At 38.6% G+C, this 115,343-nt stretch carries 99 protein-coding genes and 1 riboswitch (1 of these 100 only partly in view); of the genes, 59 read left to right on the forward strand and 40 right to left on the reverse strand.

The window, feature by feature from the left end; genetic code table 11:
• Positions 1 to 61 precede the first annotated feature (61 nt).
• A complete protein-coding gene (locus tag B0169_RS11885; RefSeq protein WP_077286203.1) occupies positions 62 to 982 on the reverse strand; it encodes a diguanylate cyclase in 921 nt (306 codons plus the stop codon).
• 4 nt (positions 983 to 986) lie between these two features.
• A complete protein-coding gene (locus tag B0169_RS11890; protein WP_077286204.1) occupies positions 987 to 5,774 on the reverse strand; it encodes a CHASE domain-containing protein in 4,788 nt (1,595 codons plus the stop codon).
• An 819-nt stretch (positions 5,775 to 6,593) separates the two neighbouring features.
• On the opposite strand from B0169_RS11890, the gene B0169_RS11895 reads away from it, so the two are divergent.
• Positions 6,594 to 7,226 (forward strand): N-acetylmuramoyl-L-alanine amidase, encoded by a 633-nt coding sequence (locus B0169_RS11895; RefSeq protein WP_077286205.1) that lies wholly within the window; start codon positions 6,594 to 6,596, stop codon positions 7,224 to 7,226.
• Between the two features lie 74 nt (positions 7,227 to 7,300).
• Here B0169_RS11895 and thiE read toward each other — a convergent pair whose 3' ends face one another.
• Genes thiE through thiC form a run of 5 tightly spaced genes read right to left on the reverse strand, consistent with a single transcriptional unit; the run spans position 7,301 to position 13,086 of the window.
• Entirely contained in the window at positions 7,301 to 8,878 is a 1,578-nt protein-coding gene (gene thiE, locus B0169_RS11900; protein WP_077286206.1) for a thiamine phosphate synthase, read from the reverse strand.
• Positions 8,875 to 9,681, reverse strand: coding sequence for a thiazole synthase (locus B0169_RS11905; RefSeq protein ID WP_077286207.1), 807 nt, complete (start codon positions 9,679 to 9,681; stop codon positions 8,875 to 8,877). Before B0169_RS11905 ends, thiE begins: the two co-directional genes overlap by 4 nt.
• 2 nt (positions 9,682 to 9,683) lie before the next feature.
• Positions 9,684 to 9,902, reverse strand: a complete 219-nt coding sequence (gene thiS, locus B0169_RS11910; protein WP_077286208.1) for a sulfur carrier protein ThiS — start codon at positions 9,900 to 9,902, stop codon at positions 9,684 to 9,686.
• A 41-nt stretch (positions 9,903 to 9,943) separates the two neighbouring features.
• Positions 9,944 to 11,110: a glycine oxidase ThiO gene (gene thiO, locus B0169_RS11915; RefSeq protein ID WP_077286209.1), complete on the reverse strand. Its 1,167-nt coding sequence runs from the start codon at positions 11,108 to 11,110 to the stop codon at positions 9,944 to 9,946.
• Positions 11,111 to 11,118: 8 nt separating this feature from the next.
• Positions 11,119 to 13,086 (reverse strand): phosphomethylpyrimidine synthase ThiC, encoded by a 1,968-nt coding sequence (thiC, locus tag B0169_RS11920; protein WP_077286210.1) that lies wholly within the window; start codon positions 13,084 to 13,086, stop codon positions 11,119 to 11,121.
• A gap of 92 nt (positions 13,087 to 13,178) precedes the next feature.
• A riboswitch (TPP riboswitch) is annotated at positions 13,179 to 13,277 on the reverse strand.
• A gap of 252 nt (positions 13,278 to 13,529) precedes the next feature.
• Here thiC and B0169_RS11925 point away from each other — a divergent pair.
• The 3 genes from B0169_RS11925 (at position 13,530) to B0169_RS11935 (ending at position 15,717) form a co-directional block, all read left to right on the forward strand.
• Positions 13,530 to 14,423, forward strand: coding sequence for a mechanosensitive ion channel family protein (locus B0169_RS11925; RefSeq protein WP_077286211.1), 894 nt, complete (start codon positions 13,530 to 13,532; stop codon positions 14,421 to 14,423).
• Between the two features lie 26 nt (positions 14,424 to 14,449).
• Positions 14,450 to 15,160, forward strand: a complete 711-nt coding sequence (locus B0169_RS11930; protein ID WP_077286212.1) for a pseudouridine synthase — start codon at positions 14,450 to 14,452, stop codon at positions 15,158 to 15,160.
• 83 nt (positions 15,161 to 15,243) lie between these two features.
• Positions 15,244 to 15,717, forward strand: a complete 474-nt coding sequence (locus B0169_RS11935) for an FKBP-type peptidyl-prolyl cis-trans isomerase (protein ID WP_077286213.1) — start codon at positions 15,244 to 15,246, stop codon at positions 15,715 to 15,717.
• Between the two features lie 213 nt (positions 15,718 to 15,930).
• Here B0169_RS11935 and B0169_RS11940 read toward each other — a convergent pair whose 3' ends face one another.
• From B0169_RS11940 to B0169_RS11950, 3 genes are read right to left on the reverse strand one after another with little or no spacing between them, the layout of a single operon-like run.
• A complete protein-coding gene (locus B0169_RS11940) occupies positions 15,931 to 17,304 on the reverse strand; it encodes a sigma 54-interacting transcriptional regulator (protein ID WP_280522512.1) in 1,374 nt (457 codons plus the stop codon).
• Positions 17,305 to 17,358: 54 nt separating this feature from the next.
• The gene (locus B0169_RS11945; RefSeq protein WP_077286214.1) at positions 17,359 to 17,907 is read right to left on the reverse strand and encodes a hypothetical protein; all 549 of its coding nucleotides are present in this window, start codon (positions 17,905 to 17,907) and stop codon (positions 17,359 to 17,361) included.
• Positions 17,907 to 19,415, reverse strand: a complete 1,509-nt coding sequence (locus B0169_RS11950; RefSeq protein WP_235838557.1) for a HAMP domain-containing sensor histidine kinase — start codon at positions 19,413 to 19,415, stop codon at positions 17,907 to 17,909. The genes B0169_RS11945 and B0169_RS11950 overlap by 1 nt, the downstream gene beginning before the upstream one ends.
• 358 nt (positions 19,416 to 19,773) lie before the next feature.
• Here B0169_RS11950 and B0169_RS11955 point away from each other — a divergent pair, with 358 nt between their 5' ends.
• The 8 genes from B0169_RS11955 to B0169_RS11990 all read left to right on the forward strand — a co-directional run bounded on the left by B0169_RS11955 (position 19,774) and on the right by B0169_RS11990 (position 28,181).
• Positions 19,774 to 20,079 (forward strand): EF-hand domain-containing protein, encoded by a 306-nt coding sequence (locus B0169_RS11955; protein ID WP_077286216.1) that lies wholly within the window; start codon positions 19,774 to 19,776, stop codon positions 20,077 to 20,079.
• A gap of 97 nt (positions 20,080 to 20,176) precedes the next feature.
• A complete protein-coding gene (locus tag B0169_RS11960; RefSeq protein ID WP_077286217.1) occupies positions 20,177 to 20,527 on the forward strand; it encodes a hypothetical protein in 351 nt (116 codons plus the stop codon).
• A gap of 43 nt (positions 20,528 to 20,570) precedes the next feature.
• A complete protein-coding gene (locus B0169_RS11965) occupies positions 20,571 to 21,182 on the forward strand; it encodes a fumarylacetoacetate hydrolase family protein (protein WP_077286218.1) in 612 nt (203 codons plus the stop codon).
• Between the two features lie 95 nt (positions 21,183 to 21,277).
• A complete protein-coding gene (locus B0169_RS11970; protein ID WP_077286219.1) occupies positions 21,278 to 21,505 on the forward strand; it encodes a glutaredoxin family protein in 228 nt (75 codons plus the stop codon).
• Between the two features lie 254 nt (positions 21,506 to 21,759).
• Entirely contained in the window at positions 21,760 to 23,619 is a 1,860-nt protein-coding gene (locus B0169_RS11975) for a tetratricopeptide repeat-containing diguanylate cyclase (RefSeq protein WP_077286220.1), read from the forward strand.
• Between the two features lie 158 nt (positions 23,620 to 23,777).
• Positions 23,778 to 24,881, forward strand: a complete 1,104-nt coding sequence (locus tag B0169_RS11980) for a hypothetical protein (protein ID WP_077286221.1) — start codon at positions 23,778 to 23,780, stop codon at positions 24,879 to 24,881.
• A 54-nt stretch (positions 24,882 to 24,935) separates the two neighbouring features.
• Positions 24,936 to 27,044, forward strand: a complete 2,109-nt coding sequence (gene ovoA, locus B0169_RS11985; RefSeq protein WP_077286222.1) for a 5-histidylcysteine sulfoxide synthase — start codon at positions 24,936 to 24,938, stop codon at positions 27,042 to 27,044.
• A 3-nt stretch (positions 27,045 to 27,047) separates the two neighbouring features.
• Positions 27,048 to 28,181, forward strand: a complete 1,134-nt coding sequence (locus B0169_RS11990; RefSeq protein WP_077286223.1) for a pyridoxal phosphate-dependent aminotransferase — start codon at positions 27,048 to 27,050, stop codon at positions 28,179 to 28,181.
• Between the two features lie 30 nt (positions 28,182 to 28,211).
• On the opposite strand, the gene trhA is transcribed toward B0169_RS11990, so the two are convergent.
• Positions 28,212 to 28,847 (reverse strand): PAQR family membrane homeostasis protein TrhA, encoded by a 636-nt coding sequence (trhA, locus tag B0169_RS11995; RefSeq protein ID WP_077286224.1) that lies wholly within the window; start codon positions 28,845 to 28,847, stop codon positions 28,212 to 28,214.
• Positions 28,848 to 29,203: 356 nt separating this feature from the next.
• Complete coding sequence (locus B0169_RS12000; protein WP_077286225.1) at positions 29,204 to 29,422, reverse strand: EF-hand domain-containing protein; 219 nt, start codon at positions 29,420 to 29,422, stop codon at positions 29,204 to 29,206.
• Positions 29,423 to 29,797: 375 nt separating this feature from the next.
• Between B0169_RS12000 and B0169_RS12005 the strand changes: the two genes are divergently transcribed.
• The 10 genes from B0169_RS12005 (at position 29,798) to ribBA (ending at position 39,728) form a co-directional block, all read left to right on the forward strand.
• Entirely contained in the window at positions 29,798 to 31,306 is a 1,509-nt protein-coding gene (locus B0169_RS12005) for an alpha/beta fold hydrolase (protein ID WP_077286226.1), read from the forward strand.
• Between the two features lie 3 nt (positions 31,307 to 31,309).
• Entirely contained in the window at positions 31,310 to 32,056 is a 747-nt protein-coding gene (locus tag B0169_RS12010; RefSeq protein WP_077286227.1) for an ABC transporter ATP-binding protein, read from the forward strand.
• Positions 32,053 to 33,216, forward strand: coding sequence for an ABC transporter permease (locus B0169_RS12015; protein ID WP_077286228.1), 1,164 nt, complete (start codon positions 32,053 to 32,055; stop codon positions 33,214 to 33,216). The genes B0169_RS12010 and B0169_RS12015 overlap by 4 nt, the downstream gene beginning before the upstream one ends.
• Before the next feature lie 31 nt (positions 33,217 to 33,247).
• Complete coding sequence (locus tag B0169_RS12020; protein ID WP_077286229.1) at positions 33,248 to 33,835, forward strand: RNA polymerase sigma factor; 588 nt, start codon at positions 33,248 to 33,250, stop codon at positions 33,833 to 33,835.
• Positions 33,832 to 34,512 carry a hypothetical protein gene (locus tag B0169_RS12025; protein ID WP_077286230.1) on the forward strand — a complete coding sequence of 227 codons (681 nt, stop codon included), beginning with the start codon at positions 33,832 to 33,834 and terminating at the stop codon, positions 34,510 to 34,512. Before B0169_RS12020 ends, B0169_RS12025 begins: the two co-directional genes overlap by 4 nt.
• Positions 34,513 to 34,803: 291 nt before the next feature.
• Complete coding sequence (glyA, locus tag B0169_RS12030; protein WP_077286231.1) at positions 34,804 to 36,060, forward strand: serine hydroxymethyltransferase; 1,257 nt, start codon at positions 34,804 to 34,806, stop codon at positions 36,058 to 36,060.
• A 183-nt stretch (positions 36,061 to 36,243) separates the two neighbouring features.
• Positions 36,244 to 36,699 carry a transcriptional regulator NrdR gene (gene nrdR, locus B0169_RS12035; protein WP_077286232.1) on the forward strand — a complete coding sequence of 152 codons (456 nt, stop codon included), beginning with the start codon at positions 36,244 to 36,246 and terminating at the stop codon, positions 36,697 to 36,699.
• Positions 36,700 to 36,737: 38 nt separating this feature from the next.
• Positions 36,738 to 37,865 carry a bifunctional diaminohydroxyphosphoribosylaminopyrimidine deaminase/5-amino-6-(5-phosphoribosylamino)uracil reductase RibD gene (gene ribD / locus B0169_RS12040; protein ID WP_235838558.1) on the forward strand — a complete coding sequence of 376 codons (1,128 nt, stop codon included), beginning with the start codon at positions 36,738 to 36,740 and terminating at the stop codon, positions 37,863 to 37,865.
• A gap of 83 nt (positions 37,866 to 37,948) precedes the next feature.
• The gene (locus B0169_RS12045) at positions 37,949 to 38,608 is read left to right on the forward strand and encodes a riboflavin synthase (protein WP_077286233.1); all 660 of its coding nucleotides are present in this window, start codon (positions 37,949 to 37,951) and stop codon (positions 38,606 to 38,608) included.
• A gap of 10 nt (positions 38,609 to 38,618) precedes the next feature.
• On the forward strand, positions 38,619 to 39,728 hold the full coding sequence (gene ribBA, locus B0169_RS12050) for a bifunctional 3,4-dihydroxy-2-butanone-4-phosphate synthase/GTP cyclohydrolase II (protein ID WP_077286379.1): 1,110 nt from the start codon (positions 38,619 to 38,621) through the stop codon (positions 39,726 to 39,728).
• Positions 39,729 to 39,814: 86 nt separating this feature from the next.
• On the opposite strand, the gene B0169_RS12055 is transcribed toward ribBA, so the two are convergent.
• From B0169_RS12055 to xseB, 5 genes are all read right to left on the reverse strand, one after another.
• Positions 39,815 to 40,894, reverse strand: a complete 1,080-nt coding sequence (locus B0169_RS12055; RefSeq protein ID WP_077286234.1) for a hypothetical protein — start codon at positions 40,892 to 40,894, stop codon at positions 39,815 to 39,817.
• Between the two features lie 150 nt (positions 40,895 to 41,044).
• Positions 41,045 to 44,734 carry a hypothetical protein gene (locus tag B0169_RS12060; RefSeq protein WP_077286235.1) on the reverse strand — a complete coding sequence of 1,230 codons (3,690 nt, stop codon included), beginning with the start codon at positions 44,732 to 44,734 and terminating at the stop codon, positions 41,045 to 41,047.
• A gap of 281 nt (positions 44,735 to 45,015) precedes the next feature.
• Positions 45,016 to 46,899, reverse strand: a complete 1,884-nt coding sequence (dxs, locus tag B0169_RS12065; RefSeq protein WP_077286236.1) for a 1-deoxy-D-xylulose-5-phosphate synthase — start codon at positions 46,897 to 46,899, stop codon at positions 45,016 to 45,018.
• 23 nt (positions 46,900 to 46,922) lie between these two features.
• Entirely contained in the window at positions 46,923 to 47,813 is an 891-nt protein-coding gene (locus tag B0169_RS12070; RefSeq protein ID WP_235838559.1) for a farnesyl diphosphate synthase, read from the reverse strand.
• Entirely contained in the window at positions 47,806 to 48,060 is a 255-nt protein-coding gene (gene xseB, locus B0169_RS12075) for an exodeoxyribonuclease VII small subunit (protein ID WP_077286237.1), read from the reverse strand. The genes B0169_RS12070 and xseB overlap by 8 nt, the downstream gene beginning before the upstream one ends.
• Before the next feature lie 234 nt (positions 48,061 to 48,294).
• Between xseB and pomA the strand changes: the two genes are divergently transcribed.
• The 3 genes from pomA (at position 48,295) to thiI (ending at position 51,647) form a co-directional block, all read left to right on the forward strand.
• Positions 48,295 to 49,059 (forward strand): flagellar motor protein PomA, encoded by a 765-nt coding sequence (gene pomA, locus B0169_RS12080; RefSeq protein WP_077286238.1) that lies wholly within the window; start codon positions 48,295 to 48,297, stop codon positions 49,057 to 49,059.
• Between the two features lie 12 nt (positions 49,060 to 49,071).
• Positions 49,072 to 50,013: a flagellar motor protein MotB gene (locus B0169_RS12085; RefSeq protein ID WP_077286239.1), complete on the forward strand. Its 942-nt coding sequence runs from the start codon at positions 49,072 to 49,074 to the stop codon at positions 50,011 to 50,013.
• 179 nt (positions 50,014 to 50,192) lie between these two features.
• A complete protein-coding gene (thiI, locus tag B0169_RS12090) occupies positions 50,193 to 51,647 on the forward strand; it encodes a tRNA uracil 4-sulfurtransferase ThiI (protein ID WP_077286240.1) in 1,455 nt (484 codons plus the stop codon).
• Between the two features lie 53 nt (positions 51,648 to 51,700).
• Here thiI and B0169_RS12095 read toward each other — a convergent pair whose 3' ends face one another.
• Positions 51,701 to 52,612: a ketopantoate reductase family protein gene (locus tag B0169_RS12095; RefSeq protein ID WP_077286241.1), complete on the reverse strand. Its 912-nt coding sequence runs from the start codon at positions 52,610 to 52,612 to the stop codon at positions 51,701 to 51,703.
• Between the two features lie 2 nt (positions 52,613 to 52,614).
• Positions 52,615 to 52,977: a VanZ family protein gene (locus B0169_RS12100; RefSeq protein WP_143323532.1), complete on the reverse strand. Its 363-nt coding sequence runs from the start codon at positions 52,975 to 52,977 to the stop codon at positions 52,615 to 52,617.
• Positions 52,978 to 53,168: 191 nt separating this feature from the next.
• On the opposite strand from B0169_RS12100, the gene B0169_RS12105 reads away from it, so the two are divergent.
• Positions 53,169 to 53,651, forward strand: a complete 483-nt coding sequence (locus B0169_RS12105; RefSeq protein WP_077286243.1) for a YajQ family cyclic di-GMP-binding protein — start codon at positions 53,169 to 53,171, stop codon at positions 53,649 to 53,651.
• A 246-nt stretch (positions 53,652 to 53,897) separates the two neighbouring features.
• Complete coding sequence (locus B0169_RS12110) at positions 53,898 to 55,244, forward strand: sodium-dependent transporter (RefSeq protein ID WP_077286244.1); 1,347 nt, start codon at positions 53,898 to 53,900, stop codon at positions 55,242 to 55,244.
• Between the two features lie 61 nt (positions 55,245 to 55,305).
• Here the strand turns inward: B0169_RS12110 and B0169_RS12115 are convergent, their stop codons facing one another.
• Both B0169_RS12115 and B0169_RS12120 read right to left on the reverse strand, forming a co-directional pair.
• On the reverse strand, positions 55,306 to 56,010 hold the full coding sequence (locus tag B0169_RS12115) for a TIGR01621 family pseudouridine synthase (RefSeq protein ID WP_077286245.1): 705 nt from the start codon (positions 56,008 to 56,010) through the stop codon (positions 55,306 to 55,308).
• Positions 56,010 to 57,368, reverse strand: a complete 1,359-nt coding sequence (locus B0169_RS12120; RefSeq protein WP_077286246.1) for a Na+/H+ antiporter NhaC family protein — start codon at positions 57,366 to 57,368, stop codon at positions 56,010 to 56,012. Before B0169_RS12120 ends, B0169_RS12115 begins: the two co-directional genes overlap by 1 nt.
• 413 nt (positions 57,369 to 57,781) lie before the next feature.
• Here B0169_RS12120 and gshA point away from each other — a divergent pair, with 413 nt between their 5' ends.
• Positions 57,782 to 59,350 carry a glutamate--cysteine ligase gene (gshA, locus tag B0169_RS12125; RefSeq protein ID WP_143323533.1) on the forward strand — a complete coding sequence of 523 codons (1,569 nt, stop codon included), beginning with the start codon at positions 57,782 to 57,784 and terminating at the stop codon, positions 59,348 to 59,350.
• Between the two features lie 683 nt (positions 59,351 to 60,033).
• Positions 60,034 to 60,657: a transglycosylase SLT domain-containing protein gene (locus B0169_RS12130; protein WP_077286248.1), complete on the forward strand. Its 624-nt coding sequence runs from the start codon at positions 60,034 to 60,036 to the stop codon at positions 60,655 to 60,657.
• Positions 60,658 to 61,672: 1,015 nt separating this feature from the next.
• Here the strand turns inward: B0169_RS12130 and B0169_RS12135 are convergent.
• The 3 genes from B0169_RS12135 to B0169_RS12145 all read right to left on the reverse strand — a co-directional run bounded on the left by B0169_RS12135 (position 61,673) and on the right by B0169_RS12145 (position 65,024).
• Positions 61,673 to 62,956: an HlyC/CorC family transporter gene (locus B0169_RS12135; RefSeq protein ID WP_077286249.1), complete on the reverse strand. Its 1,284-nt coding sequence runs from the start codon at positions 62,954 to 62,956 to the stop codon at positions 61,673 to 61,675.
• Between the two features lie 88 nt (positions 62,957 to 63,044).
• Positions 63,045 to 63,845 carry a cytochrome C assembly family protein gene (locus tag B0169_RS12140; RefSeq protein WP_077286250.1) on the reverse strand — a complete coding sequence of 267 codons (801 nt, stop codon included), beginning with the start codon at positions 63,843 to 63,845 and terminating at the stop codon, positions 63,045 to 63,047.
• Between the two features lie 96 nt (positions 63,846 to 63,941).
• Positions 63,942 to 65,024, reverse strand: a complete 1,083-nt coding sequence (locus B0169_RS12145; RefSeq protein ID WP_235838560.1) for an SO_0444 family Cu/Zn efflux transporter — start codon at positions 65,022 to 65,024, stop codon at positions 63,942 to 63,944.
• 205 nt (positions 65,025 to 65,229) lie between these two features.
• Between B0169_RS12145 and ffh the strand changes: the two genes are divergently transcribed.
• Positions 65,230 to 66,615 (forward strand): signal recognition particle protein, encoded by a 1,386-nt coding sequence (gene ffh / locus B0169_RS12150; RefSeq protein ID WP_077286251.1) that lies wholly within the window; start codon positions 65,230 to 65,232, stop codon positions 66,613 to 66,615.
• 181 nt (positions 66,616 to 66,796) lie between these two features.
• Positions 66,797 to 67,033: a hypothetical protein gene (locus B0169_RS12155; RefSeq protein WP_077286252.1), complete on the forward strand. Its 237-nt coding sequence runs from the start codon at positions 66,797 to 66,799 to the stop codon at positions 67,031 to 67,033.
• Between the two features lie 49 nt (positions 67,034 to 67,082).
• Here B0169_RS12155 and B0169_RS12160 read toward each other — a convergent pair whose 3' ends face one another.
• Entirely contained in the window at positions 67,083 to 68,063 is a 981-nt protein-coding gene (locus tag B0169_RS12160) for a DMT family transporter (RefSeq protein WP_077286253.1), read from the reverse strand.
• 242 nt (positions 68,064 to 68,305) lie between these two features.
• Between B0169_RS12160 and rpsP the strand changes: the two genes are divergently transcribed.
• The 13 genes from rpsP to B0169_RS12225 all read left to right on the forward strand — a co-directional run bounded on the left by rpsP (position 68,306) and on the right by B0169_RS12225 (position 81,261).
• Complete coding sequence (gene rpsP / locus B0169_RS12165; protein WP_077286254.1) at positions 68,306 to 68,554, forward strand: 30S ribosomal protein S16; 249 nt, start codon at positions 68,306 to 68,308, stop codon at positions 68,552 to 68,554.
• Between the two features lie 29 nt (positions 68,555 to 68,583).
• On the forward strand, positions 68,584 to 69,114 hold the full coding sequence (gene rimM, locus B0169_RS12170; protein WP_412842134.1) for a ribosome maturation factor RimM: 531 nt from the start codon (positions 68,584 to 68,586) through the stop codon (positions 69,112 to 69,114).
• Between the two features lie 2 nt (positions 69,115 to 69,116).
• On the forward strand, positions 69,117 to 69,917 hold the full coding sequence (trmD, locus tag B0169_RS12175) for a tRNA (guanosine(37)-N1)-methyltransferase TrmD (RefSeq protein ID WP_268875722.1): 801 nt from the start codon (positions 69,117 to 69,119) through the stop codon (positions 69,915 to 69,917).
• Between the two features lie 12 nt (positions 69,918 to 69,929).
• Positions 69,930 to 70,283, forward strand: coding sequence for a 50S ribosomal protein L19 (gene rplS / locus B0169_RS12180; RefSeq protein ID WP_077286256.1), 354 nt, complete (start codon positions 69,930 to 69,932; stop codon positions 70,281 to 70,283).
• 276 nt (positions 70,284 to 70,559) lie between these two features.
• Positions 70,560 to 71,144 carry an ECF-type sigma factor gene (locus B0169_RS12185; protein ID WP_158077087.1) on the forward strand — a complete coding sequence of 195 codons (585 nt, stop codon included), beginning with the start codon at positions 70,560 to 70,562 and terminating at the stop codon, positions 71,142 to 71,144.
• On the forward strand, positions 71,141 to 71,464 hold the full coding sequence (locus B0169_RS12190) for a hypothetical protein (RefSeq protein ID WP_077286258.1): 324 nt from the start codon (positions 71,141 to 71,143) through the stop codon (positions 71,462 to 71,464). The genes B0169_RS12185 and B0169_RS12190 overlap by 4 nt, the downstream gene beginning before the upstream one ends.
• Positions 71,465 to 71,845: 381 nt before the next feature.
• On the forward strand, positions 71,846 to 73,582 hold the full coding sequence (locus B0169_RS12195; protein ID WP_077286259.1) for a serine/threonine protein kinase: 1,737 nt from the start codon (positions 71,846 to 71,848) through the stop codon (positions 73,580 to 73,582).
• 403 nt (positions 73,583 to 73,985) lie between these two features.
• Positions 73,986 to 74,939 (forward strand): hypothetical protein, encoded by a 954-nt coding sequence (locus B0169_RS12200; RefSeq protein ID WP_077286260.1) that lies wholly within the window; start codon positions 73,986 to 73,988, stop codon positions 74,937 to 74,939.
• A 275-nt stretch (positions 74,940 to 75,214) separates the two neighbouring features.
• Positions 75,215 to 75,955, forward strand: a complete 741-nt coding sequence (locus B0169_RS12205; protein WP_143323534.1) for a hypothetical protein — start codon at positions 75,215 to 75,217, stop codon at positions 75,953 to 75,955.
• 272 nt (positions 75,956 to 76,227) lie between these two features.
• Positions 76,228 to 78,171 (forward strand): acetate--CoA ligase, encoded by a 1,944-nt coding sequence (gene acs, locus B0169_RS12210; protein ID WP_077286262.1) that lies wholly within the window; start codon positions 76,228 to 76,230, stop codon positions 78,169 to 78,171.
• Between the two features lie 337 nt (positions 78,172 to 78,508).
• On the forward strand, positions 78,509 to 79,594 hold the full coding sequence (locus B0169_RS12215) for a 3-deoxy-7-phosphoheptulonate synthase (RefSeq protein ID WP_077286383.1): 1,086 nt from the start codon (positions 78,509 to 78,511) through the stop codon (positions 79,592 to 79,594).
• Positions 79,595 to 79,609: 15 nt separating this feature from the next.
• Positions 79,610 to 80,752, forward strand: coding sequence for a bifunctional chorismate mutase/prephenate dehydrogenase (tyrA, locus tag B0169_RS12220; protein ID WP_077286263.1), 1,143 nt, complete (start codon positions 79,610 to 79,612; stop codon positions 80,750 to 80,752).
• Positions 80,753 to 80,784: 32 nt separating this feature from the next.
• Positions 80,785 to 81,261 carry a thioredoxin family protein gene (locus B0169_RS12225; RefSeq protein WP_077286264.1) on the forward strand — a complete coding sequence of 159 codons (477 nt, stop codon included), beginning with the start codon at positions 80,785 to 80,787 and terminating at the stop codon, positions 81,259 to 81,261.
• A 118-nt stretch (positions 81,262 to 81,379) separates the two neighbouring features.
• Here B0169_RS12225 and B0169_RS12230 read toward each other — a convergent pair whose 3' ends face one another.
• From B0169_RS12230 to B0169_RS12250, 6 genes are all read right to left on the reverse strand, one after another.
• On the reverse strand, positions 81,380 to 82,084 hold the full coding sequence (locus B0169_RS12230; RefSeq protein ID WP_077286265.1) for a TSCPD domain-containing protein: 705 nt from the start codon (positions 82,082 to 82,084) through the stop codon (positions 81,380 to 81,382).
• A gap of 78 nt (positions 82,085 to 82,162) precedes the next feature.
• Positions 82,163 to 84,361, reverse strand: a complete 2,199-nt coding sequence (locus tag B0169_RS12235; RefSeq protein WP_235838561.1) for an adenosylcobalamin-dependent ribonucleoside-diphosphate reductase — start codon at positions 84,359 to 84,361, stop codon at positions 82,163 to 82,165.
• A gap of 653 nt (positions 84,362 to 85,014) precedes the next feature.
• On the reverse strand, positions 85,015 to 86,535 hold the full coding sequence (locus tag B0169_RS12240; protein WP_077286267.1) for a methyl-accepting chemotaxis protein: 1,521 nt from the start codon (positions 86,533 to 86,535) through the stop codon (positions 85,015 to 85,017).
• Between the two features lie 88 nt (positions 86,536 to 86,623).
• The gene (locus tag B0169_RS19250; protein ID WP_158077088.1) at positions 86,624 to 86,764 is read right to left on the reverse strand and encodes a hypothetical protein; all 141 of its coding nucleotides are present in this window, start codon (positions 86,762 to 86,764) and stop codon (positions 86,624 to 86,626) included.
• 99 nt (positions 86,765 to 86,863) lie between these two features.
• Positions 86,864 to 87,241, reverse strand: coding sequence for a hypothetical protein (locus tag B0169_RS12245; protein WP_077286268.1), 378 nt, complete (start codon positions 87,239 to 87,241; stop codon positions 86,864 to 86,866).
• 15 nt (positions 87,242 to 87,256) lie between these two features.
• Positions 87,257 to 87,994 carry an AsmA family protein gene (locus B0169_RS12250; protein ID WP_077286269.1) on the reverse strand — a complete coding sequence of 246 codons (738 nt, stop codon included), beginning with the start codon at positions 87,992 to 87,994 and terminating at the stop codon, positions 87,257 to 87,259.
• A 221-nt stretch (positions 87,995 to 88,215) separates the two neighbouring features.
• On the opposite strand from B0169_RS12250, the gene B0169_RS12255 reads away from it, so the two are divergent.
• The 4 genes from B0169_RS12255 to B0169_RS12275 all read left to right on the forward strand — a co-directional run bounded on the left by B0169_RS12255 (position 88,216) and on the right by B0169_RS12275 (position 93,865).
• Positions 88,216 to 89,271 (forward strand): efflux RND transporter periplasmic adaptor subunit, encoded by a 1,056-nt coding sequence (locus B0169_RS12255; protein WP_077286270.1) that lies wholly within the window; start codon positions 88,216 to 88,218, stop codon positions 89,269 to 89,271.
• The gene (locus B0169_RS12260; RefSeq protein WP_077286271.1) at positions 89,268 to 92,357 is read left to right on the forward strand and encodes an efflux RND transporter permease subunit; all 3,090 of its coding nucleotides are present in this window, start codon (positions 89,268 to 89,270) and stop codon (positions 92,355 to 92,357) included. The genes B0169_RS12255 and B0169_RS12260 overlap by 4 nt, the downstream gene beginning before the upstream one ends.
• Positions 92,358 to 92,625: 268 nt before the next feature.
• The gene (locus tag B0169_RS12265) at positions 92,626 to 92,838 is read left to right on the forward strand and encodes a hypothetical protein (protein ID WP_143323536.1); all 213 of its coding nucleotides are present in this window, start codon (positions 92,626 to 92,628) and stop codon (positions 92,836 to 92,838) included.
• A 577-nt stretch (positions 92,839 to 93,415) separates the two neighbouring features.
• Positions 93,416 to 93,865: a hypothetical protein gene (locus tag B0169_RS12275; protein WP_077286274.1), complete on the forward strand. Its 450-nt coding sequence runs from the start codon at positions 93,416 to 93,418 to the stop codon at positions 93,863 to 93,865.
• Between the two features lie 352 nt (positions 93,866 to 94,217).
• On the opposite strand, the gene pheA is transcribed toward B0169_RS12275, so the two are convergent.
• From pheA to B0169_RS12290, 3 genes are all read right to left on the reverse strand, one after another.
• The gene (gene pheA / locus B0169_RS12280) at positions 94,218 to 95,396 is read right to left on the reverse strand and encodes a prephenate dehydratase (protein ID WP_077286275.1); all 1,179 of its coding nucleotides are present in this window, start codon (positions 95,394 to 95,396) and stop codon (positions 94,218 to 94,220) included.
• A 275-nt stretch (positions 95,397 to 95,671) separates the two neighbouring features.
• A complete protein-coding gene (locus B0169_RS12285; RefSeq protein WP_077286276.1) occupies positions 95,672 to 96,055 on the reverse strand; it encodes an MAPEG family protein in 384 nt (127 codons plus the stop codon).
• Positions 96,056 to 96,063: 8 nt separating this feature from the next.
• Complete coding sequence (locus B0169_RS12290; protein ID WP_077286277.1) at positions 96,064 to 98,499, reverse strand: penicillin acylase family protein; 2,436 nt, start codon at positions 98,497 to 98,499, stop codon at positions 96,064 to 96,066.
• Between the two features lie 266 nt (positions 98,500 to 98,765).
• Here B0169_RS12290 and B0169_RS12295 point away from each other — a divergent pair, with 266 nt between their 5' ends.
• The 7 genes from B0169_RS12295 to msrQ all read left to right on the forward strand — a co-directional run bounded on the left by B0169_RS12295 (position 98,766) and on the right by msrQ (position 105,058).
• Entirely contained in the window at positions 98,766 to 99,401 is a 636-nt protein-coding gene (locus B0169_RS12295) for a nucleotidyltransferase family protein (RefSeq protein ID WP_077286278.1), read from the forward strand.
• Between the two features lie 79 nt (positions 99,402 to 99,480).
• Positions 99,481 to 99,951 (forward strand): (2Fe-2S)-binding protein, encoded by a 471-nt coding sequence (locus B0169_RS12300; RefSeq protein WP_077286279.1) that lies wholly within the window; start codon positions 99,481 to 99,483, stop codon positions 99,949 to 99,951.
• Positions 99,952 to 99,953: 2 nt separating this feature from the next.
• Complete coding sequence (locus B0169_RS12305; RefSeq protein ID WP_077286280.1) at positions 99,954 to 102,209, forward strand: xanthine dehydrogenase family protein molybdopterin-binding subunit; 2,256 nt, start codon at positions 99,954 to 99,956, stop codon at positions 102,207 to 102,209.
• Between the two features lie 142 nt (positions 102,210 to 102,351).
• Complete coding sequence (locus B0169_RS12310) at positions 102,352 to 102,903, forward strand: DUF2058 domain-containing protein (RefSeq protein ID WP_077286281.1); 552 nt, start codon at positions 102,352 to 102,354, stop codon at positions 102,901 to 102,903.
• Positions 102,904 to 102,955: 52 nt separating this feature from the next.
• Positions 102,956 to 103,318 carry a glutaredoxin family protein gene (locus B0169_RS12315; protein WP_077286282.1) on the forward strand — a complete coding sequence of 121 codons (363 nt, stop codon included), beginning with the start codon at positions 102,956 to 102,958 and terminating at the stop codon, positions 103,316 to 103,318.
• Between the two features lie 97 nt (positions 103,319 to 103,415).
• The gene (msrP, locus tag B0169_RS12320; RefSeq protein WP_077286283.1) at positions 103,416 to 104,420 is read left to right on the forward strand and encodes a protein-methionine-sulfoxide reductase catalytic subunit MsrP; all 1,005 of its coding nucleotides are present in this window, start codon (positions 103,416 to 103,418) and stop codon (positions 104,418 to 104,420) included.
• On the forward strand, positions 104,420 to 105,058 hold the full coding sequence (gene msrQ, locus B0169_RS12325; protein ID WP_235838562.1) for a protein-methionine-sulfoxide reductase heme-binding subunit MsrQ: 639 nt from the start codon (positions 104,420 to 104,422) through the stop codon (positions 105,056 to 105,058). Before msrP ends, msrQ begins: the two co-directional genes overlap by 1 nt.
• A 141-nt stretch (positions 105,059 to 105,199) precedes the next feature.
• Here msrQ and B0169_RS12330 read toward each other — a convergent pair whose 3' ends face one another.
• Positions 105,200 to 105,481 carry a peptidylprolyl isomerase gene (locus B0169_RS12330; RefSeq protein WP_077286284.1) on the reverse strand — a complete coding sequence of 94 codons (282 nt, stop codon included), beginning with the start codon at positions 105,479 to 105,481 and terminating at the stop codon, positions 105,200 to 105,202.
• 398 nt (positions 105,482 to 105,879) lie between these two features.
• Between B0169_RS12330 and B0169_RS12335 the strand changes: the two genes are divergently transcribed.
• Genes B0169_RS12335 through B0169_RS12345 form a run of 3 tightly spaced genes read left to right on the forward strand, consistent with a single transcriptional unit; the run spans position 105,880 to position 108,088 of the window.
• Positions 105,880 to 106,431, forward strand: coding sequence for an RNA polymerase sigma factor (locus B0169_RS12335; protein WP_077286285.1), 552 nt, complete (start codon positions 105,880 to 105,882; stop codon positions 106,429 to 106,431).
• Entirely contained in the window at positions 106,421 to 107,140 is a 720-nt protein-coding gene (locus B0169_RS12340; protein ID WP_077286286.1) for a hypothetical protein, read from the forward strand. The genes B0169_RS12335 and B0169_RS12340 overlap by 11 nt, the downstream gene beginning before the upstream one ends.
• A gap of 3 nt (positions 107,141 to 107,143) precedes the next feature.
• Positions 107,144 to 108,088 carry a hypothetical protein gene (locus B0169_RS12345; protein ID WP_077286287.1) on the forward strand — a complete coding sequence of 315 codons (945 nt, stop codon included), beginning with the start codon at positions 107,144 to 107,146 and terminating at the stop codon, positions 108,086 to 108,088.
• 448 nt (positions 108,089 to 108,536) lie between these two features.
• On the opposite strand, the gene B0169_RS12350 is transcribed toward B0169_RS12345, so the two are convergent.
• From B0169_RS12350 to B0169_RS12370, 5 genes are all read right to left on the reverse strand, one after another.
• Complete coding sequence (locus tag B0169_RS12350; protein ID WP_077286288.1) at positions 108,537 to 109,034, reverse strand: hypothetical protein; 498 nt, start codon at positions 109,032 to 109,034, stop codon at positions 108,537 to 108,539.
• Between the two features lie 336 nt (positions 109,035 to 109,370).
• Positions 109,371 to 111,545: a malate synthase G gene (locus tag B0169_RS12355; RefSeq protein ID WP_077286289.1), complete on the reverse strand. Its 2,175-nt coding sequence runs from the start codon at positions 111,543 to 111,545 to the stop codon at positions 109,371 to 109,373.
• 341 nt (positions 111,546 to 111,886) lie between these two features.
• Positions 111,887 to 112,606, reverse strand: coding sequence for an LrgB family protein (locus tag B0169_RS12360; RefSeq protein WP_235838563.1), 720 nt, complete (start codon positions 112,604 to 112,606; stop codon positions 111,887 to 111,889).
• Positions 112,607 to 112,614: 8 nt separating this feature from the next.
• Positions 112,615 to 112,983 (reverse strand): CidA/LrgA family protein, encoded by a 369-nt coding sequence (locus B0169_RS12365; protein WP_077286291.1) that lies wholly within the window; start codon positions 112,981 to 112,983, stop codon positions 112,615 to 112,617.
• A gap of 16 nt (positions 112,984 to 112,999) precedes the next feature.
• Positions 113,000 to 113,938: a LysR family transcriptional regulator gene (locus tag B0169_RS12370; protein WP_077286292.1), complete on the reverse strand. Its 939-nt coding sequence runs from the start codon at positions 113,936 to 113,938 to the stop codon at positions 113,000 to 113,002.
• Positions 113,939 to 114,280: 342 nt separating this feature from the next.
• Here B0169_RS12370 and B0169_RS12375 point away from each other — a divergent pair, with 342 nt between their 5' ends.
• Positions 114,281 to 115,343, forward strand: the 5' portion of a protein-coding gene (locus B0169_RS12375; protein WP_077286293.1) for an isocitrate lyase. 527 nt of this gene lie beyond the right edge of the window; only the first 1,063 of its 1,590 coding nucleotides appear in the window; the start codon lies at positions 114,281 to 114,283; its stop codon lies beyond the right edge, outside the window.

A 115,343-nucleotide genomic window follows, 5' to 3' on the forward strand; every position in this document is an offset into this window, starting at 1 on the left:
AACTTTCGGCATATACTTGTTATTGCATTGAATAAGTTTGATTGTTATTGTCATGTCGACTCTACAGAGAAGTATAAATACAGGCACGGCCATTTTCTTTTGCTTTATACAATGCTGAATCTGCGATTTTAAGTAAGCTTTTATATAAATCCTCCAGTGAAGGGGTCAAAGAAGCGTAGCCAATTGACAAGGTAACATTGCTTCGTTGAGCTGTCGGTGCGTGTTTTATATTTAAGTTTAAAATATGGTTTAAAGTGCTTTCTGCAAAATACTTTGCTCCTTCTAAATCCGTGTCGGGTAACACGATTGCGAACTCTTCACCGCCATAGCGTGCGACAAAATCTGTCGATCTTTGTATTGTTTCGAGCAGCGCACTAGCCGTTTGCTGAATGCAAGCATCTCCCATGACATGACCAAAATGGTCGTTATACTGTTTAAATTCATCAATATCTAACATTAATAACGCAATTGGAGTACCGGCTCGTTGAGCTCGGGTAAACTCTAATGCCAGCTTAGTATCAAATGCTCTGCGATTATATAGGCCTGTTAAACTATCCGTTAAACTTAGGTACTCCAGTCTTTCAAGTGCGCGTTTATAGTTGAGTTGTAAGCTTGCTCTAGCTAGCACTACTCGAGGGTTTAAAGGCTTATTGATATAATCGGATGCACCGGCGTCAAATACCTTCATTTCAAAGTCCGAGCCGGTATGACTAGTGATAAAAATAATGGGGATATGTGCTGTTTCCGCTTTTTGTTTTAGGTGTGTACAAACCTCAAAGCCATCCATGTCGGGCATTTCTGCATCAAGTAAAATAACATCGGGTAATTTGGTTTCTGCTAGCATTAATGCGTCAGGGCCATTAGTAGCGAAAATAATCTTCCCTAAGCCATTAAGGGCTTTACTCGTTGTAACTATTATCGAAGGGTCATCATCAACAATGAGAATAGTAACATCTAAATGCTCTGTTTCTTTAGGTAACATGTGCTTACTGATCCTTAATATTTGATTGTAATAACGTTAAAGCATCTTTAAATTTAAGGTTAGTAATATCATTATGAAAAATAGCGTAATCGTTATTATTCATAATAGTTTTAAGCTCTTCTGCATTGCTGCTTAAAAATTGCAAAGCTGCAATATCATTACTTTTTAACATTATTTCTAGTTCTTTAATTTTAATTGCATCCATTGGTAGCATATCTTCAGATTTTACATCATCGGGGCTGATTTCTGGTGTTTTTTTCTGTAGCAGTAATGCTTGGCAATTATCACGTAATTCAATGAATTCTTGACGAAAAGCCTTTAACAACAATACGGTGTTTTCATTGTTTGAACGTAATGAAACCTCAGCTTCACCGGCTGTTTGAGATAGTGCTTTCGCGCCAATTAAGCCCAATGAACCTCTCAATTTGTGTATTTGATTCGCTAAGGTTATTTTATCTGCCCCGGTGATCTTATGGATATCATTATTGCTGAGTAATAATAAACTGCCATGTTCGTCAAATATTCGCTTAATGATCGAGATAAAAAAGGCTAAATCGCCATCTAATAAGTTTTTGTCGTACACTAACCCTTTAATAATTGGCCAATCATCGCTATCGTATGCCACTTCAGCATTCATGCTTTGTAGCTTCACAATTCTGCTTCGGTAAGCTTCTACTAGCTTACGTATTGAGCGAATCAGGTTGCTCGGTTCAACTGGCTTAGTTAGAAAGTCATTCATCCCAGCGGCTAACGATTTCCTTCTTTCCTCCATCAAGGTTCCAGCGGTTAAGGCTATAATAGGCAAGGAATCGAGTTTAAGTTCGTTTCGTATATATTGCGTAGTCTCTAAGCCATCCATTTCAGGCATTTGAATATCCATCAAAACGACATCAATATTATCTGTTGATTTTAAATACTCAATGGCAGCAGCACCGCTGCTAACTTTATTTGCGATAGCACCATTTCGTTCTAATATGTTACCGACAACTTCTAAATTTATTTCACTGTCATCAACAACAAGTATGTTTACATTGAGTAACCATTTTGCTTTAATTTTGTCAGTTTTAGTTGATTTGAAAACCCGTTCTGAGTTCCCCGTGTGCTCTACTACCACGTCATTAACTGCATTAAATAATTGTGGAATGTTTACCGGTTTATGCAAAATACTGCCAATTAAACTTTTATCATCTAATTTAGCGATACGCTCCTTTTCAAAGGCCGAAATAACTAGCACTGCAGGCAAATTCTTAATACCTATTTCTTCTGTTAATAGCGATAAAGCTTGTAGCCCATCTAGTTCAGGCATTTGCCAGTCGACCAGTAAAACATCAGGAAGTGGCTGCCCTGAGTCAAAATACTCTTTGATTTTAGCAATAAGTTCACTGCCATTATTAACAGCAGTTACACGCCAGCCGAGGGCTTTACAATCATTAACTAGTTTTAATTGTTGGTTCAGGTCGTCTTCAGCAATTAATACATTTAAGGTAACATCTTGGCTGTCATGGGCTTCTAGTTCTTCTGCAGAAGGCTCTACGACAGGTAAATAAAGTGAAAAGCTACTCCCCTGATTTGGCACGCTTTTTAGCTTAACTTCACCACCGAGTAGCTCAATCATATTGCTAACAATAGATAAGCCTAAGCCCGTTCCGCCAAATTGCCTATTCGCGCTCTCATCTACTTGACTAAAGGGTTGGAAGAGATTTTTTTGTGCGTCAACAGGAATACCTATACCGGTATCAGAAACTTCAAAAACAACAACTTTGACTTTGTTTATATTTGCAGCATTGGGCTCATTGCAGGTTACCTTCAATAAAATGTGCCCCTGCTTAGTGAACTTTATCGCGTTACCTAACAAATTTGTTAGCATTTGGCGCATCAGCTTATCATCGGTCATGATCCACGGTGGCACCTCGGGGCTAATTTCGACGTTTAAGTTAAGTCCCTTAGATTCAGCTTGGGCCGAAAAAGCGCTGATTAATTCGTTAAGTAATATTTTTATTTTACACGGAGCCAAAATAACATTGACTTCGTTTGCTTCAATTTTAGCAAGATCTAAAACATCATTAACGATACCAAGCAGTGAGCGACCGGATAATTGTACTTTAATCACTAAATCCATTTGTTCTTTGGTTAGCTTCTCATCTCTGAGTAAGTAGGTTAAGCCAATAACGGCATTCAAAGGGGTGCGAATTTCATGGCTCATATTCGCTAAAAATGAACTTTTAGCTTTATTGGCACGCTCTGCCTCATAGGATGCTGCTCGCAATGTGTCTTCAATACGCATTCGTTCCGAAATATCTCTAATAGATGCCGCAAAGAGTAACTTATCTTCAACTTGTACTGGACTTATGCTGATTTCGATAGGGAATTTATTACCGTCAATGTTTAAGCCATGTATGTCATTGTTGTTAGGTGCGTACTGAGTTTTTGTGTCATTAATATTATCGACACATAACGTCTCGTGCAGTTGTAAATCAAAATTAGGTATAAAAGCATTGATATGTCGGCCAAGCATGTCAGCCCTATGATAGCTAAAAAGCTTTTCTGTTTGAGTGTTAATTATTTCTATACTGCCTTGGTTATCACAAATAATTAGTGCTTCTGGCGATAGCTCAATCAAACTTTCAAACATTTGATCTTTTTTTCGTTGAGTTGATTGCTGCTGCTCTTTTCGAGCTCTTTGAAGTCGCGCCCAATTAAAATAGATAAAAACGGTAGCTAGTAGTCCAATGAAAACCAATATTGCCAAGTAGTTTGTTAGCATCAATAGGTTTTTCTTATATAAATGAGAAACTAATGATGTTGCTTTAAACTTTACTTTACCTATGGCTTGTTGGCTGTTTGGAGTAAACTCATGTTCAGCTACTAATACATCCCCTTGAGCTCCTTGCCATATACTTGCATTAATATTATCGGGCTGAAATGGTAATGAGCTAGTGGTAAATTCATGATGCCATTTGTCATAGCTGCCCAAATCTGTGCCAAATAGCTTAGCGGCTTGAGGGTGAACAATAAAATCGCCTTCAGAGTTACTTATATACAAGGCCTCATCAGGCGAAGGCAGATTTTTTAAGTCATCTAATAGTGGCTTAGCATCTATATTGATAACGACAATACCGAATAACTCATTTTGTTGATCAAATACGGGAGACAAATATCGATAAGTTGGTCGATAAGGAAGTTCGAGAGTATTATTTTCTTTATTGAGTTCGATATTAGATAACCATACTTCTCCATTATTTAGCTCAACTGCTTTTTTGATATAAGGCCTATCCCCCTTAAACTGTAATGCAGAATCAGGAACTACGTATATACCATCATCACGCCTTTCTACTCTGACAATCTCGTAGCCATTACGCGTATATTGTATCAATCTTACTTGATAGACATTGGGAGAGGAGATGATATAGGCTTTAAATATTTCAATTAGTCGTACTTTCCAGTCAGCTAACAAGGGGCTGTCTATGCCACTTTCTTGATTTTTAATGGCGTTAATTAAGCCCTTTATCGGAGGTGTTGAGGCTAAAAAAAGCAAGTCTTCTTTGTGCTCTTGGCTATTGCGGACTAAAATTGCCTGACTTCTCTGGACTAAGTTAGTCAGTTTTTCACTTTCTTCTTGTATTTGTTCGGGGAACTTTAAAAAAGCGGTGATGATAAGGAATATCGTTATCAGTGATAAATAGGAAAATAATAATTTTTTGATGGCGGGGCTGTTGAGAAATGAAGCTATATCTACATCTGATTCGAGCTGGTAATCGCTCTTACTATTGACAAAGCCAGCCCAAATTATAAAACCTAATAAGCTAGAAACTAATAACGATAGAAGCCCAACCCATATTGGTGACCACAAACCTAAGATAGCCGGTATGGTTGGTAAACTATAGGTGTTTAATATCCACTTTCGGCCCATAAATTGAATTGTGCGTTCAGTACTAGCACTGTAAATAAACTTGGCGTTAGTCTTTTTGCTATTACCATAAAATGGCACACTTTCAACTTCATCGGTCAGTGTCAGTTTCACACCTTTTTTCGACATGCCTAAATCTGCTAATACTTCATCAACAACCAGCGGAGCAAAAGTCCAACCAAGTAGAGCATCGATTCTATTCTCTGCTGTTTGGAGCGATAAATCAGGGTTATAAATGGGTAATAAGACTAAAAAGCCACGGCGTTTTTTACCTTCTGCTTGCACTAAGGTAATCGGAGCCGTTAGCTTTGCTTTGCCTTCTTTAGCCGCTTTTAAAGCTGCAACTCTTCTGTTTTCTTCTGATGCGATATCTAATCCAGTTGCACCTGCATTGTTTTTTTGTGGGTAAATATATTGAATAACAAAGCGATCATTATAATGTTGATTGATTGTTCTAATATTAAAATTTTCTGCGTTATCCGCTTTTGCCTGCTGAATAAATTGTGCTTCTTCTGCCAAGGGGACTCGCCTAACAAAGCCAAACCCTCTAGCGCCAGGAAACTCACTTGATAGATTACGTGAAGCGACATATCGTTCGAATATCGTACGGTTGAGGTGTTCGATACCTGCGCCAAAAATTACCCCTTTAGCGCCTTGTAAGCCATATTCATAATGCTCAAAGCGTTTTTTTACAAGTTCTTCAGTATCAATCGATAGTGATTCAATATATGACTGCACAAGGTTTTGGTTGTGCTGATATAAATACCAACTGATTAGTGATGAAAAAACTACCCCAATGCCAACGGCGATTAAGAATACTTTTCTTATCGATTGTGTATGAAATATCGAAGAAAAAGAACGTAAAATACGTACATTAGCAGGCATTAGGTAACTCACAGTTAATTAAAATAAATTTAGTAATTTATTCGTTTAAATAGTGAAATTTAAACGTTACGCATGATAACAAAGGAATAAGTTATTTAAAAACAACATGCAAAATAAAAGTGATATCAAAACTGAATTTTTGTACAAGTATAGGTGTTGATAGCTGAGCTGCTTTAGTTTGTGGTTAAGTGAACTAGATACGCTTATTTTTCATATTTTAATCATTTCTCAGGTGGTTAGCTAATTCAGCACTGTTTTCTTTGGTAGTACTACTCGCATTAGTCGTAGTGTAGTTAGGCAACTGGCTTGATTGAACTAGTGATGGATATCAGCTAATTTCATCTATCTATGCCTAGCGTTGCGTGATGTCATACTTGTTTTGTATGAAAAACGTACTATTCTTTGACTGTCATAGGGTTAAGAGGGCTATGTTACATGGATGAAAAGCAATCAAAGATGGCCGTTAGTGAAGCTCCTGCTGAGCTATTAAACCGGCTTGCAAGGGCATATGTACTAAGCTAATTACCTAGGTACAGACGTTTGTTTAATAATCCTATTACGGCTCTATTTTTCTCTTTTACGTAACTTATTCTCACCTCGGTTGCTTTACCTTAAGAAGTTGTTAATACGTGTCAGGTTTTAGAGCAAAAGCTTTCATCATTGAAAAATCTTTATTGCAGGGATGAGTGATCGTAGCTAAAGCCAGTCATGAAGTATTAAGTAATCTTTTAGCGCCATGTTTCCTAACTAATATAGTTGCGGTAGATACTGTCGGTGATATTGCTTAAATCAAACTTAAGTTTGTAAAAGGACACAGATATGCATCCAGAATATATAGTTATCCACACGGCAGCATTTAATGGCAAAAACTGTGATCGAGACATGATTGATCAATGGCACAAAGCGAGAAATTGGTCAGGCATTGGTTATCATTTTGTGATTTTAAATGATAACCATAGTCAAAAGGCAGATGGCATTGTTGAAAATGGTCGAGCGACTAATAAAATGGGCGCGCATGCTTTGGGCTTAAATGATCGCTCGTTAGGTATTTGTTGCATAGGTCATGGTGACAAAAATGACTTTACTGCTGCGCAATATGAAAGTTTGTATGGTTTGATTAGGCGATTAATGACTGAGTTCTCAATACCGCTTGCTAACGTTATTGGCCATCGAGAAATGAATAACTTAGTTGAGCAAGAGCTTGTATCGTCGCGTTATCGTACTAGTAAATCATGTCCAGGTAATAAAATTGATATGGATTTTATTCGAGAGCAACTGTCAAGTGAGATGGTTAGTTCTGATGTTGAGATACCCGTATTTTCTGTTGAAGCTCGGTTAGCTATGGCTAATGCTATTGCTGTTTTGCAGCAGCACCGAGCACAATTTCCTAATGCTCAAGATGAGCTCGATGAGTTTATTTATCATCCTGAAATTATTGCCATGACCCATTAGCAACTGGGCGATATGCCCAGTATTCATTTTAAGTATTGATTAAAAATGATTAGTCAAAATGTCCCGCTATTTTATCAATGTTTTAATAAGGCCTGCATGTTTTGAGTTGCAGTGATCGGCTGTTTAGCTTCTGTAATGGCTGTCACTACAGCAACTGCACTGACGCCAGTACGCCATACTGGTTCAATGCGTTGCTGGTTAATACCGCCAATGGCAACCACAGGGATATCTTCGGCCAATGGTAGTATCTGCATTAAGTTATCTAAGCCTTGAATCTGTCCTGTCATGTCTTTTGTTTTGGTTGGAAAAATAGCACCAATTGCGAGGTAGGATGGTTGTAATTGTTTAGCCAGTAAAAACTCATAACAACCGTGGGTACTGATACCCAAGCGCAAGCCAGCATTAGCAATAGTGCAGAGATCCGCGCTTGCCAAATCTTCTTGTCCGATATGCACACCATAAGCCCCGTATTTAATAGCGAGTTGCCAATGATCATTAATAAACAAGCGACAAGCCGATTTACTCGCTAACTGCACGGCTTTTTTTATGGTTTCTGCTAATGCTGCTGTATCTTTATGTTTAATGCGCAATTGTATAATTTTTATGTTTAATGGTAATAAGCGTTCAAGCCACTCTAGAGAATCAATGACTGGGTAGAGCCCAAGCTTTTCATTTATCTTTAAGTCAAGGGAAGGGAACTTTGCTGATATTTGATGCTGCTGAGCCAAGGGGCTGATAACTTGCGGGAAATGTTCTCGCTGCGTTGGCCAAGCACCTTGCTCAAAAGCGCCATAATATTGTTGATTATCATGGCTGTTTTCTCGCTGACTTGATAATGATAACCCTTGATTAATAAAAGCTTTAGCTAGGGTGAAAGCATCACGGAGTAAATACTTATGCGCAATAAAGCTTGCTAAGGCGCTGGCAAAACTGCAGCCGCCACCGTGACTGTAACTTGTCGCAATTCTTGGAGAGCTTAATTCAAGTATTTGTGGTGATAACGAGCTTGATGTTGAAAGTAAACATAAATCGCTACAATGAGATGATAATGTATTCGGGTTACTATCTTCGCCATGGCCGCCTTTGATGATAACGGCTTTGCAGCCTAAAGTTAATAACTGCTTGGCTAGCTGTAAAGGGCTACATTTAGCATTGTTTGCTGATAAAGCACTTAATTGCTGCGCCTCAATTAAATTCGGAGTAATAACATCAATCAAAGGTAATAAAGGGTGTAATGCCATTGGTGCTACGCTTGATAGATCTCCGCCAACACTGGCTTGGCCGACTGGATCATAAATTACCACTAAATTAGCAAGTTGTTGTTTAAGTGCTATTAATAGCGTTACTAGCCAAGTAACTTGTTGGTTATTGGCAATTAAGCCTATTTTTATCACGCTTGGCGGTTTATCACTGCGCAGTGCTTGTGCTTGTGCGTCTAGAATATCGACGGCTGTGGGGTTAATTGCTATTAGCTGTTGAGAATTTTGTACAGTATTAGCGGTGATTAAATGACAAACCTCAACGTTGAGGTTGTGGCCCGTCTTAATGTCAGCAGCTATTCCGGCCCCGCCTGAACAGTCAGCGCCGGAGATAGTCCAAATAATTGTCTTACGCTTTAGTTTATTGGTTGGTAAAAGAGTATTAGTTGTCATGACTTGTGCTCAGGGTTATGCCAAAAAGGGCTGTCGAGTGTGGGTGTGCTAGGATGTGCTGTTTGTCGTTCAGGCATGGTACCAGCTATGTAAGCAGACTCGCCTGCCGAAATGGCTGTGGCAAAGGCTTTTGCCATCATTACAGGGTTATCAGCAAGGGCAATAGCACTATTTAATAATACACCATCAAAGCCCATCTCCATGGCAATACAGGCATCTGAAGGTTTACCAATACCTGCATCAAGAATAAGTGTGGCGTTTGGAAGGCGCTGACGAATGCTGGCTAAATTATAAGGATTCATTAAGCCTTTCCCTGTGCCGATAGGCGAGGCCCAAGGCATAATAACTTCGCAACCAAGCTCATATAAACGCTGGCAAATGACTAAGTCATCGGTGCAATAAGGCAGTACTTTGAAGCCATCAGCCAGTAATTGCTCAGTGGCAATTAATAGCTCTATTGGATCCGGTTGTAAGTTATAATCATCGCCGATAACTTCAAGTTTTATCCAATCGGTTTCAAATAACTCACGACTCATTTTAGCTAAGGTCACGGCTTCTTTCGCATTTTTGCAACCGGCAGTATTGGGTAGCAAAAAACCTTGGCTTTGCTGAACCGTATCTTGAATATAACGCCAAATTTTTTCGCCGGATTGTGCCAAGGGATTTTGCCGTTTTAGTGATAAAGTGACAACTTGGGAGCCACTGGCAATAATGGCCTGTTTCATCACTTCTGGAGAAGGGTAGAGCGCTGAACCAATCAGTAAACGGCTATCAAGTTGTTGGCCATAAATGTTTAACGACATGGTTAACCTCCAACAATAGGGAAAAGTACATCAATACTGTCGTTGCTTTGTATGAATGTTGTGCAATAATCTTCGCGGCCAATAAAGTCACCATTAAGTGCTAAAGCAAAGCTTTGTTGTTGCTGACTATCTGGTAATGTCGCTTTCAGCGCGGATGTAATATTGATGGGAGCTGCTAAGTGTGAGAGTTCAAACACTTGTCCATTAATATAAATTTTCATTTTTTCTCGCTTTTTATGTCATGAATTTTGCTTTAAAAACATCATTCAATTTGATTCACTGGCAGTAAATTAGCGTATTGATAATCATCAACACCTCGATGTTGTTGTTGCATTAAATTCTCGACATGTTCTATCACTTGCGACATCACAATAGGAGCAATTAAAAAGCCATGCCGGTAAAGGCCATTTACTTGTATCAAGGCATTGCTAGCGATTATTTTTGGCTGATTGTCACTAAATGCGGGGCGAACTTGGCTAATATGCTGGCGAATATGTGCTTCAGCAAAGCCCGGATGCACGCTATAAGCTGCACTGAGTAACTCCATTGCAGAACGTACCGTCATTGGTGATGTATCATCACTTTCAATTTCAGTTGCGCCAACCACGTAATGCCCTTTACCTTTGGGGGCAATATAAAGTTGATAGCGAGGGTGCATCAGTCTGACGGGGCGTGAAATATTAACCTCAGGGGCAAAAAGTTGAAAAAGCTCACCACGTACGGCACGTAAATCGTCGAGTACAGCGTTGTGGTTTACTGGCGATTTTGTCGATTTTTTCGCGCCAATACCACGGCAGTCAATTGCAAGGTCAAATGATTTTTGCTTAAGTTCATCTGGCTTTTGGTTACTGTGAAAATGTAATGTACACCCCCTTGAAAAACTACCGCTGTGAATCCCCGTAACTGTCGTTTTGCTGCGCCATTCAACGTTTTCGTCTTTAAGTTGCTGATGCAAAGCAATGAGCAATTTTCGATTACCAATTTGTCCTTCGCTGGGTAAATATAGTGCCTGTGAAAACTTTTGTGCTAATTCTGGCTCTAGTGCTGAAAGTTGCTGGCGATTAAGCTGTTGTTGCTCATGCTCAGGGTAGTTATTGGTTAAAAAACGGCTGAGCCTTTGCCCGTCGGCTTTATCTTGTTCATGGCTGACAACGAGGGAACCTGACTGTTGAAAAAAATTATAACTGTTAAGTGTGGTTAGTAATTTCGGCCACAAAGGCAAGGCGGCAAAGCCCATCGCCACAATATTGGCAGGGCTGTGCATTGCTTCACCAAGTGGCGTTAATAGCCCCGCGGCGGCATAAGCAGCACTTTGCTGACCATTTTTCTGGTCTTTATCAAATAGCGTTATCTTGTAGCCTTGTCGATTTAACGACAAGGCTATTAAGCGACCCATTAGGCCGGCGCCAATAATAGCGATGGTTGGCATTGCGTGACCTAGCTCTGTGATTTGCTCAAGGGTTTTTCAAGCTGATGATAAAGCTCGCTGCCGCTGGCTTTAAATTCAGCAGACTTTTCAGCCATACCTTGTACCGAAACATTGATGGTTTCATCAAGTAGTTTGATTTCAATCAGCTGCTCGCCATTGGCAGCATCATCTAGGCCCGCGGCATAATCTCTTACCTCTTGAGATATTTTCATCGAGCAAAACTTGGGGCCACACATTGAACAGAAATGTGCAATTTTTCCAGACTCTTGCGGCAAGGTTTCATCATGATAAGCACGTGCTTTTACAGGATCTAAGCCGATATTGAATTGATCGTACCAGCGAAACTCAAAGCGTGCCTTAGACATGGCATTATCACGAATTTGTGCTCCGGGATGGCCTTTAGCTAAATCACCGGCATGGGCGGCAATTTTATAAGTCATTAAGCCCTCTTTAACATCCTCTTTATTGGGTAAGCCTAAATGCTCTTTTGGGGTAACGTAACAAAGCATCGCGCAGCCATACCAGCCAATATTAGCGGCACCGATACCTGAGGTGATATGATCATAACCAGGTGCAATATCAGTTGTCAGCGGTCCTAAAGTATAAAAAGGTGCTTCGCCACAATGTTTTAATTGTTCAGTCATGTTTTTTTCAATCATGTGCAGTGGCACATGACCTGGGCCTTCAATAATGGTTTGCACATCATGTTGCCAAGCTATTTTGGTTAACTCACCTAAGGTGCGTAATTCTGAAAATTGTGCTTCATCGTTTGCATCAGCCACTGAGCCCGGGCGCAAGCCATCACCTAATGAAAATGACACATCGTAAGTTTTTAATATTTCACAAATATCTTCAAAATGGGTATAAAGAAAATTTTCTTTGTGATGTGCTAAACACCACTTAGCCATAATTGAACCACCACGAGAAACTATACCCGTAACTCGTTTAGCGGTCATTGGGATGTATCGCAGCAGAACTCCAGCGTGAATAGTAAAGTAATCAACACCTTGCTCAGCTTGTTCGATTAAAGTATCGCGAAATATTTCCCAGGTAAGATCTTCAGCGACACCGTTAACTTTTTCTAAGGCTTGATAAATAGGTACGGTCCCAATCGGCACAGGAGAGTTGCGAATGATCCATTCTCGGGTTTCATGAATATAGCGACCAGTTGATAGATCCATTACCGTATCTGCGCCCCATTTGGTTGACCAAACAAGTTTTTCTACTTCCTCCTCGATTGAAGAGCTAACCGCAGAATTGCCAATGTTAGCGTTGACTTTGATCAAAAAGTTTCGTCCGATGATCATAGGTTCAACTTCAGGGTGGTTAATGTTGACCGGAATGATTGCCCGGCCTCTTGCTACTTCATCACGAACAAATTCGGCAGTGATTTGCTCAGGAATACTTGCACCAAATGACCGCCCTTGATGTTGTTGAAGCAGTATTTCGTCCTTAACATCTTGGCGTTTGATGTTTTCGCGAATTGCAATGTATTCCATTTCGGGGGTAATAATGCCTTGGCGGGCATAATGCATTTGGGTAACATTTTTACCTTTTTTAGCTTTACGAACTTTCGGTAAGTGCTCAAAGCGAATATGGTCAAGACCTTCATCGGCTAAGCGTTGTTGGCTGTAGGAAGATGACTTCTGGGGTAAAAATTCTACATCGTTTCGTGATGTTATCCATTGTTCACGTAAACGGGGAATGCCTTTATGGACATCAATGTCGACAGCATCATCGGTATAGAAACCTGAAGTATCATAAACACATAAAGGCGGGTTCTTTTCATAGCGAGGGTTGTCTTTATCGCCACCTAGTAGCGTGTCAGATAAAGATATTTCACGCATGCCAACACGAATGTCGTGTATTTTTCCAGGCACGTATACTTTTTTAGAATTTGGAAATGATTGATCAGCAACGTTTTTTAAAAACTGTGCTGCTTGGTCTCGACGCTCGCGTCTTGATAATGAACTCATGTTCTCTCGCCTTAATAAAATAAAAAATTAGGCGGAGCTTTTTGGGGTAGTAACGAGGAGTAACTCTCATAGTAGTGCAGACAAATAGTGCTTAAAGTTACTCACTTGTTCCCTTCGCAGATGTTAATCTAATCAGGTTCTACGGATCCCGCTTTCGCGATCTCAGCCCTTTGGCACTCCGACAAGTCAATACGTTTAATATGGTTTAGCTAGTAAACGTGGCTAGATTCTAACGTGTATTTTGTTGGTTAAGCAAAGGGTTTTAATAAATTAATTCGCAAGCGACTATTCTATTCTCATGATAAGTGAGCATGTTCCAGCAGAAGTTACAGCCTAAAAAAGCATTATTTTTATCAGTAAATGATGAATTATATTATAAATATCAGGACAAATTGTCGTAATATAGCAAAACTTGAATTACGTAGACACTATGGAATGTACTAATGGCCGAATCGAACACCGCTAGCAACACTGAGCAAATAACTAAAACTTTAGATCCTACCTTGTTACTTAAAGATGAATTGGATCAAGTTAGCCGCATTTACAACATTGTTGTTGAGTTTTTTACTAACTATAGCTTTCAATTAATCGGTGCTTTCATTATTTTTATCGTTGGCTATATGTTTGCAGGTAAAATCGCTAACGTTGTGCTGAAGTTATGTGAGCGACATAAACTTGATGTTACCTTAAGTCGTTTTTTGGCAAATACCACTAAAATGTTGATTGTGGTGATGATCACGATTATTGCTTTAGGTAAGTTAGGAATTAGTGTTACGCCATTTATTGCTGCCATAGGTGCAATTTCATTAGGTGCTGGTTTAGCGCTACAAGGCTTATTAGCTAACTATGCAGCAGGGTTTAATATTATTATTATTCGTCCTTTTGTTGTTGGTGACACCATTACTGTTCAAGGGGTTACCGGTCTTGTGAAAGAAGTGCTACTTGCCTATACCATTTTGTCAGATGAAGACAACGTTGAAATCACCATTCCAAATAAACATATTGTGGGTGAGGTTTTACACAATTCACGTCATGATTCTTTGTTAGAGTTAAGTGTTGGCATTGATTACAGCGAAAACCCTTTAGAGGTTGTGGCGATGCTTGAAGACGTTATTGGCAAGCTAGATATCGTGAGTGAAGTGCGTAAACCTTTGATAGGTATAGATGCTTTTGCTGATAGTGCGATTAATATCGCGGTGCGCTTATGGACACCGACAGAAAATTTATACAGCGCAAAATACACGGCTTATAAAGAAATTTACTTGGCGTTAGATAAAGCCAATATTAAAATTCCATTTCCACAACGTGATGTTCATCTTATTAAGGATTCGGCTTAAGTTTAAGCTGTTTGAAGTAGCTTTTTATGGCGTTAAATAAGGCGAGACTGGATCGTTTTCTTGCACAACATTGCCAAATTTCGCGCAAGCAAGTGCGACTGATGTTGGCACAAAGTAGAGTGAAAGTTAATGGTAGTGTCGCTCGTAATATTGAGCAAGTTATTGATACTTTTACTCACATAACGCTTGATAACAAGGTTATTCAGCAGAATACGGCTTATTACATTATGTTGAATAAACCGGTTGGTGTAGTGAGTGCTACGAAAGATGAGCAGCATAAAACTGTGCTGGATCTACTTGAATACCCGTTTAAAAATGAGTTGCATATTGTTGGACGACTGGATTTAAACACTTCCGGTTTAGTGTTACTGACCAATGATAGTCGTTGGTCTGAGCGCTTAACTTTGCCTGAGTATAAGGTCAGTAAGCGCTATATTGTTCACTTGAAAAATAAGCTTGATGAAGCATATGTTAATGCTTTTGCTGAAGGTATGTATTTTAGCTTTGAAGATATCACCACCAAGCCAGCTAAATTAACTATTATTGCGGATTATCAAGCCGAAGTTGAGCTAACTGAAGGGCGTTATCATCAAATTAAGCGAATGTTTGGCCGTTTTCGAAACCCGGTTACGGCTTTACATCGTGCATCTATAGGCACGGTAGTACTCGATAGCCAGTTAGCCGCTGGGCAAAGTCGAATGTTAACGTTGCAAGAGGTCGAAAATATTGCTCAATAACGAGGAGGCTCATGCCGTCATTGATCGTATAAGTGCAATGTTCAGATAGAAATAAAAAATCAATATAATAAAAAGGATAAACAATGGCTAAAATTATTATTATCATTATTGTACTAGGCTTAATTATTAGCTTTTTTGTACGTAATAATAGCAACCGTGAAGCAGCTAAAGAAAATGCGGTACAAGCGGCTAAATTTTTACAAGATAATAAGCAAGCTGAAGGGGTAATTGAAACAGCTTCTGGCTTGCAATATAAAGTATTAACGACAGGTGAAGGCGATATTCATCCAACGGCGAGTTCAAAAGTAACCGTGCATTATCATGGTACATTACTTGACGGAACGGTATTTGATAGCTCAGTGGAGAGAAATGAACCGATTAGTTTTGGTTTAAACCAAGTAATAAAGGGTTGGACTGAAGGCTTACAATTGATGGTTGTAGGTGAAAAAACGCGTTTATTTATACCGTCAGCATTAGGTTATGGTAACCGCGCCGCCGGTAAAATTCCGCCAGGCGCTTTGTTGATTTTTGATGTTGAATTGCTCGCTATAAAATAGGTCGCAGCGCTTTAGTAACAAACGATGAAATACAGTTGAGTAGGGCTTAAACGCTTTGTATAAAGCGCTTAAGCTCAGTTACATTTTCAAAACTTAAAACTTAAAACTTAAAACTTAAAACTTAAAACTTAAAACTTAACATTTAACGCGACAGTCACTTTCAACATTCAGTAGTAAGCATTCAACACTAATATTTAACATATATTACTTAGCTTAGTCCTCTCTAAACGCTTCTGCAGTGAGGTGGTGGCGATTCAGTAGTTTGTAAAATTCGGTACGATTTCTTTGCGCTATTTTAGCTGCTTGTGAAACATTTCCTGCCGTGATCCTCAATAACTTGGCGAGATAATCACGTTCAAACTTATCTCTAGCTTGGACAAATGACGGTAAAATAGTGGTTTTATCGCGTAAAGCATTTTTCACTAGCATTTCACTGATAATTGGCTCTGTTGATAACGCGACTGTTTGCTCGACAACATTTTGTAATTGTCTGATATTGCCCGGCCAAGCAGCACTGATCAGGGCCTCCATAGCCTCTTGTGAAAAACCTGAAATATTAATGTCTGTTTGCTCTGTTGATTTACTCAAAAAATACTGAGCGAGTAAGGGAATATCCTCTCTGCGCTCAGACAGTGGCGGTAACTCAAGTTCAACAACATTTAAGCGATAATATAAATCTTCACGAAAGGTTTTATCTATGATGGCTTGCTGTAAATTTTTATGGGTAGCAGAAATAATTCGAACATCGATTTTTACTGATTGTGTACTGCCGACCGGGCGAACTTCACGTTCTTGTAAGACACGCAGTAGTTTTACCTGAAAGCTCATCGGCATATCGCCAATTTCATCTAAAAATAATGTCCCGCCATCGGTTGCCTGAAATAGGCCGGTATGATTTTTTTCAGCACCAGTAAACGCGCCTTTACTATGACCAAATAGTTCAGATTCAAGTAATTGTTCAGGAATAGCCGCACAATTAATTGCGGTAAATTTTTCTTGGTGGCGAGGGCTTGCTAAATGAATGGCTCTTGCTAACAGCTCTTTACCTGTACCGCTTTGGCTTTGTATAAGTAAGCTAAAGTCGCTTTTTGCTACTTGTTTACTTTGCTGTAAGAGCGACTCCATAATGGTACTTCGGCTGATGATTTGTTCACGCCATTGATTATCTATTTGGCTATGGTTTAACTCTGCAGGTTGAAGCCGAATAGCTTGTTGCACTATATCTAATAGCTCTTTACTTTCAAATGGCTTAGTGAGAAAACTGAAAACCCCTTGCTTTGTGGCATTTATTGCATCAGGAATTGTACCGTGTGCCGTCATAATGATAACCGGAATATGGGGGTGTTTAGCGCGAATTTGTTCAAATAGTGCCATGCCGTCCATACCTTCCATTTTTAGGTCGCTGATCACTAACTGAGGATGAAAGCTTTCTAATCGTCCTAATGCTATTTTGGCATTTTTTGCTGACTCTACTTGATAGCCTGCCGCAGACAAACGAATACCCAGTAAGCGTAATAGGCTTGGATCGTCATCAACGATAAGAACTTTACTATCGATTGTCATTTTAGGCGGAGTAGGATTATTCATGGTTTTTTCTCGATACATTGACGACTAAAATTGCATAGGCAATTTATTTAAAGGCTATTGCTCTCTTTTATCGATAGCTTGTTCAATATTTTTCAATTGTTTAATGATTTGTTCTAACAATTGCACTTGTTCAACTAATTGTTGTTGCTGTTCAAGTGCTTGTTTTTTTTGCGCTTGTTGTTGGGCTAATAAGCGATTTCTCATCAATAAACGTTGATTTAATTGATCACGTAATAAGGTAATAAAGGCTTGCTCGCTTGGGTTAATATGAGCAAAAGCTGCGTTGTCCCCTTCCGTTTTAAGTTGGTTTAGCAGTGCTTTAGCATTGAAGCTATTATAGATAGGTGACTTAGGTAAGCTGTAAAGTAAAAGCAATTTAATTTGTGGATCATAGGTGTCGTACTCAAAAGAAGGAGGTTGTTGTGCTGCATATGTTTGCTGTTTTTCTACTTCTTCAGCTAATTGTTGTGGACTCAGTTGTTGAAGTGTTAAGTAGTACTCACCATAAGTTGTATTTACTGTGGTGAGTTGGCACGCAGATAATAACAGTAGCGCGGTACATAAAAGTAATGCCTTTTGAGTAAACAGGTGCAGCTTGAGCATTAGACTTGTTTCTCCTGACGAAAAGCGCGCGGCAAAGTTATTTTCATGTGAGTTCCTGTTTGATTGCCTTGTGGGGATATCAGTTCAATACTGCCATTGAGGCGTAATAATAACTCTTTAACTATGGTTAAACCAAGGCCGCTGCCTTTGATAGCGCTGTTTTTCGGTGGTGTTCCTTGATAAAAAGCATCAAATATTTTGTCTTGCTCCTCTGGAGGGATGCCGACGCCCTGATCGTTAATTAAAATTTGTAATTGCTGGTTAGCAAGGGCTGTTGAAATTTCGATTGTGCCGTCATCTGGAGAATACTTTATTGCATTGGACAGTATATTATCGAGAATAACCGCTATTTGTTTACGGTTACTAACAATAAATACATTGCCAATTGTTTGGTTTAAGATAATTTTCTTTCGTTTTATGTCGAGTTTTCGTTCTGCTAATACTTGAGATATAACCTCGTCAATAGCCATTGACTCCGAATCTTGTAAGCTGGTTGAGTCGAGGACAATATTAAAGTCGAGTAAATCTTCAATATGTTTTTGTAAACGAAAAACACTGTCTTTAATGATGTGAGATATTTCCTGTTGCTCGGCATTTAACTCACCAACACTATTATCATAAAGCAATTCAGTACCTTCTCTAATTGCAGCCAGTGGTGTTTTTAGCTCATGTGAAATATGTCGAATGAAGCTCGATTTTTGCAACTCTAAAGCTTGTAAACGTGTGCGCATACTTTCTAGTGCTTGTGCTATTTCTTGAATTTCTGGTGAGCCTGTTACGTTAATCTTATGATCAAAATTGCCTTGCTGTAGGCGAAATATATTGTGGGTTAATTTTTTTAGTGGGCTGGTGATTAAGTAAATAAATAGTGCTGCGATCAGCAAGCTAACAGGAATAATAATTAAGCTTTGGAGCATCATTTCGTGCGTAGTTTTTGCTGCATTTCTTATATTGGTGATATGGTGGGTATTAAGTTCATTACTACGCTGAACTATTTGCTCATAAATCTGGCTTAATGTACTAAACTTATGCTGTATTGGTTTTATTATTGTACTGTCTGTTGGAGATTTTTGCTCTGCTGATGGCATAGTCTGTTCAATTAATATAGTAATTGTTTGCGCATATTTATTGACCAATTCTCGCAGTTTTTGGTCTGGATTAGTGGCAATTAATTGTTGAGTTAAGTACAATATCTGACGGCTTTGTTCGTGATAGTTACTTGCTAATGTGGGATCTCGAAGTACTAAATATTGTGAGGCACTTCGTTCCATTTTAATTTGGCTGCTTTTTAAAAACTGCTGGTTATCGAGTATGTTTGCTATATTAGTAATAGCATTTTCACTTTTTTTTGCGAGTGTATTAACCTGCGATGCACCAAATATTAGTGTCGTAACTAAAGGTAAGGAAACTAAACTAAAACCTAGAAAAGTTAATGATTTTATTGATAAATTTTTTACCGAGAAGTGCTTCGTTTTCACTTTTAACGTCGGTTTTATTGGGTTAATCACAACGCGTACAGCGACCTTTTTTATTATTGAGAGCGATGTTAGTGTTAGCTAAAAATTAATAAAAAACAATACTGTCTCAATTTGGAGACATTGATGAACTTGTTTTTTAATTAGATTAAGTTTTTGTTTTTTAATGTTATTTTTGTTTTTTTTAGGTGATGGGTAAGCAATAAAAAAATTTTCCAATCAATGCTGTCGCTAATAAGTGACATGCTTTGAGAGGCTTTTTGCTTTAAATCCTTTTAAATCAATTGGTTACATTTTTGGCATGACGTGTGCTATGTGTTAGTTGTATGTGGCACTAGCCATGGTCGGCATGTTCATTGATGTGCTATTAATCAATTAAAAGGGTTCAAACATGAAAAATATTAGCTTAAAAACGTTGTCAATTACTGTAGTTGTAGCCTCACTTGCTTCTAATTTTGTTTTCGCTAGCAATGATATGAGTAAGGCTTCACTTAAAGTAGAGCAACCAGTATCATCTTTTTCACAATTAATCTCAGATTATGATACGGATAAAAATAACACGTTGAGCATAAAAGAATTAGCTGAAAACGATAAGTTAGCAAAAGCTTTTGAACAACTTGATGTTAACGGCGATAAAGAAATTAGCGAAGAAGAATTTAACCAGTATCTAGATAAAATGAAAAAATCTTTGACCTAGATATTGCCATTATGAGTGAATAACTCTACAGATTGCCGACTATTAAGTATGTGTTTTACTTAATAGTCGGCGTTTTACATTGTATACAAGGTCTAATATGAATAACCAGCCCCCCTCAAAGACTTTATCTCGTTATGTACAAATTGATAAATGGATTTTTGAAGTGAAATCTATACGCGCAATCCGTGTTGATGATTTTGGTAAGCCTTATTCCGCGGTTGCTAATATTGCCTTAAATGGAAATAGTGCGTATATCGATGGCTTACTGACCAGGGAAGAAGAAGACTTTGCACGTGAAGATTATCAAACCTTTGTTAAAATGAGCCAGCAACTGGGTTTAGAAAGTGTTAATTTTGATCGTTTTAAGCAACGAAAAAGAGTATCTGACGTTGTTAAAGTGCCAGCCTCAGGTTGTGTTAAGCCAGCCTTGAAATTAGTAAAAGTTTAAGTTTTATATACTGACTATAAATGCATGGTGACAAAGGTTATAAATGCGATCGGTTAAATTAGATAATAATGACATCACACCCTCCAAGATAGTGTGCGTAGGGCGAAATTATGCAAATCACATCAGTGAATTAGGTAATGAAATTCCTGATAATATGGTGATATTTCTTAAACCTAACAGCGCTATAGGCCATCAATTGCGCTCGTATCATCAAGAAACATTACATTATGAAGCCGAGCTTTGCTTTATCTATCAAAAAGGTCGTTTTTCTGCTGTTGCTATTGGTTTAGATCTTACTAAGCGGGCTTTACAATCTAATTTGAAAGCGAAAGGCTTACCGTGGGAACGTGCTAAGGCTTTTACAGATTCAGCACTTTTTAGCGACTTTGTATCTTTAGATACTATTGATGATGAATTAGCATTAGCGTTATTAGTTAATGGTGAAACTCGTCAAGCAGGCACTGTTGCCATGATGCTGCATTCACCGCAAGCAATATTAAAAGAAATTCAGTCTTTTATTGAATTAGAAGACGGCGATATTGTTATGACGGGTACACCTGCAGGTGTTGGAGAGATAGTCACGGGTGATATTTTTGCAGGGCAAGTACGTACGCGTGAACATGTTCTGGTAAGTAAACAATGGCAAGCAATTTAGTTTGTTATTAGAAATTTGAAATATGTGGTGGTTATAGTTATTTATTCTTTGAGCTATGCGATAATTGCCTAAAGCTAACAATTAAAACACCTCTTATGAAACGTATTATCCTCTATACCATGAGTAATTGTCCTCATTGTCAAACGGCCAAGCGCTACCTTGAAGAAAAGAACATTCCTTTTCGTTTATGTAATGTTAAAACAGCGGCAGGACAAAAAGAGTTCGCTAAATTGAACTTACGTGGCGTACCAGTATTAAAAGTGGGCGATCAAATCCTGAATGGTTTCAATATAAAAAGTTTTAATCAACTCTATAAAAGTTAATTGGGTTAGCTGTAAAACTGTTTCGCCTTCGTTATTTGTTGATAGTTTTTCAATTTTTGAATAAGCAACACAAGTTATTAGTTATTTCATTGCTGATAATTGTAGGCTTATCATTATCACGCGCTAAATTCTACGAATAGGTGGAACGGTATTTAGTTCAATCTATGGTCATGCGTATGATTTTTAGTCGTTTATTGTTTTTTTTTGTGGTAGCGTAAGTATAAGTTTGAACGGATTTCTACTGCGGACACATTATGAAAAAAGCTTTGCAAGCTTGTTATGCAACTTTACTCATACTCTTGTTAAGTTTTCCAATAGCAGCATTGGCTGATAAGCGTGTTAACTTTATCGACATGGATCATGAAATATATCTTGAGCCATGGGGATCCTATCAAAAATTGATTGGTCTGCAGTCAGAGGCTGAATCATACGATGAGCTAGACTACTTATGGTGGTTATTACGCAAAGCCCAGGCTGAAAATCTAGTTTATTTTTACGATGACTTTAGCCGAACAGTCAAGCAAGCTAATAACCTGGTTACAACGGATACCCCTCTAGCTATACAAGCGCGTTTAAGTTTATTTCAAGGCCTTATTGAACGAAGAAAAGGTGATTATAGTCGCTCTCAAGAAACGCTATCTAAAGCTTTAATTCAAGCTAAGGAAGCGCAATTAAGTCGTTTATATGTTTATGGTAAACAAGAGCTGGCTTATACCAAAACCTTGACCGAGTTGTTTGAAACATCACTGGTTGATATCCAAGAGGCTTATGTCGAAGCTTTTGCCTTGAAAGACCAGTTCTTGATTGCGTCAATAAATGAAACTTATGGCGCTATTTATGGTTATTTACATGACTATAAAAAATCGATCGAATATTATCAAAGAGCACTTGAAGCCTATCAAGCCTTGCAATACCCTGCGCATGTCGCAGAAGCCATTTATGGGCTAGCATCAACTTATCGTTACTGGGGAAAATATCAATTAGCTATTGAGTATTTTGAAAAGTACCAACAGCAAACGACTTATACACCCAATTCAAATATTAGTTTCTTTTCTGCTTATGGCATTGGTATGACGATGGCTGAGCAGGGAGACTGCCTTGCTGCGATTAAGGTAATCGATGAAGCTTTAGCTATAAAAGGGATCGTTGATTACAACGCTGAGTTGTATAAACGTAAAGCGAGTTGTTTAATTTCCCTGGGTCGTTTTGCCGAGGCGGAAAGAGCACTTAACAGCGCAGCATCGATTTTTGCTGATATTCCAGAGCTGATTGGTACAAATTGGCAGCTTGAGGTAATAAAAATATCTGCTGAATTAGCCCATGCGCGTGGTCAGCATGATATCGGATATCGCTTGCTTGAGCACTATTATCGCCAGTATACCGATCTATTGTTAAAAAATTCCTCAAAAAGGTTGCTGAAAGTCAGAGCAAGTTTGGAGGTTGAACGCCAGAAAGTTGCCCAAGCATTGTCAGAAGAGCGTCAACAAGTCGAATCGCTTGAGCTAGAAAAGCGCCAAAGTAACGCAACTCAAGATATTTATTTTACTGTTTTTATTACCTGTGGGCTGTTAATTGTGTTACTCGTTATTATTGCGCAATATCGCAGTAATAGAAAAATGCACCTATTAACGATAAAAGATCCATTATCTGGTTTGTTTAATCGTCGCTATATTTTTGATTACCTAGATAAAGCAGGATTAGCTGATAAATCAGAAAAAATGCAAATGTCGATTATTTTAATCGATATTGATGATTTCAAAAAAATAAATGATAAATATGGCCATCCGGTTGGCGATGAGGTTATTTGTCAGGTGGCTGAAATCGGCAGCGATATCTTTCGTCAAGGTGATATTTTTGGTCGCATTGGTGGTGAAGAATTTATGTGTATTTTGCCACGGACAGACGTTAGCACAGCAAAGCAGATCGCTGAACGCTTTTTATGTGCAATCAACCAGTCTACAGTCGTTAAAGGTCATCAAGATAAAGTCACGGTTAGTATTGGTATTTCGGCGCTATCACCGCAATGTCATGATATTAAACAGCTTTATATTAATGCAGATCAAGCGCTCTACCAAGCCAAGCACTTTGGTAAAAATCAAATTAGTATTTTTTAATCCTAAACCCTCTTAGCGACGTATAGTGATATATAAATTAACTTGCTTGTTTAATATCTTAATAGCTATGAGTGAAAAAGAGAAATTAATCATCAAGATGCAAGGTCTGTTATTATTCAGCATCATACCCAAGATAAAAACCCAAGCACGTGCTCATTATGAATAATTTTACTCAACTCGAAGTCGCTGTAATTTCTTACTTACAAGATTATATCGAACAGCGGGGATTACGTGCATTAATTCATTTTGAATTAGAAGGTTGTTATCAATTACCGTTAGGTAAGCGTATCGATTATAAAAAGATTAATCAGAAATTATTGTATCTGGGTGTTGATGGCGAGGTAGTGGCAGAGTATTGGAGTAACCAGTGGGAATATGTATCACTTTTCAATGGCCAAAGCCCATTAAAAGAGGCGCATAATCTCAAGCAAGCGCTTTACTTGTTACCTAAAATTTTTGCCAGCCAAGGGGTCACGAATACTTTGATTAAGCCCGTTGTTTGGGCGGGGGATTACGGTAAATTAGCCTTAGGGTGTAAAAATATTTTCAGTGCTGATAATCGGGCTGTACATATACCTAATGCGGTGCAAATTAACGTTAGTGTGCAAGATAGTGCAGGGAATAACTTATTAGTTTCGGGGGATTTTGCAGAGCGGTTGCAGCAAAACTTTTTGCAGACAAGTTTAGCGTGTTGCTTAGTATATTTGCCTGAAGAAGAAGCTTTTGAGCGCTTATTGCTAAAGTCAAAATATGGTTTGGCAGATGAATTATGCTCACCAGTAGATATTTCTGGTGGTCATCAAGGTAGCATTGCACTCTACCGAGATATTGGTAAACACAATCAAAAAATGGGTGTGGAGCCAGTAATTTATGATGATAAGCATAACGTTATTGTTAGTCATGAAAACTGGCATAAAACAGCACGTATTGAGCACAGGCTTGGCGCATCTAGTCAGCGTTACGACCCATATTTAAATGTCATTTATGCTTTATTAAATGTTATTGATACTATCGACGGCATTATAAATGACGGGCCCTTAACGCCGGAGCTTAATAGCCAATTGCCTCGCTCGCTCTATGATCAGCAAACTGAGCAGGGGGCAATAACATTGTTTGCTAATAATAACTGGTTCAGCGAAAGCATAGATAGAACCCTTAGCAGGGTGAAAGTTGATACTGACTTAGCTGCAACGTTAAGTATTGGCCAACAAGTAAAGCAAAATTATTTAACACAATTTCAACAGCGTAGTATTATTATTTAATACGGCTAAAGTTGAAATAAAATTCAGCTCACAATAATAGCTAGTGAAAAGTAGATGATAAAGCAATTAAATACGCCAACACTTGATGGCAAATCGGTAGTAGAAAAAAGACAAGAGCTCATCGCATATTTTAAAAATACGTGGTCAACTTATGAGTCTTTATTTTCCCTAATAAACCATGACGATGCTTATTTCCTCCGTCCTGAGCCTCTACGACACCCATTGGTGTTTTACTTTGGGCATACCGCTACTTTTTATGTCAACAAACTTATTCTTGGTAAATATATCAAACAACGTATTAATAGTAAGCTAGAAGCTATTTGTGCCGTAGGTGTTGATGAAATGAGCTGGGATGATCTTGATAGTGAGCATTATGACTGGCCCAGCGTTGATGAGGTACGAAATTATCGACAAGAAGTTTATTATTTAGTTTTAAACTTGATTGAAACTATGGAGTTGAGTTTACCGATCAGACAAGACTCCCTAGCTTGGATTATTTTAATGGGTTGTGAACACGAACGTATCCATCTTGAAACATCGTCAGTTATTATGCGCATGCTACCGTTGAATTATTTAACTGCAGATGAACAATGGCAACCTTGTATGCAGTCAGCTGCTGCGCCTGAAAATGAATTAATACCTGTCCAGGCACGTAGCTTAACATTAGGTAAAAAGCCTCAAGATAATACCTATGGTTGGGATAATGAATATGGCCAGCAGGCGGTCGAAATTGAAAACTTTAGTGCGGCTAAGTACTTAGTGTCAAATCAAGAGTATCTCACTTTTGTTGAAGCTGGTGGCTATCAATCAGCAGAGTACTGGTGTCAAGAAGGGCAATCATGGCTGGCATTCACTAAGGCGGAAATGCCTAAGTTTTGGCGTCAACATGACGGTAAATATTATCAGCGAAACTTGTTCAATGAATTGCCACTACCTTTAGATTGGCCTGTAGAGGTTAATTACCTAGAAGCTAAGGCTTTTTGCCAGTGGCGACAAAAAAGCACTACAGGTTTTATTAGCTTGCCTACTGAGGCGCAATGGTACTGCCTACGTGAGTCTGTTGCTGGTGATCAGCATCAATGGCAGGAAGTTCCTGGCAATATAGATTTAGCTTATTATGCATCTTCATGCCCGGTTAATCTTTATCAAAATGGTGATTTTTTTGATGTTATTGGCAATGCATGGCAATGGACTGAGACTGCTATTGATGGCTTTGAAGGCTTTAGTGTTCACCCATTGTATGATGATTTCTCTACGCCGACCTTTGATGGTAAACATAACTTGATCAAAGGTGGCTCATGGATATCAACCGGAAATGAAACCTTAGCTTCTTCGCGCTACGCTTTTCGCCGACACTTTTATCAGCATGCCGGCTTTCGCTATGTTGTTAGTGAGCAAGCTAGAAAATCACAACCTGCAGTGAATCAGTTTGAAACTAGCCAAGATATTTGCCAACAACTTGCTTGTTATTTTGGTCAAGAGTTATTGGGTTATGAAAACTACGGCCAGCAAATAGCAAAACAGGTTGTAAATTTAATTGTCAGCGAAGGTTTGTCGACTGAACGTTTACTTAATTTAGGTTGTAGTGTTGGCCGAGTGGCATTTGAACTCAGTCAGCATTTTCAACATATTGATGCTGTTGATTTTTCGGCTCGTACTATTCAACATGGCGTGCAACTGCAAACTGGCAATAGTGTGCGCTATACCAGTACCATTGAAGGTGATATTTGCCAATATCATGAAGTATCCTTAGCTGATAGCGTTGAACAGGCTAAGCCTGAACGGATATTATTCAGTCAAGGTGATGGAGGCAATTTAAAACAACACTTTAATGATTATGATGTGGTTGTAGTTCAGCATGCACTAGAGCAAAGTTATGATCCTAAGAGTTTATTATCTAATGCGGTCAGTCGACTTAACCCATCAGGTTTATTGATTATTATTTCTGACTATCACTACCAGGCAAATATAACGGAGAAAAGTAAATGGCTCAGTGGCATTAAAGTTAATGGCGAAAATTTATCGGGCTTTGATGCCTTAAGCCAGCAACTTAGCAGCGATTTTGAGTTAGTTAGTCAGCAAGAGCTCTCTCGTGTACTAGCCGATTCAGTTCGTCGCTTTAACTTATCACACTGTCAACTTACGGCATGGCGAGCAAAATAGGTTATGTCGAAGTATGTATTGCCCAAGCATATTGCTTATACCCGAGGTTTAGCAGATCATATTAACGTTAATTTCAGTGACTCTACGGCACAGGCTTTAACTTATGAGCAATTATGCGCATTTTCACTTGATGATCTGAATAGTATGCCGCTAAGTTACTCTCCGGTTCAGGGAGATGTTTTGCTGCGTGAATCCATTATTAACTTTCATCAAAATTTGAATTGTCATCGTCAAACACTTAAGGCTGATAATGCGGTAACGTTTTGTGGTGCTCAAGAAGCGCTATCGGCAATTTATCAATCTTTGTTAGCTGCCGGCGATGAAATTATCGTATTGACACCGAGTTATCCATCCTTGGTTGCTATGGCAAAGTCCATGGGTGTTGTCGTTAAAGAAATAGCACTGAGTGCAGATAATCATTGGCAAGTAAGTATTGCAGACTTTACTCGCTTAATGACTGAAAAAACTCGCCTGATCGTACTTAATTCACCTCATAATCCAACCGGCAGTATTATTGATAGTGCATTGGCTGACCAGCTATTAGCACTGGCTAAGCAGCAACAATGCTACTTGTTGAGTGATGATGTTTCCCAAGCCAGTAATTACCATGATTTAGCCTTGGCTCATCGCTATCTTGATTACTCAAAAAGTATTGTTGTTGGTGTTATGTCAAAAAGCTTAGGTCTAGCAGGTATTCGCATTGGCTGGGCTGTCACTCAAGATGACAGTTTACTGAACAGTCTACTGGCCATTAAAGCGATGAGCTCTATTTGTTGCTCTAAAGTCGATGAAAAGCTAGCCTGTATTGCACTGCAACATAGCGATAAAATTATTACCACTAATAATGCAATTATTCGCAATAATATTGCTTTGTTTTCTGCTTTTATCAACCGCTATAAGCAAGCATTCAATTGGCAGCCACCGCAAGCGGGAATGTTAGCTTTAGTTGAAGTCAAAAATATTGACTCTATAGTGGCTTGGTCAAATGCACTGGTAAAAAAAACCGGTATATTAACTTTACCAAGTGAGTTGTTCGGCTTACAGGGAAATTATTTTCGTTTAGGATTAGGACAGAATCACTTTGCTCAAACACTGGCGATATTTGAGCAATATATTGATGGCCAAAGCATAAGTTAACGACCGCTGCTTGTTTGCGCGTTAAGTATATTAAAGGACGTAGAAAAACATCATGAAAAAGTGACAAATAGCTGCCATGAAAACAAATAAATGCCAAATAGCATGGCTATATTGTTTATTTTTTCGGACATAAAAAATTGTGCCTAAACCGTAGATAATTCCACCTAAAGCCAGTAGAAACATACCTTCAGAAGCAAGCTTAGCATTGAGTTTATCAATAAATATTATAGAAATTAGGCCTAAACCTAAGTAGGTTGCTAATGACAGTTTTTTATATTTATTACCAAATTTAACCTTAAAAGCAATACCTGACAAAGCAAGGCCCCAGATAATACACAATACGATGTTGCCAAGGTCGTCAGCTAGTGTAACTAACATCAGTGGTGTGTATGTGCCGGCAATCAATAAATAAATGGCGCAATGATCAAGCAGCTTGAATATTTTTTTCGCTTTATCATGTAATAACGCATGATAAAGGGTTGAAGCACTAAACAGTAGAACTAAGCTAGCGCCATAGATACTAAAACTGATCACTTTAGCGATATCGGATTGTAGCCAAGCTAAAGTGACTAAAAGTGTTAAGCCCGCTACGCTAAGTAATGCTGCTAATCCGTGGCTGATAGCATTGATAATTTCTTCAGCTAAGCCGTAGTCTTGAGTTTGCACGTTAAGATTCCTGTTTCAGTGTACACGTGTACGCTGTTTATGGTAGCAAACTGTGGATTAGAATACTAGAGGTCTGACCTTTTGGTCTCAGTACGTTCGCCTAGCGATGGGGATAAATGAGCATTTTTGAGCGTATTTCTTTGGCGACAGAGTTATTTAGCAATGCTTTATATACCAATGATTTAGTTAATAATAATGAAATAAGTGACTAAGGCAAAATTGGGTTAGGAGTGCGAATTACTGGGGCATTGCGCTGATACTAGATTATTCAGGAAGTGAAGATAATTTGCGTTTATAATACGGTGACTTATTACCGGATATAAACGCAAATAACGGCAAGTTAATTGCGGTTTTTATTATAAAGCGAGATCGATAACCATTTCACGTAATTCATCTTTGGAGATCGAGTTATCATGATTTTTATCAAAACGATTAAAAATGGTTTCACACATGCGAATGCCTTTATCTTGTAATAAGCAGTCAATCAATTCTACGAATTCACTTCTATTGATTACGCCATCTTTGTCTTCATCAAAAACTTCAAATAGTTCATCAACCCACTGATTTAATTCCATCAGTTATCCTCTTTTTGGCGAAATATATCTACTGATGACTTTATCGTTATTTGCAGCATATGTGAATGATTAATTATGTTATTTGGCGTAAATATGTTTTTTACTGCCTAGTTGGTGCTTTTTACTGATGAGCACTTTAGTTAGGAGACATTTAACGGTATCAACACCGCTATTAAAAATAGCTGCTTATCCAGAGTTCAGGTTATTTACCAATACATTATAGGATTAGCAAGTCTAACTTTAGCGGCTTCATAGTTCTTTGTTTTTCATTTGGTTAGCAACTAAAAATAGAGAAAATTAAATTTATTTAAAAATAAATGTAATAAATTTGTAAATGCTAAGACTAAGCAGTCAATGTTTTAAAAGGAGCATAAAATGAAAATAACTTGGAAAAATTTATTTACCACGAGTTTATTTATAACCGTTGCGGGGCTAAGCCATACTAGTCTTGCTGAAAGTGCCTTAAATCAACAGCTGACATTAGAAAGTTGTCATGTCAAAGGTATTCGTCAACAAGTGCAGTGCGGCACTTTAGTCGTGCCAGAAAATTATGCTGAAGCTGATGGTACGAAAATTAATATTAATTTTGTTGTATTGCCTGCGATAGATAATAGCAAAGAAAAGCAGCCGCTAATGTTTTTAGCTGGTGGACCGGGGCAAGCTGCGGCAGAGCTTTCAGGACAAATTTATACCGGTTTTAATGAAATTAGAAAAACACGAGATCTATTGTTAATTGATCAGCGAGGTACGGGAAAATCGCATCCATTACAATGTGAAGAATCGTTAGAACTTGATCCCTACAGTAGCATGCCTGAGGATTTTTCCCGTACAGATATTGAGCAATGCTTGGCGCAGCTTAAGGGGGATTTAAGTCAATATAATTCAGAAAATGCCATTCGAGATTTCGACGCAGTTCGTCAAGCCTTAGGTCACGATCAGGTGCATATTTATGGTGGCTCTTACGGTACACGTGCAGGCTTGGTTTATATGCGCATGTTTCCAGCCTCAATAAAAAGTGTTGTGTTAGATAGTGTTGGCCCAATTGAAGTACCGATTGGCTTATTTGGTAAAAGTGCAGAGCAATCTTTTGTTCAATTACTTAACAATTGTCAAAATGATGAGAAATGTGCAAAACAATACCCTAATTTGGCGAATGAGTTTGCTGAAGTCACTGCTAAGTTGTCGCTTGCTCCTGTCTCTGTAGAAATTGCGCACCCAAGACTAGGTACGGATATTGAATTTAATATCAGCAAAGAAAAATTTATTTCAACGATACAAATGCAGTTGTATTCCATGCAAACCCGTAGCTTAGTGCCATTGTTAATTCATCAAGCTTATTTGGGGGATTATAAACCATTGGCAGGGCTTATTGCTCAAAGTGAAGGTGGAATGGGCATTTATATCGGCTTGCACTTTAATATTGTTTGTAATGAAGACTTTCCTAAAATCACCGCCAGCATGAAAGCGGCGGATGTTGACAACAACTTCGCGAAAGGTATGAGTCTAGATATGATTGGTAAAGCTTGTGCTGTTTGGCCAAAGTATCAACCTAGCGCTGATTTTTATCAGACAGTAACCGCTGACATTCCCACATTGATCATGTCAGGTGCTTTAGATCCTGTTACGCCAGCAAGTAATGGCGATAAATCGGATAAAAATTTGCCTAATAGCCATCATATTATTTCCAAAAATAATGCGCATATCGTTGCTTCAACAACTTGTGGTATTAGCATTGTTAATGAATTTCTAACACTGCAATCACCAAAAGATCTCGATGAATCGTGCTTAGCAGAAATTCCAGATGAATCATTCATGTTGGGCTTAAATGGTGGTGCAGCACCAGTAGTGAACATGGTAACTACGCCAGCCAAAGTAAAGGAATAGACAATGATTGAAGTTAATAATTTACATAAAAGTTTTGTTAGCAAGAAAAACACAGTTAAGGCCTTGGATGGCTTATCATTTAGCGCAAAAGATGGCGAAATTACCGGTATATTAGGCCCAAACGGTGCAGGAAAGACCACTTGCTTACGCACACTTTACGGCTTGTTACGCGCGGATGAAGGCTATGCCACTATTGATGGCATTAAAGTGACTGAAGAACCGATTAAAGCGAGAAAATTATTAGGTATCTTCCCTGATAAGTTTGGTTTATATGAGCGGCTAACAGCGTATGAACAAATTGACTATTTTGCCAGTATTCATGGCATGAAAGGCGCTGATAAACATGCGGCTATTGAGCAAATTCTCAATGATCTTGAAATGACTGAGTTAGCGCATCGCAAAACCGTTGGCTTTTCTCAAGGCCAGCGTATGAAAGTAACATTAGCTCAAGCCTTGGTACATCAACCAAAGAACTTTGTGCTTGATGAGCCCACACGTGGTTTAGATGTGATGAGCACACGAATTTTGCGTAACCATTTAGCTAGGTTCAAAGAAAAGGGCCACTGCATATTATTTTCTTCACATGTAATGCAAGAAGTTGCAGCCTTATGTGACCGAGTGATTATTGTTTCTAATGGCAAATTAGCTGCGCAAGGAACTCCGCAAGAATTATGTGATTTAGCGGGAGAAAAATTATTAGAAGAAGCCTTTGTTAAATTGATCGGCTCAGATGAAGGAGTAGCGGCATGATGCAACTGAAAGCCTTAATGGTAAAAGAGTTCAAAGAAGCCTTTCGTGATAGACGTGCGTTAATGGTAGCAATGAGCATGGCGTTATTAATGCCAGTAATGATCATGGTAATGTTAAAAGTGGCGATCAAAGAAGCCGTTGATAATCCTGCTGTATATGTCAAGTATACCGGCGAGCAACATGCGCCTAAACTTATTAAAGCGTTACAAGATGAAAATATTTTGTCTTTTGCTGACGTACCTGAAGATGAAGAGCGTAATTGGAATGAGCGAAATATCGAGCTAACCATTCCAGATACTTTCGTTGCAGATATGGCAGCAGGTAAACCGATAGAGCTAATCTTACGCGCTGATTACAACGAGAAGTCGTTATCATCACCTATCCGTCGTATAAAAGATATCGTTAGAGAGCATTCACTTACTATTGGTTATAAACGTTTACTAGTGCGTGGTATTGATATTAAGTTACTACAACCGATCAAATTACTTGAGCAAGACACCTCTTTACCGAGTAGTAATGCGGTGATGATCTCATTAATTTTAGGTGTATACCTGATGATGGCAGCCTTTATGTCAGGTTTACCGGTTGCTATCGATTCTAGTGCCGGTGAGCGTGAACGAAATGTGCTGGAAATGTTACTTTGTCAGCCAGTAAGCACCTTAAAAATAGTGCTTGCTAAACTAAGCTGTGCTAGCTCAATTGCGATTATCTCTATCATTTTAATGTTGGTGTTAACTTCGGTTGCGATGAACTTTGTTGATCTAACGAAAATAGGTGCAACTTTCAGTATAGATGCCAGTACTTTTGCGATTTTATTATTGCTGTTAGTACCTATATGTTTCCTTGCTGCTTCATTACAGTTGTTATTTGCTTTTCAAGCTAAGAGCTTTAAAGAAGCACAATCGACAGTAACTATGTTGATTATGGCACCAAGTTTTATCCCTTTTGCATTGATGATGATGGATGATAAACCGGCTTGGGTTGAATGGTTGCCAATTTCTGGTCAGTCATTATTAATGGAAGATGTTTTTAAAGGCTTACCTATTGATTGGAGTGCGTTGTTATTTAGCAGTGTTGCTACTATCGGCTTAACAGTGGCATTAGTGTTAATTCTAGCCAAACGCTTAACCTCAGAGAAAGTAGTGATGTCGTTAAGCTAATCATAGTGTGTAGATGTTTGGATTGAATTAAATGAATAACTCAGTAGAATTGAGCGACTCAAATAAGACTGTTTTTAAAGCAGCTCAACAACAACTGGGTTATTCATTGAGCAATCAAGCACTATTTATTAAGTGGGTTTCGGAACATGAGAAATTGTTACGTCATATCATCAATGGCTTTGAAGCCAAACCTGCGATTCAAGAAGAGCTATTTCAAGAAATAGCATTAAATATTTGGCGGGCATTACCAAGCTTTAGGGCTGATGCTGCGGTTAAAACTTTCATTGCACGTATTGCCCATAATGTTTTAGCAACACATGTTGCTAAGGCGGTAAAAACAGTGAAAACAGAGTCAGAGCAAGAATCATCGACGATTCAAGATCAACAGCAATGCCAGCAACCGAACCCCTATCAGTCATTAGATCAAGAGCAAAGACAACAACGACTTGCTGAAGCTATTCGTCGTTTAACGCTCGAGCAACAACAAGTGATCACCCTGGCATTAGAGGGCATGAGTTATCAAGAAATAGCTGATGTACTGGCGATTACAGTGAATTTAGTTGGCGTAAGGTTGCAACGAGCGAAAGCTGCATTAGTGCAGTTATTGGAGGCCGTATGAACGAAGAACATGATAAAAGTAAGCTGGCAACTGAAAGTAAGCAGAGACAAGACAAATCTGTTTCTAATACAACACGGTTCATGCGGAAAAAAGAGCGCAGTGCTGAATCCAATAAAATTCTTGATGACACTTGGGCTGAATTAACACAAGATTGGCAAGCACAACCAACAGCTAAAACAGATATTGCTGCTTTGGTTAAGCGCACCCGACGCAGAACCTATGGTGCGAAACTTTGTTTTATTTTAAATATCCTCGCTACCTTATCAATCTTAATTGCTTTCGTTTATGGCATTTATCAAGGAGAGTGGGGCGAGCCGGTTAACATTTACCTTGGCTTTGGTGGTTTATTTTCGATTGCCTTCATTTATTTTGAAATGAAAGTTCGCGTTGCGGCATGGTCAAAGTTATCTGACAGTCCTGAAAAGGCCATTGATAATGCTATTAGTGGTTGTGAGTCGTCAATGAAGTATATGAGAATTACACAAATTTCATTGTTACCTTTTCTGCCGCTAGTTAATTGGTTTGTTTATTCGCTAGCTCAAACGAGCACTAAAGCTGCTTTACCGGCTTACCTTTTCGCGAATGGCTTCATGCTTGTAGTGCTTATTGTTGTTGATTACTTATATCGAAAACGTAAGAAAGAGCGTCAACAACTTTTAAAAATAAAATCAGCATAAAAAATGGTTAAATCTTATTTTTCGGTATTTAATTTTGTTAATGGTTGTTTGTTTTGTTTTAAATTTGTTGTTTTTGCTTTTTTTAGACAGTATATTGGTTTTGATTGTTGATTTAAGCGCTTAATTAAACTTATTTCATTAACTTTAACGACTATTTGATTGCAAAATGAACTAAAAGAGCGGGGTTTTACCGTGTACAAGCTTTACAAGTTCAGGCAAAATATGCCGCAATTAATTTTGCTTTAACGCCAACCAAAGTCCTGCTACTGGCAGACTACTTGAGGATATAACATGTTTACACGTGATATGAATATTGCTGATTTTGATCCTGAACTTTATCAAGCAATGAGTAATGAAGTTGTTCGCCAAGAAGAACACATTGAACTTATTGCTTCTGAAAACTACTGTAGCCCACGTGTACTTGAAGCTCAAGGCTCACAACTCACTAATAAGTACGCTGAAGGTTACCCAGGCAAACGATATTATGGTGGTTGTGAGTATGTTGATGTTGCCGAGCAATTAGCTATTGACCGTGCAAAAGAATTATTTGGTGCAACTTACGCCAACGTACAACCTCATGCTGGTTCTCAAGCAAATGCTGCTGTTTTTCAAGCGTTAGTATCACCAGGTGGTAAGGTATTAGGCATGAGTTTAGCTCATGGTGGTCACTTAACACATGGCTCACATGTCAACTTTTCTGGTAAGTCATATGAAGCGATTCAATACGGTTTACACCCAGAAACAGGTGATATCGATTATGCTGAATTAGAGCGTTTAGCAGTAGAACATAAACCAGAAATGATCATCGGTGGTTTTTCTGCTTTCTCCGGTGTTGTTGATTGGGCGCGTATGCGTGAAATTGCTGATAAAGTCGGAGCTTACTTCTTCGTTGATATGGCGCACGTTGCCGGTTTAGTTGCTGCTGGTTTATACCCAAACCCTGTACCACATGCTCATGTTGTTACTACAACGACACATAAAACACTTGCAGGCCCTCGTGGTGGCTTAATTGTTTCTGGCTGTGATGACGAAGCTATTTACAAAAAGCTTAACAGTGCGGTATTTCCTGGTGGCCAAGGCGGCCCATTAATGCACATTATTGCGGCGAAAGCGGTAGCATTTAAAGAAGCTTTAGCGCCAGAATTTAAAGCTTACCAACAAAATGTTTTAGATAACGCGAAGGCTATGGTGGCAGTATTGCAAGAGCGTGGTTATAAAGTTGTTTCTAATGGTACTGAAAACCACTTGTTATTACTTGATCTCATTGATAAAGACATTACAGGTAAAGATGCTGATGCCGCTTTAGGCCGTGCGCACATTACGGTAAATAAAAACTCAGTACCAAATGACCCTCGTTCACCGTTTGTTACTTCGGGCTTACGTTTAGGTACACCAGCGATTACTCGTCGTGGCTTTGGCGTTGAAGAAACTCAAATGATCACTGGTTGGATTTGTGATATTTTAGATGATATTAACAATGAAGCTGTAATTACTAAAGTGCAAGCTAGCGTGACTGAACTTTGCGCACGCTTCCCTGTTTATAAGTAATAAGCCCAGCATAGTTATTTCCTAGTAATTCCATAGGAATAATATTTAATGGCCACATTCGTGGCCATTTTCATTTCAGTATTTTGATTAATTAAATATACTTTAAGCACAAGATTTTTAGCTTAATGAGTTATTTTCCATTAAAATACTGAGATTAAATTTTTCATGTAGCGGAATTCATTAATGTATTGTCCCTTTTGTTCAGCCACCGACACTAAAGTGATCGACTCTCGTTTAGTTTCTGATGGTCATCAAGTCCGTCGTCGTCGTGAATGTTTAGCATGCCATGAAAGATACACTACCTTTGAAAGCGCTGAACTGGTTATGCCGCGAATTATTAAACGCGACGGTTCACGTGAGCCTTTTAACGAAGATAAAATGCGAAGTGGCTTACTGCGAGCATTAGAAAAAAGGCCGGTCAGTACCGAAGAAATGGAATTGTCGATTAATAAGCTTAAGTCGCAATTACGAGCGACTGGTGAGCGAGAGGTCTCGAGTGAAATGCTCGGAACCATTATTATGAAGCAGCTGAAGAGTTTAGACAAAGTGGCTTATATTCGTTTTGCTTCAGTGTATCGCTCGTTTGAAGATATCAAAGAGTTTGGTGAAGAAATTGCCCGCTTGGGCGATGATGACTAACGCATTGCACATAATCAACTATAGCCTCGAGCCCAATAATGAATGATTTTTCTTTAGCAGATCATAAGTTCATGCAACGTGCCATTAGTTTGGCAAAGCGTGGCCATTTTACTACTTCGCCTAACCCGCGCGTTGGTTGCGTGATAGTTCGTAATGAAGAAGTTGTCGGTGAAGGTTTTCATCAAAAAGCAGGGCAGGGTCATGCTGAAGTACATGCCTTAAAACAAGCGGGAATAAAGGCTAATGGGGCTACGGCTTACGTTACGCTAGAGCCTTGTAGTCATTATGGTTTGACACCACCGTGCGCTGAAGCATTAATTAAAGCACAAGTGACTCATGTTATTGCTGCTATGGTTGATCCTAACCCGAAAGTATCGGGCCGTGGTCTTGAACTTCTCAATGCTGCTGGCATAACAACACAATTTGGTTTGCTTGAACAAGATGCACGCGCATTAAACCCCGGTTTTATTCAATTAATGACCACAAAGCTGCCTTATGTACGATGTAAGCTTGCTGCTAGTCTTGATGGTAAAACAGCAATGGCCAGTGGTGAAAGTCAATGGATAACATCTGCTGAAGCCAGAATCGATGTGCAGCGACTTAGAGCACAAAGCTGTGCTGTTATTTGTGGTGCCGACTCAGTCATTTTTGATGACGCAAAGATGACCGTTCGTTGGCATGACTTAGGTGAGTTAAAAAATAGCTATGCAGAAACCGATGTTAGGCAACCAGTACGCATTATTATTGATGGCAAAAACCGCTTAACACCTGATCTCGCGATATTCCAAAGTGAGAGTAAAATATTATTAATACGACATACCATTGAAAATGACCATACTTGGCCTCATTTTGTAGAACAAGTACAGATCGATAAAGCCGAAAATAGTGAATATATTAATCTAACTTTATTGTTAAGATACTTGGCAAAGCAGGGACTTAATGATGTGTTAGTTGAATCAGGTAGTCAATTATCAGGTGCTTTTGTTAGTCAGAATTTAGTTAATGAGTTAATACTTTATCAAGCGCCAAAACTTATCGGGCATGATGGCAGAGGCTTAGTTAATATGCCAACAGTGCTGCAATTGGACGAAGCTAAAAATCTTGAGATACAAGATATGCGAATGATCGGTAAAGATATTAGATTAACGGCAATATTTAAGCGTTAACTTCTGGCACTAATTTACTTATGAAATTAATAACAGATGGTTATTTACCATCAGTAAAAATACTACAGATAATGAGATAACCAATGTTTACAGGGATCATAGAAGCCGTAGGGCGTTTGAGAGCAATTAATACCTCAGGTGGTGGTGCACGCGTCACGATTGATACCGCAGCATTAGACTTATCAGATGTTAAATTAGGCGACTCAATTGCTACTAATGGTATTTGCTTAACCGTTGTTGCTATAGACAGTTCAAGCTTTAGTGCTGATGTTTCGAGTGAAACTTTAGCCCGCACAGGATTAGCTTACTATAAAATAGGTGACAGCGTTAATCTTGAAAAAGCGATGTTACCAACGACACGCTTTGGCGGTCATATGGTGTCAGGGCATGTTGATGCCGTGAGTGAAATTACCAGCATCGACCATAAAGGTAATAGTATTGATTACTGGCTAACGATGCCAACAGAACTAGCGGCCTATATTGCCGAAAAAGGTTCAGTTACTATTGATGGCACAAGTTTAACTGTTAACAGCTTAACCGCAGATAAGTTTCGTTTAACGATTGTGCCGCATACCACCCAGCAAACCATTATCAGTAAATATCAAGTGGGCACTAAAGTTAATCTAGAAGTTGATTTAATCGCCCGTTATATAGAAAGATTACTTACCAAGAAAACAGCTGACAAGCCAGAGCCGTCAGGTGTTACACACGCGTTATTAGCGCGCAGTGGTTTTATTAAATAAAGAGGTTGTCATGAATTTAAACACGCCACAAGAGATTATCGACGATATAGCTCAAGGTAAAATGGTCATCTTAATGGATGATGAAGATCGCGAAAATGAAGGTGACTTCATTATGGCAGCAGAAAAAGTTACGCCAGAAGCGATTAACTTTATGGCAACACACGGCCGTGGCCTTATTTGTATGCCAATGTCAGCAGAGCGCTGTGAACTGTTAAAGCTACCTCTGATGGTTGATAAGAACGATGCACAATTTACCACTAACTTTACGGTTTCTATAGAGGCTTCTGAAGGTGTAACTACCGGTATTTCAGCGGCAGACCGAGCGACAACTGTTTTAGCTGCTGTAGGTAAAAATGCTGATCATAATTCAATTGTACAGCCAGGTCATATTTTCCCACTTATTGCTAAAGATGGCGGGGTTCTAAATCGTGCTGGCCATACCGAAGCTGGTGTTGATTTAGCACGTTTAGCAGGCCTTGAAGCCGCTGCTGTTATCGTTGAAATACTTAATGAAGACGGTACCATGGCTCGTCGCCCTGATTTAGAAATCATTGCCGAAAAACATGGCATTAAAATGGGCACTATTGCCGATTTAATTGAATACCGTAATGCCAATGAAACCACCATTGAACGTGTATCTCAATGTAAATTACCAACAGCATTTGGTGATTTTGATTTAACGGTATTTAAAGACACTATTGACGGCCAAGCACATTTTGCTTTAACAAAAGGTGAAATTAAGCCTGAAGAGCCTACATTGGTGCGTGTGCACTTAGAAAATACCTTTAGAGACTTATTATTTAGTCAACGTGAAAGTGTTGCTAAATGGCCAATGGCTGATGCGTTAGAAAAAATAGGCAAAGAAGGTGGTGTGTTAGTCTTATTAGGCAAGCATGAGTCACCGATGGAACTTATCGCGCAAGTACAGAAGTATGCGAAGTTAGACGCTGGTGAAACCGTAAAAGAAGTTAAACGCCATGTTGGCTCTCGCAATGTTGGTGTGGGCTCACAGATTTTGGCTAACCTAGGCGTAAGTAAAATGCGCTTGCTAAGCTCACAAACGAAATACCATTCGCTTTCAGGTTTTGGTTTGGAAGTGGTTGAGTATATTGCTGACTAAGTTAGCGGCTATAAGGGTTAAATACTAAAAAAGCGTATCGAGTGATGAACTCAATACGCTTTTTTTATAATTCATGTAAATTAACACTAAAATTGAAAGTGAATATTAACCCCTAGCTTTGCCAACATAGCTTGATCAATATCGATATCATCAAGCGATAAATAAGCGGTTATCCACTTGTTTTGAAATTGGATTTCTGGTGCTATATTTTCAATATCAAATAATAACCGGGTTGTACTATCTTCAGACTCAAACTGAACACCAGCATAATAAAAATTTATATCACCTTGGCGGGTAAAATGAGTGACATAAGCTAAGTCATTTGTTCGATAAATAGCATCTACATTTACTGTTTCGGGGAGGTCAAAGTTGTGGCGTTTGGCTGTTTCTATTCCTCGATATAAAGGTACATAAGCAATACCGCCAATACTATTAATAAACGTACCGTCAGTGTCTATTTTACCTTTGCTGAAACCGGCATTATCTAACTTGTAATCTGAGTAAATATCGGTAATATCAAGACTAATATCGATGTTATTACTCGGCTGCCAGCGCATATGAAGATCTACGGTGACTCCCGACCCTTGCGTTTGCCAATCATCACTGTTTTGGCGTTTTAGAAAGTTATTTGTAGAGTAAAACTCACTTAATTGTGCATCAGCTGCGATGTTTCCATTAAGATCACTTGATATTAAGCCATTAAGTTGAGATTCACGTGTCGCTAGTAAGCGCCAGTAACCTATTCTAAGTTCACTAGAGAAGCGATTAAAGTTAAGTTTATAGCCAACTTTAATACCATTACTGCGTTGATGAAATAACCTTAACTGAGCATCATATTCGCTCTGGCTATCAAGCGCTAAATCATTGCGATTTAAGTAAAAGGCTTGTGCTGTATCACTATTGGTTTCAACAAAGTAATCATAACGTTGAGATACACTGAAGGAAAAATTATCAATATAAGCTCTTACTCCTACTTCATTTTGAGTGAAAGCGTCACTGGCTGACTGTTCTGGAGCTTGCTGCCAATCATCTTCTATCAGTTGTTTTATCGGTAAAATATTACTAAAAGAGTGACTCGTAACGAATGCTTCAACAGAAGTTGCTGCATAGGAATTTTCTGCCGCTAAAGCCAATAGCCCTGATATGTAAAGTAGCCTTTTCTTCATTAATCGTCCTTAATATTTTTATTGCTTTTATTAAACATTTATTCGTAATTTTTGCTATTTAGGTGGATGCTTTAATTGATCTTTAAGTAGGTATTAAAAAGCCAACCAATAATTTGGTTGGCTTTTTACATTATGATAGGGGACTACTTATTATAATGTTTCCACTTCGCCATTGCTGTAAACGATAAAGATACCGCCATCGCGGTCTTCAATATCAGCAACTTTTTCAGCTGCCGCACCAACTACTATAGTACCAATAACATTGCTAGTAGAGCCTTCTTCTGGCTCTTTCAGAACCATGAGTACACCCTCACTATTATTCATTGTCATTCTGCTAGCTTCATCGGTCTTCATATGAACACTAAATTTACGCATCGCAGCTTCATCAGGTAACTTGTATTGCATATTAAGATCAAATTTACCTTCACTTAATGCGGTACGTTCACCTGATAGCATAAGATTGACTTGGTAATCACCTAAAATAGTCTCTAAAGATAATGCAGCGTTTACATCTAAGAACACGTCATTGTTTTCAAGTGAATCAGTAATTGCAGGATAAGTAATGTAGGCATCGAAGGTTGTAGTTTCACCTGGCGCTAAAGTGTTAAGTTCAGCTTCAGATAACGTTACTTCGACACTACCAATATCTGCTATCCCAGTATAGAGCATTGATCCTCTAACGTTTGTCAGCCAGTTTGTGTAAGCCTCTATGCCATTAGATATGGTAAGCGGATTAAATGGCATATGAAAACTACCAAAATTGTCTTCAAATGATTCACCGCTGTGGCTACGATACTCTGCTACCGGCTCACCATTAACATCAACAAGCATACCATCAGCATTTATATACTCACTATAGCTTTCCGCTCGCTCGAAATGGTCTGCTAGCCCATCTTCATTGGTATCGATAGGTATTATGCGAATAAAACTATAATAAGTGCTATCGATAGTGTTAGAGCGAAACATGTTGATCTCATCGATATCTAACCCCGAATCTACTGTTGAAAAAGTTCTAATGTCATGGACTTCAGTTTGTCCTTCAGGTGACACTTTTCTATCAAAGACAAAGTTGCCAGGGCTGGTATAGTCAACATTAAAGGTTCTTGTTACTGTTGCATCCGTTACCACTACTGTTTTACTATCCGCACTAACAGCCACGTTAAATGCATCTTTTAGTAATGGCTTCATCAGGTAGGTATCTAGTGCTATTTCGCCTTCAGGCCCATTAGCAATAACAGCTAAATCTTCTTCTGAAAAGAAGGTTGTCACTTGACCAATATCATCATAAGTAACACTTCGTTGGCTCTTCCACCAGTTAGCAATTGTTTGCGCTAATAGCTCTGCACCATTATTTACGGTTAGAGGGTTGGCAATTAACTGATAATCATTATCCATCATGAATTGATCAATGCTAGAAACTCCCCATGTGGTCCAAGCAGTATCACGAGGGTGGATATTACCATCACTGGTTAGGATGTTACCGTCAGCGTCAATTAAAGTACTGAAACTCGTTGCATCATATTCTTTGTCGTCCCAATTAGTATCGATGATGTCAATATCATAGCTATCAGTTAGGTTGTCATTGTTATGATCTTTTGGTGTTACTCTGACAGACTTTGCACCAAAATTATTTTCACTTTCACCGCTAATATAGGCTCGAGTGTATAAGGTGCCTTGTTCTGCAATACCAGAGTCAAAGCGTTTAGTTATAATTTTACGCTCAATGCCTGTTCCCCAATAATGCTCTTCAGGGAAAGCCGAAACAACACTACTGGTGGCTGACCATTCACCAGCTTGAGAGCCGGGTGTAAAGACACGAGTTTCAGTGGTTTGTTGCTCATTATTGACCATGTCTGATTCAGTAATAACAATGGTGTTTTTATCATCAGAAAAGCTGATAGTAGCAAAACTCTCTACTTGCTTACCGATATATTTAAAATCGGGTGCTTGGTAGCTTTCAAGATCTTGAATACTTGCTGTCAAGGTTGCTTTAATCAAATTACCTTCGGCTGAACTAAAGCCACCACTTAAGGTTAGCATCTCAGGCAATATAACAGTTTCAACTTCTGGCTCGAATGAATATTCACCGGTGTTATTATTCTCATTCCAGTCATATTCAACAGATAATGCCGGAACAGTTTTTGGCATTAGCTTAGTTTTAACTAACCCAGAAAACTTAACCGGGTTTGTTACGTTAGCTGTTGCTTTTTGCTCTAAGGTGACATTGAGTTCCAGCTCACCAGAAGTGATTTCACCCTCAAAAGTATCGTCTTCAAGTGATGTTCTACTAATCGCACTATCGAGGTTTATTTTGGCAAAACTGCCGTCCGTTAATGTTAATTTAGCACCTGCTGATTCGATAGCACCATTGAGGTCTAATGTGACATCTTTACCATTTTCAGCAATAATCGCTTCAATGGATATGTTGACAATTTCAGTTCCAGAGGTCGCATTTACTGAGAAAAGTATTCCACCATTAGCTGTTTCTTCATCAAAAGTAATAGTGCCTTCTGCGCCTTCTAAACTAAGATAGTCGTTGATTGAAAATACGGTGCCGGGTAATGTCCCTGCCTCGTGCATGGCACTTAATTGAGTAATGGCATCAGCAATTTCTGCAAGCAGTAAAAAGCTTGCTGCTTCTGCTTCAACCATGACTCCTGCTTCTTCGATTAACGCGACATATGCTTCACCTTCACCACTAATGGCACTATTTGAGTCTGTACCCACTTCAAATAAATGGCTAAATAAGCGAACATCTTCTACCATCGCTTTTGCTTTTGCTATGGCGTCACCTTCTGTGGGCTGCTCAGCGACAGGGTCTATTCGGCCATTATCACCAGCATTTGCTTGGGCAAATTCAGATTGATTCTCTAAATTGGTTTCTTCTTGATCGAGCTGCGCCAATATCTCTGCATTTTCAGCAAGCTCTGGATCAGCGGCTATAGCCTCAGCGGCCGCACTTGCTGCTTCACTTGCGCCATTTAATACATCAGCTAGCGAAAGCTCAAAACCATCAACATTTTCATCTTGATTAACTAATAATGCACCGTCATTTGCAACTAAGTCATTGACTGCACTCGCTAAGCTAGTTGACATGATATTGCTAGCATTGTTCTGACCAGAAAATAAAGCAGACATAATGCCGGCGTTAATTAAGCCATAACGTAGTTCGTTAAAATTATCTTCACTGGCTACAGCATTGGCACTATCAACGAGTGTTGGCTCAAGTTCTGTTAAGCTGCCGGTAATATTAAAGGCGTTTGCAATGATGGATGACTGCTGCTGAATTGATTCTGTGTTGACGCCGCCTTCAGCAGCTTCAACTAATGCGCTAGTTAAGTGCGTTAACGCTGAAACATTAACGTTTACAGCGCCGTCATTTGCACTGCCAACCGTTGAAATAGCAGATAAGGTTAATGTAGGGTCAACTGTTGCCAGTGCTATTGGGTCACGAAATTCAACATCGGCACAGCCAGCAGGCGCATCACAAATCATTGTGGTGTCAGGACCAACAGATAACTCGACCTTAATCACACCTTCATAATCTTTTATGGTAACTGTGTAGCTGCCGTCAGCTTCAGTTTCAATAGATGTATTATCTAACTCTTCTCCAACTAATTCTACCGCTTCATTATCAACATACTTGTACACGGTAACAATTGCATTGGCAATCGTGCCTTTGATGGCTTTACCATCGACCGTTGTTGTTATAAGTGTAGGGGTTGGTGTTGGAGTAGGTGTTGGCGTTGGAGTCGGGGTAGAACTTTTATTATCTGAACCGCCACAGGCGCCAAGTACTGAAATAAGCGCAAGTGAGATTAGACTTTTTTGAAGTTTCATTAAATATTCCTTATTTAACTTAGAGAGTAGGATTCTGCCTAATTAAAACACAGTTATTTTTTCATTAAAAGAAAAAGTAACTAAATGTAATCGAGTTCTATAACGAGCATAAAATGAATGGGGAACAGTAAATAGTGCAAAATTAACCAGCATCAATGTAGTTTATGGCTGATATAAATTTTATGCGTGTGAAGGGGCCAGAACAATCAAAGTTTTGTCATAGTTGAGCACAGGCCGTTTATTTTAATTAGCGGTCTGTGCTGCAAAAATTGAGTTAACTATCACTTGATAAATTGTTCGACTTTTTGAATTATACCTTTACTATCCAACCCAAGTTCTTGGTGGATTTCAGCCTGAGTACCATGTTTAATGAAACTATCTGGTAGCCCAATGTTCAAGACTTTCTTTGCCATACCTTGGCTTAAAATAAACTCATTAACACCAGAGCCAGCACCGCCTGCAATGGCATTATCTTCAACGGTTACTATGCAGTCGTGACTAGCTGATAACGTGTTGATGATGTCTTGATCTAGTGGTTTAACAAAGCGCATATCAACTAAAGTCGCATTAATATTTTCTGCCGCTATTTTAGCTTGACTCAGTGTGGTGCCAAAGTTGAGAATCGCTACTTTAGTATGTGGTGCAGTGATATCGTCTATGACACGTATGGTGTTCGCTTTACCAATTTCAATAGTTTCATTGATTGCCGGTAATTCAGCACCATTACCACAGCCGCGAGGATAACGCACAGCCGCCGGGGTATTTAATTGATAGCCAGTATTGAGCATTAATTGGCATTCACGCTCGTCCGATGGCACCATTATTGTTAAGTTAGGTATGCAACGCATAAAACTTAAATCAAATGAGCCTTGATGCGTTGGACCATCAGCTCCAACAATACCTGCGCGGTCGATAGCAAATAAAACGGGTAAGTTTTGAATGGCTACATCATGAATTAATTGATCGTAGCCTCGTTGTAAAAAGCTTGAATAAATAGCGACAACAGGTTTGCGTCCGCCAATAGCTAGGCCGGCAGCAAACGTTACCGCATGCTGTTCGGCAATAGCAACATCAAAGTATTGTGCTGGAAAACGCTGGCTAAATTGAACCATGCCAGAACCTTCTCGCATGGCAGGAGTAATAGCCGCTAACTTACTGTCTTGTTCGGCGGCTTTACATAACCAATCGCCAAATATAGCAGAATAGGTAGGTAAGCTTGGCGCGCTTTTAGGTAAACTCGTTTCGGTATGATCAAATTTAGGAACGGCATGATACTTGATTGGATCTTGTTCAGCCTGTTGATAACCCTTACCTTTTTTAGTGGCAATATGTAGTAACTGAGGGCCTTTGAGATTGCGCATATTAGCAATAGTATCAACTAAGCCATTAACGTCATGGCCATCAATGGGTCCTATATAATTAAAGCCGAGTTCTTCAAAAAATGTACTGGGTACTACCATGCCTTTTAAGTGTTCTTCTGCGCGACTGGCTAGCTCTTTAATAGGTGGAATATTTTTAAGTATGCGCTTACTACCTTCACGAATGCCGGTATATATACTGCCTGAAAGTAATTTTGCCAAATGATTATTTAAAGCACCGACATTTTCAGATATCGACATTTCATTATCATTGAGGATAACTAACATATCTTTATTGATATCACCGGCATGATTTAGCGCTTCAAATGCCATACCTGCGGTCATAGCACCATCACCAATAACGGCAATTACTTTACGGTTTTTCGCTTCTTGCTCTGCGGCAACAGCCATACCTAAAGCTGCGGAAATTGAAGTACTTGAATGTCCGACACTGAGTACGTCATATTCGCTTTCTTCACGCCATGGGAAAGGGTGTAAACCATCTTTTTGGCGAATGGTATGCAATTGATCTCGGCGACCAGTTAATATTTTATGAGGATAAGCTTGATGGCCAACATCCCAAATTAAGTGGTCGAATGGCGTGTTATAAACATAATGTAAGGCAACGGTTAACTCAATAGTTCCTAAACCTGAAGCAAAATGGCCGCTACTTTTACTGACAGAGTTTAACAGGTAACGCCTTAATTCTTCGCTAGCTTGCGTGAGTTGGTTTTTTTCTAATTTGCGCAAATCATCAGGCGTGTCGATATTAGCCAGCAAAGGATATTCAGTTAGGTTTATAGTCATATTATTCAATTAAATTTTTTATATTAATGTCTGCGGCTAACAATGAAAGTCGCAAAATCGGACAAGCTTTGCGTATTGTAAGGCAAAGTGCCTAAAGCTTGAAGCGCTTGTTGATATAAGTTATCTGCTTTTTCTTGTGCACCAACTAAACCTAATAGTGCCGGATAGGTACTTTTGTTAGCGGCAAGGTCAGAGCCTGCAGGTTTGCCTAACTCTTCTTCCGTAGACGTTATATCGATTATATCATCACGGACTTGGTAAGCTAAACCAATTAATTTAGCATAATGTGCTAATTGTTTTTTATCTGTAGCTGTTGCTTGCTGGCTGCATTCAGCTGCCATCATAACCGATGCTTCTAGCAAAGCGCCGGTTTTTAATGAATGTAAATGTTCTAATGCTTCAATTGTTATACTTTTATCAGTACCGGCTAAATCTAAAGCTTGACCACCACACATACCTTGATAACCCGCAGCATTGACTAAGTAACGTAATAATGTAATGCGCTTACAGGCTGCTGTTTCAGTAAAGTCATGGTTGGCAATAATATCGAAAGCTAAGGTTTGCAGGCTGTCACCTGCGAGGATCGCTGTGGCTTCATCAAAAGCCTTGTGACAAGTTGGCTGACCACGACGTAAATTATCGTCATCCATGGCAGGCAGATCGTCATGTAATAATGAATAAGCATGAATACACTCAATTGCTGCGGCAACACCATCAATATCATGCTGCTCTGCGCCTAAAGCTTCGCCAGTAATATAAGCCAAATAGGGGCGCATACGTTTACCGCCGATAAGTAAACCATAACGCATAGCGGCCAATAGTTTTTCATCATTACGCGCTAAGCTGTCAAGTTTAGCCGTTAAATAAGTGTCAATGCGCGCTTGCACATTATCAAGGTGCTTAAGTTTAGTCACTGCTGATAGTCTCGTCAGTATTGAATGGTGCTAATTGGCTTTGGCCATTTTTTTCAAGCAATATATTGATTTGTTGCTCAGCACTTTTTAGTTTTTCTTGGTTATGTTGACTAAGATGTAAACCGCGCTCAAATAATGCCATAGAGTCTTCAAGGTCAAGATCGCCTCGCTCTAAATTTTGCACTATGGTATCTAATTCAACTAATGATTCTTCAAAGCTTAAATTTTCAATTTTTTTTCTGGCCATGGACTTTTTTAGCGTGATATGAACTCTAGGCGCAAACTTACCTTAGCTAGCGCGCTGGGTCAATTAATGATGAATTTAAGCCGAAGAGAAAAATATTCACATTATCTCCTTAAGTTATTGACAATATGAGCGATAATAGTAGTAATACTAAAAATATAAGTATTCGCGAAACATCAATTCATCAGGTATTATCAACATAGCGGATATATTCAAGAAAATTTACCGGAGGCATTTGTGGATTTAGCAACGTTAATAGGCATAGTCGGTGCAATAGGCTTACTGATTATGGCAATGTTACTCGCTGGTGACATTAGCATGTTTGTCGATGTGCAGTCAGTGATCATTGTTTTTGGCGGCTCAATCTTTGTTGTTTTATCAAATTACAATTTAGGTCAGTTTTTCGGTATTGGTAAAATTATCGGTAAATCTTTCATGTTTAAATTAGAAAGGCCGGAAGAGTTAATTGAGAAGTCAGTTGAGATGGCTGATGCAGCGCGCAAGGGTGGTTTCTTAGCATTGGAAGAAGCTGAAATATCCAACGCTTTTATGCAAAAGGGTGTAGATATGTTGGTTGATGGTCATGATGCTGATGTTGTGCGAGCGACTATGCAAAAAGATATCGACTTGACAACAGAGCGCCATGAAACTGGTTCTAATATGATGATGGCATTGGCCGATGTTGCACCTGCGATGGGAATGATTGGTACCTTGATAGGTTTGGTTGCCATGTTATCCAATATGGATGATCCTAAAGCGATTGGCCCTGCCATGGCAGTTGCACTACTTACGACTTTATATGGTGCCTTTTTAGCCAATGTTATTGCTATTCCAATCGCCGCAAAACTAAAGTTGCGTATGGCTGAAGAGAAACTTAACCAAGAATTAGTGCTTGATGCTGTGCTTGGCATACAAGATGGACAAAACCCGCGGGTTATTGAAGGTCTACTGAAAAACTATCTTGCTGAGGGTAAGCGATCTGTTGGTGCAACCGAAGAGTAGCGGGAGTTAATTATGGCTGATAAATGTAAATGCCCGCCTCCAGGGTTACCCGCATGGATGGGAACATTCGCTGACTTAATGTCGTTATTGATGTGTTTCTTCGTGCTGCTTTTATCATTTTCCGAAATGGACGTGCTAAAGTTTAAGCAAATTGCTGGCTCAATGAAGTTTGCTTTTGGTGTGCAAAATAAAATTGAAGTTAAAGATATTCCCAAAGGCACTAGTATTATCGCGCAAGAGTTTCGTCCGGGGAAACCAGAACCAACACCTATTGAAGTTATTCAACAGCAAACCATGGAAATGACCCAGCAAATGTTGGAATTTCAGGCCGGTGATGAAACTTCTGCTGGGGGCCGACAAGAGCAACGTGGTACTGAACGTGGTGGTCAATCGCAAAGTACGGCTGATGAAATGTCGGCACAAGCTATGCAAAAAGCTAAAGATGATCTTGAACAAGCTTCACAAGAACAAGTTAATGAGTTAGTGAAGAAAATCGCTGAACAAATGGAGCAACAAATTCAAGATGGTGCTATCGAGCTAGAGTCTTTAGGGCAGCAAGTTATCATCCGTATTCGTGAAAATGGTTCATTTCCTTCCGGTTCGGCATTTTTACAACCGCAGTTTAAACCGATTATGCGTGAAATTGGTTTACTCTTGAACACCGTGCCAGGTGAGATAATGATCTCTGGTAATACTGATAATCAAGGTATAAGTTCTGAATTGTTTACCTCTAACTGGGATCTATCTAGTAAACGTGCGGTAGCAATTGCCCATGAAATTATCAAAGTACCTGGCTTCGATCAATCTCGTTTATTGGTGGTCGGCCATGCAGATACCCGACCCTTAGTGCCTAATACCAATCGATTAAATCGTCGTAGAAACCGTCGCGTTGAAATTGCTATTAATCAAGGTAAAGCCAAAGAAACAGATCCTATTTCAATAAGCCAAGAATAACGATTGCTGTTTCTTTAAGTATATTAAGTTATAAGGAGTACAAATAATGTACTCCTTTTTTATATTTGCTGTTTATTATTTTACGGTTTTGTCAGGCTATTTAATCAGCAGTGAAATTGCATCTTATATCGGAACGGGTATATAATGCGCGCCTTTCTAAGTGTGGGTATTATTGTTAAATGAAATTTATTGTTAAGTTACAGGCTGAAATTACCATTAAAAGCCGTCCGGTGCGTAAACGTTTTACTAAGATATTAGAGTCGAGCGTTAAAAATGTTTTACGTCGTGTTGATGAAGAAGTGACAACACGAATGAACTGGGACAATATTGAAGTTAATACTAAAAATAACACACCAGAAAACCGTTTAAAATTAATCGAAACATTAAAGTGCATACCCGGTGTGCCACAGTTCTTGGAAGTGCAACAAACAACATTTACTGATTTACATGACATTTTTGAGAAAACCTCAGCAGTACATGCAAAAAATATTGAAAATAAAACGTTTTGTGTACGGGTTAAGCGTACTGGTAAGCATGATTTCAATTCGATAAAAGTTGAACAATATGTTGGCGGCGGGTTGAACCAACAAGTTGAATCAGCTCGAGTGCAATTGACCAAGCCTGATGTAACCGTGCATTTAGAAATTAAAAACGAAAACCTATTTATTGTTACTGAACGTCATAAAGGTTTAGGTGGCTTTCCAATAGCGACTCAAGAAGATGTTTTATCATTAATGTCAGGTGGCTTTGACTCTGGCGTTTCAAGTTATCAAATGATCAAAAAAGGTGCTCGTACGCATTATTGTTTCTTTAACTTGGGTGGCGCAGCACATGAGGTGGGCGTAAAGCAAGTGAGCCATTATTTATGGAACAAGTATGGCGCCTCGCACCGTGTTAAGTTTTTTGCTGTTGATTTTGAGCCAGTGGTTGCCGAAATATTAGAAAATATTGAAAATGGTCAAATGGGCGTTGTACTTAAACGTATGATGATGCGTGCTGCTGCTCAAATAGCAGAAAAAATGGGCATTCAGGCTTTAGTTACAGGTGAAGCATTAGGACAAGTATCCAGCCAAACCTTGACTAACCTAAATGTTATTGATCGTGTAACCGATACCTTGATCCTTCGACCTTTAACCGCTTACGATAAGCAAGATATCATCAATATTGCTCGTGAAATTGGCACGGAAGACTTTGCTAAAACTATTCCAGAATACTGTGGTGTTATTTCTAAAAAACCAACCGTTAAAGCAGTATTGTCTAAAGTCGAAGCTGAAGAAGCAAACTTTGACTTTACTATTTTAGATAAAGTGGTGACTGAGACACGTGTTTTTGATATCAGAGATATCGGCAATGAAAGTGAAGCAGAAATTCACGCGGTTGATACTTTAGATAATATTCCTGAAAATTCTGTAGTTTTAGATATTCGCAGTCCAGATGAAGAAGATGAAAACCCATTAACACTAGACGGCGTTGAAATTATGCATTTACCTTTTTATAAGTTGGCAACACAATTTGGTGATCTTGATAAGTCTAAAGACTACTTGCTTTACTGTGACCAAGGTGTAATGAGTAAGCTACAAGCTTTGTACTTATTAGGTGCAGGGTTTACTAATGTGAAAGTTTATCGTCCATAAGTAACATTAAGTGTGTTAAGTAACGAAAAGCCTTTAAATATTTAAAGGCTTTTTTAATGCTGGCAATTAGCAAGTTCAAGTGCTTTTATTTGCAGCGTTAATTTTTCATTTTCAGGTACTTTGATGTGTAAACTCTTAGCCGTATTGGTTATATAGCCGTTGATATAGTCAATTTCAGTTTTACGCTTTTTTAAGATATCGCTTCGCATTGAAGAACAATTTTTTCCGGTCATTGTTGCAACACTTAACACTTGTGCTTTTAATTCATCTAAAGAAAATTGCATGCCTTCATATTTTGCAACACTAATGATTTCTGTGAGTAACTTATCGATTATTTTGTGGTATTTTTGCTGTAATAATTGACCATTTTCTACATCATTAATTGCAGTGAGTGGGTTGATCACACAATTAATCGCCAGTTTTAACCATTGTTTTTCTTTAATGTGATGGCTCAATGTTAGTGATGGTAGTGCTGTAGCTAATGTTGCCACCATTTTGGCTTGTTTTTCTTGTTGAGCAGTTCCAGTAATTAAACCTAAATCATTATGGCCTAAGCCAGTGTGTTGAACATGAAAAGGCTGTATGACCTTACTGCCATGGGTGGTAAGTAATGTATAGCAAGTTTGTGGTAAATTAGGCAGTTGCTTGAAATTCACCATACCGTTGTGACAAAAAATGATTATCGCATTGCTACTGATACGTTTTTTTAATGACATAATTGCTTCTGCAACATGATAAGACTTAACACAGCAGAGAATTAACTCAGCATGCGCTAATATTTGATTGTTAGCCGATATTAAGGCTTTACTGCTAGTTATGTTGTTAATATTAGTAAACTTTATCTCCTTAGGTACCGACGTTATTCGAGAAGAGCAAACGAGGCTGACATGATTTTTTGAGTTTTCTGTTAAACGGTGATACCAAAGCAAACCTATTGCACCTTGTCCGATAACGGTAATATTCATGGCTATAGTCTTTTACTTGATCTATTGCGGTACATTAAAATTGACCACCTGATGATAGCAAACAATGCGATACCGATTAAATCAGAGATAAAATCACTCAACTGTGCACTGCGAAAACCCAGATAATATTGACCTATTTCAGTTAATGCGCCATAAAACGCTACAGTTAACATGGTATTAAATAACGGTAGTTTTAATATGCTATGTAGTACCCAAGTTAGGCAAAAAAAACTAATGATATGGCCAATAGAGTCTATTTCTGTACTACGAAACACTACTCGCCTAAAGTCAGAAGAACTAAAATACAGGCAGAAAAACAGTAGCGCAATAATGGCGAGAATTGATAAATGATAGCGACTTTTCATTAAGATGTTAGTTGTTATATTGCACGAAGTTAGATGTTATTCATCATATCAGGGCTAAGTTATGAAAACTATCACTGTTAATTTTTAGCTAGCTAATAGCATGAATAAGCGCTTAAATTATGCCTTCTGTGTTGGTATTAATGGCATATATTGATAATATATCGCTAATGTTTGTTAGATAGAGAATTATAATGCCTTCAATGGATATCGTTTCCGAAATTAATTTGGAAGAAGTAAAAAACGCAACTGAAAATTCTATTCGTGAATTAGCTACTCGCTTCGACTTTCGTGGCACCAATGCTAGTTTTGACTGGAAAAGCCCAGCGGTAACAATGAAAGGGGACTCAGACGCTCAGTTAAAACAAATGGCTGAAATGTTACGTGGACAATTAGTGAAAAGAAAAGTGGATGCTAAAGCATTAACTTTAGGTAGCGTTGAAAGTTCAGGCAGAAACTTCAGTCAAGTTGCCACCTTTAAAGAAGGTATTGAACAGCCTGTTGCTAAAAAGGTTGTTAAACTTATAAAAGACAGCAAGTTGAAAGTTCAAGCGTCAATTCAAGGCGAACAAGTACGCGTTACGGGTAAAAAACGTGATGACTTACAAGCTGTGATGCAGTTGCTTAGAGAAACAGATTTAGAGCAATCATTTCAATTTAATAACTTTAAAGATTAATGATTTAACATTGTCATACCGTCATTTTTTAAAAAGAGGCTTTGGCCTCTTTTTTCTTTCTACCATTCTTAAATCGTCGTGTTATAGCCCACCGAATACTGATTGTAATTTAAGCAGTAAGTAAATCTTTACGATGAAAATCATCATTAAATTGGCTTTGATGATGATTTATATGAATAAGAGCTGTTTTTTTGCCAATAGTTTAAGTAAATTAACTGACATTAAATAATAATAAGATGGTTTTAAATGGCTGCTTCTAGAGGTGCGTTCAGTTCTCGTTTAGGTTTTATCATGGCTGCTGCGGGTTCTGCCGTAGGGTTAGGTAATATATGGGGTTTTCCAACACAAACAGCAAGTAATGGTGGTGCAGCTTTTGTACTTGTATACCTAGTGCTTGCTTTTTGCTTAGCGTATCCCGCTTTTATGGCAGAGTTGCTCATTGGGCGATATGGTCAAGCCAATGCGGTGACATCACTACAAAAAATTTCTCGTAATATTTTTCATAAACGTTTTGCTTTTGTGGTCGGTTTTGGCGGGATTATTTGTGCTGCTTTAATTTTAAGTTTCTACGGCATTTTAGCCGGTTGGATGATGTCGTATGCAGTAGAGCCTTTTACGCGAATTATCGGCATGGAATCAACAGCAGATTGGGTGATAACCCAGTCATTGCCTCGCAACTTGCTATTTTGTGCTTTATTCATGTTTCTCACCATCTTTATTATTCGTCGTGGTGTAGAAGAAGGGATTGAAAAGTGGTCGAAGCGATTAATGCCAGTGCTTATTTTTTTACTGCTGGGTTTAATCTCTTATGTTATGACCTTAAAAGGCGCTAGAGAAGGCGTCAGCGCTTACCTAAATCCGGATATTAGTCGTGTATTGGAACCTGATTTGTTAATCAGTGCATTAGGACAAGCATTTTTCTCATTGTCGCTCGGTACCAGTGTTATGGTGATATATGGCTCGTATATTTCTAAAAAAGAAAACTTAGTTACCTTAGGCGCGCAAGTCACCTTAATTGATGTTTCCATTGCTTTCTTAGCAGGCTTATTAATTATTCCATCAATGTATGTGGCACAAGCTCAAGGTGTGGCTATTTTTGCTGAAGATGGCAGCTTAATTTCTGGTTCAAGTTTGGTCTTTACCGTGTTACCTAGTTTGTTCAATAGTATGGGGGATATTGGCTTGTATGTTGCCTTAGCATTTTTTATTTTAATGTCAGTTGCGGCACTAACATCGTCTATTTCTATGTTGGAAGGACCGGTTTCTTATGCGGTAGAGCGCCATAACATGGAGCGTAAAAAAGTCACCACCTATATTGGTATTGGTATCTTTATTTTAAGTGCGATTATTATTGCTAATATCAGCTTTATGCTCGACTTCGTGGCTATTTTAGCAACTCAGTATGGCCAACCGATTATCGCCATGTTGTGTTGTGTTTTTGTTGGCTGGATTTGGTTTCGTAATGACATTTTAACAGAGTTGAAACAAGGTAATGATATGGTTGAGCATTCTTTATTCTGGAAAATTTGGCCTTGGTACACTAAATTTGTTTGTCCAACGGCTATTGCCATTGTGTTCTGGCATTCGCTTTAATCAAGTAAATTAAATGTTGAGTTTTTAAAGGCAGCTATTTAGCTGCCTTTTTTATTTTAAGTTATAGCGAGGGCCATGGTTGTTGCCATGGTGGAGTCAATTGTTTGATAGCGTCAATTGTCGAAGGCTGATTGAAAGCAGAACCTGTTATTGGTGGCAGGCAGTACTGATATTGTTGCTGATGCAAAGTAAAAGTTAACGCAAAGGCATGTAAATAGCCGCGATCAGTATCAAGGTCGTTGTTGTAAAGCGGATCACCGAGTATTGGTACACCAATACTATTAAGTGCCACTCTAATTTGATGCGTCTTTCCAGAGTGAGGCTTAATTAAGTATAAGCGCTGACTAGGGGCTATATTGTAAGAGTAAAATTGACTGATTGCAGGGTTGTTAGAGGTACGCATTAACTTCCACATACCGCGACGACTTTTCATCATATCGCCTTTGATTAAGCCCTGTTTCTTTTTCGGTTTACCATTAGCTATTGCAAGGTAATATTTTTCTATTTGGTGTTGTTGGAATAATTGCTGAAATACCTGAGCAGTCGCATTATTTTTGGCAACGATAATTAATCCTGAAGTCATTTTATCTAAACGGTGAACAGGATAAAGCTCCGTTAAGCCGTATTGTGATTTTAGCTGCGCTTTTATTTGTGAAAAAAAGCCACATCCTACATTTCCCTCATCATGAAAACTGAGCTCATTAGGTTTATCAATAACGAGAAAACCGTCTTGATGGTCGATAACTTTTAGCGTTGCTTCAGTCATCACAAACTAAGTCCAATAAGCATGTAGGCTACAAGAGTAATTACTGCGCCTAGTAAAGCATAAGGTAATTGTGTTTTTACATGCTCGAAATGGTCACAACCACTGGCAATAGATGCAACAACTGTGGTGTCTGAAATTGGCGAGGCATGGTCACCAAAAATACCACCGCCAAGCACGGCAGCGACTAAAAACTCAATAGGCAAGCCACTTTGCTGAGCAATCGGAACAGCAATAGGAATAAGAATGGCAAAAGTTCCCCAGGATGTACCTGTAGCAAAGGCCATAATAGCAGCTGCAACAAACAAAATGGGCGCCATTAAAAATAGCGGAACTTCAACATTAATTAACTGGCTAACGTAAACACCAGTTCCGAGGGTTTTAATTGCATCGCCAAAGGCGAAAGATAACACCAAAATGGCCACCGCAGGAAACATGTATTTAATGCCCGTAACTATAGCCTTAACGATATCGCTAAACGACATCAGCCGATGACTAATAATTAGCAATATCAATAAGACTAAGGCACTTATTACTGACCAAAATACAGAGAAAGCGCCTGAGCCACGCCTTATATCACCATCACCTGTATGCCAAAGCAGAACAAAAGTGCCTAGCAATAACATTAGCATAGGTAGCCACATAATATGGGCAGGAGCAACATGGTCAATCGTGGGTTGTTGGTCTTTATTTATTAACGATTCTGCATGTTTCATGGGGCCAAAAACTTTACCACTAAAGGCCGTATAGTAAGCTAATGCCACCGCAACAATAGCGTAAATGTTATAACCTATGGTAGCGATTAAAATACCCACAGGATCATCAAATGAATAGCCATCAAGTAAACCTAGAACATAGGCTCCCCAACCATTCACCAGAAACAAGATACTCACGGGAGCACAAGTTGAATCAACTAAATATGCCAGACGTGCTCGGCTAAGCTTATGATGATCAAAAAGTTTCTGACTTGCCATACCTGCGGTGAACATACTGAGATTAGTGTCGGTAAAAATACTTGTACCTATGATGGTAGGTAATAAGCTAGCTTGTCGGCTATTCTTGACTAGGTTTAACGAGGCTAAATGATTAATAAAACCATTAACGGCACCTGATTGGTTCATTAAAGTGACTAATGCACCTATTAATAAACTAAAGCTGATAATGTAAACATTACCAATAGAGCTAAACACCCCACCGATACCATATGCAATACCGGTTAATCCGTCGATAGGTTGACCATTAGCAATCATTAAATAGCAAAGTGCTACACCACAAAATAGGGAAAATAGGGCATTTCTTCGCCAAATGGCAATGATAATAGCAACAAGTGGTGGGAGTAAGCTAAAGATACTTTCTTGCATAGGAAACCTATATTATTATTTTAAGTAGGATTATCTGGACTTTTAACGGCAATTTAAAAGCTCAAGACGATTAACTTTACCGTAAGGTCAACGAATAAGAAACTGCCTTAGCTGTCAATACCAAGGTAAGTAAATTAAGATAAAAGAAATAAACCTTTCCCTTGTCGGGTCAACTTTTGGTAATTAAAGTAATAATGACAACAAGCAGAGAAAAATACCGTTATATAAGGTATATTTTACCAGTGTAGGAGCGTGAATTTAAAGCAAGTTTTTATATTCTATCATCTTTGCTTATACTTAATTTGTTTGACCTAGCTCATATTTACATAATAATAAATCACTGTAGGCATTGAAAATTCAGCTTTCACCCTTAAATAACAGTTACTCACTGGCGTAAAGCATCAGGAATCATTTTGACATTATCATTAAACGAATATATCGCGGCTTTTGCTCAAGAAAAGCATATCACTTCTTTGAGCCAGTTTGGTCGAGGTATAGAGCGTGAAGCGCTGCGAGTTTTACCGCAAGGGCGATTATCAGATCGTCCGCACAGTGAGCGATTAGGGGCGGCGTTAACGCACCCTAATATAACTACAGATTATTCAGAAACCTTATTAGAGTTTATAACCCCGGTAAGTCATCGTCCAGAAACAGCTATTGCGCAATTGGAAGATGTGCAAAAGTTTACTTTGAGCCAGCTTGAAGGCGAGCTTTTATGGCCAATGAGTATGCCGTGCTTTGTTGAAGATGACGATAAAATACCACTTGCACAGTTTGGCAAGTCTAATATTGGAAAAATGAAAACAGTTTATCGCCAAGGTTTGAAAAATCGCTATGGCAGTATGATGCAAGTTATTTCAGGTATTCATTTTAACTTTTCCTTTCCAAAAAGTTTTTTTCAGTCTTTGCAAACTATTGAGCAAAATACCGATACCCTTGATGAGTATATTTCTGATAAATATTTTGCACTATTAAGAAACTACAAACGCTTTTGTTGGTTAATCCCATACTTGTATGGCAGCTCACCTGCAATTTGTGGCTCGTTTTTAAAAAATAAGCCGACAGATTTACCGTTTAAAAAAACAGATAAAGGTTACATGTATCTTGAATATGCGACTTCATTACGAATGAGTGATTTGGGGTATACCAATAGTGAGCAGTCATCTTTACAGATTTGTTATAACAACTTATCTGGTTACTTAGATGGCGTGAGAAGCGCGATAAACTTGCCATCGAAAAAGTTTGAAAAAATCGGTCTTAAAGTTGATGGTAAGTATCAGCAACTCAACAGTAATGTTCTGCAAATCGAAAATGAGCTATATGCGCCAGTTAGGCCTAAGTGTGTTGCTAAAGCTGGTGAAAAACCATCACAAGCGTTAAAAAATCGTGGTGTTGAATATATTGAAGTTAGAGCGCTAGATGTAAACCCTTTTTCTGCTACGGGGATTAATGTTGAACAAATTAGGTTTTTAGATACGTTTCTTACTTTCTGTATGCTTGAAGATAGCCCAATACTAAGCTGCGAAGAACAAGGTATCAGTGAAGATAATATGGATGCTATTGTGGTTCGCGGTCGCGATCCTAAGTTACTGTTACGTGATCATGAAGAAGATAAGTCAGTGCAGCAATGGGGAGGAGAAATTTTCACTAAAATGGCCGATATTGCTGCTTTATTGGATCAAGCTAATGATACTGAGCTCTATAGGAAGGTGTTAGCAGCAGAAGCGGCAAAAATTCATGACAGCAGTTTAACACCTTCGGCACAAATTTTAACGAATGTTGTTAAGAATAACCAATCGTTAACTAAGTCAGCATTGAGTAAAGCAACTGATTACCGCCAACAGCTTTTAGCACAAGACTATCAAGAGTTTAGTGATGAATACTTCAAAAATAGTGTTGCAGAGTCGCTACAAAAACAAAGCGAAATCGAGCGCAGTGACACACTAGATTTTGATGCTTTTTTACAAGACTATTTTTCCTGAACTGTCTTGAAAGCTTGACTTAGCAGTATATTTTTTTATTGTCAGTAAATATTAAGTAAAAAAAAAGCGCGTTAGGGTAACGCGCTGCAAATAATAAGAAAGCAGTCCAGGGAGGTTTTGCTTTCAAGTTATCTGACCGGTATTATTTTTTAAAGTTCATTTTTTATGCTGAAAATTTATTTTTAACCCATAGACTTTCTTCAATCAAATATTGCCGTTACGCATTTCTCAAGGCTTTAATCAACCCCGCTCCCTTCAGCAGAGTCATTGGCTATTTTGCAAAATTTTAAAACTTTCTGAATCAGTAAAAAATTTGGCAAAAAAAAAGCCCTTTTATTTAAAAATAAATGGGCTTTACAATATAAAACACTACAGGGGAATAACTCTCTCACATACTCAGAGTATAGCGAGTGAAATTAGTTCCCTAGAGAAAAAATAATTTTATCTATTTTAGTCAGTACCGTCAGTTATTCGTCGGTAGCAATCACTGATGCGTATTTTCTAGTAACAGCTTAAGAACAAGTCGATAATTTTAGTCATCACAGAGCGAAACTATCATGACTGATTTCAGGTAGAATCGTGTAAGTATTGTGATAAAAAAGTGTAATAAATTACGACTTTAACCTGAAAAATAACAAATATTCTGGCATGATATTGGCAATCATAATTAAGTGACTGCGTTCATGACTTTTTTCAAATCTCTTATAATTTCAATCCTAGTTTGCTTTACATTATCGAGTTGTGCAACGAGTCCGCCTAAAAAACCAGAAAACCTCTGTGAAATATTTCGTGAACATCGAGATTGGTATTTTGCCGCAAGAGAAGCACGTGAACGTTGGGGAGTGCCTATTCATGTACCTATGAGTATGATGTATCAAGAAAGCTCATTTAAAGCTGATGCATTGCCTCCTAGAGATTTTATCTTAGGGTTTATCCCTTGGGGGCGTGTTAGTAGTGCATATGGCTATTCACAAGCAAAAACTATGACTTGGGATGACTACGTACGTGAAACGGATAGATCAGGTGCAGATCGTGATGACTTTGAAGATGCAATCGACTTTATGGCTTGGTTTATTTTTAAAACTCAAAAAATTAACAAGGTATCTAAGTGGGATGCCTATGGTCAATATTTGAATTATCACGAAGGCTGGGGCGGCTATAAGCGTAAAAGTTATAAGAAAAAAGCTTGGCTAGTTAAGGTAGCTCGCAAAGTAGATAACAGGGCTAAGCGCTATGGCAGTCAACTTAAAAGTTGTGAAGAAGAACTCAATCATAGCTGGTTATGGCGCTTATTTTTTGGTGATTAGCTTTTTTAAGCTCAAGTAAAAGGTTAACACGCTTTAACCTTTTACTTTTGTGTTTTGCTTATTAACAATTAACAATTAACAATTAACAATTAACAACACCCAACTTACAACTCCCAAATCTCAGCAGATCAGATATTACAACTAAGGTCGCTTTTATAATTAGTAGTCGACTCAATTACGGTTTTTGTCGGATGATCTCAGTTATACCTAGATCGTAAGTTAACGCTTAATATCAAAAGTACTAATTGATACACCAAGCATAATAACTTTTACCACAGCTTTTTATGACCGAAAGCTAGGCTCTCAGTCCACTACTTTTTGAAACACCTGTTATGCTTAATATTATTATTTCTGAAAACTTCGTTCTGTTAATTAGCGCTAACTTTAATTGACTGGATTAGGTGGCATGCAATCAGTCAAGTTTTTTATGCGCAAAGATAAATTTTACAGCTTTAAAGTCTGGCATAAAGTCAGGACGCGTAGCATTATTTATTCCGTCGCTTGTGTTGCTAAATCACTGCATAGTTCTTGCCATAATGAACAGTAATTGTACTATTTTTCAGTAATTCAACAGCAAATAAGGCTTAGAAAATAAGCAAGATTTTTTTTAAAAAAAACTTCAATTTTTTTGCAAAAATCGATTGCAAAATACAAAGCCTATTTCTAACTGGGCTTGCATTTGTTATCCACAGAAATTGTGGAAACTTGATCCTTAGATCTAAAGCTGTGTATAACTTTGTTATTAACTTTCAGTTGGGCTATTTATATCCACAAAATGTAATGAAATTAGAGTAAAAAGCTGAATTTTGTTTAAAATACGGATTAACAAGGATCGTTAGTGTCGTTTACTAATAAAAATTATTAATAAAGGCATGATGTATTATTTGAATAGGTCAGCTATTGAGCATCATCAGCTATATTGGTGAAAGAGCATCAGCTAGGGATTAAGTAAGGCGACGCATAAAGACACTGTGTTTTATAGTGACAGTGTCCTTATTGAGATATTTGATAAAAGTTATGACTCTGTGACTTCACCGTCGTAAAAGTCGGGCAAAATTCTTACTGTTTTGATCATGTTGTCTTTTACTTCGATAATTTCCAGTGGATAACCTGAAATTCTAACGCTTAAGTTAGCTTCTGGTATATCCTCAAGGTATTCTATAATTAAGCCATTAATGGTTTTTGGGCCGTCAGTAGGAAAGTTCCAGGTCATCTCTTTATTGACGTCACGCACTGTAGCACTGCCATCAACCAAATAGCTGCCGTCAGGTTGAATATTTACCTCGTCACTGGTTGTTGGCGTCATTGTTGTGGTAAAGTCACCCACGATTTCTTCCAGAATATCTTCTAATGTCACTAAACCTTGAATGTCGCCATACTCGTCAACAACTAAGCCTAAGCGTTCTTTCGCGCGTTGAAATTTTAGCAATTGTACATTCAACGGCGTACCTTCAGGAATGAAGTAAATCTCTCGAACAGCGCGTAATAGTGTCGCTTTAGTGAATTGGCCTTTTGATACTAACCTTAAAGCGTCACGCATGTGGACATAGCCGACTACGTCATCGATATTATCGCGGTACAATAGAACGCGAGTATGATTTGATTGTGTTAACTTTTTCTGAATACGCTTCCACTCATCATTGATATCTATGCCAACGAGTTCATTGCGTGGGATCATAATATCTTCGACAGTAACGTTCTCTAGATCTAGGATGCCGACTAACATATCTTGATCTCTGGATTTCAACATCGCTCCAGATTCATTTACCACTGTGCGCAACTCTTCAGAGCTTAAGCTATGCTGCTCTCGTTGTTCAGAACTAATACCTAACATTGCTAAGATGCCATTAGTGATCCAATTGACAGCGATTACAAATGGATAAAGTAACTTTAACAGTAGAGTAAGAATAAATGAGCTAGGGAAGGCTACTTTTTCTGGATACAGTGCCGCTAAGGTTTTTGGTGTAATCTCAGCAAAGATTAGAATCACTAAAGTCAGTAATAAACCTGAATAAAATACCCCGGCATCGCCATAGAGCCTTTGGGCAATGATCCCTGTGATCAAAGTGGCAAATATATTAACTAAGTTATTACCAATTAAGATCAAACCTATTAATTTATCAGGCTTTGCCAATAATTTACTGACTCGTTTCGCACCGCGATGATTTTGCTTTTCCAAATGTTTTAATCGATAGCGATTAATTGACATCATGCCAGTTTCAGAGCCCGAGAAATAGGCTGATATGAATATGAGAATGCCAAGCACGACAAACAGCATATCGGTAGAGATGTTATCCAAAAAAGGGATCCTATATTTAGTTAATTTTTAAAGCGTATTACAACAGCAAATTGCAAGCGTAATACAGAGTTAACTTATACGCTAAAATTTATAATAAGAGAAATTCTTTCACAAATCGGCTACCAAAATAAGCCAAAGTTAGAATGAAAGTTGCAATCACTGTTAATGTCAGAACTCGCTGACCGCGCCAACCTTGCTTAAAATGTCCCCATAAGGTTACAAAATATAGTGCGCATGCAATCAATGATAAAATTGTTTTGTGAGCGTTTTCTTTGGAGATCATACCTTCAAGAAAGATAAAGCCTAATACTTCGCTGAGTAATAAGCAGATACTACCTAAGAGTAAAATGGTAAATAATTGTCGCTCAACTTGCATTAAAGGGGGTAAATGACTTACTGCTTGCAGGTTTTTGCTTTTTAATTTCATATTAATGTATGCGACTTGAAAAGCATACAGAGTGGCAATAACTAAGATGCAATAAGCAATTAGGGCTAAGGTAATATGACTTAGCATAGCAAGTTTATCGGTAACAATTTCCATATTGCCCATAGGCGCAATGAAAATCATACTAAGTTGCCAGAGTCCGGCAAAACCATAAACAACAGGCAAAAGTAAATTCACTTTAAAGCGCAGTGCCGCCAGCGAAATAACTAAGGTAATAATTAAACTAACCAGAGAAACCACATTGGGCAATGAGAAGTTTAAGGTATGATGTGAAAACAAAAATTGTGAGCTGCTAAGGGCATGAAAAATGATTGCGAGACAAGCAAAAATAAGAGTGACAATTAAGTTTGGCCCTTTCGGATGAAATAGTCGCGATAAAATTGACAGCGTCGCGACGCTATAGCATACAAAAGCCGTAAAAGAACTGATACTTGAAAATTCCACAAAGCGCTCCGAAAAAATAAAAACTGTTCATAACACGGTTGGTTAATGTTGCGATTCTAGCAGAATACCTACCAGACTCCATAACTATTGTTTATTTTATATCAACAGTTTACGTAACGGTTTAATTGCTAGAAAAGCTAATACTCCCGTACAAGTTAAACCAAACCAAAAGGGTAATAATTCGTGACTATGTTGCATTTGTTGGCTAATGTCGATTTGAAAATATTTCAAGCCCCAATCGAGTAATAAGCCAAAGCTAATAGCTGAAATGCTAATCCCTAGCAGGTACTTAATGAGTACCGCATTACCCATTTCATTTCTGATAACCCCTAAAGTTGATATGTTAGTGGCTGGACCGGCCATCATAAAAACTAATGCTGTACCTGGTGATATGCCAGCCATAATAAATCCTGCAGCGACTGGGGTAGAGGCTGTTGCACAAATATACATTGGAATCGATAACGCAATCATAACTAACATAGCGTCTAGACCACTGCCGTAGCTTAATAGAAAAGAGCTCGGTACAAAGGTGCGTACCACAGTAGCAAACAGCAATCCGACTAGTAGCCAGCGTACTAAGTCATCAATTAATTGTGTGGCGCTATAGTGAATACCACTAAGTGTTTTATTTATAAAAGTAGTATTTTTTTGCACTGCTTTGGATGAACAACAAGCGGTACTGCTTTTCACTGGGCTTTTTTTCATTTCAGCTGCTGTAGTGCTAGCACAGCAGCTAGATACAGCCTTTGGACCGGTAAGTTGCTGCTTTTCAGTTTTGCTGGTTGCTACCAGCATGCCAGTAAATATTGCTGATAATATTGCAGTTATAGGTCGGTAAACTGCTAAAATAGGACCTAATAGAGCATAGGAGACAGATACAGAGTCGACACCCGTTTCTGGTGTTGCAACTAAAAATGCTGAAGTAGCGGGAGCCGAGGCACCTGAGCGTCTAAGTTCAGTAGCAACAGGGATCACGCCACATGAACATAAGGGTAATGGTGCGCCAATAAAGGCTGCTTTAATAATCGCTTTATTACCTTGCCCTAAATGTCGGCTTAAAATTTTAGTCGGTACCCAAGCTTTCATTAATCCTGCAATAAGTAAACCGAGTAATAGCCATGGGCTTGCCTCAACACTGAGTTGTAATAAATTGTTTAAAAATAGTATAACAGTGTTCACACTTGCTCCAAAAGTGATGTAATTACCGCCAGTTTATCATAAATATTTTTGTTGTTATTGATCTGTATACACGCTTTTTTCTTTATCAAGCATTGTAAGATTAAATATTGCCATTATCTTAAATGCATAACTTCTACTTTCGCTAATTAATTGTACGGGTATAATAGAGCTAATTTTTTGCGCAAAGTTAATATTTGAGTCATTTATGTTTGAAAATCTTTCCGATCGTTTAACGAAAACACTAAAAAATATCAGTGGCCGTGGTCGCCTAACTGAAGACAATATAAAAGATACTTTACGTGAAGTACGTATGGCATTGCTTGAAGCTGACGTCGCTTTGCCGGTTATTCGTGAATTTATTGCTAAAGTTAAAGAAAGTGCTGTTGGCCAAGATGTTTCGAAAAGTTTAACACCAGGGCAAGTGTTCGTAAAAATAGTTCAAAAAGAACTCGAAGCTGCCATGGGCGATGTTAACGAGGCGCTTGATTTAAAAGCAGCCCCTCCAGCGGTCGTTTTAATGGCAGGTTTGCAAGGGGCAGGTAAAACTACCTCAGTAGCAAAATTAGCCAAGTTCTTAACGACACGCGAAAAGAAAAAAGTCTTAGTCGTCAGTGCTGATGTCTATCGTCCAGCTGCTATTAAACAGCTAGAGACTTTGGCTAATGAGATTGATGTTGGCTTTTTCCCGAGTGATATTAAGCAAAAGCCTATTGATATTGCCAATGCCGCGATTGATCACGCCAAAAAGAACTTTTTTGATGTACTAATTGTTGATACCGCCGGTCGCCTACATATTGATGGCGATATGATGGCAGAGATCCAGCAGTTACATGCCGCTATTAACCCTATTGAAACCCTATTTACTGTTGATGCCATGACAGGCCAAGATGCAGCAAATACCGCGAAAGCGTTTAATGATGCTCTACCATTAACCGGTATAATATTAACTAAAACTGACGGTGATGCCCGTGGCGGTGCCGCGTTATCTATTCGTCATATTACCGGCAAACCTATTAAATTTATGGGTGTTGGTGAAAAAATTGAAGCATTAGAGCCTTTCCATCCTGATCGTATTGCTTCCCGTATTCTTGGCATGGGTGATGTACTTTCTTTAATTGAAGAAGTTGAACAAAAAGTTGATCGCAAGCAGGCCGAAAAATTAGCTAAAAAAGTTAAAAGCGGTAAAGGCTTTGATTTAGAAGACTTTCGTGATCAGCTCGTTCAAATGAAAAGTATGGGCGGTATGATGGGCTTGATGGATAAATTACCTGGTATGGGTAATATGTCGGAGCAAGTTAAAGGCCAAATGGACGATAAAGTGACTATACGCATGGAGGCAATGATTAACTCTATGACACCAGCAGAACGTAAGCGTCCAGAAATTATTAAGGGTTCACGTAAACGTCGTATTGCTGCAGGTTCAGGCACTCAGATACAAGATGTGAATAAGTTATTAAAACAATTCACACAGATGCAAAAAATGATGAAAAAAATGTCAGGTAAGGGCGGCATGCAAAAAATGATGCGCTCGATGAAAGGCATGATGCCTCCTGGCGGTGGTGGCATGGGCGGCGGTATGTTCGGCCGTTAAATAACACTAACATCTAGCGATGCCATTTATAAAAAGGTAGCTAATTGCTACCTTTTTTATTTTCTCCACTACACTAAAACAGTAACTAAGCCATTACTGGGCCCATAGCAGTAGTATTTTATTGACCACTTATACCGAGTTCAGGCCGAGTTCAGGTTAGTTAAATTAAGGAGTATTTATAGTGCTAGAACAAGAAATTATTAGTCAGAAAGATTTAGATGAATTACTGCATATTAATGAATTTATTGAACAGCAGAATGAAAATTCATTGGTGGGTGAGTTAAAGAAAGCGATTTTAGACTCAGGCAAGCTTGAGTTAGCGCAATGGGAGTCTTTACGTGAGCATATCCATGAAATAGAAACGCTAATTCCTCATATTGAATTGATCATTAAATTAAAAAAAGAAAATAAATCCTAATGGCCTATGCTTACGGAAAAATTTTCTTTTAGTCAGCAGCGCAAGTAAATTAAAGCTTGTTACTTTTAAAGCTTAAATAACCTTTAACCAAATTGAAATTATTTCTGTTGAGTATCTTATCGCCAAGTGCGGTTAGCATTGAGCCTAACACAACTAAACCAGCGCCAAAATAAGCGAGTAAGTTCAGGTGTTGAGCTTGAAATTTTGTCGGCCAAAGCAGTTCTGCAATAGTGGCAAAGATCACGGTTAGTAATGGTGTTATTGCTAAGGTGGCGCTAACTTTAGCTGTCGGCAGGTATTCTAATGACTTGGCAAAAGTACCATAAGCAATCAGTGTGTTCGCACAACAAAAAAGTAATAATAGTAATGCGGTGTTATCTAATGACATTATTACATGTGGACTTGCTAGAGGTAGGAAAAATACAGCACTTAATAAATAAATACACCACATAATTTGATTTGAGCTGTAATACCGGAGCATCTTTTTTTGCATAATGGCATAGGCAGCCCAAGTAATTGCTGCGCCAAACATAATAATAAAGCCAAGTATGAAATCATCATGGCTAATATTACTGTTATCAATAAACTGTTGGTTAAAAAATAATAACAAACCAGAAATCAGCACAAATGAGCCAACCATTTGCCCTCGACTAAAGCTCTCTTTAATAAAAACTACACTGCCTATTAGCATTAAGAATGGTGCCATTTGAATCAGCATTTGGGCTGTTTCTGCTGGAATAAAGTACAGTGAGACGAGATAGAATATATAATTTAAACTCAATAATATTGCCGCAATGAATAATCTTTTCATTAAGCTCGGCCGTTGTAAAACAGTACTTGGAAGTTTGCGCTTGAGAAACAAAAATATCGCCACAAAGCATGCCGCAAACACAAAGCGATACCAAGTAATGGTATAAGCGTCCATCAAAACTAAAACAGATTTTAATGCCAACGGCAGCAATCCCCACATTATTGCAGTAATCATTGCTAGCATTAATCCTTTAACACTGTTGTTTGCTAGCTGAGTCATAGTTTTCAAGTCCAAATAAATAAAGTAAGCGGTGGGGTTAATCTAATCGCAATTTAGGCGCGAGCATTATTATATAGGTATATCATGGGCTCAGTAACTCATTTGTGAAATAACTAGGTTAAAATTTAGCTTTGGGTTGCTTTGTCAGCAGAAAAGCGTAAAATACGCGAGCTTTTCTGTCACTAAGTTGATAGAAATGTCTGGAAAATTCGTTTTAACACTTAAATTATATAGAGGACGATATGGTTACCATTCGTTTAGCTCGTGGCGGCGCAAAGAAGCGTCCATTCTATCAGGTTGTTGTTGCAGATAGCCGTAACTCTCGCGATGGTCGTTTCATCGAGAAAGTTGGTTTTTTCAACCCTACAGCGCAAGGTCAAGCGGAAAAATTACGTTTAGACCTAGACCGTGTCAACCATTGGGTTGGTCAAGGTGCAACTGTATCTGATCGTGTGGCCAAATTAGTTAAAGATGCTCAAAAAGCAGCTTAATTAACTTTGGTAGGTTTTAGGAGTTTGTTGTGGAAGTAATAGGTAAAGATGTCACTTTAGGTAAAGTAGGCGCTGTCTACGGTATCAAAGGTTGGTTGAAGATTCATTCATTCACAGATGACCAAGAAGCCATACTAGACTATTTTCCTTGGTCTTTAAAATTAGGAAATAAGATTCAATCAGTAGAAATTACCGATTGGCGCAAACATAACAATGGCATTGTTGTTAAAGTTGCAGGTATTGATGACCGTGACATAGCCCAAAAGCTTGTTGGATCAGAAATATTTGTCAGCGAAGACGCGTTATCAGATTTACCAGAAGGTGAGTTTTATTGGCGTGATCTAATCGGCATGACTGTAGTTACTGACAAAGGTTACGACCTAGGTCAGGTTTCCGACATAATGGAAACTGGCGCGAACGATGTACTGGTTGTTAAAGCTAACTTGAAAGATGGCTTTGGGAAAAAAGAAAGGTTAATCCCTTACTTAATGGACCAAGTTATACTTTCGGTGAGTACTGAAAATAAACAAATTTGTGTTGACTGGGATCCAGGTTTCTAAACTTGAGTAACTGCAAATTATGGATTGGGGTGATCAGCCTTTTTCCTGAAATGTTTGATGCAATTACCGAGTATGGGGTGACTGGCCGAGCTATTCGTAAAGGTTTAATTGATTTTCATAAGTGGAATCCTAGAGATTTTACCCATGATAAGCATCGCACCGTAGATGATCGCCCATATGGCGGTGGTCCAGGGATGTTGATGATGGTTCAACCATTGCGAGATGCCATTATTGCTGCACGTGCTGTAGCTGAAGTTGATGGTAAAAAAGCTAAGGTCATATATTTGTCACCGCAAGGGCGAAAATTGGACCAAGCCGGTGTACGTGAATTAGCACAACATGACCGACTGATATTTATAGCAGGACGTTATGAAGGCATAGATGAACGACTTATTGAATCTGAAATAGATGAAGAATGGTCGGTCGGAGATTATGTTTTAAGTGGTGGGGAACTACCAGCTATGAATGTAATTGATGCCGTAGCACGATTTGTGCCTGGTGTATTAGGACATCAACAATCAGCTGAGCAGGATTCATTTTCTGACGGTTTGTTAGACTGTCCACATTATACCCGGCCAGAAGTGATGGATGTTTCGTCAAACGAAACTAAGTCAGTTCCAAAAGTGTTATTGAGTGGTAATCACGAGCATATTAGGCAATGGCGCCAATATCAGTCATTAGAAAGAACATTGACCAGAAGACCAGAACTATTAACTAACCTAGCTCTGACAGCGGAACAAGAAAAAATGTTAGTAGCCATTAAGGCTGATAACAAAAGTATTGTTGATGACTGTGAACCCTAGGAAGAAGGTATTATGAGTAATATTATTAAGCAGCTTGAAGCTGAGCAAATGAAAAAAGATGTACCAGCGTATAGCCCAGGCGATACTGTTGTTGTACAAGTAAAAGTTACAGAAGGTGATAAATCACGTCTTCAAGCATTTGAAGGTGTTGTAATCGCAATTAAAAACCGCGGCATCAATTCTGCATTCACTGTTCGTAAAATTTCAAACGGTGTTGGTGTAGAGCGTGTATTCCAGACACATAGCCCAATCGTTGACTCAATTGAAGTCAAACGTCGCGGTGATGTACGTCAAGCTAAGCTTTACTACCTTCGTGAGCGTTCAGGTAAATCTGCACGTATCAAAGAGAAATTGGCTAAAAGATAATCCCTCTTTAATTAGAGTTTTATCTCCTAATTTCTTAGTAAAGAAAGATGATAAAAAAAGCCTGAATAAGCAATTATTCAGGCTTTTTGTTTTTTATCAGCTTTTGAGAAATAGTGGCTTTTTTCTTACGGGTTTAGGGCTGGAAAACGTAGCTGTTAATTTATTAGTTATGCTAGTATTTTTAAATATAAGCGGTCTTTATCACAGCTTAATCTAGAGTCGATAACGTACCTAAGCAATGAGTGCCATTGGTTAACTATTTTTAATGGAAGTATGATGCAACAAAATATTACCCAAGCTATTGTCGATTGGGCAGAAGGCAATAGTCAATCACAAGAAAACTTATATGTGCTTATTTATGATCACTTGCGTAAATTGGCATCAAAGCAAAGATTGAAAGTGGCTGATAAGTTTGGTCAAAGTAGTATTGAGGAGCATATCAATTCAACCACTGCAATTGTTCATGAAGTTTATATAAAGCTTGAAAACAGTAATGGCGAGTACTTTCGTCATCGAAAAGAGTTTTTTATTATGGTTGCTCGTACTATTCATAATATTTTAGTCGACCAAGCAAGAAAAAATGCTGCCCAGAAACGCCAAGCAGAATTGACAACTTTGGATGATGTTGGGGAAGAGTCTAGTTTTGAGTTTTCAGAGCAAGACCAAAAAATGCTAGATTTAGGCAATGCACTGCAACAAATGGAAGCTGAATATCCAAGGCAAGCGCAAAGTATGCAGCTAAAATATTTTGGCGGTTTACTCGTAAAAGAGATTTCCGATATTTTGGCGATTAGTACCTCAAGCGCAGAAAAAGATTTGGCCTTTGCTAAATCATGGCTTAAATTGAGGTTGTCATCATGAAAAGCCTTATATTATCGACCAAGTATCAAGGGTATAGCTTAACTTGCTATTGGCACTCTTTAACTAAAAGTGTTGAGTTTTATGCAGTAAATACACCGTTAAAGCTGCATACGGGCTTTGGTTTTATCAGTCGCTTTAAAACGGCTAAGATCAGCGACGATTTATCAATTGAAGTACACTTTAGAAAGCTGAACAGAGATAAAATTGCCATTATCATGTTAAAAGTCGAAGGTATCATTTTAAAAGCACAGGCCATAGAAGTCAGCACAGGGGAAAAAGTATCAATGTCCTCTATTACCTACCAGCAATTGACCAGATAATCGAGCAGCAGGGTTAGCGGAAAAAGCGACTAATTTTATTTACTATAAACTGACCTGTTGTCAGCCAAATTAGTGGCTTCTTTATCGCTATTAAATTTCAGTTCTGGTTTAGCGGCCAATACGCTAAAACAGAAAAATTAATAACCTATTACTCATGAACATACTGCCCAGTGTTATAAAATAAAAATTGATAGCTGCTATGTAAATAGTTGTTAGCCAAAGCCTTGATTAGGTATCTTAGTAGCATGCGGCTGTTTAGCTTGCAAAGCGAGTTAAACTCTTATATAAAACCAACAATAATAAACAAGTAATTGATAATAAAATAAAATGTTGGTTAACTGCCTTTCTATAAAATGCTGTTATATGCAAGCAGGCCAATAAATGGCAGTCACTACTTTATTCGAGCATTTTTCTTTGCTTATTGATTTGCCTCAACATCAACATGCGAGTTATCTCAAACAACATATTAGTGACCCTGTGCAGGCTGAAGAACTTAAAGCGCTGCTTAATAACCACTTTAGTCATAACGATAAAACGCAATGGCACGAACTCATTGCTCAACAAGCCCAAGACATTACGGGTGATGAGCAACTTCAAGATTTACTTGGCAGCAAACTTGGTGTTTATACCCTCACAGAAGTTATTGGTGAAGGGGGCATGGGCATTGTATTTTTAGCTGAACGTCATGATGGCATGATGCAGCAGCAAGTGGCGATAAAGTTTTTATTGCCCTCGATAGTGCATGTTGTTGGTTCAAAAATCGCTCATAATCAAGCACAAATTTTAGCAAGATTAAATCACCCTAATATCACTCAAGTTTACGATGCCGGTACTAGTCCAACGGGTCTGCATTATTTAATTATGGAGTATGTGGCAGGACAGCCCATTGATGCCTATTGCCAACAGCATCAATTGAACTTTATTGAACGCATTCATTTATTTTTAGATGTTTGTGATGCCATCGCTAAAAGCCATTTAATTAATATTGCGCATAGCGATATTAAACCGGCTAATGTATTGGTAAGCAAAGATGGTTTAGTCAAAATACTTGATTTTGATATTGCCAAAATGCTACAGCCAAATGAACAAGAAGCTGAAGGCGATAATGTTAAGCGCTACCTTCGCGCATTGAGTCTTGCATATGCTTCACCTGAACAACTAACAGGACAAGCGTTAACTTTAGCCACTGATCAATACTCTTTAGCGGTGTTACTTTATGTTTTGTTAAGTGATCAAACGCCATTTGATATGGAAAAAAAGAATATCAATGAGTTAGTTGAGGATATTCAGGCCGGCCGGGCTAAACCACTAATAGTCAACCAAGCCCGTGTCAAGCTCACACTAAGCCAGCATTGGGCGATGGTCAGTGATATGGCGAAAATAATCAGTAAAGCCATGTCAGCTGATGTTGATAATCGTTATTCAACGGTTGCTGCATTTAAATCAGATATTCATAAAACCCTTAAATATTACCCCACTAAACTCAGCTATTCATTATGGCAGCGAACTAAAAAATGGTTAATTCGAAAACCATTACTTGCGCTAATCTATGTAATATTGATTGTCGCAAGCCTGTCTTTTGCCGTACAAAATGACAGTATTGAGCAAGAGCGTAATCTAGCCTTGATCGCTCAGCAAGAGGCGGAGCAGAGAACACAGCAGGCCGAACGAGAAAAAATGCATGCTATAGCGGTAGCTGAACAATTAGCGAATATTTTAAAGCAAGAAAGTCGTTATCCCAGCCAAGCAAAGCCAAATGGCCTTAGCCCTATGCTTGAGCAAGGTTACGAAAATACCATGAATACAAGTAAACTCAGTAGTGGGCAGAAATTACAAGTAGTAAAAACTATTGTAGAAAGTTATCTAAATCAACAGCAGTATAAAGCAGCGATAGTAATACTTGAGAGAACACTCGCTATAAGTGAACTGCTTGTGTTAGATATTGAAAAGCAATTACCACTATCGCTCTTACTGATTGAAACTTATGTGAAAACAGAGCAGCGACATCAGGCAAAAGCCTTTGTTGTTCGATTGAAAAAAGCAATAAGCTCTCATGGTCTTAGTACTACAACGAAAACACAGCTATTATCAGTTGAAGATATATTATCGCCAGCGTGATCATTTCAACAAATCACCAGTCTCGTTAGCTATTTTAACGGCTATTTACATTCCGGCTTAAATAACGCATCAGCACTTATAAAAATTATTACCTGTTTTTATAGCTCACTTTCAAGAGTGTCGAGTCGGCTATTTATTTGTCATTAAAATTTATCTCCTTTTTATTCTAAATATTTATAAAAATTTATTACGGTTTTTAAGATTAACTGCGTAGCTATAACGTCACTAAGTCACAAGGTAAATTTATCTCAACAACACAGGTAAGCGCTGATGCAATAGTGCGAAGTAACAGCACTAAGTAGTAATGATGTTAGCATTTTTTTGAAAAAACTGACTGTTCAGCATTTTAACTACTGGAAAGTGTGATCTAGATAGAAAAACTTAATAAATAATAGGATGTCAAATGGCTTTAATAAATTGTTGGGAATGTGATATGACTATCAGCACTACAGCTGAAGCTTGTCCGAAATGTGGCGCACCATCAAAGCATGCAAATTCAGCAGTTCAAGATCTTCAACCTGCAGCGAACACGATGGGTATAGATCCAGAAATTCACAAAGAAATGTTGGCCCAAGCGAGTATCGTAGTAAAACGTAAAAAACTACTAAAAAGTTTGCAAGATATTGTTGCTGGTAATGTTCATGAAAATTTCTTTAATGCCAAAGGAAGTGGCAAAAAAGTTTATGCGCAAATTCAATGGAAACATTATTTTATTGATGATCATGAAAAAGACAAAACTACACAAACACACGTAAGTAAAACAACCGGTTTTACGAATCGTGGCAACAGTTATGTCAAAGATGTCAACGTAAGTACGACGACAACACATTATGATTATGTTGACGTTATTGATATGGAAGATCATAAATCGACATACCGCTTAGTAGATTGTCGTTTAGATAAGTTAAATTCAGGCCAAGTTATCTCGTTAGGTTGGGTAAATAAATCGGAGCAACCTTTAGTTGATGAGCAATGTTCAGAAGATGCTTGGCAGATAGGCCAAAGTTGGAGAGAAAGTATTCAGCCATCGATTTTTGTCTCACACCACGACCCTAAAGGCGGTACTGAAAGTAATTGGCAAGCGTTGGCGTCAGAGGAGTTTAAAGATAGTTTTATTAGCAGTAGCATTGGTAAGTGGCACCTACTTTGGCTGACTCCGGTTGTGCTAAGTGTGGCAGGTTTTAGAGAAGAGTTACTCATTACTAGCTCAGTTGTTGCGTTATCGACAATGATGATTGTTAAAATCGCTCGAAGCATCAAAGCAGGTAGACAATTTAAACTATTAAAAGAGTGGTACCGTAATGAAGCGGGGCTAATGTTAAATAAAGGTAATGATAGCTATGAGCGATTAAGGTAATTACAGCGTCCAATAGCAGAGCCAATAAAATTTTGCTCTGCTTGACCTATTCGCTATAAAAAACTGAGTTTATTGGCTGTATCAAGTGCCAGGCTGGCATTCTTTAATGCTAATAAGCATTTCTATAAGGTAATGTAAGATAAGGAATTTGTAGTGATAAAAGCAAAAATAACTATTGCAAATGTAACAAGGTGTGTGTAAGTTGTAATTGAAATGTTAATGGACTAAGTGTTTCTTTTTAATTTAAATACTGAGCTTTTATCAAATATAGAGGAATGCCATTAATGCACTGTCGTCGCTTTATTAAGTCTTTGTTAATCTCCTGTCTAATTTCGTTACCTGTATCTGCTTCATTAATAGAGCGAGATTATTTACAGTTAGATGATGGCGGCATAACTTATGATAATGAAAGTGGTTATGAATGGCTTGATCTTTCTTTTACCCGTTCAATGAATTTAAACCAATATCAAGACTACCTGTCTTCTTCTAATGATGGCTGGATGTTCGCGAGTAGCCGTATGGTCGATAATTTATTTACCCAATTTAATTTAACCAAAAAAGTTAATGTCCATAGTGGTATATATGAGGTAAGTGAAGATAATTCAAGCTTTGGTACTTATCATTCAGCATCCGGCTATTCTTATTACAAGCCACCGGAAAAAGCTTTTATTGACCTGGTTAGCGCTTTGACGATGTTAGGTGAATCAATGAGTGAAGGTTCGGCACTATTTGGAATTAAAGGCTTTACCAGTGATAATATCAATGGTGCCTATGAGCAATATATGGCTTATCATAATGGTGCGGAAGATCTTGGGATTTTGGCATTTGGTGATTACCACCGAGTGCCTACCGGTAAAGATATTCAGTCATTTTTTACTTATCGTATTGCGAGACCTGAAGTTAATTTTTCCTCACTGAATATTAGCGTGCCAAGCACTCAAGTAACAGAGCCTACAACGCTTGCCATCTTCACTTTAATGCTTTCTTTATTTGCTTTTCGTCGCTATCAAAAGTAACACTAGCTTGATTATTGCGCCTTAAACAAAGGTTTTTGGCCGCTAATTTTTGTACAGCGTTACAATTTTCCTTCCGCATTAGTTCCACTTCTTATGTCATCATTTGACAGTAAATAATGATGAATAATTACTAAATATTCGACTTTAGTGGTGTATTACAACATGAAAACTTAGGCTATGATGTTGGCAAGTTAAAATATAATGATAGTTGAATGAAGACATTAATTCGACATATCAGTAACCACTAGATATTAGAAAATGAAGGATTAAGCATGCAAGCACTTAAAAGTCATTATCCCGTATTAGAGCAAGCAAAAGCTCACACCTATATTGATTCAGCCACTTATGATGCAATGTACCAACAGTCAATCGATCAACCTGAAGTTTTTTGGGCTCAACAAGCAGAAGAGTTTCTTGACTGGTACAAGCCGTGGGATAGTGTGACTGATGTTGACATGAAAGCTGCTGATATTAAATGGTTTTCTGGTGGTAAATTAAATGTTAGTTATAACTGTATTGATCGTCACTTAGTTAGTAAAGCTGATGACACCGCTATTATCTGGGAAGGTGACAATCCTAGTGAAGATAAAAAAATTACTTATCAAGAGTTGCATGATCATGTTTGTCGTTTTGCAAACTTATTAAAAGCACGTGGGGTAAAAAAAGGCGATCGTGTTTGTATTTACATGCCAATGATCCCTGAAATTGGTTATGCCATGTTAGCTTGTGCCCGTATAGGTGCGGTACATTCGGTAGTGTTCGGTGGTTTTTCTACTGAAGCTATTCGTTCAAGAATTATCGATGCTGACTGTCAAGTTGTGATCACTTCTGATGAAAGCCTTCGCGGCGGACGTGTTATTCCAATTAAATCAAATGTTGATGCAGCTATTGTTGATTGCCCTAATGTTCACTCGGTAATCGTCGTAGAAAGAACCGCGGGTGACATTGCTTGGAATGATAAAGTTGATGTTAATTATCAACAAGAAGTAGCCAAGTTTCCTGCGGCTTGTGAGCCTGAAGTGATGGATGCTGAAGATCCGCTATTTATACTGTATACCTCAGGTTCTACAGGTACGCCAAAAGGCGTTCTACATACTTGTGGTGGTTATTTACTCTATGCAGCGATGACCCATAAGTATGTTTTTGACTATAAAGATGGTGAAATTTATTGGTGTACAGCAGATGCAGGTTGGATTACTGGTCATTCTTATATTTTTTATGGTCCATTAGCTAATGGTGCAACCACCTTAGTTTTTGAAGGTGTACCAACGTATCCTGATGCAGGTCGTTTTTGGGAAGTATGTGATAAACACCAAGTGAATATTTTCTATACCGCACCAACGGCAATTCGCGCGTTAATGAGTGTGGGTGATAGCTTTGTTGAAAAAGCTGATTTATCGTCGTTACGTATTTTGGGGACAGTTGGCGAGCCAATTAACCCTGAAGCATGGCATTGGTACTATGAGGTCGTAGGTAAAAGTAATTGCCCAATTGTTGATACGTGGTGGCAAACTGAAACTGGCGGTATTTTAATTACTTCATTGCCTGGAGCGGTTGATATGAAGCCAGGTGCTGCAGGTAAGCCTTTCTTTGGTGTTAAGCCAGCATTGTTTGATAAAGACGGTAATACCCTAGAGGGTGAGAACCAAGGTTTGCTAATGATGACAGGTAGTTGGCCTGGTCAATTACGTAGTGTTTATGGTGATCATGATCGCTTCTACCAAACTTACCTGAGCCAATATCCAGGAAACTACTTCACTGGTGATGGTGCAAAACGCGATGAAGATGGTTTTTACTGGATCACCGGTCGTGTTGATGATGTCTTAAATGTTTCTGGCCACCGCTTAGGTACTGCAGAAATTGAAAGTGCATTGGTATTGCATCCTGCCGTTGCAGAGGCGGCTGTAGTTGGTTACCCGCATGAAATCAAAGGTCAAGGGGTATATGCCTATGTAACTTTGATGAATAATGCGACAGAGTCTGACGCTTTACTAGCGGAGTTAACAGAATTTGTTGCCAAAGAACTAGGTCGCTTTGCTAAACCTGACTATATTCAATACGCGCCTGGTTTGCCAAAAACGCGTTCGGGTAAAATTATGCGTCGTATTTTACGTAAAATTGCAGAAAATGATCTTGATACCTTAGGTGATACTTCAACCTTAGCTGAACCTGCTGTTGTTGATCATTTAGTGAGTAATCGTATTGTTCATAGTTAAATGATTAAAAGATAATTTCTTCAGTATGATTTATAAAAAGCGCCAATCGGCGCTTTTTTTCGTTAAAAACTGATTAATAGGGCTGTACCTAAGAAAATTATAGTGTAATATAATCAATACAAACAAAGTAAAGTTTAATTTACACTGAGATTTTAGATACAATGTATAAGCTGCATTATCGATATTATTACCTCCCATACTTTAGCTAGTCACATCTCTAGCGTCATCGTTAGTTGTTAAATTAACCATAATTGCTTTACTTAACACTCTATTTATTGCTCTATATATTCAGGAAAGTCCTATGTCAGAATCTACTTCAACTGCTGCTCAAAGCCCAATGCCCAAAAGCAGGTTAAACGATATACACGTTAATGCCGAAGATGTTTTAATCACACCTAATGCCTTGCGCGAAGAGTTACCACTGCCAGAAGCTGGTCGTGTGTTTGTTAAAAATGCACGTCAAATCATTGCGAATATTATCCATAAACAAGATCATCGCTTGTTAGTCATTACTGGCCCATGTTCGGTACATGATGTTGAAGCGGCAAAAGCTTATGCACGAAAATTAAAAGTGTTACATGATAAATACCAAGACAGCTTATATATTGTTATGCGGGTTTACTTTGAAAAACCACGCACAACTGTCGGTTGGAAAGGTCTAATTAATGATCCACACATGGACGGTTCATTTGATGTTGAAAGCGGTCTTCGTAAAGCGCGAGAATTGTTAATTTACTTAACTGAGCTAGGCTTGCCTCTAGCTACCGAAGCACTTGATCCTATTAGTCCTCAGTATTTAGCTGAGTTATTTAGTTGGTCTGCTATTGGCGCTCGTACCACAGAATCGCAAACCCATCGTGAAATGGCCAGTGGTTTATCTATGCCAATCGGTTTTAAAAATGGCACTAATGGTGGACTTGGGGTAGCAATCAATGCGTTACAATCAGCGGCTCATTCGCACCGCTTTATGGGAATTAATCGCTTAGGGCAAGTGGCGCTAATTAAAACCTCAGGTAACCCTGATGGCCATGTTATTTTACGTGGTGGTAAGCAACCTAATTATGATTCGGTTAATGTGGCATTATGTGAGCAAGAGCTAGCTAAGCAAAACTTAGAGCCAGGTATTGTTGTTGATTGCTCACATGGTAATTCTAATAAGGATTACCGTCGTCAGCCGTTAGTGGCAGAGAATGTTTTTAATCAAATTTGTGAAGGCAATAAGTCTATTATTGGTATTATGCTAGAGAGTAATATTAATTCAGGTAATCAAAGCTCAGACTTACCATTTCAAGCACTTGAATACGGCGTTTCTGTTACTGATGCTTGTATTGATTTTGCGACTACTGAGCAACTGATTTTAACGGCAAGTGATAAGCTTGAAGTGGCTTTAAAGCAAAGAATTAATAGCACAGTTAACGAATAGGATTAAAAATTAGCAATGAGTAACACAGCTACATTTGAGCAGCAATTAGGTGCACTACGTGATGAGATTGACGATATAGATGGTCAGCTCGTTGCGTTATTAGCTAAACGGCGCGCTGTAACGACAAAAGTTGGCTTATTAAAAAGCGAAGTTGGGATGCCAATTTTTGCTCCTGAGCGCGAAGCGAGCTTACTTAAAGCTCGTCGTCAGCAAGCAATAACTGCCGGAATTTCACCAGAACTAATTGAAGATATTTTACGTCGTTTGATGCAAGATTCTTACATTAGTCAAGATGCTAGCGGCTATCGATGTGTGAACCCTAACTGCAATAAAGTTGTTATTATTGGTGGTGAAGGGCAGCTAGGACGCATTTTTGTTGATCTGTTTACCCGCTCTCATTATCAGGTACAAACGCTAGAGCAAGCCGACTGGCCAAACAGTGCAGAGATACTAGCTGATGCTAGTTTAGTGATTGTTGCTGTGCCGATCCGACTGACAACTATGGTAATTAAAAAGCTAAGCAGCTTACCTGAGAGTTGTATTTTAGCTGACGTTACTAGCATTAAAGAAGCTCCGCTATACGAGATGATGAAAGTACATCGTGGGCCTGTTATTGGTTTGCATCCGATGTTTGGTCCTGACGTTACCGGTTTGGTTAAGCAAACCATCATTGCTTGTGAAGGACGTTTACCAGAGCAATATCATTGGTTACTTGAGCAGTTCCAAGTATGGGGGGCTAAAATTTATCCTGTTGAAGCTCATGCGCATGATGAAGCAATGTCAATGGTGCAAGTTATGCGACATTTTTCCACTATTGCCTATGGTTATCACTTAATGACCGAAGGCGCAGATATTGCGCAGTTAGTCGAGATGAGTTCGCCTATATATCGCTTAGAGCTGATTATGGTTGGACGGTTATTTGCCCAAGATCCGGTGTTGTACACAGATATTATTTTTGCCAACCAAGATAATATTGCTATGATGAAGCGCTTTGCATATCGATTTTTAGAATTACTGGAAGATGTGCAGTTAAATGATAAGCAAGCCTTTACCGCCATGTTTTCACAAGTATCTGATTGGTTTGGTGATTATGCTGATATTTTCTTACAAGAAAGTAAAGCAATGTTGGTAAAAGCAGATCAACTGAAGAAATATTAAGTATCAATATTACGACACAGACAAGGAATGAAATGAAAACAGTTTCCACCATGTTATTAATTATCACGATCCTATTTACCATTACCGCTTGCGCTAATGGTAATGCAGAAAAAAACACTATGGCTATAGGTGAAATTAGCCAACAGCAGTTAATTCGTGATTATGATGCCTTTCAGCAAAGCTATCAGGCATTTGCATTATCTGAGCAAGAAATTTCAGTGATCAAAGGTTGGCCAAATAATTTACATATCGATATATATTTTGGTTCTTGGTGTCATGATAGTCAGCGTGAAGTGCCAAGATTTTTAAAGGTGTTGGCAGAAAATAGCGCATTATCTTACCGTTTAATTGGACTTGATTATGATAAATCTGAACCTAATGGCTCAGCAAAAAAGCATAATATTCGTTACACGCCAACTTTTGTGGTCTATCAAGGTAGTAAAGAAATCGGGCGCATTATTGAACGCCCAAAAGTGTCATTAACCGCTGATATATCAGCAATGCTATAATTTTTAGTTAAAAAGCAGCTAAAATAAAAGTATTAAAAAAAATCGCACAACAGTAACTTGTTGTGCGTTTTTTTTATGCTGATAGACACTTAACTTTGGTAATTTAGCTTAATCACACTTAACCACATTTTGAGTCGCCACAGTTTAAACATGTAGAACAACCGTCTAGTAATACGACTGATTTCTGGTAGCACTTTTTACAGTTACTTGCGGTGTCTGGAAAATTTAATTGATGGTTTTCACTTTTACTGACAGTTTTATTTGTATCCTCAGCCATTGCAGCTTGTTGTTTTTGTTTTAAAAATGCTTGCTGATGAGCATCTATTTCACTCTTAGGTAACATGTCTAAGGTTTTTAAGTGTGTTTCAATCACATGGCCGATATCAGCAACGACTGACGGCATAAAAATACCTGTGCCAGGTTGATAATAGCCACCTTTAGGATCAAATACAGCTTTGAGTTCTTCAACTAAAAATGTGCAATCACCGCCTTTACGAAATACAGCAGAAATTACACGTGTTAAGGCAACAACCCATGAATAAAACTCCATGTTCTTTGAGTTAACAAATATTTCAAATGGTCGCCTAACTTCTTGCGTAGTGCCTTGGTTTAATAAAATATCATTAATGGTGATATATAGTGCATGATCTGAAATAGGTGGTTTTATTTTATAGGTTGAACCGACTAACATTTCAGGTCGTTTGGTTTTTTCCGTTAAATTTACCATCACCTTATTGTTAGCACTTTCTGCTGTGAGTGTTGCGTCGCTGTCAGGTGACTTTACTTTCGCCGCGCTAATATTTTGTGTTATCTCTTTCATCATTGTTACTCTCGTGATTATTTATACCCGTGACGCTTCTATATACAAAGTTCAGCTTGAAGTATTAGGGGCAATATAAGCTTAAAGCTTGCCGTAATAGCCTTCTTTTAAGGCGTCATGTAAATTGGCTGCTGTATGCACTTCGCCGTCGTAGCGGATCTCTTCATTACCTTTTGCTGTTACTTTTGTGCCATCAGCAAGCGTGAACTCATAGTCGACCTTTTCCAGATCGGTTTCTTTAACGAGTACTCCTTGATGAACTTCAGGATTAAATCGAAAGGTTGTACAGCCCTTTAATCCTTTATCGTAGGCATAGAGATAAATATTCTTAAATTGTGGGTAAGCAAAATCAGTTGGAATGTTAATGGTTTTTGAAATTGAAGAGTCTACCCAATACTGCGCTGCAGCTTGAATATCAACATGAGCTTCAGGGCTAATACTGTCGCTGACCGTGAAATAGCTAGGGAGTTGATCATCACCTTCAGTTGCATAGGCTTGTGCATTAGGGTTAATCATTGTTCGATAAGCTAAAAGTTCGTAGCTTGTTACCGCCACAGACTCTTTCGACTTTTTACCCGCGCGAATAATATTTCGATGATATTCATGGGCAAAACTTGGTTCTATACCGTTTGAAACATTATTGCCTAAGCTAAGTGCCAGTGTACCTGTTGGGGCAATAGAGGTGTGGTGAGTGAAGCGTGCACCTATTTTAGCAAGTTGTGCGATAAGTTCAGGCTGCTCTTGTGCAATTCTTTGCATGTAACGGCTGTATTTTGCATGTAATACTGCACCGGTAATGCTATCGCCAATTTTAATGCCATCAGCTAGCATTTCGGGACGTTTGTTGAGCATAGCTTGGTCAACAGTAAAGTGTTGTTTGAGGATTGGAGCAGGGCCTTTTTCTTTCGCAAGTTTTAGCGCTTCTTGCCAACCTGTGATCGCGAGCACCTTTGATAGCTCTTCAGTAAATGCAACGGCTTCAGGACTATTGTAAGGTATTTTCAGTAAGGTCAAAGCTGATCCTAAGCCGAGATACCCCATACCATGCCGGCGTTTGCTTTTGATTTCTTGTTGTTGCTCAGGCAGCGGTAAGCCATTTATTTCTACAACATTATCTAGCATACGGGTAAATATACGGATGACTTTTTTAAATTTCTGCCAGTTAAATTCTGCCTTGCTCGTGAATGCCTGCTCGACAAATTTGACCAAATTAATTGAACCAAGTAAACATGCACCATGTGGGGGTAATATTTGTTCGCCACATGGGTTACTGGCACGTAGCTGTTCGCAAAACCAGTTGTTATTCATATCATTAGCATGATCAATCAAGATAAAGCCAGGTTCAGCATAATCAAAGGTGTTGCTCATGATCATATCCCATAAGCGCTGCGCAGGTATGTGCTGATAAATCCGGCAGGCGATTTTACCTTGTTCGTTTAGGATGTAATCGTGCTGCTTGATAAAGTCGCTATGATAGTGATTCGTTTTAAAAAGCACTGTTGTGCTATCACTAAGATCTATATCATCGGCTAATACTTCTTTCTGAGTTAAGGGAAAATTTAACGGCCAATCGTGGTTATTTTTTACCGCGTTGATAAAGTCATCGCTGATCAATAAAGAGAGATTAAATTGACGTAGCCGGCCATCTTCACGTTTGGCAAGAATAAAATCTTTAACATCGGGGTGAGAGACATCAAAAACTCCCATTTGGGCACCGCGCCTGCCACCAGCTGAGCTGACGGTAAAGCACATTTTGTCGTATATATCCATAAAGGACAGCGGCCCCGATGTTGTGGCACTAGCCCCTGCGACATAAGCTCCACTAGGCCTTAATGTCGAGAATTCATAACCAATACCACAACCGGCTTTTAGTGTTAAACCCGCTTGATGAACTTGTTGTAAAATACCTGTCATGGAGTCTTCAATGGTACCGGATACGGTACAATTAATTGTCGAGGTCGCGGGCTTAAATTTTGCTGCGCCAGCATTAGAAATAATGCGCCCTGCTGGATAAGCACCAGATTGCATAGCCCAAAGAAATTTTTCTTGCCACTGCGCCTGATTTTTAACTTCGATATCAGCTAAAGCTTTCGCGATACGTAAAAATGTTTCATCGACATTGGCCTCTTGATTGTTGCCGTGCTTATCTTTTAGTCGATACTTTTTATCCCATATATCAAGTGAAGCCGCTTGTAGTTCAGGCTTTTTATCCGTTTTATTTTCGGGCGAATTTATTTCAGCAGCAGTTTTTTTTTCACGATCGGTTTTCAGTGTCATCATGGCAAGTTATTTTATTATCGAGTTAATTGGTTTGTTGATAATAAATATTATTGTATTTCATACAAGCTAAAGGTGTATATATGTATATCTCGATCAATATTTAACACAATATGTTGTGTTTTTGTGTTTTCCTACTTGTAAGTGATATTGATCAAATATTGGCGGGGGAAAGCGCTTTTTAATAGGATTATAGTGTAAAGTAAAGTTACTTAAGTCGGTATTTTAATCATTGGTGATTGAACTTTTTCAGCATTTAAGCTGATTATTGCCTTTAGACTACTAGCAGAGCCAAGCTGTAACCATGTAAAAGCCAGTATTGATGACTTTATATATACAGCAATCTCTCAACACGTTTTTTTCACCGACCCTCAGCGTTAAAATATCGACAAATAGCTCGCTATTCATAAACCTTATGCCTTGATAATGGAATAAAATGAAGCGTTAATGGTGTTTATTGTCATGTTAACCGGCGATGATCTTCGCTTAACCGCTTAAGTTATTGAGCAACTTGAATATCAATAACTCATTACCTAAGGGGGAGTTAGTTAACTATGCTCGAGGTAACAAGCCTCAACTTTGCTAGCCGAAAGTTGAGGTTGTTCTAAAAGTATTGGCTCAGATTGAGATATTTTTACGGTTTAATCTGCATGAGGTTATTTACTTGGCGGAATAAAGGTACTGGCAACATTAGTAATATTATCCACGCTATTTGATAGCATTAGCATTTCATCAGTAACAATATCGGTTTGCTGCCAAGTACGGGTGATAGCCTGCTGTACGTCGTTAACATATTGATTAATAGTGACAGAAGTGATGTTTTGCTGCTCAGTCGCCGTTGCTATTTGATTAGCAACATCAGTGACTTTTTGCACGCGATCGACAACGTCAGCAATTTTTTGATTAGAGCCTTCAGCGATCTCAACACATGATTGTGCTTCTTGTTTATTTTTCAGCATTAAGGCAACCCATTGTTCTATGGTTTCTAACATAACGGATAAGCGTTGGTGGATCTTTACTGCAGAATCTTGTGTTCGAGATGATAAATTTCTGACTTCGTCAGCGACAACGGCAAAGCCTCTCCCATGCTCACCGGCACGTGCGGCTTCAATAGCAGCATTTAAGGCTAATAAATTGGTTTGGTCGGCAATAGATTGTATTTCTTCCATTAGATCACCAACGTTGTTGGCTGATTGAGTTAAACTGTCGGCTGAAGATGATGCCTGATCAATATCACCCGCTAATGATTTAATTTTATCAGTGGTTGAGAAAATACCTTGCTGAGCCTCTTCACAATGTCGAAAAGTGTCATCTAAATCACCAGCTGCCGTAGCAACATTTGCTGATATTTCTGTTGTTGCCGTTTGCATTTCAAGCATGGCATGGCTTAACTGCTCTATGGTACCTTGTTGCGTGGTTAAATTTTCTCGGGTTTGGCTAATACCGGCACTAACATTATTCATCACTGCATTCATCGGTTTCGTTGTATCTAAAGTGCGTTCAATAATGGCCCGAAGTTTTGCTTTTAACATTGAAAAATTAAATTCGAATATACTCGCGGTACCTGTACCGAAATAAACCTTCCGTGAAGATGAATCAAACATTGATTGCATACGTTGTGCACTGATGGCAGTAGGAATAATATCTTGCCAAAAAATCGCCACAGGAGTTGCAGCGCACAAGGCTGCAAAAATAGAGTGATATATACCAAAGTGGCTGAAAATAAAATATTGTGCAACAGCACTAACAATTAATAAAAAGGTAAATTTATGATTTTTAGATATTTCTAAATTCGCCCAGCGATTATCTTGGTTGATAGCGGCATAAACACGCGTTGCGCGCTTAATTAACCTTGGTTTGGCAAGCGTTGCAATGGTTTGGTAACCGATAATATTTCCATCTTGATACTGCGGGGTAATAAAAGTGTCGAGCCAAACATCCTGATTATTTTTATTGTTGTATCTAATAACTCCTTGCCATGAAAGTCCTTTTTTTAAAGTGCGGTTAATTTCATTAAGAATACGTTTAGGCATTTCCTGATGAAAGTAACTTTCTTGGCTTTCTTCTGATATTTGTGCCGACTCTAACCCCAAGGCTAATGCAAAAGCGGGGTTAACGTAGTTATATTTTCCTTTAGTATCAGTAATACAAATAAGTTGCTGCGCTGACGAAGCCATAACTTTCCTCGAGTTAACATTTGAGCAGAACATTGCCTCCAAGCTTGCTCTAAGCTAATACTGGAGGATGAATTAAGGGTGCGGTTAACTAATATTTAATCGCGATACCAACAGTAATTGCGCTATCCGTCCAAAGTGAATCGTCAAAGTTAGCATTACAACTTACTTGTTGGCAAAAAATTTTGTCATCTTTATCAACGAGTGTCGCATAAGCACGCAGCTCTGTCATCAATGCTATATTGTCAGATAACTTATAGCGAGTCCCTAAGGCGATACTGGCAGAAGGGGAGAGCTGTTTATCACCGGTTTTGCCATCAAAATAGGCTCCTTAGAAACCTAAACTCATGGTAGTGATATAGTTTTGCTGACGAAACAGCGCGATACTATTAAAGTGGGCATAAGTAATAGTTAGCGAATGCTTTATTTTGTCTTCACCAGTAAAGTTATGGCTAACATGATTTAAGAGAATTTTCCCTTGGCCATTGGGGCTTTCTTGCCAAGCAATACCAACAGCAATATGGCTAGCGGAATCAACATCAATATGACTACCGGTGGCGGCAATAAGGTCTGAACTGTACATTTGACCAAGCATAAGATTAACTTCAAGCTGCTCAGCTAAAACACTACCTGATAATAACGTAGTGCTAATAGCTAAGGAGCCCAAAATGCGCTTTATTATGCTGTGTGCTTTGCAAAAGGCTAGCACGATAAAAGCCTTACATTAACCAAATAAGTCAGTTAACTTTTTCTTAGCTTCTTCTTTTAATTTATCTTTTGCGCTATCAACTAACTTTTTCTTTTGTGTCGCTTTAGCTTGTTTCCAAATATTGGATAGTGCTTGTTTAACAATTTCACTACCTAATTGACTTGCCGGTAAGCCTTCGTCACCACCAACATTGTTTAATGTAATATCTGGTAATGTTGCGCTATGTTCTTTATTGCCAAATGCACTTAAATCTATAGTTAATGCCGTACCTGCAAGGATGATTTTACTCACTTTAATTTTCGGTTCTTTAGCGCTACTTGCTGGTTCTTCAACTGAAGTGTCAGTTTTAGGTGTATTTCGCTCTATGGCATCTAAAATATCTTGAATGTTAGAACCACCGGTCTCAGTGAATTGTACGAAAGCTTGCGGTGATTTAATGACAATAGCATCAATGATAATGGGCGATGAAGTTAAGCTTTCTAGGTTAATGTCGAGAGTCATTTCCCCTAAAGAAAAAGCATTAGCTTGGCTGTAAGTTTTTGGATTTGCTAAATTGATACCTAAAATGCTGCCAGCACCACTGGTAAGTTTGATATCAACCGCTTTTACCGTAACAGCCTGCTCGGTAACTTGCGTACCAACAGTTTCTATTTGGCTTTTAACATACTCATTGAGTGAGCCTCCAGCCAAAAACCAAAGAGCACCACCACTGAGTAATAACAAAACGACAATAATTGAGGCTATAATTTTCACGAATTCAATCCTTAAAATGTAATGTATGAAGTAATACCAAACAGCTAATACCTGTCATTTGGTATGTGTGTAAATAAATTATATCTTAATAATCACAAAGTTAATTATTTTTTCTAATTTGCGACCAAAGCCTTGGATTCTACGCTAAGTTGTATCGAGCGTTTTCAGTATCTAGGATATAGTTATATTATTATATTTTTTAAAAAATTTAGAGAGCTTTTATGTCTGCTGTTAGTCGTCGCCTCCCTTTGTTATTACTTGTTACCATGTTAGTTGTTTTGGCGGTTTATTTACAATGGCCTAAAACTAAGATCACGCAAGAAAAAAATCAACGTGTCGTATCAGTAAAAACGGTCGTTATCGCTTTAGCTGATTTTAAAGATGCAGTAGAAGCTATTGGTACTTCTAGAGCTAATGAGCAAGTCTTAATTACCAGTAAATACTCTGACTTGGTTGATGATATTTCATTCCAAGATGGTGATACGGTAAAAAAAGGCGATATTTTGGTGCGTCTGAATAGCCAAGAAGAAGCGGCCAAAGTTAAAGAGTTACAAGCTAACCTTGCCGAGTCTGTAGCTCAGCTTAATCGTTTTCAAGATTTGTTTGATAAAAAAGCAACTTCTAAATCTTTGGTTGATCAACAAGAGGCAAAAACTAAAGCGATAGCAGCACAACTGCTTAGCGCAAAAATTAAGCTTGATGATTTAACGATTAAAGCACCATTTTCAGGTGTTTTAGGCTTTCGTGAAATAAGTCTTGGTGCTTTAGTGGATGTAGGCGACGTTATTACTAGCTTAGATGACTTAAGTATTATCAAGGTTGATTTTTCAATTCCTGAACGTTACTTAAATACCATCGCTGTTGGTCAACGCATCGAAGCTACCAATACCGCTTATCAATCAGAGGTATTTATTGGCAAGGTGAGCTCAATCGACTCTCGTATTGACCCCGTTACCCGTACTTTAAAAGTACGAGCTGAAATTTCCAATGGCGATCATAAATTACGTGCCGGTATGTTATTAAACCTACAAGTGGTTCGTAATGTTGAAAAAGTTCTACAACTACCTGAAAGTGCTGTTATTCCGATTGAAGATGAGCATTTTGTTTTTGTGATTGAAGATGGTAAAGCGGTAAAAAAATCATTCAAAATTGGTCGACGTTATCATGGTTTTGTTGAAGTGCTAAGTGGGCTGGACAACAACTCAGAAGTGGTAATCGAAGGTGCTTTAAAGCTAAGTAATGGTACCGCGGTTAATGTGTTAGGGGGTAAATCGTGATTTTATCTGACCTCTCGGTTAAGCGTCCGGTTTTTGCCACTGTTATCAATTTATTGTTAATTACCTTTGGTGTTGTCGCATTTTTGACTTTACCTTTGCGTGAATATCCTGATATTGACCCGCCTGTGGTTAGTATCAATACTTCCTATCCTGGCGCATCGGCAGCGATAGTTGAAAGTAAAGTCACTCAATTACTCGAAGATAGAATTAGCGGTATTGAAGGCGTTAAATCAATTAACTCAAATAGCCGAGTTGGTCGTTCGAATATTTCTATTGAGTTTGAACTTGATCGCGATATTGACGCAGCGACCAATGATGTTCGTGATAGAGTTTCACGGGCATTAAACAACTTGCCTGAGCAAGCTGATCCGCCTGAAGTTTTTAAGGCAAATGATGATGAAAGCGCCATAGTTTGGTTTGTTTTACAAAGTGAAACTATGAGTACTCTTCAGCTAACTGATTATGCAGAGCGGTACATTGTTGACCGATTCTCTGTTGTTGATGGTGTCGCACGAGTACGCCTTGGTGGCGGCAGAACTTATGCCATGAAAGTATTGTTAAATCGCAAAGCTATGGCTGCTAGAGGCGTGACTGTTAATGATATCGAACAAACGTTACGTGCTGAAAATGTTGAGCTACCCGCTGGTAAGGTTGAGTCAATTGACCGTGATTTTTCTATTCGTGTTGAACGTAGTTACTTAACCGAAAATGACTTTGCTACTATGGTTGTAGCGCGCAATGATGATAAGTCATTGGTTTATCTGGGTGATGTCGCAAAAATAGGCATGGCAGCAGAAGATGAAGAAAACCTGTTTCGAGGCAATGGAAAAAATATGGTTGGCTTAGGTATTATTAAGCAATCAAAAGCCAACACCTTGGAAGTGGTTAAGTCAGCACGAAAAGAAATGAAACTTATTCGTGATGGTTTACCACAAGGAACCACAATCACGAATAGTTACGACTCATCGGTGTTTATTCAAGGCTCTATTGATGAGGTCTACAGTACGCTTGGCATTGCGATGTTAATGGTAGTACTCGTGATATTTTTATTTTTAGGTAATGTTAGAGCGACACTGATCCCTGCCGTTACCGTCCCCGTTGCGCTAATTGGCTCAATGATGGTGTTGTCTTGGTTTGGTTTTTCCATCAACTTATTGACCTTATTAGCTTTAGTTTTAGCCATAGGTCTGGTTGTTGATGATGCGATTGTGGTGTTAGAAAATATTTATCGCCGTATTGAGGGTGGGCAAACGCCTTTACTTGCTGCTTATGAAGGCGGTCGAGAAGTGGCCTTCGCCGTTATTGCCACAACATTAGTTTTAGTCGCGGTTTTTGTTCCTTTAGTATTCCTATCCGGTAATGTCGGAAGATTATTTACGGAGTTCGCGATTGCTATCGCCGCAGCGGTTATATTTTCTAGCTTAACGGCATTATCTCTGACACCGATGATGTGTTCAAAAATGTTGAAGCATAAAGAGCGCAGCTCATCTTTTGGTCAAAAGCTAGACAAAGGTTTTGCCAAACTTGAGGCCGCTTATTCACGTGCCTTAAGAAATAGTGTTCATCAGCCTGTAATGATTGTTTTTGTTATTATTTTGTCTTTGTTTTCTGTTTACAGCCTATTTTATCAATTACCTTCGGAGTACACGCCAAAAGAAGACAGAGGAAACTTCTTCGTGATGATGCGTGGTGCAGAAGGGGCAAGTTATGAAAATAATGTCAAAAATATGCAGGAGATAGAAAGCAAACTGTTGGTGCATCAAGATAATGGTGAACTCGATCGTGTGCTTGTCCGTGTACCTGGCTTCGGTGGTACCGGCGGTATTGCCATTGTTGGTATGCCTGCTTGGAAAGATCGGGTAATTGATACCTTTGACTTTATTGACAAAATTAATGGTGAGTTGTCTAAAGTCACTGATGTTAGAGCGTTTGCCATGATGAGAAGGGGCTTAAGTGGCGGAGGCTCAACCTCCCCAGTGGCCTTTGTGTTACAAGGGAATACTTATGCTGAGCTAGCTAAATGGCGCGATATTATTATCGCAAAAGCACAAGAAAACCCTAACCTGCACAGCATTGATAGCGACTATAAAGAAACTTACCCACAATTATTGGTGAAAATTGACCACACCAGAGCCTTTGATTTAGGGGTGTCAGTGGGGGATATTGGGCGAACTCTTGAAACTATGTTGGGCCAGCGCCGAGTTACTAACTTTGTTGAACGTGGTGAAGAGTACTATGTGGTTATTCGAGGTGAAAAAACTGACTTTTCGAATCCAAAAGATATCGACAATATTTTTGTTCGCTCTTCGGTTAGTGGCAAGTTAATCCCGTTATCAAATTTGATCACGATTGAAGAGAATGCGACATCATCACAACTAAATCGCTTTAATCGTCTACGTAGTGTCACGATTACTGCTAGTTTAGCTAATGGCTATGCTTTAGGTGATGCTTTAGACTTTTTAAATAATGCTGTAGCTGAGCACCTACCTGAAGAAGCACAAGTAGCGTACAAAGGTCAGTCGCAATTATTGCAAGAGTCAGGTAACTCTATTGCCTTTATTTTTGCTTTAGCTTTAGTGATAACTTACCTAGTATTGTCAGCGCAATTTGAAAGCTTTATTCATCCTTTTGTTATTATGTTGACTGTGCCGTTAGCGTTAGTAGGGGCTTTAGCAGGGCTTAAATTGATGGGTATGAGCCTCAATATCTATAGCCAAATAGGTATTGTGATGTTGATTGGCTTAGCCGCAAAAAATGGTATTTTGATCGTGGAATTTGCCAACCAGCTGCGCGACAAAGGCATTGCCTTTGAGGAAGCATTAATCTCTGCCGCAACACAACGTCTAAGACCTATTGTGATGACAACCTTTACCACGGTCACAAGTGCTATTCCATTAGTACTAGCTGTAGGTCCGGGAGCTGAAAGCCGAATGGTGATCGGTGTGGTTATCTTCGCGGGTGTATCATTAGCAAGTATTTTTACTTTATTTGTTGTGCCGGGCGCTTATTATTGGTTATGTCGAAATACCGGCTCACCACAAGAAATAACTAAAGAAATAGCAAGGCAACAAGCAGAAATGAAGTGAAATAAAGTGAAATAAATTTTAACAGTAAACTTAAAATTTTTAGCGAAAGGTCCATATAGCAGCAATGTTATATGGACCTTTTTATTTTATCCCCATCTATGATCTGTAGATGAAGCAGAATGCTGGTAACACAATACTCGAGAGCTTATGGCTAGCTAACAGTCTAATGTGTTTTTAGTATAAAATTCACACACCTTGATTAAAAAATGAACTTGATATATAACAGAGGGAAATAATAAAAATAAATTTGAGTAATGTGATGTTTGATGTGAATAAGAAACTATGGTCATTTAATTTTGGCTGTTTATTGGCTGGCTCATTAGTTTGGTTAGTGCAAATTGGCCATTTAGCTCCTGTACCGAGTATTCTGCACCCGCATACCGATTTTATCCTTGATTATTATCCTGGTTCAGTTACTGCAATCACGGCAAGTTTGGTCAGTTTATACCCAAGCAACTTGAAAGTGCAGTTTCAGAGTTAAGCTAGGAAATCAGCGCAAGGCACAGCACGCAGATAATGGTTATTCCCTTATCAAGTGCTGCAACGCTGCACTGATTTTCTAGCTTAGCTCCCGTAGGGCAAGTCGATAAAGGGTCATCTCCGTCGTTATTGATTTCGACAATGGAACAACCATTCCTTTCAATCAATGCCTTGGTGCTAACCCTTTTTCGACTTGCTGAATCCTGCATTTTCAAGTGGTTTGGGTATATGTTTATTAGTTTTTATGCATAAAGGCTTTAGACTTTGTGCGAGTGAGCATACTTTTTGGCTATTACTACCTATGCTGTGCTTTATCTGCTTAACCTTGTTAATTGCGCCTTACATGCTGTTTACTTTGATGTTTGCTGCTATGCCTATACTATTTATTTTAATGTTAAGTGCCTTATTCTTTCGATTAAAAAGCCAAAAAGTATCAATTATTTCAACCTGAGTCTTTTTGAAAATTGCTATTGGCAAGTAATCGTTTAAATGATGATCTGAAATAAGGCAGAACACGGCTCAATTTGTTTTACTATGTCACATAGAATATTTCTACACTCATTTGGACTTAACGTAGTATGAATAAACTGACTAAAATCATTTCATTAGCATTCGCATGTTTATTTCTATTTATTGGTATCAAAAGTACTTTAGATACTAAGCCATACGCTGAATTAAACGATATAAAAACTTTTGACGGTATGATTTTAAAGTTACATTGTCCACACAAAGGTGCGGCAGCTTTATCGTTAGAAAATTCAGCTTTAACCTTTAATTTAAGTGTCAGATTTCGTGCTGATTATTGTCGAGATGATGAGTCTCAAACATTGTTAGGTAAAGTGGTTAGTTTAAAAGCACGGCAAGTAAATGGTGACTTTTATCAAGCTTATGAAATAAAAACGCCAGAGCAAGTTATTTTAACACCTGAAGAAATTGAAGCAGACCAAGGCAGTTCAACTTTTGGTATGTTCTTTTTAGCTTTGTTAATTTTTGCAATAGTCGGATATAAAAGTCGCAAGAAAACTTAACTAACCTGAACTCAGGCTGGGCTAACGGGCTTTATAATCCGTTAATTAAAAATGATATTGGCTAAATTATTCGCGATATTGCTTTAAGCACAAAGCTTAATACAAGTGTAATGATGCAATGTAGCCGTTTAGCCGGGGATTTTTAGCAACTATTAGCGAGCTATTGGTTGACAATAAAGCTGTTAGTCGTTTAATTAGCATTATTGGTTAAAGTGACGCAGCCCAGACCAAGGCAACAGAGCTCACCCGAGCTTAATATGAGTTAACTAATGGCATTGTATTGAGTATGAAAAGGGCAGTTATACTGCCCTTTTAGAGCTCAAATATCATGAGTTTAACATTGAATATTATCTCAAGTTAACGCGCTACTTGGGACGTTTGTTGGGCTAATATGCTCAATTGGATAGCAGCCTAATACTTTAATAAAATTCGTTTGTTCGGTAATTTCACTGACGGCTTCTTGAAGAGTTGCATGCTTTAAATTTGCTTCAACATCGATATAAAACATTTCTTCCCAAGGACGACCTTGGATCGGGCGTGATTCAAGTTTACACATGTTTATACCTTTATTTTTCAGTACAAGTAAACATTCAACCAGTGCACCAGGCTTTTGTCCAGTGGCAATGACTAATGTTGTTTTTGCTGGGATTTGCTCGGCAACATCGATAGGTTTGCGAGCAACTAAGATAAAGCGACTGTGATTTTCGGTTTGATTAGCAATAGACTTTTCTAAGGCTTGCAGTTGATATAAATTTCCTCCTTCTTCACTGCCAATAACGGCGACACTGTCGTCTTGTAATTCATAAACTTTAGCCATGGCATCAGCCGTGCTTTCACAATACTCAATGCGAATATCACTTTGCTTATCAAGAAAATTACTGCACTGTGCGAAAGGCTGACCATGTGCATAAATAGTTCTAATATTCGCTAGTTTGCTATTAACTGCCGTGAGCAAACAGTGCTCAATGGGTTGAGTAATTTCGCCAACAATAGATAAGTTAGTATGTTGCAGTACGTCGTAAACTTCGTTGATACTACCTGAACTTGTGTTTTCAATTGGCAGCATACCGTAATCAACCATGCCTGATTCTACTTGTTGCATGATCTCTGCGAAACTTTGACAGCCGTGCTCAATAATTTTTTCAGCCCGACGAGAAAAGTAACGATGACTAGCTAAATAGCTGTATGAGCCTTTATCACCAAGAAACGCTACGCTTACTGTCGGTTCTTGCATATTGGGATTAGTTAATGTTTGTAAGTAGGCTTGCTGATTTAGTACTGAGTCTTCAATAATGGTTTGAAAAATACTGGTGACGTAATGAGCGTCTAATCCTAGCTTTTTGCCTTCTGTAATTAAGCGAATTAGGAGTTCTTGCTCACGTTGCTGATCACGCACAGGTCGAATTTGATGGGCTTTGCTTTTGGCAACATTTAAAGTTAGAGCGCGGCGTTCAGCAAATAAAGTCAGTAGCTGCTGATCGAGGTGGGTAATTTTTTCACGTATTTTATTTAAATCTAATGCTTCGTTCACCGCGTTTTCCTAATAAGTTGTTATGAATTGATTTTGCTATTAATTTTTGTTGCTTTAAAAACGAAAAAACCTCCAGTAGGAGGTTTTTTTATAAATGCCAAAACCCAAAGCTCGCTCAGATAACTGAGAGAAAGAAAGTGTTAAAGAAAAAGTTAAATTTTGTCATTTGCATAGCTTTACTGTATCTACCCTGTTGCAATAGTCAACCGTTTCTTTATGCCTATTTGTATTTAAAGCCAAAGAAAAAGTTTAAGCCCATGAACGTAGCAATGTACTTATAGACAAAGAAAAATCATGGCTAAAGCACTAACCATACCGACCGCCCAGATTAATGAGCGAATAGTCGCAATATCCATTAAGTAAGCAATATTATAAAGTACTCTTGCGATAACGTGGGTAATAGCAAGCTGTTCGATAACGGTGCCTGTATTTTTTGTCGCTATTGCCAATAATACGGCGGGCGCAAATATAATCAATGCTTCAAAGGCATTTTGGTGTGCTGCCAAAGCTCGCGCACCAAAGTCAGTTAACTCTGCTTGTTGGGCTCGCGGGTGGTTATTGTTGTAACGTCCCAACTTATGCATTGCATATGCCACCGGTACTTTGGCAACCAGTGGTAAAAGTGCAGCGATAAATAAACAAATAATTAACGTGGTCATATTTTTTCCTAATAACTGAGTAGAGTGAGTTTGTAATGACTTGGGCCCGGTAGGAAGTTTCCTGCTTGACCTTTTACCCAACTGTCATGTCCGACGCCGTAATATGGGCTCCAAGGATGACCTGATTGGCTAGTTGGCATATGAAAAATGCCATTTTCTTCGTGTCCTGGAGAGACTACCATACGTTGCGATGCACCAAATGACTTGCCTTGTACTCTCGGCATATAACTATCACCAGGTAATTCGACTTCAGGCATATCTAACCATTGACCAATAAAGGGTACCGCACGACTTAATGGATGCTGTACTTTACTGATGTTTTGTTTGCCCCATGTTGCGTTGGCAAGTGTTGTTGATGCTGTCATTTGCGCTAAGGTTTTTTCAAGGCTGGCTGCAAATAGCGCTTGCCAACTTTCATGTTGTCGCCAAAGGAAATTATCTGGTTGTTGATTCACGAGTTGCCATAACGGCGTTTCTATTTGATGACGAATAGTGCTGAAGCTATAGCCCGCATCAAGTTTTGTCATATTCTCATTAAAAATTTCGAAGACTTGATCTCTAATGTTTAACCGAAAATTTCTCACCAATCGATAAGCCACAGAATCAGTGCTAGCAGATAAATTATCAATATCTATGATGTTTTTTACTTCCTGCCAATCGCTATGTTTAGCTAACATTTCTTCAGTGAGAACTTCAGATAGCATAAACGCCTGCCAAGGTAATAAAAACTTGGCGCTGTCATCTAAGGCTATATTGAGTAGTGCTTGTTCATCAAATGATGCTTTAGCGTTAAGGTTGTGCTTTATTTGTGATGATCGCGCGCCAATGGCATAACCACCGTTACCTATTTTGTTGAGCATTTCACCTCCAACAACTCGAGAGTTTGCGGTCCATAAACGGGCATCTTTCGGGTTAATATGCTTAGGGTAATCTACCGCAGGTAGAAGCCCCAACCATTGATTCTCGCCATTAGCCCAGGAGGTAGGTGTTTCACCAAAGGCTTTACTGCGCACTGGTATAGGTCCCATAATGGTCCAGCCAATATTACCTTGTTTGTCTCCAACCATTAAATTTTGTGCTGGCATGCCGGTGCTTGCTGCTATAGCAAAAGCTTGTTCGACATTTTTAGCGGTTTCTAAACCAGTAATGGCGAGATTAACCGCTGCATTGTCATGTGCGATCCAACGATATGCTAATAAATCACCTGCGGCATTTTCACCTATCACTGGTCCCCAAATGGTATCGGTAACGGTAATATTTACCGCATCTTGACCTTTGACGGCGATAATTTGTTTGTGCTTGATAAAGTCTTGGTAACCATCGGGGGTTAAGTATTGCTTTTTGTCAGGCGTTGTTTCAAGCACAATAATATCGCTCCAATCGCCGTAACTGTTAGTAAATCCCCAAGCAATATGTTCATTGCTACCAATAATCATATTAGGGGTGCCCGGTAGTGTCGCACCGGTAACTTTTACAGCGCTGTTATTAGCAGTTTTATACTCAAAAGAAGCCCTAAACCAAATATTAGGTACTCTAAGGCCTAAGTGCATGTCATTAGCAACAATAGCACTACCCGTTGAACTGATCGCACCGCCAACGGCCCAATTATTTGAACCTGGAAATTCTTCGCTTTGAAGTGTTTTTTCTCTGGTGAGTATTGAAGGTATTGGGTTAATTAATGATGGGGTAAACTGTGGATGAGTCAGTAAGCGGGCCAGGTCTTCGCTAGATGCAGAAGGCCAGGGAGCTTTAGGTAATGGCGATGATGGAAATTTACTGCCATCTATGGCGGCATCCCAGCGACTGCCTTTAGGATTTAGAAATGCAAATACCTCAGGACTTAGTGTCGACTGTAATAAGCCCAGTGTACGCTCACGTTTACCGTCTTGATATTGTAAATCAATGTACATGCTAAGTACGGTTAAAATCGTATCTTCTTCTTGCCATTCAACGGGTTCTTGACGTAACAATAGGTATTCAAAAGGTGCTGCTTTAAGATATTTTAAACCTTGGTTTACCCCGCGAGTGTACGCTTTAATTAATGCTAAATCGGCTTTTGCCAGCTGTGCTACTATCGCACTAGCACGTTCTCGGAAACGATGACGACGAATGTCACTATCATAAGCGATTGCTGCCTCGCCGAATAAACTTGACAGTTCACCAGCAGAATTTCTACGCAGTAAATCCATTTGAAAAAAACGCTCTTGGGCATGAATAAAGCCAGTCGCTATTGCCAAGTCTAGGCGATTATCAGCCTTAATTGTTGCTATACCTTGCTGGTCACGCTCTATGGTGGCGCTGGTTGATAAACCATAAAGTGTCCGTTTTCCCTCTAATTGTGGTAAGGCACTGTCGATTTGGCTATAAACCCAAGTACTTAGGGTAGCAAATACTAAAAGCAGCATAAAAAATATGACGAGTAGGGTGTTTTTCAAATGTTTCATCAGTTATTAGCAAGGTAACAATAGCGTGTTTGTAGAGTACCTGAAAACTCTTGTTGTTTGAATCTCGCTTTGGTGATTAATTTAGCCTAACTATTCATTTTTATTTACATTTATTTCGTTGAGGTTTTAATGCGCTATGGTTAACTTGGTTTGATATTAGCTACAATATTAGTAACTATGTAGTCATTTGATTTTCAGTAATAATAATATGGAGTCATACGGTTGATGTATGAACTAGCTTCAGCAATGTTAATGATGTGTATTATATGACGGTGCTAGTAAAGCCGCTAAATGATCGCTGTGCCATAATGGTGCTTGCAGCAGGACAGTCAGCACGTTTAGGTCAGATGAAACAATTGCTGCCTATTGACGGTAAAAGCTTAATTGAAGTTCAACTTGAGCAAGCGCTATCAGTGTCGAAAGATGTTTATTGTGTTTTAGGGTTTAATGCTGAGCAAGTACAAAGTCATATTGACCATTTACCAATCAATACTATTATTAATAGCCAATGGTCGGACGGTATGGCGTCATCAATTGCTGCTGGGGTGAAAGCGCTTCCCTCTGAAATTAAAGCGGTTATGATCGTTTTAGTCGATCAGTGGCAATTAACGGCTGCCGACTTGATACGACACAAAGGCTATTGGCAAGCGCAGCATCATGCTATTGTTGTTGCGCAATTACCGGGTTCTGAAGAAACCATGAACAATGAAAAACTTGGTCCGCCTGTCGTATTTCCGCAAAGCTACTTCTGCGAATTAACGCAATTGTCTGGGCAACAAGGTGCAAGACCGTTATTAAAAAAATACCAAAAGTTATTATTAAAGGTGCCGTTAGTACATGCCTTTGTTGATATAGACACACCAGAGCAATTAGCTCATATGAAGATGCAAATTGACGTTTAATCATTGCGTCAGCAAAATGACATTTAATAAAATAGCACGTAATAAACAACGCTTAATAAACTAAGAAGGAAGCGATTGCATGATCACCTTAACCATTAATGGTAAAGCGCATCAATTCAACGATGATGGCGATATGCCATTATTATGGGCATTAAGAGATATTTTAAAATACACCGGTACTAAATACGGTTGCGGTAAAGGCTTATGTGGAGCCTGTACTGTCCACGTTGATGGTCAACCTATTCGTGCTTGCATAACGCCAGTTTCGGCGGTTGCTAAGCAAAAAATCACGACTATTGAAGGGCTTTCTAAGCAGGGCGAACATGTAGTACAACAAGCATGGCAAGCATTAAATGTTGCTCAATGTGGTTATTGCCAATCAGGACAAATTATGTCGGCTGTGGCGTTACTTGAGCGTAATGCTAAGCCTAATGATCAAGATATCGAGCTTGCCATGAGTGGCAATATTTGTCGCTGCGGTACTTATCAACGTATTAAGCAAGCGATCCATCATGCTGCAGATTTAGCCACTGAAGTAAAAGGAAGCTAACCATGAAACAGATTGAAAATGTTAGTCGTCGAGGTTTTCTAAAGAAACTCGGCATTAGCTCTACAGCTTTAGTGCTAGGTGTACAGTTGCCGTCAATGCTGACGATTCCAAAAGCGTTAGCAGGCGTTGCGGGTACAGAAAAATTTGCTCCGAATGTTTATGTGCAAATCGGCGCAGATAATATCGTTAGCATTGTTGTGCACCGTTCTGAAATGGGTCAAGGGATAAGAACCAGTATTCCGATGATCGTAGCTGATGAATTGGGTGCAGATTGGCAAAAAATAGCCGTTGTACAAGGCTTAGGTGATAAAAAATATGGCAGTCAAAACACCGATGGCTCTCGTTCTGTAAGACGATTTTATCAACCACTGCGTGAAGCTGGCGCTTCAGCGCGCATGATGTTGCAGCAAGCTGCTGCCAATCAATGGCAAGTAGATGTAAATGAAACTTCTGCAGTAAATAATACTATTGTTCATGAAAAAACAGGCCGAGCGTTATCTTTTGGAAGCTTAGTAACAGCGGCCAGCATGTTAACATTACCTGAAACTTCATCATTGAAACTAAAAGCTAAAGCAGACTTTAATTTCATCGGTAAATCCGATGTTGCACTGGTTGATGGCGAAAAAATAGTTACTGGTGCTACTACTTATGGCTTTGATGTTGAATTAGACAACATGCAATATGCTGTTGTAGCAAGGCCGCCGGTATTAGGTGCCAAAGTTAAATCTTTCGATGCTGAGGCTGCTAAAGCTATTGCTGGCGTAATTGCTGTGGTGCAGTTACCTGACTTAACAGAGCCTGTTGTCTTTAAACCGCTAGGTGGGGTGGCTGTTATTGCTAAAAACACTTGGGCTGCTATTAAAGGCCGTGAAGCCTTGGCAATACAGTGGCATGAAAGTAAGCACCAAAGTTACAATAGTGATGAATATAAAAAAGCTCTAGCAAAAAGTTGTGATGAACCTGCAAAAATTTTACGTACTAAAGGTGATGTAAGTAAAGCCTTGTCTGAGGCTAAGCAAGTGCTTAATGCTTCATACTATGTGCCAGAATTAATCCATGTACCTATGGAACCACCAGCGGCAGCTGCACATTTTCATGATGGCGTGTTCGATATTTGGGCTTGTACACAAACACCACAATCAGCACAAGCATCTGTTGCACAAAGCACTGGTGTTGCTGTAGAAGATGTTCATATTAATGTGACGTTATTAGGTGGTGGTTTTGGCCGTAAGTCTAAGCCAGACTTTGTTGTTGAAGCCGCTATACTGTCTAAGCAGTTGAACGTACCAATAAAAGTTATGTGGACACGCGAAGATGAAATTCAGAACGGTTTTTATCATGCGGTAAGCTATCAAAAACTTGCTGCAGGCCTTGATAGTTCGGGTAGTGTCATCGCTTGGCAACATCATGTTGCAGAGCCTCCAATTGGCTCCACATTCAGTAAAGGGGCGGATTTAATTGCTACAGAAGCTAACTTAGGTTTGATTGACATGCCATTTGATATCGCTAATGTTAGTTGTGCTGCTGGTAAAGCGCCTGCGCATACTCGTATCGGTTGGATGCGCTCGGTTACTAACATTAATCATGCCTTTGCTATAGGATCATTTGTCGATGAAATTGCACATGCCAAAGGGTTAGATAGCAAAGATCATTTACTATCTATGTTAGGTAAAGATCGAAAAATAGATTTTTCTCTTGAAAATGCCGAGTATGGAAATTACGGCGAAACACTTGAAAAATTCCCTGTTGATACAGCGCGTATGAAAGCAGTAATTGAAAAAGTTAGTGCTATGGCAAAGTGGGGCAGAAAATTACCTAAAGGGCATGGTTTAGGTATTGCTATGCATCGCAGCTTCGTTAGTTATGTTGCTTGTATCGTTGAGGTTTCAGAAAACAGTGACGGAAAAATTAGCGTTGATGATGTTTGGATGGCAGTTGATTGTGGCTTAGCCGTAAATCCAGAACGTATTCGTTCGCAAATGGAAGGCGCAGCTATTTTTGCCCTATCGTATAGCTTTTATAGTGAACTTACCGCGAAAAATGGTGTGATTGAACAAAATAACTTCGATAATTATCAAATTGCACGATTTGCTGATGCACCAACTACGCATGTTGAAATTATTGACAGTGATGCCCCTCCTGGTGGTGTTGGAGAGCCAGGTGTACCGCCAATAGCTCCCGCTATATGTAATGCTATTTTTAATGCTACCGGTAAGCGTTATAGAGAGTTACCTCTAAAACAATATGGTATTGTTTAGCTACAAGCGTTAACGTGTGATTAAATACGTTGTAAAGAATAGAAAAGCAGCAATGTAAGCTGCTTTTTTATTGGGTGCTGTAATATCGTAAATGACCTGATAAAATAGCGCCAATATAGAACCTCGTCCCATAGGATAAAAAATGGCATCGTTACAAGAGCAGTTGCTAAAAGCAGGTTTAACTACCAAGCAAAAAGCACGACAAGCAAATAGTGATAAGCGTAAAAAAGGCAAGCAAAAGCGTAGTGGCGTTAATGTTGAAAGTAGCTTGCAAGAACAAGTAAAGCAAGATCTTGAGCTGGCGAAAAAAGAAAAGTTGGCCCGTGATATCGCTTTAAATAATGAGAAAAAACAAGCCCTTTTAGCCAAAGAGCAACAATTAAGAATTTTACAAATTTTGCAGCATCATCAAGTAACCAACGTCAATGGTGAAGCAGAATATAACTATACTTTTAATAATAAAATTAAAAAATTATTTGTTGATGCTATAACGCATAAAGCTTTAGTTAATGGCCGATTAGCTTTGTGTGGTGTTGAAGATACAACCTATATTGTGACCACAGAGACGGCTGAAAAAGTGGCTAGTTTAGATGAAAAGGTTATTTTAGTGCAAAATACTAAAGTTGTTGATGAAGTTGTTTCTGATGATGACCCTTATGCAGAGTTTCAAATTCCTGATGATTTAATGTGGTAATGTTCGTCACATATTCTAATTTATTAACTTAACAGTGAGCACAAGTACAATTATGTTTTTAATTCGTTGGCCAATTGGCCGTTTAATATTGCTATTAAATTTTATATTTTCGCCAAGTGCGCCTAAGCGTTCAGCGCAATTACAAAAAGAAGTTGATGCTAGCACCGCACATTTGAGCTTATATCAATTACCTGCTTGTCCATTTTGCGTAAAAACTCGTCGTGCAATGAAGCGTTTTGGTTTAAACATTGAAATACGTAATATTAATCAACATGAAGAATATCGAGAAGAGTTGATTCGTGAAGGTGGTAAAAGAACGGTACCATGTTTAAAAATAGTTAATGAAGATCAGTCGGTTACTTGGTTATACGAGTCTGGCGATATTATTAAGTATTTAGAGAAGTTTGCCCGTTAATGATAATGGTTAATTAATCCATTCGCTTTTATTAAGAATTTTTTTGCCTCTTCTTGGGTCTATTTATCTAAGATAATTAGCTCGGTTAGAGGTAAAAATGTTAATTAAAACTAAAAAAAGTTATCAACTATCAGAACAACAAGTCACTGATGAAGCAATTTATCATGCTCGACGCAAAGTTTTAAAGCAACTTGGCTTCCTAGGTGCAGGTAGTTTACTTGCCCAATCCGCTAATGCGAGTCCATTAGATTTTTTCAGCAGTAAAAGTGCAGAGGTCTTTCAACGCCAAGCTTTGAACTTTAAGCAAGCAGAAAAATCTACAGAAATATTAACCCCTGAAGCTAAAGTGACTTCACATAATAATTTTTATGAATTTGGCACAGCGAAGGGCGATCCTGTTGAAAATGCACAAAGCTTTAAGGTTAATCCTTGGCAATTAAGTATTTCTGGTGAAGTTGATAAACCCTATACCTTAGGCTACGACGATTTATTCAAAAGCTTCTCACTCGAAGAGCGAATATATCGCCTTCGCTGTGTTGAGGCATGGTCGATGGTGGTACCTTGGGTTGGCTTTTCATTAGCGGACCTAATTAAAAAAGCAGCGCCAAATTCGCGAGCAAAATATGTTGCTTTTGAAACCTTATATGATCCTGAACAAATGCCGGGTCAAAAAAGTCGCCGTATAGGCGGTGGTGTGCAATACCCCTATGTTGAAGGTTTACGTATTGATGAAGCCATGAATCCGTTAACTTTAATGAGTGTAGGTTTATACGGTAAAACATTACCCGCACAAAACGGGGCACCTATTCGGTTAGTCGTGCCTTGGAAATATGGTTTTAAAAGCATTAAATCTATTGTCAGCATTAAGTTAGTTGAACAGCAACCTCCAACAACATGGAATCGACTTGCTGATCATGAGTATGGTTTTTATGCCAACGTTAACCCTGACGTTGATCACCCCCGTTGGAGTCAAGCAAGTGAAAGGCGTATCACTACCGGTGGCTTATTTGCCCGTAACCGTATTGAAACACTACCGTTTAATGGCTATGGTGAAGAAGTAGCACAAATGTATAAAAATATGGACCTAAGGAAGTATTATTAGTGCGAACAAATGTTGTAGCGAATAAAGTGTCTTTGAAAACAGTTTTTTTAGCACATCGGGTGTTATTACTTAAGATAGCTATTCACTTAATGTCTTTTTTACCTTTAATGGCACTTTATGTGTTGGCATTTAGTGATCAGCTTGGCGCCGATCCGGTAAAAGAAGTTATTCACTTTACTGGTATGGGGGCTTTTAATCTACTGTTGCTTTCGCTGGTGGTCATGCCTTTAGCAAAAAAATATCGTCAAGCTTACTTTTTACAAGTTAGGCGATTACTTGGCTTATATAGTTTTACTTATGCATTTTGTCATTTGCTGAGCTTTTTAGCTTTTGAAGTGCAATTTGATTTGGCATTATTTTTTAATGAAATTATTGATAGACCCTACATTACTGTTGGTATGGCTGCGTTGATCATTCTGTTTTCTTTAGCTGTTACATCATTGAGCTCATTGAAACGAAAAATGGCTAAGAATTGGCAAAGGCTACACAACGGGGTTTATCTGGCCTTGTTATTAATAGCGCTGCATTTTTTTTGGTCGGTTAAATCCGATATTGTTGAGCCAGGAGTGTACTTTGTTATTGCGCTTTTCTTGTTAAGCCAACGAAAAGAAAAATTTAAGCGTTGGTTTAAACCGTAACTACCTCGCTATAAACAGAGTAAATTTATTTAGTATGAAGTAGCAGTAGCAACAAAAAAGCGAGGGCATAAACCCTCGCTTTTTTGTTGCTACTGCTACTGATAGTAAAGGTTTGTTTTTACTTCGTTGTAAAGCAGCGTGTTATTCGCTGCGCGCTGTTACTTCTAATAAGTGATAGCCAAATTGCGTTTTAACAGGGCCTTGTACTTGGTTCAATGCGGCAGAAAAAACAACTTCATCAAACTCTTGTACCATTTGCCCACGACCAAAAGAGCCAAGTGCACCACCTTGTGCTTTAGAAGGGCAGTTTGAATGCTCTTTTGCTACGGTTGAGAAGTCTTCACCGGCTTCTATTTGTTGCTTTAATGTTAGACATTGCTCTTCAGTGTCAACCAAAATATGGCGTGCAGATGCTGTGACCATTATATTTCCTATTCGCTGTTAGATTTAATGAGGACTGTAGCGTATTTTTTTTAATAATAGAATAGCTTGAAAGTAAATTATGTTACTGAAAATTTCACGGTTAGCCGTGTCATAACAACTTTAACATTTAGAAGGTTGTGCAATATTGAGTTTCTAGCCTAGGTTACTCGACTTTATTGTTGATAATGAATACCAAACTAAGCTTCGGTGTAGATTTTTTGGGGAATAAATATAAGCGATTGGTAAGCTAGGTATAGTAATGTGATAGGGTTTAATGATTAAAAAACACCTTGGTATCGGCTGTTTTAGAAAATAATTTATAATTTTCAAACTATTTACCAACCCAACACTACTTTTAATATATAAGAGTCAGTTAACTTAATAAAATAGGATGCCGAGTGTTTGAACGAAGCGATGAAACGCTAGTAAAGCAAGCGCTGAAAGGGAAAAAATCAGCTTGGGTTACCTTAGTGAAACGATATGAAAAAAACTTGTATAACTATACCTTGCGTATGGTCAGTAACCCTGATGATGCTTTAGATTTAATGCAAGATGTATTTATGGCTGTTTTTCGTAATTTAGCCTCATTTCGAGGTGATAGCCCTTTTAAAGGTTGGTTATTTAAAATTGCACATTATCGTTGTATTGAGTTTTATCGTCGAAAAAAACCGACCCAGTCATTAGATGATGTACCCGAGCAAGAAGAGTACACGAATGATGGCTGCCCAGAGGCTCAGCTGTTTTCTGGCCAACAAGCGAATATATTAGTTCAAGCGTTGCAGATATTACCTATTAATCAAAAGTTAGTCGTGGAGTTAAAATTTTTTCAGCATTGCACTTTTGATGACATAGCACAGCAGTTGGGGATTTCAGTAAATACAGTTAAATCTCGTTTGTATAGCGCTTTAGATAAATTAAAAGATCATTTGGAGTTAGACCATGTCAAATAAAGATGAGCTAAGGCAAGAGCAAGAGTTTGCTAACTGGCTTGATGGCAAGTCAGATGATTGCCAAGTCGATGACGGCGATTTAACACATGAAACCCTATGGCAACAGCGTAAAAATACTGTTGATGCCATTGAGCATCAAGTGAGTATGTCAGGTGAACAATCGGTACCCGCATGGGATCGTGCGAGCGCTTTTACCAATGACAAAGTCACTTTCTGGCAATGGCGTGGTTTGCCTGTATTGTCAATGGCATTTTCCATCCTTGCAGTTGCATTAGTGTTATTTAAAGTTGAATTAGTGATACAAAACGAAGCGATAGTATTAAGTTTTGCAGGGGCTAATAGCAACTTACAAGATGAAAAAATAGCGGCGTTGGTTGATGTCAAGTTGCAACGTTTTGCGCAAGAGCAGCAAGTGTTGTTGGCCAACTACGCTGCTGATATCAAGGTAAAGCAGCAAGATAATAACTTACAACTTGCTAGTTATATTATGGGGGTTTCTCGCCAAGAGCGTAAAGAAGATATTAGCGACTTTATACAATATATTAATGCCGAACGAAAAGACGATCTACTTGAGCAAAAAATTAAATATCAAGAGCTCGAACAAGCGATTAAATACCATAAAGCCTATCAACAAAATAATGTGAAAGGTTATGGATTAAAACAGGGTGATATAAAACGTACACCTGCTGATTGGACTGCTGAGGAGTAAAGTATGAACAAATTTAAGTTATTTTCATCAACGCTAGTAATACCTTGTTTACTGATGTCAGGGGCTGCCTTTGCTGTTGAGCAGAGTACAGAAAAGTATGCGGATATGCATAAACAACTCTCAATAATGAGTGACATTATTAAATCGTCAGTAACAGATGAGTCAGCACGCCAGTCGTCTAAAATTAATAGTATTCAAAGTACGTATTTACGTGGTCAGGGCGTGGTCTTTACTATTAGCTCGGCAGCTGGTGATCGTCAATGGGGGCATTATAACTTTAATTTTTCTATGCCTGAACTACCTGAAATGCCAGTAGCGCCAATTGCACCAGAAGTGAACCAAGACTTTCATGAAAAATATGATATCGATGTTAATAAAACGGTTACACAAGCATTAGAGTCTGCGGCAGTGGGCTATGAAAGAGTGATGGAAGTTTTTGAAAGTAATCGTGATAAAACTCGAGAGCTAAGAGAAGAGCAGCGAGAACTTGCCTATGAATTAAGAGACATTGAACGTGAAAAGCGAGATTTAAACTATCAACTTACAAGAGCGAGCGATGAACGTAAAGCTGAGCTTAAACAGGAACTAAGCCAGCTGACAGAGCAAGAAGAAACATTAAAAGCTAATCAGCGTAAAATGACAAAATTAACTCATCAAGTTGTTGCTAAGCAGCAGGCAGAGCAAGCACAAAGAAATAAAGAGCGTTCGCAATACTATCAGCAATTAGCGGTAACATTGACCGAAACCCTATGTTTATATGGTAATGGCCTAAAAGCGTTACCTAAAAATGAACATGTGAGTCTTATTCTGCAGTCGGCTGGTGCCAAGTCAATGGGGCGATATAAAGACAATATTTTAGTTTTTAGTAAAGAAGATATCGCTAGCTGCTCAGCTGACAAAATTACCGCGTCAAAGCTGATGAGTAAAGCGCAAGTTTATCAATTTTAATGCTGATATTTAACTCAGCTATGATTTATACCCAAGCCACTTGAAAATGCAGTTTCAGCGTTAAGCTAGGAAATCAGCGCAAGGCACAGCACGCAGATAATGGTTATCCTCGATAATAGCTCCTGCATTATCCTAATGCCCCACATCCCTGTGGGAACCTTATCAAGTGCTGCACAGCTTTTTTGCTCCAGACAAAAGCTAAGTACATACATCCATGTATGCAACGCTGCACTGGTTTTCTAGCTTAGCGCCCTTAGGGCAAGTCGATAAAGGGTCATCTCCGGCGTTATTGATTTTAACAATGGAACAACCATTCCTTTCAATCAATGCCTTGGTGCTAACCCTTTTTCGACTTGCTGAATCCTGCATTTTCAAGTAGTTTGGGTATAATAAGTAAAAAAGCCGCAGTAAGCGGCTTTTTTTATGAGAAACATTACCCGTTCAGGGCTTAGTTTTTACGAGTGTTACAGTCTTGCTTCAATGGTAGTTGCAACTGCAAAATACTGTTTTGATTACTTAAGTGAATTTTTCTTTTTGCTTGTTCAGTATTAATTACTTCACTATCTCGTACAGTGCTTTTAGCTGAAAAATCAAAATAAGCCAATATTTGTTGTAATTTGTCGTTAAATTTAGCGGCAAACTCAAAAAAAGAATTTTTCTTTTCAAATTTATTCGGGACTAGGTTTGTAAAGTCAGTCACTTGAATACCTAACAAAGGTTTTTTTGAGTGTTGCGAAAATAAATGCTGATTAGCGTTTACGCTAGTGGGACTGTAGCTGACGTTAATATTCTTTGCCATAACACTTATGTGGTTTACAGCGCTATGTATAACAAAAGCATATTGTGCTTTTGTTTTAACTTCTGTGTTGGCGTGGGCAATTGAGCTCAGTAAGCCCAAGATAACAAAAATAGAGCCAACTAAATTCAGCTTAGTGGGTCTGATCATTTTGTATTCCTCATCAAATATCCATGTTATATCGTTCCATGATATAGCTATTGTATCATTGTGTTACAAAGCAATATAGGTTGGAATTTGACTTTACGCGACTGCAATAAGACCAGCGGTGTATTTTATCAGATAAATAACGATATTATGATCCGCACTTGTCGTAGTTCAAGGGTATTTAATGAGTAGAAGGTGGTTTTACATTATATATTGGCGATAAACCTAGCTGCGCAAAGGGCAAGAATTATTAACAGTTTTACTCGTTGAAATAGGGCGGAATATGACTGGCAAATAGGCCTATACTCAAAACAATTATGAGCATAGGCCGTTACTTAGCTACTTAGTTTGTGCTTTAAATAAAAGTCTATTCTTATGCAGTAAAGGCTCAGTGTAGCCGTTAGGCTGTTCGTGGCCTTGAAACACTAAGGCTAATGCAGTTTGAAAAGCGATATTGGTGTCAAAGTTATCAGACATCGCATGGTATTGATCATCATCTTTGTTTTGTTGATCAACAATGGTTGCCATTTTTTTCATGCTTGTTATCACTTGCTCTGCAGTACAAATATTATGTTGTAACCAGTTAGCCATATGTTGGCTTGATATGCGCAAGGTTGCACGATCTTCCATTAATCCGACGTCGTTAATATCAGGCACTTTTGAGCAACCTACACCTTGATCTATCCAACGTACTACATAACCCAAAATACCTTGTGAATTGTTATCTAGTTCGTCAGAAATTTCTTGCTCAGACCATTGGGTATTTTCTGCCAATGGTATCGTTAAAATATCATCAACATTGGCAGGTGTACGGTTTTTAAGTTGCTGCTGTAATTGTAAAACATTAACTTTATGATAGTGTAGCGCGTGCAATGTTGCTGCGGTTGGTGATGGTACCCATGCCGTATTCGCACCTGCTTCGACATGGTTAATCTTTGTTGCTAACATATTAGCCATTTGATCAGGTATTGGCCACATGCCTTTGCCTATTTGTGCTTTGCCGCTAAAACCACAAGCAAGGCCAATATCAACGTTATTGTCTTCATATGCAGAGATCCATTTGGTTAACTTAATATCTGCTTTTCTTGCCATGACGCCAGCAAACATAGAAGTATGAATTTCATCACCTGTTCTATCAAGAAAGCCGGTGTTAATAAAAACAACACGCTCTTTGGCTGCATAAATACAGGCTTTTAAGTTAACACTGGTGCGGCGCTCTTCATCCATTATTCCCATTTTTAGGGTATTGCGTGGTAATGATAAGAGATCCTCGACACGATCAAATAATTCATTGGCGAAAGCGACTTCTTCTGGACCATGCATTTTAGGTTTTACAATATATACCGAACCCTTATCACTGTTACGCAGTGTATTTTGCTGATTGACATCATATGTTGAAATTAATGAAGTAATAACAGCATCCATAATTCCTTCTGGTACTTCATTGTTGTGCTGGTCAAGGATAGCGTTGTTGGTCATTAGGTGGCCAACATTGCGCACGAACATTAAGCTACGGCCTTTTAGTTTTCCTACCGTACCATCAAGTTTTTGATAGTGCTTATCTTGGTGCATTGTGCGTGTTTGTTGTTTACCTGATTTAACAAAGCTTTCAGATAAAGTGCCTTGGTTTAACCCTAACCAATTTTGATAAGCAATGACCTTATCTTCTGCATCAACAGCGGCAACAGAGTCTTCGCAATCCATTATGGTGGTAAGTGCTGACTCCATTGCGATATCACTTATACCGGCCATATCACTCTGGGCAATTGGGTTACTTGCATCAAATTGCACGATAAAATGTAAATCGTTATGTTTAAAAACAAGCTCACTTGGTTTAGCTGCTTCGCCATTAAAACCGATAAATGAAGCGGATTCTGCCAAGGCAGTGCTCTTGCCATTATCTAGTTTAATGACAAGCGCATTGTCTTGAATGTGATAAGTTTGAGCATTTTGGTGTGAGCCATCAATTAACGGGATAGCTTGATCTAAAAAGTCACGAGAAAATGCAACAACTTTAGCACCACGAGCAGGGTTATAAGCTTTTGTTTTTTCTGCACCGCCTGACTCAGAAATAACATCTGAGCCATATAAAGCATCATATAAGCTGCCCCAACGAGCGTTGACCGCATTTAAAGCAAAGCGAGCGTTCATCACCGGCACCACAAGCTGTGGTCCAGCCATTGTAGCCAACTCAGCATCTACGTTATCTGTTGATATACTAAAATCATCAACCGGTGCCGCAAGGTAACCAATGTCAGTTAAAAAATGCTTATAATCGCTAAATTCGAAATTTTTCGCCTGATGCGCCTGATGATAAGCAGTTATTTTTTCCTGTAATACCGTACGCTTAAGTAATAAAGCTTTATTCTTCGGAGCTAAATCATTAATTAATTTGGCAAAGTCTGTCCAAAATTTTTCCACTGCTAAGGTGGTGCCAGGAAGAACTTGCTTGTTAACAAAGTTATATAATGTTTCCGCAACTTGTAAATTTGCGATTGAAATTCTTGTTGTCATATGACACCTATTTTGAAAGTTTGGAAGACTGTTTGCTGGGTTTAACATCTTATCGAAAAACTGATAACTGCAATGTAAAAATATTGGCTGCCAGATGCAATAGCTGTGATGAGGTGAGCAATATTATTTTTATCCCATCATTCATGCAATAAATTTAGTTTTATATTTAACTTATTGTTAATTAAGTTTTAAATTTTTTTTGTTCTTACAGTTAACTACTTTTATTCATGCTATTGTTTGTTTCTATTCTTGGTATTCATCATGTGAATTTTTGTTGTGTGATACTTTTTAAATCAACGGATACCGAAAAAGTTATTTTTGATTGCTTCTAAGCGCTTTACTTACTGTAACAATGAAGCTAAAAAATTAATAATAAACGGGCTGGTTATCGCGGTGATAACTGCTGAAGCAATTAAGGCTAAAGAGCTATAAGCTGCATGTTCGTAACTGATATTACTCACCGTAGCTGTGCCTATAGCATGGCTTGCCGCACCAATAGCTAAGCCTTGAGCTTTTGCTGATCTAACATTGATATAAGTCAGCCAACGTGGTCCTATTAAGGCACCAAAAAAGCCGGCAAGGATAATTGCAAAGGCAGTAATAGCGGTATTACCATCTAGCTGACCAGCAATAGCAATAGCAATTGGTGTAGTAATAGATTTAAGTGATAGTGCCACGGCAATAGTGTAATCCCCAATAATTAACATGGTAATGATAAAGCTACTGATAATGGCAATAAGTGCGCCAATTGATAACACTAAAATAATGCTTTTCCACTGTTGCGTGATGGTTTCTAAGTGCTGATAAAGTGGAAAGCCTAAAGCAACAACGGCTGGTTCGAGTAAGGCATTGAGTAACCATGCATTTGAGAAATAGTTATCGAAACTTATATCTTGCCAAAGCAAAATAGCAATAATAGCTAAAATACTAAATAGCATGGGCTGAAGCCAAATAGCATTAAGCTTTCGTTGGAATACGGCAATAAACTGAAATAATACAATGGTAGCAACAACGGCAATAATCGATGAGAGCAGGTGAGCGCTGAGTAACTCCGTAAGCATGATGGTATTTACTCCTCTTCAGCGAGGCAACGCTGATAATGAAGCCCAACTAGCGTAAGTAATATAAAGGTTGTTGCAAAGGTAATGAGGACGATTGCAATACCGAACTGTTTGATTAAATCAAAGTGATTGATAATACCAACACCAGCAGGAACAAAGCATACGCCCATATGTTTTAAGCACCAAACAACAGTACTTTTAATACGATCAGCATCGAATACGCGAAAATGTAATGATAGAGTAAAGATAATGAGCCCGTATAAACTACCGGGCAATACCGGCGCTACATACGAGCAAAGCTTGCCTAAAGCAAGGCAACTAAAAATTGCAAAAACACTATACAGTACATTAATTACTTTTTTATTGAATGCGCTCACAATTGCTTAATCTTCCTTACGGACCTTCGTTAGCAGCTTCAATAACTAGCTGTCGAAACCAAATATGGCTGGCATCATGATGTAATAACGGGCTCCAGATCATTTTTAGTTCTATATCAGGAATATCGAAAGGGGGTTTAAGTATGGTGTAGTTGCTGTCATTTTTATGAATTAATGCTGCCCGTGTTGGTAATGTTGCAACTAATTCATCTTCGAACGCTAGCTGCATGGCAACATGATAATTACGGGTAAAAACCTTAATATCACGCTTTTTACCTAAGCGTGCTAATGCTTCATCAACCCAACCTAGCTTTTGCACATCTTTAGGGTCCATACCTACACCCACACCAAAACCCGTTTTAGATACCCAAACATGCTTTGCACTCAAGTAAGTATTGAGATTAAATTTTGACACTACGGGATTGTCGGCACTTAATAAGCAAGAGAATGAATCTCGCCAAATAGTCTTTTGATGAAATGACTGTGGTAACTCGTCAAAGCGATTGATAGCCATGTCAATTTTGCCTGCCTCAACATCATGAAAAGTAACATCACTAGGCGTCATGATATCTATGGTGACGTTAGGCGCTATTTGATTGATGCGTTTTAATAGCTTTGGTAGCAAGGTAGATGCGGCATAGTCACTGGCCATTAGGCGAAAAACACGATGGCTGTTTTTCTCATTAAATTCCTCTTCGCCTTGTAATGCTTCCTCTAGCTCTAACAAAATTTTACGAATAGCGGGTGCCAGAGCTCGAGCACGTTCGGTTGGCACCATACCGTCAGAAGTACGCACGAGTATTGGGTCATTAAATAATGTTCGTAAACGTTTTAAGCCATTGCTCATCGCTGGTTGGGTAATATTTAGCTGACCTGCGGCACGCGTAACGTTTTTCTCTCTAAGCAAAACATCAAGATAAATCAGTAGGTTTAAATCGATTTTTGAGATATTCATAAAATTAATAATCTTGAACAAAAATATAACCTAGATATATGTCATGGCTTATAGTGATAATCAAGTAAATTTGGCAAAAAAATAAATAAATTGAACTAATATTATGGTGAGTTTATTAAAACTAAATATTATTAACTATTGAAATAACTTAATAATTTTCTAATAGCGTTTAGAGTTAATACACCACTATTTTTATTGTGAATGATAGGGATATTAATTATATATTTTGTTTATTTATAGTTGCTGGTTTAGTATTTGTGTTGCTCGGTGTGACAGCTTTCATAAGCGGTTACATCACCAAAATTATAAATACTGTCAGTTAAGACTTTTGGAGAAAGTAATATGTCTAATTATCAAAGTGCAATAGAAGCAGTTAAAGCAATCAAAGAGAAAGCTGGCAGTTCATGGGATGTTATTAATCCTGAATCAGTAGCTCGCATGAGAACGCAGAATAGATTCAAAACAGGCCTAGAAATTGCCCAATACACTGCTGATATCATGCGAAAAGATATGGCAGCTTTTGATGCTGATAAAACTAAATACACTCAATCGTTAGGTTGTTGGCATGGTTTTGTTGGCCAACAAAAAATGATTTCAATTAAGAAACACTTTAATGGTCAAACAGATCGTCGTTACTTATACCTTTCAGGTTGGATGGTAGCAGCACTTCGCAGCGAGTTTGGTCCGCTTCCTGATCAATCTATGCATGAAAAAACTAGCGTAGCTTCTTTAGTTGCTGAGCTTTACACCTTTTTACGCCAAGCAGATGCTCGAGAGTTGGGTGGCTTGTTTCGCCAATTAGATGCGGCAACCACTGAGAGCGAAAAAGCAGCAATCCAAGATCAAATTGATAATCATGTAACGCATGTCGTACCAATTGTTGCTGATATTGATGCTGGTTTCGGTAACGCTGAAGCAACTTACTTAATGGCTAAGCAAATGATCGAAGCTGGTGCTTGTGCTTTGCAAATTGAAAACCAAGTTGCCGATGAAAAACAATGTGGTCACCAAGATGGTAAAGTTACGGTGCCTCACGCAGACTTTCACGCGAAAATTCGTGCGCTACGCCATGCATTCCTAGAACTAGGTATTGATAACGGTATTATTGTTGCGCGTACTGACTCTGAAGGTGCCGGTTTAACAAAAGAAATTGCTGTTGTTAAAGAGCCAGGTGATTCTGGTGATATTTATAACTCTTTCCTCGATGTTGAAGAAATCGACGTAGCAGATATGGCTGAAGGCGATGTATGCTTCAATCGAGATGGAAAGCTAGTGCGTCCTAAGCGTTTACCTTCTGGTTTATATCAGTTCCGTCAAGGTACAGGTCATGAGCGCTGTGTATTTGACTGTATCGGTGCGCTAAATGCAGGTGCAGATCTGCTATGGATTGAAACAGCAGTACCTA

The organism is Cognaticolwellia aestuarii (assembly GCF_002000025.1).
Classification (GTDB): domain Bacteria; phylum Pseudomonadota; class Gammaproteobacteria; order Enterobacterales; family Alteromonadaceae; genus Cognaticolwellia; species Cognaticolwellia aestuarii.

Coding starts and splice junctions, on each gene's coding strand:
- B0169_RS12275 (WP_077286274.1), top strand. CDS start 93,416: ATGAATAAACTGACTAAAATCATTTCATTAGCATTCGCATGTTTATTT.
- B0169_RS19250 (WP_158077088.1), bottom strand. CDS start 86,764: ATGACAGAGCTGCGTGCTTATGCGACACTCGTTGATAAAGATGACAAA.
- B0169_RS12255 (WP_077286270.1), top strand. CDS start 88,216: ATGTCTGCTGTTAGTCGTCGCCTCCCTTTGTTATTACTTGTTACCATG.
- ffh (WP_077286251.1), top strand. CDS start 65,230: ATGTTTGAAAATCTTTCCGATCGTTTAACGAAAACACTAAAAAATATC.
- B0169_RS11975 (WP_077286220.1), top strand. CDS start 21,760: ATGAAAAAAGCTTTGCAAGCTTGTTATGCAACTTTACTCATACTCTTG.
- B0169_RS12160 (WP_077286253.1), bottom strand. CDS start 68,063: ATGACTCAGCTAGCAAACAACAGTGTTAAAGGATTAATGCTAGCAATG.
- B0169_RS12300 (WP_077286279.1), top strand. CDS start 99,481: ATGATCACCTTAACCATTAATGGTAAAGCGCATCAATTCAACGATGAT.
- B0169_RS11970 (WP_077286219.1), top strand. CDS start 21,278: ATGAAACGTATTATCCTCTATACCATGAGTAATTGTCCTCATTGTCAA.
- B0169_RS12100 (WP_143323532.1), bottom strand. CDS start 52,977: ATGAAAAGTCGCTATCATTTATCAATTCTCGCCATTATTGCGCTACTG.
- B0169_RS12025 (WP_077286230.1), top strand. CDS start 33,832: ATGAACGAAGAACATGATAAAAGTAAGCTGGCAACTGAAAGTAAGCAG.
- msrP (WP_077286283.1), top strand. CDS start 103,416: ATGTTAATTAAAACTAAAAAAAGTTATCAACTATCAGAACAACAAGTC.
- B0169_RS11885 (WP_077286203.1), bottom strand. CDS start 982: ATGTTACCTAAAGAAACAGAGCATTTAGATGTTACTATTCTCATTGTT.
- B0169_RS12045 (WP_077286233.1), top strand. CDS start 37,949: ATGTTTACAGGGATCATAGAAGCCGTAGGGCGTTTGAGAGCAATTAAT.
- B0169_RS12185 (WP_158077087.1), top strand. CDS start 70,560: ATGCAACAAAATATTACCCAAGCTATTGTCGATTGGGCAGAAGGCAAT.
- B0169_RS11930 (WP_077286212.1), top strand. CDS start 14,450: ATGGCGTTAAATAAGGCGAGACTGGATCGTTTTCTTGCACAACATTGC.
- rplS (WP_077286256.1), top strand. CDS start 69,930: ATGAGTAATATTATTAAGCAGCTTGAAGCTGAGCAAATGAAAAAAGAT.
- thiI (WP_077286240.1), top strand. CDS start 50,193: ATGAAATTTATTGTTAAGTTACAGGCTGAAATTACCATTAAAAGCCGT.
- B0169_RS12000 (WP_077286225.1), bottom strand. CDS start 29,422: ATGGAATTAAATCAGTGGGTTGATGAACTATTTGAAGTTTTTGATGAA.
- B0169_RS11935 (WP_077286213.1), top strand. CDS start 15,244: ATGGCTAAAATTATTATTATCATTATTGTACTAGGCTTAATTATTAGC.
- thiO (WP_077286209.1), bottom strand. CDS start 11,110: ATGCCAACCATCGCTATTATTGGCGCCGGCCTAATGGGTCGCTTAATA.
- B0169_RS11990 (WP_077286223.1), top strand. CDS start 27,048: ATGTCGAAGTATGTATTGCCCAAGCATATTGCTTATACCCGAGGTTTA.
- B0169_RS12235 (WP_235838561.1), bottom strand. CDS start 84,361: ATGATGACACTGAAAACCGATCGTGAAAAAAAAACTGCTGCTGAAATA.
- B0169_RS12340 (WP_077286286.1), top strand. CDS start 106,421: ATGTCAAATAAAGATGAGCTAAGGCAAGAGCAAGAGTTTGCTAACTGG.
- B0169_RS12330 (WP_077286284.1), bottom strand. CDS start 105,481: ATGGTCACAGCATCTGCACGCCATATTTTGGTTGACACTGAAGAGCAA.
- B0169_RS12355 (WP_077286289.1), bottom strand. CDS start 111,545: ATGACAACAAGAATTTCAATCGCAAATTTACAAGTTGCGGAAACATTA.
- B0169_RS12285 (WP_077286276.1), bottom strand. CDS start 96,055: ATGACCACGTTAATTATTTGTTTATTTATCGCTGCACTTTTACCACTG.
- thiS (WP_077286208.1), bottom strand. CDS start 9,902: ATGAAAATTTATATTAATGGACAAGTGTTTGAACTCTCACACTTAGCA.
- nrdR (WP_077286232.1), top strand. CDS start 36,244: ATGTATTGTCCCTTTTGTTCAGCCACCGACACTAAAGTGATCGACTCT.
- B0169_RS12350 (WP_077286288.1), bottom strand. CDS start 109,034: ATGATCAGACCCACTAAGCTGAATTTAGTTGGCTCTATTTTTGTTATC.
- glyA (WP_077286231.1), top strand. CDS start 34,804: ATGTTTACACGTGATATGAATATTGCTGATTTTGATCCTGAACTTTAT.
- B0169_RS11925 (WP_077286211.1), top strand. CDS start 13,530: ATGGCCGAATCGAACACCGCTAGCAACACTGAGCAAATAACTAAAACT.
- B0169_RS12205 (WP_143323534.1), top strand. CDS start 75,215: ATGCCATTAATGCACTGTCGTCGCTTTATTAAGTCTTTGTTAATCTCC.
- B0169_RS11895 (WP_077286205.1), top strand. CDS start 6,594: ATGCATCCAGAATATATAGTTATCCACACGGCAGCATTTAATGGCAAA.
- B0169_RS12360 (WP_235838563.1), bottom strand. CDS start 112,606: ATGCTTACGGAGTTACTCAGCGCTCACCTGCTCTCATCGATTATTGCC.
- B0169_RS12200 (WP_077286260.1), top strand. CDS start 73,986: ATGGCTTTAATAAATTGTTGGGAATGTGATATGACTATCAGCACTACA.
- B0169_RS12130 (WP_077286248.1), top strand. CDS start 60,034: ATGACTTTTTTCAAATCTCTTATAATTTCAATCCTAGTTTGCTTTACA.
- B0169_RS12310 (WP_077286281.1), top strand. CDS start 102,352: ATGGCATCGTTACAAGAGCAGTTGCTAAAAGCAGGTTTAACTACCAAG.
- B0169_RS12215 (WP_077286383.1), top strand. CDS start 78,509: ATGCCCAAAAGCAGGTTAAACGATATACACGTTAATGCCGAAGATGTT.
- B0169_RS12290 (WP_077286277.1), bottom strand. CDS start 98,499: ATGAAACATTTGAAAAACACCCTACTCGTCATATTTTTTATGCTGCTT.
- B0169_RS11940 (WP_280522512.1), bottom strand. CDS start 17,304: ATGAATAATCCTACTCCGCCTAAAATGACAATCGATAGTAAAGTTCTT.
- B0169_RS12020 (WP_077286229.1), top strand. CDS start 33,248: ATGAATAACTCAGTAGAATTGAGCGACTCAAATAAGACTGTTTTTAAA.
- B0169_RS12295 (WP_077286278.1), top strand. CDS start 98,766: ATGACGGTGCTAGTAAAGCCGCTAAATGATCGCTGTGCCATAATGGTG.
- B0169_RS11945 (WP_077286214.1), bottom strand. CDS start 17,907: ATGCTCAAGCTGCACCTGTTTACTCAAAAGGCATTACTTTTATGTACC.
- B0169_RS11905 (WP_077286207.1), bottom strand. CDS start 9,681: ATGTCGTTAAACATTTATGGCCAACAACTTGATAGCCGTTTACTGATT.
- B0169_RS12370 (WP_077286292.1), bottom strand. CDS start 113,938: ATGAATATCTCAAAAATCGATTTAAACCTACTGATTTATCTTGATGTT.
- acs (WP_077286262.1), top strand. CDS start 76,228: ATGCAAGCACTTAAAAGTCATTATCCCGTATTAGAGCAAGCAAAAGCT.
- rpsP (WP_077286254.1), top strand. CDS start 68,306: ATGGTTACCATTCGTTTAGCTCGTGGCGGCGCAAAGAAGCGTCCATTC.
- B0169_RS12345 (WP_077286287.1), top strand. CDS start 107,144: ATGAACAAATTTAAGTTATTTTCATCAACGCTAGTAATACCTTGTTTA.
- B0169_RS12240 (WP_077286267.1), bottom strand. CDS start 86,535: ATGGCTTCGTCAGCGCAGCAACTTATTTGTATTACTGATACTAAAGGA.
- B0169_RS12060 (WP_077286235.1), bottom strand. CDS start 44,734: ATGAAACTTCAAAAAAGTCTAATCTCACTTGCGCTTATTTCAGTACTT.
- B0169_RS12230 (WP_077286265.1), bottom strand. CDS start 82,084: ATGATGAAAGAGATAACACAAAATATTAGCGCGGCGAAAGTAAAGTCA.
- B0169_RS12010 (WP_077286227.1), top strand. CDS start 31,310: ATGATTGAAGTTAATAATTTACATAAAAGTTTTGTTAGCAAGAAAAAC.
- thiC (WP_077286210.1), bottom strand. CDS start 13,086: ATGAGTTCATTATCAAGACGCGAGCGTCGAGACCAAGCAGCACAGTTT.
- B0169_RS12195 (WP_077286259.1), top strand. CDS start 71,846: ATGGCAGTCACTACTTTATTCGAGCATTTTTCTTTGCTTATTGATTTG.
- xseB (WP_077286237.1), bottom strand. CDS start 48,060: ATGGCCAGAAAAAAAATTGAAAATTTAAGCTTTGAAGAATCATTAGTT.
- dxs (WP_077286236.1), bottom strand. CDS start 46,899: ATGACTATAAACCTAACTGAATATCCTTTGCTGGCTAATATCGACACG.
- B0169_RS12055 (WP_077286234.1), bottom strand. CDS start 40,894: ATGAAGAAAAGGCTACTTTACATATCAGGGCTATTGGCTTTAGCGGCA.
- B0169_RS12110 (WP_077286244.1), top strand. CDS start 53,898: ATGGCTGCTTCTAGAGGTGCGTTCAGTTCTCGTTTAGGTTTTATCATG.
- B0169_RS12115 (WP_077286245.1), bottom strand. CDS start 56,010: ATGACTGAAGCAACGCTAAAAGTTATCGACCATCAAGACGGTTTTCTC.
- ribBA (WP_077286379.1), top strand. CDS start 38,619: ATGAATTTAAACACGCCACAAGAGATTATCGACGATATAGCTCAAGGT.
- B0169_RS12085 (WP_077286239.1), top strand. CDS start 49,072: ATGGCTGATAAATGTAAATGCCCGCCTCCAGGGTTACCCGCATGGATG.
- B0169_RS12095 (WP_077286241.1), bottom strand. CDS start 52,612: ATGAATATTACCGTTATCGGACAAGGTGCAATAGGTTTGCTTTGGTAT.
- B0169_RS12190 (WP_077286258.1), top strand. CDS start 71,141: ATGAAAAGCCTTATATTATCGACCAAGTATCAAGGGTATAGCTTAACT.
- B0169_RS11955 (WP_077286216.1), top strand. CDS start 19,774: ATGAAAAATATTAGCTTAAAAACGTTGTCAATTACTGTAGTTGTAGCC.
- ribD (WP_235838558.1), top strand. CDS start 36,738: ATGAATGATTTTTCTTTAGCAGATCATAAGTTCATGCAACGTGCCATT.
- tyrA (WP_077286263.1), top strand. CDS start 79,610: ATGAGTAACACAGCTACATTTGAGCAGCAATTAGGTGCACTACGTGAT.
- B0169_RS11960 (WP_077286217.1), top strand. CDS start 20,177: ATGAATAACCAGCCCCCCTCAAAGACTTTATCTCGTTATGTACAAATT.
- B0169_RS12305 (WP_077286280.1), top strand. CDS start 99,954: ATGAAACAGATTGAAAATGTTAGTCGTCGAGGTTTTCTAAAGAAACTC.
- B0169_RS12315 (WP_077286282.1), top strand. CDS start 102,956: ATGTTTTTAATTCGTTGGCCAATTGGCCGTTTAATATTGCTATTAAAT.
- B0169_RS12105 (WP_077286243.1), top strand. CDS start 53,169: ATGCCTTCAATGGATATCGTTTCCGAAATTAATTTGGAAGAAGTAAAA.
- ovoA (WP_077286222.1), top strand. CDS start 24,936: ATGATAAAGCAATTAAATACGCCAACACTTGATGGCAAATCGGTAGTA.
- B0169_RS12005 (WP_077286226.1), top strand. CDS start 29,798: ATGAAAATAACTTGGAAAAATTTATTTACCACGAGTTTATTTATAACC.
- B0169_RS11980 (WP_077286221.1), top strand. CDS start 23,778: ATGAATAATTTTACTCAACTCGAAGTCGCTGTAATTTCTTACTTACAA.
- B0169_RS12225 (WP_077286264.1), top strand. CDS start 80,785: ATGAAAACAGTTTCCACCATGTTATTAATTATCACGATCCTATTTACC.
- B0169_RS12120 (WP_077286246.1), bottom strand. CDS start 57,368: ATGCAAGAAAGTATCTTTAGCTTACTCCCACCACTTGTTGCTATTATC.
- B0169_RS11965 (WP_077286218.1), top strand. CDS start 20,571: ATGCGATCGGTTAAATTAGATAATAATGACATCACACCCTCCAAGATA.
- B0169_RS11890 (WP_077286204.1), bottom strand. CDS start 5,774: ATGCCTGCTAATGTACGTATTTTACGTTCTTTTTCTTCGATATTTCAT.
- B0169_RS12015 (WP_077286228.1), top strand. CDS start 32,053: ATGATGCAACTGAAAGCCTTAATGGTAAAAGAGTTCAAAGAAGCCTTT.
- thiE (WP_077286206.1), bottom strand. CDS start 8,878: ATGACAACTAATACTCTTTTACCAACCAATAAACTAAAGCGTAAGACA.